Annotated in this window: 109 protein-coding genes (2 of these 109 cut by a window edge); 46 read left to right on the top strand and 63 right to left on the bottom strand. The window is 47.3% G+C overall.

Annotated features, from left to right (window positions below):
• From ACYJZR_RS00795 to ACYJZR_RS00735, 13 genes are all read left to right on the top strand, one after another.
• A protein-coding gene (locus ACYJZR_RS00795; protein ID WP_406966254.1) for a TonB-dependent receptor plug domain-containing protein crosses the window boundary here: on the top strand, positions 1-710 show its end. 1,891 nt of this gene lie to the left of the window's left edge; 710 of the gene's 2,601 nt are visible here — the last part of the coding sequence; its start codon lies beyond the left edge, outside the window; its stop codon occupies positions 708-710.
• A gap of 72 nt (positions 711-782) precedes the next feature.
• On the top strand, positions 783-1,547 hold the full coding sequence (locus ACYJZR_RS00790; RefSeq protein ID WP_406966253.1) for a DUF3450 domain-containing protein: 765 nt from the start codon (positions 783-785) through the stop codon (positions 1,545-1,547).
• A gap of 3 nt (positions 1,548-1,550) precedes the next feature.
• Entirely contained in the window at positions 1,551-2,912 is a 1,362-nt protein-coding gene (locus ACYJZR_RS00785; RefSeq protein WP_406966252.1) for a MotA/TolQ/ExbB proton channel family protein, read from the top strand.
• A 9-nt stretch (positions 2,913-2,921) separates the two neighbouring features.
• Complete coding sequence (locus tag ACYJZR_RS00780) at positions 2,922-3,449, top strand: MotA/TolQ/ExbB proton channel family protein (protein ID WP_005458945.1); 528 nt, start codon at positions 2,922-2,924, stop codon at positions 3,447-3,449.
• Between the two features lie 25 nt (positions 3,450-3,474).
• A complete protein-coding gene (locus tag ACYJZR_RS00775) occupies positions 3,475-3,882 on the top strand; it encodes an ExbD/TolR family protein (protein WP_005458951.1) in 408 nt (135 codons plus the stop codon).
• 4 nt (positions 3,883-3,886) lie between these two features.
• A complete protein-coding gene (locus ACYJZR_RS00770; RefSeq protein WP_005458947.1) occupies positions 3,887-4,519 on the top strand; it encodes an energy transducer TonB in 633 nt (210 codons plus the stop codon).
• Between the two features lie 12 nt (positions 4,520-4,531).
• The gene (locus ACYJZR_RS00765; RefSeq protein ID WP_005458989.1) at positions 4,532-5,746 is read left to right on the top strand and encodes a tetratricopeptide repeat protein; all 1,215 of its coding nucleotides are present in this window, start codon (positions 4,532-4,534) and stop codon (positions 5,744-5,746) included.
• Between the two features lie 305 nt (positions 5,747-6,051).
• Positions 6,052-6,675 (top strand): guanylate kinase, encoded by a 624-nt coding sequence (gene gmk / locus ACYJZR_RS00760; protein ID WP_005496750.1) that lies wholly within the window; start codon positions 6,052-6,054, stop codon positions 6,673-6,675.
• Between the two features lie 181 nt (positions 6,676-6,856).
• Positions 6,857-7,129 (top strand): DNA-directed RNA polymerase subunit omega, encoded by a 273-nt coding sequence (gene rpoZ, locus ACYJZR_RS00755; RefSeq protein ID WP_005379346.1) that lies wholly within the window; start codon positions 6,857-6,859, stop codon positions 7,127-7,129.
• Between the two features lie 39 nt (positions 7,130-7,168).
• Positions 7,169-9,289, top strand: coding sequence for a bifunctional GTP diphosphokinase/guanosine-3',5'-bis pyrophosphate 3'-pyrophosphohydrolase (gene spoT / locus ACYJZR_RS00750; protein ID WP_005459012.1), 2,121 nt, complete (start codon positions 7,169-7,171; stop codon positions 9,287-9,289).
• A 57-nt stretch (positions 9,290-9,346) separates the two neighbouring features.
• Positions 9,347-10,030, top strand: a complete 684-nt coding sequence (trmH, locus tag ACYJZR_RS00745; protein WP_005478720.1) for a tRNA (guanosine(18)-2'-O)-methyltransferase TrmH — start codon at positions 9,347-9,349, stop codon at positions 10,028-10,030.
• A 118-nt stretch (positions 10,031-10,148) separates the two neighbouring features.
• Positions 10,149-12,230: an ATP-dependent DNA helicase RecG gene (recG, locus tag ACYJZR_RS00740; protein WP_323212066.1), complete on the top strand. Its 2,082-nt coding sequence runs from the start codon at positions 10,149-10,151 to the stop codon at positions 12,228-12,230.
• 232 nt (positions 12,231-12,462) lie between these two features.
• Positions 12,463-13,854 carry a uracil-xanthine permease family protein gene (locus ACYJZR_RS00735; RefSeq protein ID WP_005459007.1) on the top strand — a complete coding sequence of 464 codons (1,392 nt, stop codon included), beginning with the start codon at positions 12,463-12,465 and terminating at the stop codon, positions 13,852-13,854.
• Positions 13,855-13,918: 64 nt separating this feature from the next.
• Here ACYJZR_RS00735 and envZ read toward each other — a convergent pair whose 3' ends face one another.
• The 5 genes from envZ to ACYJZR_RS00710 form a co-directional block, all read right to left on the bottom strand.
• Complete coding sequence (envZ, locus tag ACYJZR_RS00730) at positions 13,919-15,211, bottom strand: two-component system sensor histidine kinase EnvZ (RefSeq protein ID WP_005459014.1); 1,293 nt, start codon at positions 15,209-15,211, stop codon at positions 13,919-13,921.
• A 105-nt stretch (positions 15,212-15,316) separates the two neighbouring features.
• On the bottom strand, positions 15,317-16,036 hold the full coding sequence (ompR, locus tag ACYJZR_RS00725; RefSeq protein WP_005459027.1) for an osmolarity response regulator transcription factor OmpR: 720 nt from the start codon (positions 16,034-16,036) through the stop codon (positions 15,317-15,319).
• A gap of 218 nt (positions 16,037-16,254) precedes the next feature.
• Positions 16,255-16,647: a DUF1090 domain-containing protein gene (locus ACYJZR_RS00720; RefSeq protein WP_031815830.1), complete on the bottom strand. Its 393-nt coding sequence runs from the start codon at positions 16,645-16,647 to the stop codon at positions 16,255-16,257.
• Positions 16,648-16,761: 114 nt separating this feature from the next.
• On the bottom strand, positions 16,762-17,253 hold the full coding sequence (greB, locus tag ACYJZR_RS00715) for a transcription elongation factor GreB (protein ID WP_005458979.1): 492 nt from the start codon (positions 17,251-17,253) through the stop codon (positions 16,762-16,764).
• 154 nt (positions 17,254-17,407) lie between these two features.
• Entirely contained in the window at positions 17,408-19,288 is a 1,881-nt protein-coding gene (locus ACYJZR_RS00710) for a putative ATP-dependent zinc protease (protein WP_015296086.1), read from the bottom strand.
• Positions 19,289-19,500: 212 nt separating this feature from the next.
• Between ACYJZR_RS00710 and ACYJZR_RS00705 the strand changes: the two genes are divergently transcribed.
• The gene (locus ACYJZR_RS00705; protein WP_025441144.1) at positions 19,501-21,822 is read left to right on the top strand and encodes a Tex family protein; all 2,322 of its coding nucleotides are present in this window, start codon (positions 19,501-19,503) and stop codon (positions 21,820-21,822) included.
• Between the two features lie 135 nt (positions 21,823-21,957).
• Here ACYJZR_RS00705 and ACYJZR_RS00700 read toward each other — a convergent pair whose 3' ends face one another.
• Positions 21,958-22,422 (bottom strand): hypothetical protein, encoded by a 465-nt coding sequence (locus ACYJZR_RS00700; RefSeq protein ID WP_005459035.1) that lies wholly within the window; start codon positions 22,420-22,422, stop codon positions 21,958-21,960.
• A gap of 123 nt (positions 22,423-22,545) precedes the next feature.
• The gene (gene bioH / locus ACYJZR_RS00695) at positions 22,546-23,313 is read right to left on the bottom strand and encodes a pimeloyl-ACP methyl ester esterase BioH (protein WP_353569042.1); all 768 of its coding nucleotides are present in this window, start codon (positions 23,311-23,313) and stop codon (positions 22,546-22,548) included.
• 84 nt (positions 23,314-23,397) lie between these two features.
• On the opposite strand from bioH, the gene ACYJZR_RS00690 reads away from it, so the two are divergent.
• The 4 genes from ACYJZR_RS00690 (at position 23,398) to cysQ (ending at position 26,464) form a co-directional block, all read left to right on the top strand.
• A complete protein-coding gene (locus ACYJZR_RS00690) occupies positions 23,398-24,123 on the top strand; it encodes a ComF family protein (protein WP_406966251.1) in 726 nt (241 codons plus the stop codon).
• Positions 24,124-24,220: 97 nt separating this feature from the next.
• Positions 24,221-24,805, top strand: coding sequence for a Fe-S biogenesis protein NfuA (gene nfuA / locus ACYJZR_RS00685; protein ID WP_005458964.1), 585 nt, complete (start codon positions 24,221-24,223; stop codon positions 24,803-24,805).
• A 220-nt stretch (positions 24,806-25,025) separates the two neighbouring features.
• On the top strand, positions 25,026-25,595 hold the full coding sequence (gene nudE, locus ACYJZR_RS00680) for an ADP compounds hydrolase NudE (protein ID WP_005459019.1): 570 nt from the start codon (positions 25,026-25,028) through the stop codon (positions 25,593-25,595).
• Positions 25,596-25,636: 41 nt separating this feature from the next.
• Positions 25,637-26,464, top strand: a complete 828-nt coding sequence (gene cysQ / locus ACYJZR_RS00675; RefSeq protein WP_005458987.1) for a 3'(2'),5'-bisphosphate nucleotidase CysQ — start codon at positions 25,637-25,639, stop codon at positions 26,462-26,464.
• 285 nt (positions 26,465-26,749) lie between these two features.
• Here the strand turns inward: cysQ and ACYJZR_RS00670 are convergent, their stop codons facing one another.
• From ACYJZR_RS00670 to gspC, 12 genes are all read right to left on the bottom strand, one after another.
• Positions 26,750-27,511, bottom strand: coding sequence for a type II secretion system protein N (locus ACYJZR_RS00670; protein ID WP_025627102.1), 762 nt, complete (start codon positions 27,509-27,511; stop codon positions 26,750-26,752).
• 1 nt (position 27,512) lies between these two features.
• On the bottom strand, positions 27,513-28,004 hold the full coding sequence (locus ACYJZR_RS00665; RefSeq protein WP_005458943.1) for a type II secretion system protein M: 492 nt from the start codon (positions 28,002-28,004) through the stop codon (positions 27,513-27,515).
• A 7-nt stretch (positions 28,005-28,011) separates the two neighbouring features.
• On the bottom strand, positions 28,012-29,214 hold the full coding sequence (gene gspL / locus ACYJZR_RS00660; protein ID WP_025504048.1) for a type II secretion system protein GspL: 1,203 nt from the start codon (positions 29,212-29,214) through the stop codon (positions 28,012-28,014).
• Positions 29,183-30,193 carry a type II secretion system minor pseudopilin GspK gene (gene gspK, locus ACYJZR_RS00655; RefSeq protein WP_005478666.1) on the bottom strand — a complete coding sequence of 337 codons (1,011 nt, stop codon included), beginning with the start codon at positions 30,191-30,193 and terminating at the stop codon, positions 29,183-29,185. The genes gspL and gspK overlap by 32 nt, the downstream gene beginning before the upstream one ends.
• Positions 30,186-30,869, bottom strand: a complete 684-nt coding sequence (gene gspJ / locus ACYJZR_RS00650) for a type II secretion system minor pseudopilin GspJ (RefSeq protein ID WP_406966250.1) — start codon at positions 30,867-30,869, stop codon at positions 30,186-30,188. The genes gspK and gspJ overlap by 8 nt, the downstream gene beginning before the upstream one ends.
• Positions 30,856-31,245, bottom strand: a complete 390-nt coding sequence (gene gspI, locus ACYJZR_RS00645) for a type II secretion system minor pseudopilin GspI (RefSeq protein ID WP_005478722.1) — start codon at positions 31,243-31,245, stop codon at positions 30,856-30,858. Before gspI ends, gspJ begins: the two co-directional genes overlap by 14 nt.
• Complete coding sequence (gene gspH, locus ACYJZR_RS00640; protein WP_023624183.1) at positions 31,232-31,828, bottom strand: type II secretion system minor pseudopilin GspH; 597 nt, start codon at positions 31,826-31,828, stop codon at positions 31,232-31,234. The genes gspI and gspH overlap by 14 nt, the downstream gene beginning before the upstream one ends.
• A gap of 30 nt (positions 31,829-31,858) precedes the next feature.
• Positions 31,859-32,302 (bottom strand): type II secretion system major pseudopilin GspG, encoded by a 444-nt coding sequence (gspG, locus tag ACYJZR_RS00635; protein WP_005465191.1) that lies wholly within the window; start codon positions 32,300-32,302, stop codon positions 31,859-31,861.
• A gap of 61 nt (positions 32,303-32,363) precedes the next feature.
• Positions 32,364-33,581 carry a type II secretion system inner membrane protein GspF gene (gspF, locus tag ACYJZR_RS00630; RefSeq protein ID WP_005465194.1) on the bottom strand — a complete coding sequence of 406 codons (1,218 nt, stop codon included), beginning with the start codon at positions 33,579-33,581 and terminating at the stop codon, positions 32,364-32,366.
• Positions 33,581-35,083, bottom strand: coding sequence for a type II secretion system ATPase GspE (gene gspE, locus ACYJZR_RS00625; RefSeq protein ID WP_005496716.1), 1,503 nt, complete (start codon positions 35,081-35,083; stop codon positions 33,581-33,583). Before gspE ends, gspF begins: the two co-directional genes overlap by 1 nt.
• A complete protein-coding gene (gene gspD, locus ACYJZR_RS00620) occupies positions 35,083-37,107 on the bottom strand; it encodes a type II secretion system secretin GspD (protein ID WP_005496714.1) in 2,025 nt (674 codons plus the stop codon). The genes gspE and gspD overlap by 1 nt, the downstream gene beginning before the upstream one ends.
• A 36-nt stretch (positions 37,108-37,143) precedes the next feature.
• Entirely contained in the window at positions 37,144-38,067 is a 924-nt protein-coding gene (gene gspC / locus ACYJZR_RS00615) for a type II secretion system protein GspC (RefSeq protein ID WP_005465330.1), read from the bottom strand.
• Positions 38,068-38,322: 255 nt separating this feature from the next.
• On the opposite strand from gspC, the gene hslR reads away from it, so the two are divergent.
• The 4 genes from hslR (at position 38,323) to ACYJZR_RS00595 (ending at position 43,831) form a co-directional block, all read left to right on the top strand.
• Complete coding sequence (gene hslR, locus ACYJZR_RS00610; RefSeq protein WP_005465328.1) at positions 38,323-38,709, top strand: ribosome-associated heat shock protein Hsp15; 387 nt, start codon at positions 38,323-38,325, stop codon at positions 38,707-38,709.
• A gap of 31 nt (positions 38,710-38,740) precedes the next feature.
• The gene (gene hslO / locus ACYJZR_RS00605; protein ID WP_005465326.1) at positions 38,741-39,616 is read left to right on the top strand and encodes an Hsp33 family molecular chaperone HslO; all 876 of its coding nucleotides are present in this window, start codon (positions 38,741-38,743) and stop codon (positions 39,614-39,616) included.
• Positions 39,617-39,952: 336 nt separating this feature from the next.
• Positions 39,953-41,581 carry a phosphoenolpyruvate carboxykinase (ATP) gene (gene pckA, locus ACYJZR_RS00600; protein ID WP_005478630.1) on the top strand — a complete coding sequence of 543 codons (1,629 nt, stop codon included), beginning with the start codon at positions 39,953-39,955 and terminating at the stop codon, positions 41,579-41,581.
• Positions 41,582-41,776: 195 nt separating this feature from the next.
• Complete coding sequence (locus tag ACYJZR_RS00595; protein ID WP_461715836.1) at positions 41,777-43,831, top strand: AsmA family protein; 2,055 nt, start codon at positions 41,777-41,779, stop codon at positions 43,829-43,831.
• Here the strand turns inward: ACYJZR_RS00595 and ACYJZR_RS00590 are convergent.
• The 3 genes from ACYJZR_RS00590 to ACYJZR_RS00580 all read right to left on the bottom strand — a co-directional run bounded on the left by ACYJZR_RS00590 (position 43,817) and on the right by ACYJZR_RS00580 (position 46,193).
• On the bottom strand, positions 43,817-44,734 hold the full coding sequence (locus ACYJZR_RS00590; protein ID WP_005456791.1) for a bifunctional GNAT family N-acetyltransferase/hotdog fold thioesterase: 918 nt from the start codon (positions 44,732-44,734) through the stop codon (positions 43,817-43,819). The two genes, ACYJZR_RS00595 and ACYJZR_RS00590, sit on opposite strands and share 15 nt — an antisense overlap.
• A 108-nt stretch (positions 44,735-44,842) precedes the next feature.
• On the bottom strand, positions 44,843-45,277 hold the full coding sequence (dtd, locus tag ACYJZR_RS00585; protein ID WP_005478645.1) for a D-aminoacyl-tRNA deacylase: 435 nt from the start codon (positions 45,275-45,277) through the stop codon (positions 44,843-44,845).
• Positions 45,249-46,193, bottom strand: coding sequence for a virulence factor BrkB family protein (locus tag ACYJZR_RS00580; protein ID WP_005456793.1), 945 nt, complete (start codon positions 46,191-46,193; stop codon positions 45,249-45,251). The genes dtd and ACYJZR_RS00580 overlap by 29 nt, the downstream gene beginning before the upstream one ends.
• 34 nt (positions 46,194-46,227) lie before the next feature.
• On the opposite strand from ACYJZR_RS00580, the gene ACYJZR_RS00575 reads away from it, so the two are divergent.
• Entirely contained in the window at positions 46,228-46,869 is a 642-nt protein-coding gene (locus ACYJZR_RS00575) for a DUF2959 domain-containing protein (protein ID WP_005456820.1), read from the top strand.
• Positions 46,870-46,900: 31 nt separating this feature from the next.
• Here the strand turns inward: ACYJZR_RS00575 and ACYJZR_RS00570 are convergent, their stop codons facing one another.
• Together ACYJZR_RS00570 and typA are read right to left on the bottom strand one after the other, a co-directional pair.
• Positions 46,901-47,443 (bottom strand): AAA family ATPase, encoded by a 543-nt coding sequence (locus tag ACYJZR_RS00570; protein ID WP_023583838.1) that lies wholly within the window; start codon positions 47,441-47,443, stop codon positions 46,901-46,903.
• A gap of 72 nt (positions 47,444-47,515) precedes the next feature.
• A complete protein-coding gene (gene typA / locus ACYJZR_RS00565) occupies positions 47,516-49,345 on the bottom strand; it encodes a translational GTPase TypA (RefSeq protein ID WP_005456840.1) in 1,830 nt (609 codons plus the stop codon).
• Positions 49,346-49,874: 529 nt separating this feature from the next.
• Here typA and glnA point away from each other — a divergent pair.
• The 6 genes from glnA to add all read left to right on the top strand — a co-directional run bounded on the left by glnA (position 49,875) and on the right by add (position 58,504).
• Complete coding sequence (gene glnA, locus ACYJZR_RS00560) at positions 49,875-51,284, top strand: glutamate--ammonia ligase (protein WP_005456818.1); 1,410 nt, start codon at positions 49,875-49,877, stop codon at positions 51,282-51,284.
• A 198-nt stretch (positions 51,285-51,482) separates the two neighbouring features.
• Complete coding sequence (locus ACYJZR_RS00555; RefSeq protein WP_042763498.1) at positions 51,483-52,064, top strand: DUF4124 domain-containing protein; 582 nt, start codon at positions 51,483-51,485, stop codon at positions 52,062-52,064.
• Between the two features lie 167 nt (positions 52,065-52,231).
• Complete coding sequence (glnL, locus tag ACYJZR_RS00550) at positions 52,232-53,242, top strand: nitrogen regulation protein NR(II) (protein WP_202986959.1); 1,011 nt, start codon at positions 52,232-52,234, stop codon at positions 53,240-53,242.
• 58 nt (positions 53,243-53,300) lie between these two features.
• A complete protein-coding gene (glnG, locus tag ACYJZR_RS00545) occupies positions 53,301-54,704 on the top strand; it encodes a nitrogen regulation protein NR(I) (protein ID WP_015296072.1) in 1,404 nt (467 codons plus the stop codon).
• 101 nt (positions 54,705-54,805) lie between these two features.
• On the top strand, positions 54,806-57,352 hold the full coding sequence (gene gepA / locus ACYJZR_RS00540) for a phosphodiesterase GepA (protein WP_020904381.1): 2,547 nt from the start codon (positions 54,806-54,808) through the stop codon (positions 57,350-57,352).
• A gap of 147 nt (positions 57,353-57,499) precedes the next feature.
• Positions 57,500-58,504, top strand: coding sequence for an adenosine deaminase (gene add / locus ACYJZR_RS00535; protein ID WP_015296070.1), 1,005 nt, complete (start codon positions 57,500-57,502; stop codon positions 58,502-58,504).
• A gap of 69 nt (positions 58,505-58,573) precedes the next feature.
• On the opposite strand, the gene hemN is transcribed toward add, so the two are convergent.
• The 5 genes from hemN to ACYJZR_RS00510 all read right to left on the bottom strand — a co-directional run bounded on the left by hemN (position 58,574) and on the right by ACYJZR_RS00510 (position 63,243).
• Positions 58,574-59,965, bottom strand: a complete 1,392-nt coding sequence (gene hemN / locus ACYJZR_RS00530; protein ID WP_005496689.1) for an oxygen-independent coproporphyrinogen III oxidase — start codon at positions 59,963-59,965, stop codon at positions 58,574-58,576.
• A gap of 185 nt (positions 59,966-60,150) precedes the next feature.
• Entirely contained in the window at positions 60,151-60,639 is a 489-nt protein-coding gene (locus tag ACYJZR_RS00525) for a DUF2489 domain-containing protein (protein WP_005456843.1), read from the bottom strand.
• 7 nt (positions 60,640-60,646) lie between these two features.
• Positions 60,647-61,189, bottom strand: coding sequence for a Der GTPase-activating protein YihI (gene yihI / locus ACYJZR_RS00520; RefSeq protein WP_005496687.1), 543 nt, complete (start codon positions 61,187-61,189; stop codon positions 60,647-60,649).
• Positions 61,189-61,827, bottom strand: coding sequence for a class I SAM-dependent methyltransferase (locus ACYJZR_RS00515; protein ID WP_005456816.1), 639 nt, complete (start codon positions 61,825-61,827; stop codon positions 61,189-61,191). Before ACYJZR_RS00515 ends, yihI begins: the two co-directional genes overlap by 1 nt.
• A 798-nt stretch (positions 61,828-62,625) precedes the next feature.
• Positions 62,626-63,243: a c-type cytochrome gene (locus ACYJZR_RS00510; RefSeq protein ID WP_005478649.1), complete on the bottom strand. Its 618-nt coding sequence runs from the start codon at positions 63,241-63,243 to the stop codon at positions 62,626-62,628.
• A 159-nt stretch (positions 63,244-63,402) separates the two neighbouring features.
• On the opposite strand from ACYJZR_RS00510, the gene yihA reads away from it, so the two are divergent.
• A complete protein-coding gene (gene yihA / locus ACYJZR_RS00505; RefSeq protein WP_005456829.1) occupies positions 63,403-64,062 on the top strand; it encodes a ribosome biogenesis GTP-binding protein YihA/YsxC in 660 nt (219 codons plus the stop codon).
• 516 nt (positions 64,063-64,578) lie between these two features.
• On the opposite strand, the gene ACYJZR_RS00500 is transcribed toward yihA, so the two are convergent.
• From ACYJZR_RS00500 to hemB, 4 genes are all read right to left on the bottom strand, one after another.
• The gene (locus tag ACYJZR_RS00500) at positions 64,579-64,626 is read right to left on the bottom strand and encodes a small protein SpfP (protein ID WP_438356636.1); all 48 of its coding nucleotides are present in this window, start codon (positions 64,624-64,626) and stop codon (positions 64,579-64,581) included.
• 193 nt (positions 64,627-64,819) lie between these two features.
• Positions 64,820-67,612, bottom strand: coding sequence for a DNA polymerase I (gene polA / locus ACYJZR_RS00495; protein WP_406966247.1), 2,793 nt, complete (start codon positions 67,610-67,612; stop codon positions 64,820-64,822).
• Positions 67,613-68,228: 616 nt separating this feature from the next.
• Positions 68,229-68,663, bottom strand: coding sequence for a GNAT family N-acetyltransferase (locus tag ACYJZR_RS00490; RefSeq protein ID WP_005459779.1), 435 nt, complete (start codon positions 68,661-68,663; stop codon positions 68,229-68,231).
• 141 nt (positions 68,664-68,804) lie between these two features.
• Positions 68,805-69,866, bottom strand: coding sequence for a porphobilinogen synthase (gene hemB / locus ACYJZR_RS00485; RefSeq protein ID WP_005489689.1), 1,062 nt, complete (start codon positions 69,864-69,866; stop codon positions 68,805-68,807).
• 181 nt (positions 69,867-70,047) lie between these two features.
• Here hemB and ACYJZR_RS00480 point away from each other — a divergent pair, with 181 nt between their 5' ends.
• Both ACYJZR_RS00480 and ACYJZR_RS00475 read left to right on the top strand, forming a co-directional pair.
• Positions 70,048-70,809, top strand: coding sequence for a TatD family hydrolase (locus tag ACYJZR_RS00480; protein ID WP_069501388.1), 762 nt, complete (start codon positions 70,048-70,050; stop codon positions 70,807-70,809).
• 253 nt (positions 70,810-71,062) lie between these two features.
• The gene (locus ACYJZR_RS00475; RefSeq protein ID WP_005478679.1) at positions 71,063-71,197 is read left to right on the top strand and encodes a hypothetical protein; all 135 of its coding nucleotides are present in this window, start codon (positions 71,063-71,065) and stop codon (positions 71,195-71,197) included.
• 78 nt (positions 71,198-71,275) lie between these two features.
• Here ACYJZR_RS00475 and tatC read toward each other — a convergent pair whose 3' ends face one another.
• The 7 genes from tatC to rmuC all read right to left on the bottom strand — a co-directional run bounded on the left by tatC (position 71,276) and on the right by rmuC (position 77,461).
• Positions 71,276-72,016 (bottom strand): twin-arginine translocase subunit TatC, encoded by a 741-nt coding sequence (tatC, locus tag ACYJZR_RS00470; RefSeq protein ID WP_005459771.1) that lies wholly within the window; start codon positions 72,014-72,016, stop codon positions 71,276-71,278.
• Positions 72,017-72,084: 68 nt separating this feature from the next.
• Complete coding sequence (gene tatB, locus ACYJZR_RS00465) at positions 72,085-72,483, bottom strand: Sec-independent protein translocase protein TatB (protein ID WP_017449336.1); 399 nt, start codon at positions 72,481-72,483, stop codon at positions 72,085-72,087.
• Positions 72,484-72,486: 3 nt separating this feature from the next.
• On the bottom strand, positions 72,487-72,732 hold the full coding sequence (tatA, locus tag ACYJZR_RS00460; RefSeq protein WP_005456852.1) for a Sec-independent protein translocase subunit TatA: 246 nt from the start codon (positions 72,730-72,732) through the stop codon (positions 72,487-72,489).
• Positions 72,733-72,780: 48 nt separating this feature from the next.
• Positions 72,781-74,415 carry a ubiquinone biosynthesis regulatory protein kinase UbiB gene (gene ubiB / locus ACYJZR_RS00455; RefSeq protein ID WP_276429146.1) on the bottom strand — a complete coding sequence of 545 codons (1,635 nt, stop codon included), beginning with the start codon at positions 74,413-74,415 and terminating at the stop codon, positions 72,781-72,783.
• Positions 74,412-75,047, bottom strand: coding sequence for a ubiquinone biosynthesis accessory factor UbiJ (locus ACYJZR_RS00450; RefSeq protein WP_005456848.1), 636 nt, complete (start codon positions 75,045-75,047; stop codon positions 74,412-74,414). Before ACYJZR_RS00450 ends, ubiB begins: the two co-directional genes overlap by 4 nt.
• Positions 75,048-75,058: 11 nt before the next feature.
• Complete coding sequence (ubiE, locus tag ACYJZR_RS00445; RefSeq protein ID WP_005456853.1) at positions 75,059-75,838, bottom strand: bifunctional demethylmenaquinone methyltransferase/2-methoxy-6-polyprenyl-1,4-benzoquinol methylase UbiE; 780 nt, start codon at positions 75,836-75,838, stop codon at positions 75,059-75,061.
• A 78-nt stretch (positions 75,839-75,916) separates the two neighbouring features.
• Positions 75,917-77,461: a DNA recombination protein RmuC gene (rmuC, locus tag ACYJZR_RS00440; protein ID WP_005487477.1), complete on the bottom strand. Its 1,545-nt coding sequence runs from the start codon at positions 77,459-77,461 to the stop codon at positions 75,917-75,919.
• Positions 77,462-77,630: 169 nt separating this feature from the next.
• On the opposite strand from rmuC, the gene ACYJZR_RS00435 reads away from it, so the two are divergent.
• Together ACYJZR_RS00435 and ACYJZR_RS00430 are read left to right on the top strand one after the other, a co-directional pair.
• Complete coding sequence (locus tag ACYJZR_RS00435; RefSeq protein ID WP_005465958.1) at positions 77,631-78,539, top strand: DMT family transporter; 909 nt, start codon at positions 77,631-77,633, stop codon at positions 78,537-78,539.
• Positions 78,540-78,752: 213 nt separating this feature from the next.
• Entirely contained in the window at positions 78,753-81,188 is a 2,436-nt protein-coding gene (locus tag ACYJZR_RS00430; protein WP_005496668.1) for a sensor domain-containing protein, read from the top strand.
• Between the two features lie 32 nt (positions 81,189-81,220).
• Here the strand turns inward: ACYJZR_RS00430 and ACYJZR_RS00425 are convergent, their stop codons facing one another.
• From ACYJZR_RS00425 to ACYJZR_RS00410, 4 genes are read right to left on the bottom strand one after another with little or no spacing between them, the layout of a single operon-like run.
• The gene (locus ACYJZR_RS00425; protein ID WP_025622043.1) at positions 81,221-82,249 is read right to left on the bottom strand and encodes an AI-2E family transporter; all 1,029 of its coding nucleotides are present in this window, start codon (positions 82,247-82,249) and stop codon (positions 81,221-81,223) included.
• A 9-nt stretch (positions 82,250-82,258) separates the two neighbouring features.
• The gene (locus ACYJZR_RS00420) at positions 82,259-82,606 is read right to left on the bottom strand and encodes a hypothetical protein (protein WP_080253306.1); all 348 of its coding nucleotides are present in this window, start codon (positions 82,604-82,606) and stop codon (positions 82,259-82,261) included.
• The gene (locus tag ACYJZR_RS00415; protein ID WP_021486857.1) at positions 82,551-83,063 is read right to left on the bottom strand and encodes a phage holin family protein; all 513 of its coding nucleotides are present in this window, start codon (positions 83,061-83,063) and stop codon (positions 82,551-82,553) included. The genes ACYJZR_RS00420 and ACYJZR_RS00415 overlap by 56 nt, the downstream gene beginning before the upstream one ends.
• Before the next feature lie 43 nt (positions 83,064-83,106).
• Positions 83,107-83,355 (bottom strand): hypothetical protein, encoded by a 249-nt coding sequence (locus ACYJZR_RS00410; RefSeq protein WP_005466481.1) that lies wholly within the window; start codon positions 83,353-83,355, stop codon positions 83,107-83,109.
• A gap of 445 nt (positions 83,356-83,800) precedes the next feature.
• Between ACYJZR_RS00410 and ACYJZR_RS00405 the strand changes: the two genes are divergently transcribed.
• Both ACYJZR_RS00405 and ACYJZR_RS00400 read left to right on the top strand, forming a co-directional pair.
• Positions 83,801-84,232, top strand: coding sequence for a ferritin-like domain-containing protein (locus ACYJZR_RS00405; protein WP_005466482.1), 432 nt, complete (start codon positions 83,801-83,803; stop codon positions 84,230-84,232).
• 116 nt (positions 84,233-84,348) lie between these two features.
• Complete coding sequence (locus ACYJZR_RS00400) at positions 84,349-84,747, top strand: hypothetical protein (protein ID WP_140290144.1); 399 nt, start codon at positions 84,349-84,351, stop codon at positions 84,745-84,747.
• Between the two features lie 177 nt (positions 84,748-84,924).
• Here the strand turns inward: ACYJZR_RS00400 and ACYJZR_RS00395 are convergent, their stop codons facing one another.
• From ACYJZR_RS00395 to ACYJZR_RS00375, 5 genes are all read right to left on the bottom strand, one after another.
• Positions 84,925-86,562, bottom strand: coding sequence for a diacylglycerol kinase family protein (locus tag ACYJZR_RS00395; RefSeq protein WP_406966246.1), 1,638 nt, complete (start codon positions 86,560-86,562; stop codon positions 84,925-84,927).
• Positions 86,563-86,596: 34 nt separating this feature from the next.
• The gene (locus ACYJZR_RS00390; protein ID WP_005466989.1) at positions 86,597-87,028 is read right to left on the bottom strand and encodes a hemerythrin domain-containing protein; all 432 of its coding nucleotides are present in this window, start codon (positions 87,026-87,028) and stop codon (positions 86,597-86,599) included.
• Positions 87,029-87,119: 91 nt separating this feature from the next.
• A complete protein-coding gene (locus tag ACYJZR_RS00385; RefSeq protein WP_005466987.1) occupies positions 87,120-87,317 on the bottom strand; it encodes a hypothetical protein in 198 nt (65 codons plus the stop codon).
• A gap of 8 nt (positions 87,318-87,325) precedes the next feature.
• A complete protein-coding gene (locus ACYJZR_RS00380; RefSeq protein ID WP_005478615.1) occupies positions 87,326-87,502 on the bottom strand; it encodes a DUF1328 family protein in 177 nt (58 codons plus the stop codon).
• Positions 87,503-87,546: 44 nt separating this feature from the next.
• On the bottom strand, positions 87,547-88,098 hold the full coding sequence (locus ACYJZR_RS00375; RefSeq protein WP_140317781.1) for a BON domain-containing protein: 552 nt from the start codon (positions 88,096-88,098) through the stop codon (positions 87,547-87,549).
• Between the two features lie 433 nt (positions 88,099-88,531).
• On the opposite strand from ACYJZR_RS00375, the gene ACYJZR_RS00370 reads away from it, so the two are divergent.
• On the top strand, positions 88,532-89,875 hold the full coding sequence (locus ACYJZR_RS00370) for a sigma-54 interaction domain-containing protein (protein ID WP_005478617.1): 1,344 nt from the start codon (positions 88,532-88,534) through the stop codon (positions 89,873-89,875).
• 85 nt (positions 89,876-89,960) lie between these two features.
• Here the strand turns inward: ACYJZR_RS00370 and ACYJZR_RS00365 are convergent, their stop codons facing one another.
• The 3 genes from ACYJZR_RS00365 to ftnA form a co-directional block, all read right to left on the bottom strand.
• Positions 89,961-91,154 carry a BaiN/RdsA family NAD(P)/FAD-dependent oxidoreductase gene (locus ACYJZR_RS00365; protein ID WP_005478661.1) on the bottom strand — a complete coding sequence of 398 codons (1,194 nt, stop codon included), beginning with the start codon at positions 91,152-91,154 and terminating at the stop codon, positions 89,961-89,963.
• Positions 91,155-91,311: 157 nt separating this feature from the next.
• Positions 91,312-91,635 carry a universal stress protein UspB gene (uspB, locus tag ACYJZR_RS00360; protein WP_005394407.1) on the bottom strand — a complete coding sequence of 108 codons (324 nt, stop codon included), beginning with the start codon at positions 91,633-91,635 and terminating at the stop codon, positions 91,312-91,314.
• A gap of 90 nt (positions 91,636-91,725) precedes the next feature.
• The gene (gene ftnA, locus ACYJZR_RS00355; RefSeq protein ID WP_005467599.1) at positions 91,726-92,253 is read right to left on the bottom strand and encodes a non-heme ferritin; all 528 of its coding nucleotides are present in this window, start codon (positions 92,251-92,253) and stop codon (positions 91,726-91,728) included.
• Between the two features lie 227 nt (positions 92,254-92,480).
• On the opposite strand from ftnA, the gene uspA reads away from it, so the two are divergent.
• The gene (uspA, locus tag ACYJZR_RS00350; protein ID WP_005467601.1) at positions 92,481-92,906 is read left to right on the top strand and encodes a universal stress protein UspA; all 426 of its coding nucleotides are present in this window, start codon (positions 92,481-92,483) and stop codon (positions 92,904-92,906) included.
• Positions 92,907-92,970: 64 nt separating this feature from the next.
• Positions 92,971-93,849, top strand: a complete 879-nt coding sequence (locus ACYJZR_RS00345) for a carboxylate/amino acid/amine transporter (protein WP_005467602.1) — start codon at positions 92,971-92,973, stop codon at positions 93,847-93,849.
• Positions 93,850-93,920: 71 nt separating this feature from the next.
• On the opposite strand, the gene ACYJZR_RS00340 is transcribed toward ACYJZR_RS00345, so the two are convergent.
• The 3 genes from ACYJZR_RS00340 to ACYJZR_RS00330 all read right to left on the bottom strand — a co-directional run bounded on the left by ACYJZR_RS00340 (position 93,921) and on the right by ACYJZR_RS00330 (position 98,689).
• Complete coding sequence (locus tag ACYJZR_RS00340; RefSeq protein WP_461715835.1) at positions 93,921-94,493, bottom strand: hypothetical protein; 573 nt, start codon at positions 94,491-94,493, stop codon at positions 93,921-93,923.
• A 186-nt stretch (positions 94,494-94,679) separates the two neighbouring features.
• A complete protein-coding gene (locus ACYJZR_RS00335; RefSeq protein ID WP_005467606.1) occupies positions 94,680-95,459 on the bottom strand; it encodes a class I SAM-dependent methyltransferase in 780 nt (259 codons plus the stop codon).
• Between the two features lie 89 nt (positions 95,460-95,548).
• Entirely contained in the window at positions 95,549-98,689 is a 3,141-nt protein-coding gene (locus ACYJZR_RS00330) for an EAL domain-containing protein (protein WP_047123656.1), read from the bottom strand.
• A 113-nt stretch (positions 98,690-98,802) separates the two neighbouring features.
• Here ACYJZR_RS00330 and asnC point away from each other — a divergent pair, with 113 nt between their 5' ends.
• Positions 98,803-99,267, top strand: coding sequence for a transcriptional regulator AsnC (gene asnC, locus ACYJZR_RS00325; protein WP_005465258.1), 465 nt, complete (start codon positions 98,803-98,805; stop codon positions 99,265-99,267).
• A 66-nt stretch (positions 99,268-99,333) separates the two neighbouring features.
• Here the strand turns inward: asnC and prlC are convergent, their stop codons facing one another.
• A complete protein-coding gene (prlC, locus tag ACYJZR_RS00320) occupies positions 99,334-101,376 on the bottom strand; it encodes an oligopeptidase A (protein WP_065771161.1) in 2,043 nt (680 codons plus the stop codon).
• 399 nt (positions 101,377-101,775) lie between these two features.
• Between prlC and ACYJZR_RS00315 the strand changes: the two genes are divergently transcribed.
• Positions 101,776-102,615: a 23S rRNA (adenine(2030)-N(6))-methyltransferase RlmJ gene (locus ACYJZR_RS00315; protein WP_193233851.1), complete on the top strand. Its 840-nt coding sequence runs from the start codon at positions 101,776-101,778 to the stop codon at positions 102,613-102,615.
• A gap of 259 nt (positions 102,616-102,874) precedes the next feature.
• Positions 102,875-104,230, top strand: coding sequence for a glutathione-disulfide reductase (gene gorA / locus ACYJZR_RS00310; RefSeq protein WP_005496640.1), 1,356 nt, complete (start codon positions 102,875-102,877; stop codon positions 104,228-104,230).
• Positions 104,231-104,311: 81 nt separating this feature from the next.
• On the opposite strand, the gene ACYJZR_RS00305 is transcribed toward gorA, so the two are convergent.
• Positions 104,312-105,217: a LysR family transcriptional regulator gene (locus ACYJZR_RS00305; RefSeq protein ID WP_406966245.1), complete on the bottom strand. Its 906-nt coding sequence runs from the start codon at positions 105,215-105,217 to the stop codon at positions 104,312-104,314.
• Positions 105,218-105,338: 121 nt separating this feature from the next.
• Here ACYJZR_RS00305 and xapA point away from each other — a divergent pair, with 121 nt between their 5' ends.
• Complete coding sequence (gene xapA / locus ACYJZR_RS00300) at positions 105,339-106,163, top strand: xanthosine phosphorylase (RefSeq protein WP_015296049.1); 825 nt, start codon at positions 105,339-105,341, stop codon at positions 106,161-106,163.
• A gap of 105 nt (positions 106,164-106,268) precedes the next feature.
• Here xapA and ACYJZR_RS00295 read toward each other — a convergent pair whose 3' ends face one another.
• A complete protein-coding gene (locus ACYJZR_RS00295; protein ID WP_005394384.1) occupies positions 106,269-106,880 on the bottom strand; it encodes a bifunctional 4-hydroxy-2-oxoglutarate aldolase/2-dehydro-3-deoxy-phosphogluconate aldolase in 612 nt (203 codons plus the stop codon).
• 9 nt (positions 106,881-106,889) lie between these two features.
• Positions 106,890-108,266, bottom strand: a complete 1,377-nt coding sequence (locus ACYJZR_RS00290; RefSeq protein WP_024700133.1) for a GntP family permease — start codon at positions 108,264-108,266, stop codon at positions 106,890-106,892.
• Positions 108,267-108,419: 153 nt separating this feature from the next.
• Here ACYJZR_RS00290 and ACYJZR_RS00285 point away from each other — a divergent pair, with 153 nt between their 5' ends.
• A complete protein-coding gene (locus ACYJZR_RS00285) occupies positions 108,420-108,944 on the top strand; it encodes a gluconokinase (protein WP_005467756.1) in 525 nt (174 codons plus the stop codon).
• Positions 108,944-110,740, top strand: coding sequence for a phosphogluconate dehydratase (gene edd, locus ACYJZR_RS00280; protein WP_406966244.1), 1,797 nt, complete (start codon positions 108,944-108,946; stop codon positions 110,738-110,740). Before ACYJZR_RS00285 ends, edd begins: the two co-directional genes overlap by 1 nt.
• Positions 110,741-110,814: 74 nt before the next feature.
• Here edd and ACYJZR_RS00275 read toward each other — a convergent pair whose 3' ends face one another.
• From ACYJZR_RS00275 to ACYJZR_RS00260, 4 genes are all read right to left on the bottom strand, one after another.
• Positions 110,815-111,144, bottom strand: a complete 330-nt coding sequence (locus tag ACYJZR_RS00275) for an SMR family transporter (protein WP_406966243.1) — start codon at positions 111,142-111,144, stop codon at positions 110,815-110,817.
• Positions 111,141-111,545, bottom strand: coding sequence for an SMR family transporter (locus ACYJZR_RS00270; RefSeq protein WP_005455212.1), 405 nt, complete (start codon positions 111,543-111,545; stop codon positions 111,141-111,143). Before ACYJZR_RS00270 ends, ACYJZR_RS00275 begins: the two co-directional genes overlap by 4 nt.
• A gap of 269 nt (positions 111,546-111,814) precedes the next feature.
• Complete coding sequence (locus ACYJZR_RS00265) at positions 111,815-112,750, bottom strand: LysR family transcriptional regulator (protein ID WP_005455215.1); 936 nt, start codon at positions 112,748-112,750, stop codon at positions 111,815-111,817.
• Between the two features lie 55 nt (positions 112,751-112,805).
• Positions 112,806-113,813, bottom strand: a complete 1,008-nt coding sequence (locus ACYJZR_RS00260; RefSeq protein ID WP_005496635.1) for a substrate-binding domain-containing protein — start codon at positions 113,811-113,813, stop codon at positions 112,806-112,808.
• A 219-nt stretch (positions 113,814-114,032) separates the two neighbouring features.
• Between ACYJZR_RS00260 and ACYJZR_RS00255 the strand changes: the two genes are divergently transcribed.
• A protein-coding gene (locus ACYJZR_RS00255; protein ID WP_406966242.1) for a serine/threonine-protein kinase crosses the window boundary here: on the top strand, positions 114,033-115,343 show its 5' portion. The gene runs 42 nt beyond the window's last position; the window shows 1,311 of its 1,353 coding nt (coding positions 1-1,311); it begins with the start codon at positions 114,033-114,035; its stop codon lies off the right edge, out of view.

Raw genomic sequence — 115,343 nt, 5'->3', positions numbered from 1 at the left:
ATGAAGATCTGGATGCAGAAAAGTCTGTATCTTTTAACTTCGGGATCAGTTACTCACCAATTGACGACCTAGACCTAACTTTAGACTACTACAACATTAGCATTGATGACGTAATCACTCTGAATACGCTCCAGAGCATGATTGATCAAGAACGTAGTTCTGGTGTGTCGAATCCAAATATCGTTCGAGAAAATGGACGAATAAAAGAAGCTACTGCTGGACTTCAAAACCTAGGAACACTTGATACATCAGGTCTAGACCTTAAAATTGGTTATCGTTATGACTTTAATGTTGCAACAATCCGTTATGACTTTACAGGTAGCTACGTGCTTGATTACAGCTCACCAGAATACGTTGGTGGTCCGGTAAACAACCAAGTGGGTCGAAATGGTCTACCAGAATACCGTTTCAACACAGGTGTTGGCGTAAACTTCTTGGAAGAACATGACATCTACCTATCTGCTGACCACATCGCCGATCAAGCTCAAGATGTTGACGACAACTACAATAAAACTGGCCATATATCATCACAAACAACGTGGAACATCGCGTACAACTACTTAGCGCCATGGGATGCGAAGTTTACTGCTGGTGTTCGTAACTTAACTGATGAAGATCCTGCATTTGAATCTGATGGTGTAACTTACGATAAAGACCTATACAGCATTCAAGGCCGTGTTTACTTCTTGAAATACTCTCAAAACTTTTAATTAAAACCTTTGGCGCAGGAGTATTTCCTGCGCCCTATTCGACTGACTATTTACACTAACAAGGATGCTACTATGACGTTAAAGGAATTTGGCGTAAGTGCAGTTACTGCCGCGATTCTCTCGGTAAGTGGTGCAGCGATTGCTGCAGACTCTGGAACCGTAGTCGCCAATCAAGCACAAACAACGAAGTCTTCTCAAGCTTCTCAGCAAAAAATCGATACTTACGCTGAAAGCACAGAAGGTATGTTGGCAGAATATAAGGGCTTACTTCGTCAAATCGATAGTATGAAAGTCTACAACGAGCAAATTAATCGAATGGTTCAATCGCAACAGGGCGAACTGGACTCATTGAATAACCAAATTGCTCAAATCGATCAAACGGCAACAGAAGTTGTTCCTCTAACACTAAAAATGATCGATGCGCTAGATGAGTTCGTTACTCTCGATTTGCCTTTCCAAAAAGAAGAACGCAACAAACGCGTTCAAGAGTTACGCCGCCTGATGGATCGCGCAGACGTAACGACTTCTGAGAAATTCCGTAAAGTGATGGAAGCGTACCAAATTGAAGAAGGCTTCTCTCGCTCAATTGAGTCTTACAAAGCGAGCTTAGATCGTACCGGCGAAATCGTAACGTACGATTTCTTACGTATTGGTCGTACAGCACTTCTATTCCAATCTCCAGACGGCGGTGAAACAGGTATGTGGAACCAACAAACACGTCAATGGGAGACACTACCTGAAAGCTACCGTATTGCGGTACAGCAAGGCCTTCGTATTGCGAAGAAGCAAGCGCCACCAGCGCTAATCAAATTGCCTGTATTTGCTGGGGAGGAATAAGCGATGAAAGGATTCAAAACTCTAGCCGCTGGTCTACTAGCCAGCTTATTTATGGTTTCTGGCGTTCAAGCTGAAACCCCACAAACACTTTCTGAACTACTAAAAAACGTAAAATCAGAAAGCATTGTTGAATCAAAAGAAAACAAAGAACGCGAAGCTGTGTTCAAGCGCGATCGTGACCAACAAGCCGTATTACTGCAACAAGCGCGCGATGAGCTTGCCGCACAACAAGCACTGGGTGATCAGCTAAAAGCAACGTTCGACGAAAACGACAAACAACTGACTGAACTAACCGAAACACTACGTGTTCGCTCCGGTACCTTGGGTGAAATGTTTGGTGTGGTTCGTCAATACGCAGGCGAATTTAAAGGTCTGTTTGCCGCTTCGCAAAATGCCGTTCAGTTCCCAGAGCGTGATGTACTGCTGACGAAACTGGCAGAAAGTAAAGAACTACCATCAACTCAAGAGCTGGAAGCATTCTGGCACACTATTCTTCAACAAGTTGTCGCATCTGGTGATACATCAACAACACAAGCAACGGTTGTTTACGGTGAAGGTAAAGAAGCCGTTCGCGACGTAACGCTAGTAGGTGAATTTAACGCAATTGCAGATGGCAAATACGTCATTTACGTACCTCAAACTGGCAAGTTCGAAGAACTATCACGTCAGCCAAGCAAGAACATCACAAGCCAAGTGGCTGGTTTTGAATCAGCAAAAGGCACTTATGAGCCGCTATTCCTTGATCCATCTCGTGGCGTAATTCTATCGCTACTAGTACAGAGTCCTACCGTTCAGGAACGTATTGACCAAGGTGGTATCGTTGGTTACGTCATCCTAGCAATGGGCGCTGTTGGTGTCATCATCGCGCTATTGTGCTTCCTACGCCTTCAGATCATCGGTGGCAAAATGCGTAAACAGGCGAAATCAGACACAGTTATCCCTGGCAACCCTCTAGGTGAAGTTATCCAAGCTTACCAAGATCACAAAGGCGACAACCTTGAAGATCTGGAAGCGAAGTTGGACGAAATCATCCTACGCAATGCACCAAGCATTGAACGCTTTATCAGCTCAATCAAACTGTTTGCTTCTGTAGCACCACTACTGGGACTACTAGGTACAGTAATGGGTATGATTGGTACCTTCCAGGCAATCACGCTATTTGGTACCGGCGATCCGAAACTAATGGCTGGCGGTATTTCTGAAGCATTGGTAACCACCATGCTAGGTCTGGTTGTCGCAATTCCTCTACTGTTCCTTTACACCATCGTACACAGTAAAGGTCGTCGTTTGGTTCAAACTCTTGAAGAACAGAGTGCAGGTTTCATCGCTCGCTATCAGGAAAAACTACATAAAGCCGAAAGCTAAGGAGGCGTTATGTGGTGGTTAGTTGGAGAACTTGAATCAATTAGGCGCTTCTTGGGAATGGGTGGCGATGTACTCGTCGCTATCTTCATCCTCAGCTTCATGTTATGGGCAGTGCTGCTAGAACGATGGTTCTACTTTGCCGCCGTCGCTCCAAGAGCCGCTAAAAAAGCCGTGACTCTTTGGAGTGAGCGTTCAGAACATCAAAGCTGGAACGCAAAGATGATCCGACAAGAAATTGTATCTCGTCAGGATATTGAGAATAAAAAGGGGCTACCAATCGTCAAAGTACTGATTGCACTTTGTCCCCTACTTGGCCTGCTCGGCACCGTAGTCGGCATGATCCAAGTATTCGACATCTTAGCGGTAACCGGAACAGGAAGCCCTCGAGCAATGGCCTCGGGGATCTCAAAGGCAACAATCCCAACTTTAGCCGGGATGGTGGCTTCTCTGTCAGGACTGTTCTTTAGTTCACGTCTTGATCATTTAGCCAAAGTCACAACGCAAAAGCTGGAAGATAAGCTAAAGCATATTGCCTGAGTAAATGGAATTAGAGGTATAGGTCATGAAAAGACGCTATAGCAGTGATAGCAGTGACGAAACAGCTATCGATATGACACCGATGCTCGACATCGTATTCATCATGTTGATCTTCTTTATCGTAACAACATCGTTCGTTAAAGAAGCCGGTTTGGAAGTAAACCGCCCAACAGCAAGCTCAGCACAAACCGTGAAGAAAGGGAACATTATGGTTGCCATCGGTGCCGCTGGAGACGTATGGGTTGATAAACGACGCATTGAAGTCGACGCTGTTCGCGCCAACATCGAACGTCTTCGCGCAGAAAGCCCTGATGGCGCTGTTGTTATCCAAGCGGATACCGAGGCCAATGCAGGGGTAGTCGTGAAGGTTATGGACCAGATTAAGATGGCAGGTGTCGAAAGCATCTCCATTGCCGCAACGAATAAGGATTAAGCTTATGCGGTATCTGGCCTCAATTGCACTGGCGCTCATTGTCTCCCTCGGATTGTTCTGGGGGATGGACAAGCTGGTAAACAAAGAGCGCCACGAGCTAGTGTCGAATGATGATCAGCGTATGGTCGATTTCATTCGCATTAAACCGGACGAAAAAGTACAGGAGAAAAAACGCGAACTCCCGAAACCGCCACCACCTAAGCGTCCGCCGCCGCCACCAGAAATGAAGGTGACGTCGACAGTAAAACCGGTGATGGACCAAGTTCCAATGGATATGCCAAAACTCGATCTACCAGTTAACGTCACTGGTGGCTCAGTGCTCGGTCATTACAGCCAAGGTGGCGGAGCGAGACTGGCAGGTAGCGGAGGCCCTGTGCCTTTAGCAACATTCCAACCTCAGATGCCTCGTAAGGCCGCTCGTTCTGGACTTGAGAAAGGTATCGTACTTGTAGAGTTTACTGTTAACGAACGTGGTAGCGTCGAGGACGTCAAAGTTTTAAAAGAGACACCACGCAAGTTGGGCTTGGGACAAGCCGCGAAGAAAACCGTATCTAAATGGACCTTCAAGCCCAAAATGGTTGATGGTAAAGCGGTTAGCTCTCGCCTTTCTCAAGAAATTGAGTTCTCTACAAACTAAGGAGTCATACGTATGAAAGCATATACCAAACTGTTGGCTTCTCTAGTGTTATTGTCAGGCGCGTATGGCGCGCCTGGTTTTGCCAACACTCCGGAGTTGTCAGACAAAACGTTTCGAACGGTAAACAAAGTTCAGGAACTCATTGCTACAGAAAAGTACGCTGATGCCCTTTCTAAATTGAACTCAGCATTAAGTAGTACAAGCAAAAAACAATATGACCGTGCAGTCTTACTGCAACAGATGGGCTTTTTGTACTCTCTGCAAGATGACTACCCGAAAGCAGCAAAGTATTTTGCTGATGCATTAAGTTTAAACGCACTTCCAGTGCCTGTAGCCCAGCAAGTTCGTTATAGCTTGGCGCAGCTTTACTTAGCCGAAGGGCAATTTAAAAAGTCAGTAGCAACCATGAATGAGTGGTTCAAAATTGCAGAAACCACCGAAGAAAAGCCACAAGCGCATGCATACATCACTCTAGCGAGTGCTTATGTTCAGCTAGAAGATTACAAAAACGCGATTCCACCAGCTAAGCAAGCAATCGCTATGAGTAAAGAACCTAGTGAATCTTGGTATCAGCTACTGATGTCTGCGCATTATGAACTTAAGCAGTTCAAGAGCGTTGCGGGTGTATTGAAAATATTAACCACTAAATATCCAAAAAATAAGCGTTACTGGACTCAATTGTCTGGTATTTACATGGAGTTAAATCAAGAGCGCAATGCCCTTTCAACACTAGAAATGGCTCATAAAATGGGCCTATTAGAAGGTGAGAAAGAATACCTGCGTTTAGTAAACTTCCAAGCTTATCAAGGGGTGCCTTTCCGCGCAGCGAAAACACTTCAAGCAGCCTTTGATAATGGTCATGTAGAACGCAACGCAAAAAATTTGGAAACACTTGGTTCGTTTTGGCAGCAAGCACAAGAACTTGAACAGGCTATCGACGTCTATCAGCAAGCTTACAATCTTGCTCCACAAGCAAAAACTCAAATAAAAATTGCTCGTCTAATGATTTTAGACAAGCAATATACGGAGGCGACGAAATTTACGCAAAACGCCGCCCCAGATGCTAAGCACGAACAAAAAGGAGAGCTCTCTTACATTCGTGGCATGGCATATTTTGAGTTAAACCAACCGAGTAATGCTCTAAAAGCAATGAAAAGTGCGGCTCAATCTCCGGATATGAGAGCAATGGCGAGCCCTTGGATTAATTTCCTAGAGTCACAAGGGTAAGTCATGCATTTAGCATGGCGCGAAAATTAAGTGTGAGTCAGTCGCACGCCTGGGGAAGTGAAAGCTTCCCCTTTTTTCGTCGTTTTTCAGTTCTCAATCCGTTGTCATTGAAGGGTACGCAAACCAAAAGATCAACTGGTAACCACATAGAGATCATGATACTCTTCGCCTCCATTTTTCTGGCGGGATTATCACCAATCACCATTTCCATAATGGCTGATTCCTTGCCGCCAGTGCTATCGTTATAAGACTGTCGAGACTTTCCTTCGGCACTCAATCAATCCAATCAAAAGTGGAACAGTACAATGGGCAAAGGTACTCTCTATATCGTATCTGCACCTAGCGGCGCAGGTAAATCTAGCTTGATCTCAGCAATGTTGGAACGTAATCCAACATACGCAATGAAAGTGTCTGTGTCTCACACTACTCGCAACATGCGTCCTGGTGAAGAAGACGGTGTCCACTACCACTTCGTCGCAAAAGAAGAGTTTGAAACTCTGATTGCTAAAGGCGACTTCCTAGAATACGCCGAAGTGTTTGGTAACTATTACGGTACGTCTCGCGTATGGATTGAAGAAACGCTAGAGAAAGGCATCGATGTATTCCTAGATATCGACTGGCAAGGTGCTCGCCAAATTCGTGAGCAAATGCCAGAAGCAAAAAGCATCTTCATTCTGCCACCTTCAAACGGTGAGCTTGAACGTCGTTTAAATACTCGTGGTCAAGACAGCGCAGAAGTCATCGCCAAGCGCATGGCTGAAGCAAAATCGGAAATATCACATTACAGCGAATATGACTACGTCATCGTGAATGATGATTTCGACACAGCATTAATGGACTTTAAAGCTATCCTTCGTGCAGAAAGATTGAAGGAAGAAAAACAAGCTGCTAAATATAAAGGTATGCTTGACGCGTTATTAGCAGAATAGCTCTCACCAAAGAGTCAGTCTGTTTAACCAGAATTTCCGCTACTTTGTATTGTGCAAAGTGGCCATAATAAACAAGAGAGAAAGCCCACACATTGTGGCTTGTCTAATTGCTAGTAAATAAAGTAGTTAGGTTGTATACTTTCTCGTCATTCTAAAATTTAGTTAACTATTTGGAGTCCTCATGGCACGCGTAACTGTTCAAGACGCTGTTGAAAAAGTTGGCAACCGTTTCGACCTAGTACTGATTGCGGCTCGCCGCGCTCGTCAAATGCAAACTGGCGGTAAAGATGCACTAGTGCCAGAAGAGAACGATAAGCCAACGGTTATCGCTCTACGCGAAATCGAAGAAGGTTTAATTACTAAAGAAGTTCTAGACGCTCGTGAACGTCAAGAACAGCAAGAGCAAGAAGCGGCAGAGCTAGCGGCAGTAAGCAGCATCGCTCACAACCGTTAATTCTGTCTTTAGAATTCAACAACCTCCCGGGCCTATAATTTGTATCTATTCGATAGCCTCAAAGACGTTGCCCAAGAATACCTAACAGAGCCTCAAATTGAGGCTCTGCGTCAATCTTATGTGGTAGCGAGAGATGCCCATGAAGGGCAAACCCGCTCTAGCGGTGAACCATACATCATCCACCCTGTCGCTGTGGCTCGTATCTTGGCCGAAATGCGCCTCGATATTGAAACCCTCCAAGCTGCTTTGCTGCATGACGTCATTGAAGACTGTGACGTTACAAAAGAAGATCTCGAAGAGAAATTCGGCAACACCGTCGCTGAGTTGGTTGATGGTGTATCTAAACTGGACAAACTCAAATTCCGTGACAGGAAAGAGGCTCAAGCTGAGAACTTTCGCAAGATGGTTCTGGCGATGGTGCAAGATATCCGCGTTATCCTGATCAAACTGGCTGACCGTACGCACAACATGCGCACGTTAGGTGCACTTCGACCAGACAAAAAACGTCGCATCGCTCGTGAAACACTAGAAATCTATGCCCCATTAGCTCATCGTCTTGGTATTCACAATATCAAAACTGAGTTGGAAGAGCTGGGTTTCGAAGCGCTGTACCCAAACCGTTATCGCGTACTCAAAGAAGTCGTGAGAGCGGCTCGCGGTAATCGCAAAGAGATGATTCAGCGTATTCACAGTGAAATCGAAGGCCGACTGCAAGATGTTGGTTTGAATGCACGCGTCGTAGGTCGTGAAAAGAACCTGTTCTCCATCTACAACAAGATGAAAACCAAAGAACAGCGTTTTCACACCATCATGGATATCTACGCTTTCCGAGTGGTTGTTGATACTGCCGATACTTGTTATCGCGTTCTAGGCCAAGTGCACAGCTTGTATAAGCCGCGCCCAGGTCGCATGAAAGACTACATCGCGGTACCAAAAGCAAACGGCTACCAATCGCTTCACACTTCCATGGTTGGCCCACACGGTGTGCCTGTTGAAGTGCAGATCCGTACTGAAGATATGGATCAAATGGCGGACAAAGGTGTCGCAGCGCACTGGTCTTATAAAGACAAGGGCGATAAGTCGGGCACGACCGCACAAGTGAAAGCGCAGCGTTGGATGCAAAGCTTGCTTGAGCTACAACAAAGTGCCGGTAACTCATTCGAATTCATTGAAAACGTAAAATCGGATCTATTCCCAGATGAGATTTACGTCTTCACACCAAAAGGTCGTATTGTTGAACTGCCACTTGGCGCGACAGCTGTAGATTTTGCTTACGCGGTACATACCGATGTAGGTAATTCCTGTGTTGGTGCTCGTGTTGACCGTAACCCTTACCCACTAAGTAAGGCGCTGAAGAACGGCCAGACAGTAGAAATCATCAGTGCGCCAGGTGCGCGTCCAAATGCCGCTTGGTTGAACTATGTCGTGACTTCTCGCGCTCGCACTAAGATTCGTCAAGTACTGAAAACCATGCGCCGTGAAGAATCCATCACGCTCGGCCGCCGCCTATTGAATCACGCTTTGGGTCGTCACTCGATTGACTCCATCTACCCAGAGAACATTCAAGAAGTACTGACCGATCTGCGCTTAGAAAGCACAGACGATTTACTCGCAGCAATTGGCTTAGGCGAACTCATGAGTATTGTGATTGCTCGTCGTTTGCTGGGCGATACTGAAGAACTAACGACAACTAGTTCCATTCCAACCGACTCGAAGAAGAAACTTCCAATTCGTGGCGCGGAAGGTTTGCTGCTGACGTTTGCTAACTGCTGTCACCCAATTCCAGATGACCACATCATTGCGCATGTGTCTCCTGGCCGTGGCTTGGTTGTTCACCGTGAAACGTGTCCAAATGTGCGCGGTTACCAAAAAGAGCCGGACAAGTACATGGCCGTTGCATGGTCTGACGATTACGACAAAGAGTTTATCGCAGAACTGAAAGTCGACATGCTCAACCACCAAGGTGCTCTGGCAGAATTGACCAACGTGATTTCGAAAACAGGCTCCAATATCCATGGCCTGTCGACCGAAGAACGTGATGGCCGACTGTATACTGTCACCGTTCTGCTGACCACCAAAGATCGTGTCCACCTTGCAGGTATCATGCGAAAAATCAAAGCGATGCCGCAGGCGACCCGAGTCAGACGAAGAAAGAACTAAACTCATCGCCACCCACTCACACTGGGTGGCGATTTTTTTATACCCTATTTATTTACTATGAATTTAGAACGTTACCACCGTATCCATCAGGTGCTTAAAGCACGCCAAACCGACCTTACTTTGTGCCTAGAAGAGGTTCACAAACCTAACAACGTCTCTGCCGTTATTCGTACGGCTGACGCCACGGGCTTACACAAAGTTCATGCTATCTGGCCTGATAAAATGCGCACTTTAACCCACACTTCTGCAGGTGCTCGTAACTGGGTTGAAGTAGAAACTCACAACTCGATTGAAACCGCCATTACCGAGCTCAAAGCCCAAGGCATGCAAGTATTGGTGACCAACTTATCGGACACCGCGGTCGATTTTCGTGAAATCGACTACACCAAACCGACTGCAATCATCCTGGGTAGTGAAAAAATTGGCGCGTCTGAACAAGCGAAAAAACTCGCCGATCAAGACATCATTATTCCGATGATTGGAATGGTGCAGTCTTTGAATGTTTCGGTCGCCAGCGCGGTCATTCTGTATGAAGCGCAACGCCAACGTGAAGCGGCAGGCATGTATGATCGAGAAGAAAGCGCACTACCAAAAGAAACCATTCATCGCATCTTATTTGAACGTGGTCACCCAGTGCTTGCCAAAGTAGCGAAACGCAAGAAACTGGAATACCCGCCACTCGACGATGAAGGTCAAATCATCGCAGATGAGGCGTGGTGGCAAGAGATGCAAAAAGCTTAAGCTGAAACATAACGTCGAAAGCCCTCGCTTTCTACGCCACTTCTTATAGTTTTTCCTGTACAAAAACACAGCTCAATGGTTAACATACTGCTATGTTAACCATTTTCTTGAGCTTTCTATGTCTGCCCAAATGCTATCTGCTGTTCCTTTAACTTCTCTATCAGGAGTTGGCGCCAAAGTCGCAGAAAAACTCGCTAAAGTCGGCTTGCATAGCGTTCAAGATTTGTTGTTCCACCTGCCTCTACGCTACGAAGATCGCACCCGCATTTATCCTATTGCCAAACTGCACGCAGGCCTTTGGGCCGCGGTACAAGGTAAAGTCATGACCGTCGATACCATTTTTGGTAAACGCAAAATGCTGACAGTCAAAATCAGTGACGGCAATGGCACCATCATGCTGCGTTTTTTCAACTTTACTGCAGCGATGAAGAACAATTTTTCACAGGGTAAGTTAGTACACGCTTACGGAGAAATTAAGCGTGGTGGTATGGGGCTGGAAATTGTGCACCCTGACTACAAATTTTACGCCAGTGAACACAAGCCAGATGTGGAACAAAGCTTAACCCCGGTTTATCCAACCACAGATGGCCTGCGTCAAATCACTTTACGTAACCTTACTGAGCAAGCATTGGTGCTACTCGATAAAGCGGCAGTGCAAGAATTGCTACCTTCGGGCTTGTATAACCATCAGATTACTATGTCGCAGGCGTTGCACACCATTCATCGCCCGCCGCCAACCATTAATTTAGATGAATTTGATGAAGGTAAGCACCCCGCTCAAATCCGTTTGATCATGGAAGAGTTGCTCGCTCAGAACTTATCGATGTTGGCGGTTCGCAGCAAAGGCCAGCAAGATATCGCCTTACCGCTCGCACCATGTGACAAACTGAAAAAACAGCTGTTGGCGCAACTGCCGTTTTCTCCGACCAATGCTCAAGCACGCGTGGTGAAAGAGATTGAATCCGACCTCGAAAAGCCGCACCCAATGATGCGTCTTGTCCAAGGTGACGTAGGCTCAGGAAAAACCCTCGTCGCGGCACTGGCTGCGGTTCGAGCTATCGAGCACGGTTATCAGGTCGCACTAATGGCACCAACTGAGCTGCTCGCTGAACAACACGCCATCAATTTCGCCAACTGGTTTGAAGCCATGGGCATTCAAGTGGGCTGGCTTGCTGGTAAGCTCAAGGGCAAAGCCAAAGAGACGGAACTGGCTCGCATTGCCAGCGGTGAAGCGCAAATGATAGTGGGTACTCACGCCCTCTTCCAAGAACATGTGGAATTTCATCACCTAGCTTTAGTCATCATTGATGAGCAGCACCGTTTTGGCGTCCATCAGCGATTAGAGTTACGTGAGAAAGGGGCAAAACAAGGCGCGTATCCGCATCAGCTCATCATGACGGCGACTCCGATTCCTCGCACGCTAGCAATGACAGCGTATGCTGATTTGGAAACGTCGGTGATAGACGAATTACCACCAGGCCGAACACCGATTCAAACCGTCGCCATTCCAGATACCAAACGTGACGACATTGTCGAGCGGGTACGAAACGCTTGTCTTAACGAAGGCAAGCAAGCGTATTGGGTGTGTACGCTGATCGATGAATCAGAAGTGTTAGAAGCGCAAGCCGCAGCAGACACCGCCGAAGAGTTGCAGCGCAAACTGCCAGATGTAAAAATTGGCCTAGTTCATGGCCGTATGAAACCCGCCGAAAAGCAAGCTGTCATGCAAGAGTTTAAAGACAACAAGCTCCACCTGCTCGTAGCCACGACGGTGATAGAAGTTGGCGTAGACGTGCCAAACTCTAGCTTGATGATCATCGAAAACCCTGAACGCCTTGGTTTGGCGCAGTTACACCAGTTAAGAGGCCGCGTCGGTCGAGGCTCGGTTGCCAGTCACTGTGTCCTGCTGTACCACTCCCCTCTGTCGAAAACCGCGCAAAAACGCCTCGGTGTTCTGCGTGAAAGTAACGATGGCTTTGTTATTGCGCAGAAAGACCTCGAGATCCGCGGGCCCGGCGAATTATTGGGCACCAAACAAACAGGCTTGGCTGATTTCAAAATTGCCGATTTAGTTCGAGATCAACGCTTAATTCCCGAAGTTCAACGTATTGCACGTCATATTCACGACAATTACCCAACCAATGCAGCCGCCATCATCGAACGCTGGCTAGGCGAGCGTGATATCTACTCCAAAGCGTAAATCTTAAAGCGAGCCAAATGGCTCGTTTTTTAGTGCCGCCACCAATAGCAAACGATTGCTTTTTAGGTAAATCTCTCTATAATCGCGCTCAAAATTTCTAGAGTGTGCCTCATCACACTTCACCAACCTGAGTTGACACTGATTAACAGCAATCACAGGTAACGACGTCAACTCCACCCAGCCCTCCCATTCAGCGAGATCTGGGAACACATTGCGACTAGCGAGACAAATCATGACAACTTCAAACCGATCTTCGGAACTGGTCTATCAATTAAATGATCGTCCACCACTGCCACAAACGATTTTTGCTGCACTTCAGCATTTATTGGCGATGTTCGTTGCGGTGATTACACCTTCCTTAATCATTTGCCAATCTTTGGGCGTTCCGGCCGATCAAACCAACACCATTATCAGCATGTCGCTGTTTGCATCTGGTGTTTCTTCCTTTATCCAAATCCGTACCTTTGGCCCTGTCGGCTCCGGCTTGCTATCGGTGCAAGGCACCAGCTTTAACTTTTTGGGTCCAATCATCGGTGCGGGTTTATCACTCAAAGCAGGTGGCGCGGACATCAGCACCATGATGGCGGCGATTTTCGGTACGATTTTAGTCGCCTCTTTTGCCGAGATTTTACTGTCTCGTGTGCTTGAGCATGCACGTCGCATCATCACACCTCTCGTCTCTGGCATTGTCGTAACTCTGATTGGCCTGACGCTGATCCAAGTCGGCTTGGTTTCTATGGGTGGTGGCTATGCTGCAATGGGCGACGGTACTTTTGGTAGCTTAGACAAACTGGCGCTCGCTGGTACCGTACTTGGTTTAATTGTGATTTTGAATCGTTCTAAAAACCCATACATTCGCGTGGCTTCGATCGTGATTGCCATGCTAGTTGGCTATGTAATGGCATACTTCATGGGTATGGTCGACACCTCAAAATTGGGGGAAACCAACCTCGTTGCGCTACCGATTCCGATGCAGTACGGCTTGTCATTTGACTGGTCACTATTTATCCCTCTCGTGCTGATTTTCTTTATCACGGCGTTGGAAGCGATCGGCGACATTACCGCAACGTCTGAAGTATCTGGCGAGCCAGTTAAAGGCCCTATTTACATGAAGCGTATCAAAGGTGGGGTATTAGCGGATGGTCTGAACTCGGCTATCGCTGCGGTATTCAACAGCTTTCCAAACTCTACCTTCAGTCAAAACAACGGCATTATCATGCTAACGGGCGTCGCAAGCCGTTACGTGGGTTACTTTATCTCGGGCATGTTAGTGATTCTTGGTCTATTCCCGGGCGTGGCTAGTTTTGTTCAGCTGATCCCAGAACCTGTACTTGGTGGCGCTACCATCGTGATGTTCGGCACCATTGCCGCTGCAGGCGTGCGCATTATCTCGCGTGTTGACCTCGACCGCCGCGCGATTCTGATTATGGCGTTGTCATTCTCGATGGGGTTAGGTATTGCTCAGAAACCTGAGATTCTGCAGTTTATGCCTGAGTTTATTAAAAGCATCTTCTCAACCGGTGTGGCTGCTGGCGGTATCACCGCGATACTGCTGAACTTGCTGCTTCCAGAAAAACTGACAGAAGAAGATGAACTTGTCGCTCAAGAAGTGAAAGAGTCTTAATACCTGTACTTAGAAACTAAAAAGCCCAACCACATTTTGGGTTGGGCTTTTTGGTTTTAGAGGGTTATTTGGTCGGGAAACTGATTTGGGCGATCAAGCCGCCTTCACTGCGATTACGCATCACCACCGAACCTGAATGTTGGATAACAATACGTTTTACAATCGCTAACCCCAGACCAGTACCTTCGCTGCCACGCGCCGTATCACCACGGGTAAACGGTTCGAACAACTTCGCGATTTGCGACTGCTCAATCCCCGGCCCGTTGTCTTCTACACATATCCAAACCAACTGTTTGTCTGCCGTCACGCCTGTGCTGATTTTCACCCAACCGTTGCCATAACGCAGTGCGTTGACAACTAAGTTACTCACCGCTCGCTTAATAGCAATCGGGCTGCCTTTCGCAGGAGGAAGGTGCATGTTCAAGTCCGTTTCAATCTCGACTTCATATCCCCCTTCAGAGCTCGCCACGTCACTAGCGATGGTACTGACATCAACCGACTCAAACGATTCTTTGTTTACAGGCTTTAGATAATCCATAAATTGGCTGATGATCTCATTGCACTCTTCCGTGTCACTGATGATCCCTTCCGCCAAATAGCTGTCTTCTGGCGACATCATTTCAGTAGCGAGACGAATTCGCGTCAGCGGCGTACGTAAATCATGACTGATGCCTGCCATTAACAGAGCGCGGTCTTCTTCGAGCTCTTGAATCCCTTTCGACATCTGGTTAAACGCACGAGTTACCGAACGAATTTCCGATGCGCCTTTTTCTGGTAGCGGTGGGGGAATTTCCCCTCTCCCAACGCCTTCTGCCGCTCGTTGCAACGCCAATAATGGCCGGTTTTGCAAGCGAATAAACAACCAACCACCTGCGATAATTAATAGCGCCATGATCAGGCTGTTACGAAATAGCGGCGCAAAGTCCTCTTCTTGCAGCTCAGACAGCGGGATGCGAATAATGGAATTGGGCAGCTTCTCGATGTGCATCCACAAAATGTAGCTTTCACTACCCAGCAGCAGGCGAACTTCGGTTGGTGAGCCTAGCTCTTGAGTCATTTCCTCCGACATCAAATCAATCGACATCGCATGGTTAAACTCAACCGCCTTCTCGCTGTTGATGCTGTGAACTGTCACGCCCAACCTTTCTAATAACTGGCGACGCAATGGTGCATCCGATTTTAGCGGGCCATCTTCATCGAGAACCAGATTCAACTCATGAGCAAGAATTTTGTTGAACTGTTGCAGGCTTGGCATCAACGCGTAGTTAAAAACGGCGTAATAAGAAAAGACTTGGCTAGCGAGAAGCAAGGAGATGAACAGTAGAATAGATTGTGTCAGTGAACTTCGGATTCGCATGGAAATTTCCTGATGACCCTAATTGCGAAAACCTCGGCCACCCAATAAGAAGGAAATTTGATGGCCGAAGTTTTAAAAACCGATTGCCGGTTAAGTGAGTAAGAATTACGACTCTTTGCCGTCTGGGACAAATACGTAACCTAACCCCCATACGGTCTGGATGTAGCGAGGTTTACTCGGATCGTCTTCCAACATGCGGCGTAGACGAGAAATTTGTACGTCGATAGAACGCTCCATCGCCGAGTATTCACGACCACGCGCCATGTTCATCAGCTTATCACGCGACATTGGCTCACGCGCGTTGGTTACCAGTGATTTCAACACCGCAAATTCACCCGATGTTAATGGCATCGCCTCATCACCACGGAACATTTCACGCGTGCCGAGATTCAAACGAAACTCGCCAAACTCGACCACTTTTTCTTCCGTACTTGGCGCGCCCGGTAGCTCAACCGTTTGGCGACGTAAAACCGCTTTAATACGAGCGAGTAGTTCACGCGGGTTGAACGGTTTAGGTAGGTAATCGTCCGCACCAACTTCCAAACCAACAATACGGTCAACCTCGTCACCTTTTGCTGTCAGCATCAGAATTGGCAACATGTTATTGGCGTGGCGTAAACGGCGACAAATCGACAAGCCATCTTCGCCTGGCAACATCAAATCCAATACCATTAGGTGAAAGTTTTCGCGTGTTAGTAAGCGATCCATTTGTTCGCCGTTTGCTACACTACGGACTTGAAAACCTTGCTCAGAAAGGTAACGCTCCAACAGAGCACGCAAACGAGCATCGTCATCAACCACTAAAATTTTATGATTTTCCTGCATTGAAACATCCTTTCAGAAGCATCTATTGACGAAAATGTATCACTGTTTTTTCAAACGTGCTTGTGCAAATTGTTACTCTTTTTATCTTAGACGCGGTTTTGGGAAATTATTTGCGCGCCGCCCTAAGTATTTAGCGATATTGACTTTGTTTCGAGATGTGAACAACGCCACAAAACTGCGGTGAGAGATGGCTTTAACCGCCGCAAAGGTCGGTGTGCCTACTGGCCGTAATTCCATTCCAACTCACGTTTAGCGTCTAACCATTCTTTTTGCGCTTCATCTAACTTTCGACGCTTTTTCTCGATTTTGTCGCTCGAACCCGACGTTTGTGCCTCTGCCAATTCTAGCTCGCGAGCTTTTACTTTTTGCGCTTTTTGTTCGACTTCTGCTTGCAGTTTTTCGCGTAAATCTTCTTCCGAGCATTCATCCTCAATCGCAGCAAGGGCTCGTTTTAATCCATCAATGCGCTTTTGATTACCTTGTACTGTGGCGTATTCAATTTGCTGCTCAAGTGCAAACGCTTTGGCATCACACCCTTTTAGCTCTTCTTGAGCGACAGTAGGAAGCGAAATAGCCATCGTTAACACAGCACCACAAATCACGGCTTTCATTTTAAACCTCTCCAGTAAATACAGCTCGCGCCCACAAATGAGGGCGCATAAAAAAATAGGTCAACATCATTGGCAAACGCACTTCGCTCGCCGTATGTTTCAAGGTCGAGGAAGTTAAGATTCTGCGCTTTGCTTGTTGTATTCAATCGAATTGATGAACCACTCTTTGTCACCTTCCGGCGTTCGAACGGTAAATTCTTCATCCACTTGCTTTTTCAACATGGCTCTGGCCATAGGGGAATCAATGGAGATGTAATCTTTGGCATCGCCATATATTTCTTCTGGCCCCACAATGCGGAACTTCTTCACATCACCGGCTTCGTTTTCAATCTCGACCCAAGCACCAAAAAAAACTTTGCCTTCTTGTTGAGGTGAGTAATCTACGATGGTGACTTCAGGTAAAAACTTTCTGAGAAAACGAACACGTCGATCGATTTGACGCAGCAGTCGTTTATTGAAGGTGTAGTCAGCATTTTCCGAACGATCGCCAAGGCTGGCCGCCCACGTCACGATCTTGGTGATTTCTGGACGCTTTTCATTCCAGAGGTAATCGTGCTCTTGCTTGAGTTTGTTATAACCTTCACGGGTAATCAGCTTAGTTTTCAATTTGGCTCCTATTCATTTCGGCATAAAAAATGCCGCACATTCAGCAGCATCGACGCTTACGCGATCTTCATCCTAAACCTAGAATTATACCCAAAGCCACAAGATTCTCAGAGCGGACTTTGGGTATTGGCAATTAGGTTAGGCGACGGTTCGACTATTTTTCGTAATCTGGTTTTTTCGTCACGATGTAATTGGTTTCACTCGCCACTAACGCACCGTGCTTTAAGAAGTTTTTACCCAAAATCATGCTGTAATGAAAGCGTCCGCGATCTTGCAAATTCACGCGAATTTTCTTCTCTAAGTCACCCAGTTTGACGTGCATTTCCACCACCGGACGGACGTTTGCTTTCTCGCCTTTTTTCGCAGTAATTTTCATTACGTCTACCACTTCGCGAGTAAAGGCTTTTTGCATACCGAGGTCATTTTCGTAGGTAAAGCTCACCATGTCTTTGCCATCTTTTTGGAACAGTTTGATGTCCTTAGCATTGATAGAACTGACATCCGCACCGGTGTCCAGTTTGACCGGGAAAGACATGCCTTCCACTTCGGCCACTTCGATGTGGCCAGCTCGGAACAAAGGTTTAGCATCGAGCAAGTGGTCTGCGCGCGTATTCAGTAGCACGCCACCTTTAGCCATGTTGTGGCCGAAAACGAAAAACGGCTGCTCTTCATCTTTATCTAGCACGTCGATAGCAAACTCCATCGACTTTTCTTTGTTCCCGAACAAGAAGTCACCTTCCACCACAGGACGCACCATATCGCCGACTTTGAGTTTCTTCAGCACGGGTTTGGTGATTTTTTCTTCTTTGCCTTTTTCATTGCTCAAATAGAACGTCGCGACTTCGTCTTTGCCCTTTTCACTCAGTTCAAATCCATTCACGCGTAATAATGGCGTTTTCACGGTAAAGGTTGGATAAGCGGGAACCACGTAGCCATCAATGTTCACTTCCTCTTCCGGTGAAATCACCAATGGTTTGGACTTCAGTGCACTCTTAAAGGTTTTTTCCACGCCGCCGAGCAAATTCTCTTTGTCGGTATCTATCACGAAATGTTGGCTCACTACGTCTCGGCCCAGGCGGATTTGCGAACTGAACTTGCTGCGATCTCGTAAGTACACCAACCATTGCTGAGTTTCGTTTTCGTCAATCTTGACAGGCAGATACACCAAAGGTCGCTCGCTCTTGGTGGTTTTCAACATCCGCACCAATGGCAGTGTCATAGGATGGCGCTTGCCGTTCTCACCCTCTAAAGTAAACGACACTTGCTTGGCTTTTTTATCCACTTTGATATCGAGAGCGTGAACGTTGGTGTAACGGCTGCTTGTCGAAACGCTGGTTTTGTAGGGAATGCCTTCGATTTCTACCGTCTCTTTCTTACCAATCATTTTCGCGTTGGGTTGTTCTTGCAGGTAGTCATACCCAGCAAACACCCACGCGTTATCATCTAGGTAAGTTTTGCCAATCAGGATTGGCGCAGAGAACTGTTTGCGCGAGGTAAGGTTCACCACGGTATCTACCGTATGCCCAGCAATCGTCATCGGCATTTTTACGGTTGGACGCAAAATCGGTTTTTTGCTGGTGCGACTGCGGATAGCACTGATGCGCTCAAGATCGTCGGTTACCGTGATCTCTTTGCCAGTATAAGGATGCTGAATCGTGAAACTGACGGTGACTTGATAAGGTTCAAAACTGTTGGCTTCCCATTTGGCTTGCGTGCCACCTAAATCATCGACAATTGCCCACAGCAGTTTGTCATCTTTAAGATTTTTGTATTTGGGATTGCTGCTGCTTACGTGAATATTTTCTGCATGCATGGAGGTGGTGTCAGCGCCGGTATCAATTTTACCGATGAAAGGGACGTCACTTAGCTCAGGAATTTCGCTGTAATACACACTTTCGACCCGCCCTAAAACTAACTTATCATCAAGTTGATAGATGGGATCTTGCGTGGTTGCAGAGATGGATTGCGCCCAACCAAACGGGGCTATCAGGAGAGCACTAGAGAGTGCCAGAGCCAAAGACATTTTTTTCATCATGATTATCCGTGTGAGCCAAGGTATATAAAATTAGTCGCCAACAGAACTTATAAGTTCTCAATTTAATTACAGTTTTGACATAAATCTGACCGATGTCCACCAGCGCCCGGTAAATTTTTGCGAAGCTAATTTAAAACATTGCAAATTCTATGAATGACCCCAATGTTCTATACACAACCAATATCCAAACCGAATTAAAAGAGAATACACGGATGAGCCAAGCTATCTGTCGCATGATTGCTCAAGAACTGAATGTTCGCCCAGAGCAAGTCAACGCTGCTGTCACCCTGATTGATGATGGTAACACGGTCCCATTTATTGCACGTTACCGTAAAGAGGTGACAGGTGGCCTTGATGATACCCAACTGCGTACTCTGGACAGCCGTCTGTCATACCTTCGCGAGCTCGACGATCGCCGTCAAACCATTCTGAAGTCGATCCAAGAACAAGGCAAACTGACGCCAGAACTAGAACGAGAGATCACGCAAGCCGACAGCAAGACTCGCCTGGAAGACCTTTACCTGCCATACAAACCAAAGCGCCGCACCAAAGGCCAAATCGCGATTGAGGCTGGCTTAGAACCTCTCGCTGATACACTTTGGAACCAGCCACAAACAGAACCAGAAAGCGAAGCGACGAAATATCTTGATGCGGACAAAGGCATCGCGGATACCAAAGCAGCACTGGATGGCGCTCGCGCAATCATCATGGAGCGCATTGCTGAGGATGCGAACCTGCTTGAAAAAATTCGAGCCCATCTAAACCGCAACGCGGAACTGGTTTCTCGTGTCGTTGAGGGTAAAGAGCAAGAAGGCGAGAAGTTTAAAGATTACTTCAACCATAACGAGCCACTGAGCAAAGTGCCATCACACCGTGCACTGGCGATGTTACGAGGCCGTAATGAAGGCTTTTTGACGTTGGCGATGAACGCCGACCCTGAACAAGAAGAAGGTGCACGCCAATCGTACTGCGAAACCATCATTGCCGACCATTATGGCGTGACGCTAAGCAGTGCACCGGCGGACGCATGGCGTAAACAAGTGATCAGTTGGGCATGGCGCATCAAAGTATCGATGCACATGGAAACCGAGCTGATGGGCGCAATGAAAGAACGCGCTGAAATCGAAGCGATTGAAGTGTTTGCCACCAACCTAAAAGATTTGTTGATGGCAGCACCGGCAGGCCCTCGTGCGACGCTGGGTCTCGATCCGGGTCTGCGTACAGGCTCTAAAATCGCTATTGTCGACCCTACTGGTAAAGTGCTTGCAACAGAAACTATCTACCCTCACCCACCACAAAAGCAATACGACAAATCAGCGCAAATCGTTGATCAGTTGGTGCGCAAATACAACGTGGATTTGATTGCAATAGGTAACGGCACGGCTTCGCGTGAAACCGACAGCTTTGTCGCTGACGTGATCAAACGCGGCAACCTGAAAGTTCAGAAGATCATCGTAAGTGAAGCGGGGGCATCGGTTTACTCAGCATCTGAGCTTGCAGCGAAAGAGTTCCCAAATATGGACGTATCTCTGCGTGGTGCGGTGTCGATTGCTCGTCGTCTGCAAGACCCGCTAGCGGAGCTCGTTAAAATCGATCCTAAATCGATCGGTGTGGGCCAATATCAGCACGATGTTAGCCAATCTATGCTGGCAAAACGTCTTGATGCGATTGTCGAAGACTGTGTAAACGCGGTGGGTGTTGATGTGAACACTGCCTCTGCAGCGCTACTGACGCGCGTTGCAGGCTTGTCGAGCACCATCGCACAGAACATTGTCGACTTCCGTGATGAAAATGGTCGTTTCGAAGCACGTACAACTTTGAAGAAAGTGCCTCGTTTAGGTCCTAAGGCGTTCGAGCAGTGTGCGGGTTTCCTTCGTATTATGGATGGTAAAAACCCACTGGATGCCTCTGCAGTGCACCCAGAAGCCTACCCAGTAGTCAAAGCGATTGCCGAGAAGAACAGTAAAGACATCAAAGCACTGATTGGCGATTCAACGTTCCTTAAAGGTCTGCACGCGGTGGATTACACCGATGAGCACTTCGGTGTCCCAACGGTAACCGATATCATCAAAGAGCTGGACAAACCAGGCCGAGACCCTCGTCCGGAGTTCAAAACCGCAACCTTCGCTGAAGGCGTTAACTCGGTTGCAGATCTAGAACCGGGCATGATTCTCGAAGGCGTCGTATCGAACGTGGCCAACTTTGGTGCTTTCGTCGATATTGGTGTTCACCAAGATGGTTTAGTGCACATCTCAGCCCTGACGGATCGTTTCGTTTCTGATCCGCGTGAAGTGGTGAAAGCAGGTGACATCGTTAAAGTGAAAGTGATGGAAGTGGATGTACAGCGCAAGCGTATCGGTCTATCGATGCGTTTAAACGACGAGCCGGGTCAAGACAACCGCAGCCAACGCTCATCAGCAGCGCCGCGTCGTAATGACCAATCACAACGTCGTCAACCTCGCCGTGATGATTCCTCATCGAACAATGCGATGGGTGGCGCATTTGCGGCGGCTTTCGCCAAAGCAAAGAAGTAGTCTAGGTTTTAACGGCTGCACTTGAGATATTAAGGTTGCAGCTGGGCGACGGCTTCAAGCATCCAGAAGAAAAAAGAAAACGCTCCAGTCAGTCATGCTGATTGGAGCGTTTTTATTGGATAGGATATTGATTCGTCATAATACTGCTATCACTTCTGACGGGGTATGGGGCACGACCGAATGACCATAATGAAATTTGATCACCTTCCTGCGCTTTTCCATCAATCCTTGGTTGATCGCAGCATCCAAAATGCGCTTCGGTAAACGAAAGCGTATCGCATAGCCCTTTCCCTGATCTTCACTGTACGATTTCAGTGCCAGTAAATCGAAAAGCCTTTCAAGCGTGTCTTCCGGCTCCTCGTGATAACGCGCATCAACTTCATGGTCCACTTCGTAATCGGGATGCTCAGAGGGATCCCAAGAGGACTGACGTCGTCGCTTCTCATCACTTTTTACTTTGCGCTCAGCATTGGTTTTCGCCAATGCGACCGTCGGCGTCACAGGTTCTCGGACTCTGTTGTCACGAGCAGCTTGTTCCGTCTGCACATTAACGGATGGGGCGATCAGTGGCACACTTACGTTGGTCGGTGACACAATCATTGCGAACCCTCCTCAGAGTCGCCCAACTCGTCAATATGGCTTGGCCTTATTTACGAATAAAACCTTACCGACAATTATATCGGCCAAATTTTAATCAACTTTAGCCTTTTTCACTGCGCGATTTTAATCCCGAGCGAAATCTCGAACTTTCGCACAAAATTCATCATGTTCAGTCATGAACGGTGCATGAGAAGATTGAGAAAAGACAAACTGTTGCGTGTGAGGCAGTTGCTGGCTGAGATCGGTCGCCACTTTAATCGGCACCAAACCATCCAAACGACCGTAAAGGCGTAGCATCGGCATAGTCAAGGAAATCAAAGCATCACGCAGGTCAACATCCGCCAAAATATTTAAACCAACCAATAATGACTCTGGGTTCGGCTGAGGACGCGATAGCACCGCTTGTTTGAGTTGTTTAACATCTTTACGTGCAGATGGACTTCCCATGGCTTGCAGCGCCATAAAGCGCTCAATGGTCAGTGAAAAGTCTTCTAGTAACTGAGAGGTGAACGCGCTCAGTACATTCGGTTGAATGCCGCGCCACGGTTTTTCTGCGGCAAATTTTGGTGAGCTGGCGACGGTGATCAGCTTACTCACTCGCTGAGGAGCATTGAGCGCAATGTGCGTGGCCACCAAACCACCCAACGACCAACCTAGCCACACTGCTTTCTCTGGCGCGTCTTTTAGTACCATGGCAGCGATTTGTGTGAGGTCTTCACCATGATGCTCAGCGCTAAAGCCGTATCCAGGAAGATCGACGACATGGACACAAAAATCGGCCTGCAGAGATTCGACCGTTTGCTGCCAAACTGCGCCATTCATCCCCCAGCCATGCAGCAACACCAAATCCGGTCCCTGACCGAACGACTGCCAGTGTAAATTCGTGCTCATGATCTCAATCTCTCCCACTTATTTTATTCCTTATCGCTTCACTCAAGCGTTAGGCTGTGCAAAATCTAACCTTGAATAAGCGGTATGTTATCTCATCACTGGCAAAACATCATGCATCGTGTGCTCAGCAGTCAATGCGGTTTATGTCGCTTCCCGATTCTGGCTGCCGCTCAACCCAATGCGCTGCGTTGGTGTGATCACTGTTATCAATATCTTACGCCAGTAAAACGCTGCCAACGTTGTGGATTGAGCTTAAAAGCAGAGGAAGCGAATATAGAGAGCATTTGCGGCGAGTGCCTCTCCGAGCCTCCCCCTTGGCAACGGCTATTTACCTTGGGAGACTACGATTTTCCGCTGTCTCGAGAAGTACAACGCTTCAAAGATCACGGACAAATATGGCATGTTCGCGCTTTAACGCAATTGCTTGCCCAGCGCATTTCAACTCCCGCTCCGCTTATCACCACAGTGCCATTGCACTGGCAACGCTACTTGTATCGAGGCTTTAATCAGAGCGACATACTGGCGCGACATTTGGCTGGCCACCTTAATGTGAGGTTTGATAATCACGTGTTTCGCCGCGTAAAACACGCCCAGTCGCAGCGCGGGAACAAGAAATCCAGCCGAGAACAGAATTTAAAAGGCGCTTTCACCTTAAATCAGCCACCAAAGTATAACCACGTCGCAATCGTAGATGATGTGGTCACGACGGGAAGCACGGCTCGACAATTATGTCATTTACTACTTGAAGTTGGCGTAGAAACCGTCGATATTTACTGCATCTGCAGAACCCCTGCTCCTGGTGCTGTCTAGATCGCTTCACCATGCCTTAGCATCAAAAAGACTAGACCCATACGTCAACAGGAGTAGAATAGCAGCAGTAACCTACAAAATTACTCAGGTATTCGTCGTGTCAAATATTACTATTACAGAAACTGCGCAAACGCATTTCGCTAACCTTCTAGGCCAACAGCCAGAAGGCACCAACATTCGTATTTTCGTTGTGAACCCAGGTACACAAAACGCTGAGTGTGGCGTATCTTACTGCCCACCAGAAGCGGTTGAAGCGACCGACACTGAGATCCCTTACGCAGGTTTTTCAGCTTACGTGGATGAGCTAAGCCTACCTTTCCTTGAAGACGCTGAAATCGACTTCGTTACCGACAAAATGGGTTCTCAACTGACATTGAAAGCACCAAACGCAAAAATGCGTAAAGTGTCGGACGATGCGCCACTTGTAGAGCGTGTAGAGTACGTTATCCAAACTCAAGTTAACCCACAGCTTGCTGGCCACGGCGGTCATGTGAACTTGGTTGAGATTACTGAAGCAGGCGTAGCTATCGTTGCATTCGGTGGCGGCTGTAACGGTTGTTCAATGGTTGACGTAACACTAAAAGAAGGCATCGAGAAAGAGCTACTAAACCAGTTCGTTGGTGAGCTAACAGCAGTTCGAGATGCAACAGAACACGACCGTGGTGACCACTCTTACTACTAAGAGCTTATCGTCGGTGAAAATGGGAGGCTTTGGTCTCCCATTTTTGTATCTGAACAATCCATTAAACACGTGAGATTCTTCGTCACACACGACCTCTTTCAAGGTTATCGAGCGAACACTGCCGAAGCGATGAAATCAAACTAGCAACTCTTGCAGAGTTCTCATATATTAAGAATCTTACGCACCTTACAAAAGCCAACGACACCAAGGAGTCAGCGCCATGTCGAAAAGGACCCCACCAGAGATTCTCTCTTGTCAGACGGTCGCTCGATCAAAACTGTTTGCTGTGGAAGCCCTCGACCTTCGCTTCTCCAATGGCGAGCATCGCACTTATGAGCGCATGAAGCCAAGTGGTCGCGATGCCGTAATGGTTGTACCGGTAACCGAGCAGGGTGATTTACTGTTGGTACGTGAATACGCTGCTGGTACAGAGCGTTACGAACTGGGTTTTCCTAAAGGTCTTATCGATCCCGGTGAAACGCCACATCAGGCCGCTGACCGCGAACTAAAAGAAGAAATTGGTTTTGGTTGTAAGGAACTCACCCCGTTAAAACAAGTGATCCTTGCTCCTTCTTATTTTTCGAGCAAGATGACGCTGTTTCTAGGTCAATCGCTGTACCCTGAAAAGCAAGAAGGTGACGAACCAGAGCCGTTAGAAATTGTGCGCTGGCCACTCGCACAAGCCGAAGAGCTATTAACGCATTTGGACTTCTGTGAAGCACGAAGCATCACGGCGTTAATGTTGGCACTGAAACACTTACCAAACACCACTCACAACAACAATCAATAACGGTGTAAACCGACAAATGTTGTGAGTAAGGACTATCACCTATGCCAATGACAAAAGATCTATCTCACCTGCTTCCTCAAGTTATCGAAATTGCCCGCAGTGCGGGACAAATGATTCTCGATATCTACGAGAAAAAGCAATATGAAGCGTACACCAAAAGTGATGAAACACCGGTCACAAGCGCCGATATTGCCGCGCACAAACTCATCACTGAACGTTTAAGTGAACTGACGCCAGACATCCCCGTGTTGTCTGAAGAAGCCGCCGACATCAGCTTAGAGCAGCGCGCACAATGGCAGCGTTATTGGTTGGTCGATCCACTAGATGGCACACAAGAATTCATCGCACGCAGTGGCGACTTTGCGACCATCATTGCATTAATTGACAACAACAAGCCAGCGATGGGCGTGGTGTATGGGCCTGTTTCTGGCGTCACGTATTACGCATACAGCGGCAAAGGTGCGTGGAAAATCCCAGACATGTCTGAAAGCGTGAAAATCCACACGCACAAACATGAACAAGCAGGACAAAACATTGCCATTGCTATCAGCCGTCGCCAAGACATTAATCGCATCACCAGCCGCATGAGTAGCGCTTGGAATTACGACTTAATTCCTCTCGGTTCTGCAGCGTTAAAAGCGTGTTTGGTGGCGGAAGGAGCGGTCGATTGCTATTTACGTTTGGGCCCTACTGGCGAATGGGATACAGCAGCAACGCAATGCATCGTGGAAGAAGCGGGCGGACGCATTCTCAGCACTCACCTCGAACCTTTGTCTTACAACGAACGGGAAACGCTAGAGAACCCGAACTTTATCGTGCTGGGCGATACGAATTTGCCTTGGGATGACATCCTGCAACGCAAAGATTAAGTACTTATACTTGCGTAACTCAACTTGTATCATTAGGCCGTGAATTCCGTTCACGGCCTTTTCTTTTTCCGCATGAGTAGCTTTAACAGTATTTGACCTGCCATATACCTAAAGCTAATCAAACTGCACAAAACCACACAATCCAATTAAAATACAACCACTTAAACAACCAACTTTGTCCCTCGTTTATTTACGTACAGCGAATAGAGGGTTTGGCCTACTATGATCCAAAAGTAAAAAGAGCTGCACATTGGCAGCTCTTTTCTGTATTACGTTGGCTCGAGATTAGAATCGGCCTTTGTAGTCAAACTCGTATTGGCCTTGTGCGTTTGGCTGTCCAAGCCATTTCAACTGCTCCCCCATGCTTGATGGGAAATCTGCGCCAGGTTTAAACCACGCTTTCGTTGAATAGCGTTGATTCGGCATCAGTTCCGCTGAAAACGCCGAGGAAACTTGCGTACTGGTTTGCTCACCTGATGCAGTTAGCACGCTATCTTGGCATTTCAAATCAGCAATAACAGGGCCGAGCTCTAAGCTTCCCACTGGACTTTGGATGCCACTGGCACTCCAAACCAATGTGCCTTCACCAGTTTTACACCACGGAGCTGCGTAAGTCGCATGACGAATGTTCAACTCCAGCTGGCCATCAACACTAACAGGCACCGGCAGGCGCGCTTGTTCGACGGCTTTCGATGCCGGGATCGACGCCACCAAATTTTCCGCGTAAGGGCCATCGCTGAGACTGTATCCAACTAAACCTCGACCGCGAATGTTCATATCGCTGCCGCGCCCAAAACGTACCGAAAATTCGGCTTTGCCGATAAACAAGCTAGACCATTGGAAATCCCAATTCACTTGCCCTAGGTTTTGACGCTGCCAACGCACGCTAGAAGCCTGACCTTGCCAAACGGAACCGTGAGCACCTTGTATGTCGAGCCCTTTCACAGTAGGGGCTTGCTGGAGAACCCAAGAAACAGGTAACCCCATGATCAAGCTAACAGAAAAACAAACGATAAAGATTACAACGTAAAGTACTGCTCGCTTCACCTTAACCTCGCTTAAATTGCAGACGGTTCACATCAATCATGCCCGCTTGGTCTGTACGATCGATGTCTAAAAATTCAACTTCAATGCCTTGCTGCTCTTTCAAGTAGCGTAGCCAATCCACCAACTGGTTGAATGCGAGCGGTTTAATCCACACTTGCACACTGTCGTTGCGTGGTTGCACACGAATCAGTTCCACCTTAAAACGGCGCGCTGATGAAGAGACAAGTTGGTTAAGTGGCTGATTGGAAAAACTGACACCCCCGCTTTTTCTCAATGCGGTAATGTCATCAGCTTTGTCTTGTACCCATGTAAGCAATTGCTTTTCACTTTGGATACGAGATTGCGCCAACTCTGCACGTTGGCTCATCGGCTGCAGCAGCCCCCAGTAAAGAATGCCAAGGATGGCGAATGCACCACAGCCCAGCACAAGTCGTTGTTCACGCTGAGAGATGCCACTCCACCAAGCTTGCGCTTGAGAAATTAAATTCTTCATCATCACCTCACTGACGCTTCAACACAAAGCTACCCATCACAACGTTATCGCTGCGATTAAGCTGACCTTGCTCAACATTAAACTTCTCAGCCAACTTCACACGTGCCTGCTCAAAAGGCTGGAAGTCTGAGCTACGTGCGTGAATGCGCACTTCACCACGTTGGCCGTCATACTTAAAGCTGGTGATTTCTAGATCTTTCACCTGACCAAGCGTTGCTGGCAAGGCAGCAAGCCAAGACAACATCGCAACATCTGTTGAGCCACCAGATAAACGGCGCTCTTCATCTGTCATTTGACGCTTTAAATAACTTACGGTCGGAATTCGATTCTTGTTTGGGAAAACCTGACGGAAAATACGTTCGCTTTCTTCACGATAGGCTTGTGCTTGCGCCTCGTACTTGTGGACGACGAGAAGTTGCTGAGCCACGACCACCACTAACAAAACGCCCGCAGCGATAGCCGCCTTTTGCCAAACTTTCCAGTACTTACCCCAAGAAGACTTCGGCTTAAACTCGCCAGTTAACAGGTTCGTTTTACTACTCGCGACGCCTTTTGCGAGCAACGCCATCGTCATCTCTTCTGGCTTAGGAACCCATACACTCTCAACAGTCGATTCTGGCACGGAACTGTAGCAATCGAGTTGCCAACCTTCATGGTTTTGCAGGTAAGAAGAGAGGTAAAGATCCAGCCACGCCGAATCCACCACCGCGCCTTCTGTCTCTGAGTGACGAATTAGCCATTGCTCACCAATCAGTGCCGCACTGCTGTTGTCATCACTGACAGGCAATGCCAATACATCTGGCAAGATGCGTTTGATGGTCAACCCTTGGCTAGCAAAACGCTGTAGCACGGTTTGTACCCATGCGCGCTCGACCGCACACACTTGTGCTTTATCCGCTTGCTTACCCAATACAGTAAAGTGCAAGCTATCCACATCTTGCGCGACTTCATCTTCAATCAAATAAGGCAACATGTTGTCGAACTGACGTGTTGCACCAGGCGGAATGTCCACCTGAGTTAACACCACATCATTACTCGCTAGTAAAGCGATGACTTGGCGCTGGCCGGCATACGATACCAACTCATCCAAGTGTTCCCATCCGGCAAGTTCACCGCTGGCAATCACTTCCTGTTGTTCTGTCGACCACACCACCCAAGGAATGGTACTTTGTTGTTCGCTACTCAGCCGAACGGTCAGAAACTCGCTCACTGATCCCTCCAAAACGACGGCGAACGACCGTCACCGTTTCTCTATTTGTACTTTGCAAAAGGCTTCGGATACGTACTCGTGAATCATCCACCAACACTTGTGCATCCAATTCGAAGAAGGAGCTATCCACTCCTAAATAGCCTTTGGCGTTTTTCTTTACATCATCGCTCAAGCCAGTTAATTCTGACTCCGCTAGAAATTCATCTACGCTGTCCCAACCATCGAAGGGACGCTTTTCTATCAGTTGAACCGCATCGCTGCTGCTCAAGTTCGGTGAAAACATAGCGACTAAAATCGGCGCTTGTTCCACCTCTATCGTGTTGACGTTTAAACGCCAATCATCACTTGGGATCGCACATACCAAGGGCTCAATCTTTTGATAAATTTCACCACTCACTTGATATACCGCGCGCAGTTCAGTTTTGTCTGCCATCCAACCATTAGCCGCTAAATACGAAGGTTTCATCGATTCGTAGGTGCTGTCTTCCACGCCGGTGGTTGAACGTACTGTGCTGTCTGAATCAATGTATTCCCAAGTGGAATCGGCAATCACTTCCGCTTGATACGGCTCTACATCCGATTCTTCCAACAAACGCTGCAGCACTTGAACCAAATATGGTCGAGTGGTTTGTTGTCCGGTCGGCTGCACTCGACTTAACACATTGAGGTTAAAACACGCTTGCTTATCCCAAATACGTCCTGCAGCTTGACCATAGTCCAATGGGTACACTTGTTCTTTAATCGCCCAAGGTTGGCTGAGGTTGATGGTATCGCTGTCTTTGTAGCTCTGCTCGATACCCACTTCAGCCAAGGCTTCAACACCAACACTGTACCAATATGCTTGCTGGTAATGGATTTGGTTTGAACCGCGCTGAAACTGCAAAAACAAACGTTCAGACATGGTGGCAGCAATGGTCGCCATAATCGCCAACAACATCAGTACAATAATCAAAGCAACACCACGCTGACGATTAGCCATTGTTGTTGCCCTCCGATGCTTTGTTTCTTTCACTTTCTGCAAGCTTGCCATCTGGCGTTAGATACGTGCGCGCAATTTCACCGTAATCCTTCAACTTCAAGACAACTGAGACAGCTTTCGGCAACTCTTTATTGTTGTCCCACTCTTTCTTCCACTGTTTACCGTCATAAAAACGCATGTCGAAAGATTCCACCTGCTTCAGCAACTGAGTGACAATGCCTTCCTGCCCAACTGGGGTATCTGGATAACGCCACCAAACACGCTGCAGGGTGTCTTCTTTAACGCGATAACCCACTTTAGTCACTTCACCACGCGGGAACTGTTGCTGCGGGTTATGCCAACCCACACGAGCAAACATCAGGCCTTTCGCGTCGGAATCGAGTAAATAATCCGACCAAAAGATCAGTTGCCCGGCAGGGTCTTCGCCGTTGGTACGCGTTTGACGCAATGCCATTTGGCGGAAGTCGTTATCCATCATCACCATGGCGCGTTGCAGTTCATTCAAACGTTGAGTTCGCTCTTGCGACAACTCGTTACTGCGCTGAACTTGCGACACCACTTGGTATGCCGCCACACTCAAGCTGGCAAAGATCGCTATCGACACCAGCACTTCAATGAGTGTAAAACCTTTTGCTGCGCGGCGCTTATTTGCGCGATTGGGTTTACTGCGCCACATAGCTTCTTACCGTAACAACTGGACTCGCGTTTTTCGCGGTCGCGACACTTACATCAAATGCTTTCAGCAATGGCTGCGTGGTGGCTACAGGCGTGACTTTCCAATACCATGTACGCCCTGCTAGTTCTTCGGTACCATTCTTGGCTTTCAGCGCGCCAGTATCTAGCATCACATTCGCCATTTGGTTATCCACAACCATTGCTGCAAACATCTTTTCTTCTAAGTAGCTGACTGTGTTGATGTGTTGACTCACTGAGCGAATCACACTGATCGCCGCAGTGGCAAAAATAGCCAGTGCAACCAATACTTCAAGCAACGTCATCCCTCGCACTCGGCGACGGTTTAAGTTTGGTTGAGTTTGCTTAAAATTGCGCATTCGCATCCTCTTCCACTTCTTCACCTGGCGCTACCAACAGAATTTGCCCACTCTCTTTTCCGATCACTCGCCAACCATCGTTAAACGCATCGCCTTTTTGTGGGAAAAAAGACAAGGTAAACGGCGTGACTTCTGCGCTCGAGAAAATGAAGACTTGCGGTGGTTTCACTTTCTTTTCTTCAGTTTCGTCGGCAAACATGTCTTCAAACAGTGAACCCGGCTCGAACAAACGATCGTCTTTATCCCAAGCACCGCCACCTAAATCCAATTGCAATGCAATGTCATCTTCTAATTTGGTTTTGCTTGGAATTTGCTTCATTTCCAGCGGCTTCCAGCCTTCAGCGGTCAAGCTAAGCAGGGTATAGGTCTTTTTGGTATCGTCGACACGCACACCAAAATCTTTACCGCTGAGTACGGCTTCTTCGTTAAGCAACTGCAAACGCTGAAAGAAACTTTGCGCGTATTGTTTAGAGAGGTCTTTTTGACTGGTAGGCAACGTAGTGATCACCGCCACCGCGGTAAGAGATAGCAAAACCAGCACCAATAGGATTTCTATTAATGTAAAACCGTTATGTTTTCGCATTTGTTTCATTAGTGCTGGCTTGCGCTCATTTTATTGGAAGTCTTGCATGTTCCAGTTGCCAATATCCGCTGCTGGACCTTCACCGCCCTCTTGACCATCCGCACCTAGAGTGAAGATATCAATCGTGCCGTTGTCACCAGGGCTTAGGTATTGGTATGCATTACCCCAAGGGTCATTTGGAAGACGCTTGATGTAACCACCATCACGGTAGTTGCGCGGTTCTGGGTTAGAAGGCTTAGTAACCAATGCGTCTAGACCTTGGTCTGTCGTTGGGTACACGCTGTTGTCTAGCTTGTACATATCCAACGCGTTCTCTAACGCCACAATGTCAGTGATCGCTTTTTGTTGGTCTGCCTTTTCTTTGTTGCCTAGCAAGTTTGGAACAACAAAACTTGCCAAAATACCCAAGATAACAACAACTACCATCACTTCTAACAGTGTGAAACCGTGTTGCTTACTACGCTTAAATTTCATTTTTTTCTCCGAAAGTTAGATTCAAGCCACGTCTTAATTTAGACACGCCTTAATTCGAATATTATCCGCTCATCAAGTTATTCATTTCTAGCATCGGCATCAAGGTCGCCATGACAATGAATAACACCAATCCAGCCATTAATGCGATCAAGGCAGGAGTGAACACTCCCAACGCAATATTGACCGTAGATTCAAAGTTTTGGTCTTGGTTGTCTGCCGCACGCGTCAGCATGCTTTCTAACTCACCACTCTGCTCACCACTAGCGATCATATGCAGCATCATCGGTGGGAATAGACGGGTTTGATCCAGAGCTTTACGCAAGCTTGCCCCTTCACGGACGTTGTCTGCAGCAATCAACACTTGCTGCTTTACGTAACGGTTCGACATCACATCAACCGCCACTCGCATCCCTTCAAGAATTGGGATCGCACTTGAAGTACAAATCGACAAGGTACGAGCAAAACGAGCGGTATTGAGACCTTTAGAAATCTTACCGACGAGCGGCAAGCTGATGATTTTTCTGTCCCAAGACAAGCGAAAATCTGGTTTTTGCAACGCCAGTTTTAAGCCATAAAAACAAACTACTAGCACAGCAAAGATAATCAGCCCCCACTCTTGGACGAACTCACTAGCCGCCAGCAAAAATTGCGTCGACTGTGGCAGCTCTTGCCCCATTTGAATGATCGGTTCGATGATTTTGGGTACCACGGTCGCCAACAAGAACGAGACAATCGCCACCGCAAACACCACTAACACGACAGGGTAGATCATCGCTTGCAACAGCTTAGAACGCATTTTCTGACGGTTTTCGACGTACTCCGCCAAGCGCTCTAAAACCGTATCAAGGTGTCCAGATTTTTCACCTGCGGCGACCATAGAGCGAAACAGTTCGTCAAATACGTGTGGATAATCACCTAGGCTATCTGCCAATGGGTAACCTTCGGTGACTTTGGAGCGAACTGCAGCGATCATGGTGCGAATTCGTGGCTTTTCTGCTTGTTCAGAAACTGCTCGAAGACACTCTTCAAGAGGCATACCTGATTGAACAAGTGTGGATAGTTGACGCGTGATCAGAGCCAGTTCAGCCGTTTTGATACCACGTTTGAAACCCACAGAGCCTGAAGACTTAGCCGCCTTTGCTTTGGCTTCCACGACCTCAACAGGGATCATCCCTTGTTCTTTCAGTCGTTGGCGCACTTGACGAGCATTATCCCCTTCAATCGTGCCTTTTTTTTGTTTGCCTTTTGCATCCAGCGCTTTGTATTCAAATGCTGCCATTACGCTTCCTTCGTCACTCGCATCACTTCTTCAAGTGACGTAATACCACGACGTACTTTGCTTAGACCATCACTACGAATACTTGGCGTATGATTACGAACGGCTTTTTCCACTTCTTGCTCACCCGCTTCGCGGTGAATCAGCTCTTGAACCGTTTCATCGACAAGCACTAATTCATGAATGCCGGTACGTCCGCGATAACCTTTTTGGTTACACGCTTCACAGCCTTTCGCGCGATGTAGAATGAGCGATTCACTTTCTGCCATGCCAAACAATTTTTTCTGTTCGCTGTCCGCTTCGTAAGGTTCTTTACAGTCAGAACAGAGCGTACGAACCAGACGCTGCGCTAGCACACCAAGCAGTGAAGAGGAGATCAAAAATGGTTCAATACCCATATCACGCAGACGCGTGATCGCACCAACAGCAGTGTTGGTATGCAGCGTCGACATTACCAAGTGACCAGTCAAAGACGCTTGCACCGCAATTTGCGCGGTTTCTAAGTCACGGATCTCACCCACCATCACCACATCCGGGTCCTGACGTAAGATCGCACGTAGACCACGCGCAAATGTCATGTCGACTTTCGGGTTAACTTGGGTCTGGCCAATGCCATCGATATCGAATTCGATTGGGTCTTCCACCGTCAGAATGTTGCGCTCGTTGCTGTTGATTTCTTGCAAGCCGGCGTACAAAGTGGTCGATTTACCAGAGCCCGTAGGGCCTGTCACCAAAATGATACCGTGTGGGCGACCAATGAGGTGACGGAAGTTGTCGTGTACCGAAGGAGTCATGCCCAAACTATGCAGGTCAAGGCGCGTTGCGTTTTTATCTAACAGACGCATTACCACTCGTTCACCGTGAGAGGATGGCATGGTAGAAACACGCACGTCGACCGCTCGGCCACCAATACGTAGCGAGATACGACCATCTTGAGGCACACGCTTTTCAGCAATATCGAGCTTCGCCATAACCTTCACACGCGACACCAACAACGGTGCAAGCTTACGACTTGGCGTCAAGACTTCACGCAGAACGCCGTCGACACGGAAGCGGATAGAAAGCGTCTTTTCAAACGTTTCGATATGGATATCGGACGCACCTTCTTTGATCGCTTCACCCAACATGGCATTGATCAATTTGATGATTGGCGCATCGTCTTCCGACTCTAACAAGTCCTCATCATGCGGTAGCTCTTCTGCCAACGAGAAGAAGTCGTCACTGTCGGCACCGATATCTTCCATCAATTGACGAGCTTCTGATGAATCACGTTGATACGCTTCAGTCAGCTTTTTATCGAAGGATTCTTTGTCGATAGCTTGAGGCACGAAGCTGCGCTTAAGCACACGACGTACTTCGACCAGAGCCGCAGGATTTAGCGGCTCCACGTAGTAAAGAATTGGAGGACGCTCTGGATGCTCAGTCTCCAAAACCAGTTTAAAGCGATTGGCAAAACTGAATGGCAGACGACGCATACTTGGCGCAGTGTCTAACATATCTACCATTAGTTCTTTTCCATTTGATCGATAAACGCTTGAATTTCAGCAGGATGCTTACGATCTTGGCCAAATGCTGGGATCACAGGGATCTTCTCATCTGGCATCAATTTCAAGCCTTGGTCAGCTTTGTAAAGCTGCTCTGCACGAATAAAGTTGTATTTGCGCTGAGTGATACCATCTGCGGTCATACCATCACGGATGATGGTCGGCTTAATGAAGACCATCAAGTTACGTTTTTCGGTTTGCGTGCTGGTTGATTTGAACAAGTGACCCAATACTGGAATATCACCAAGCAGTGGCACTTTCGACTCACTTTCTAGTGCACGTTCATCAACCAAACCACCTAACACCAGCATCTGACCATCTTGGATCATCACGGAAGTGTTAAGTTGGCGCTTCGCGAAACGAACGTCAACGGCACCATTGGCACCCAATACGTTAGAGACTTCTTGTTCGATATTTAGCTGAACAGAATCACCTTCGTTGATCTGTGGTACAACTTTGAGCTTGATACCAACTTCTTTACGATCAACGGTTTGGAATGGGTTGTCGTTGTTTGAACCAGCAGTCGAGCCAGTAATAACAGGCACTTCTTCACCCACGATGAATGAGGCTTCGCCGTTATCCATCACAGTGATACTTGGAGAAGACAGGATGTTTGAGTTGGAATCCGAAGCAACCGCACTAATTAGCGCCGTCCAGTCACCCATCACGATGCTCATTGCGGCACCATTTACGCCGCCAAGAGCAGATGCAAGTGTTGAGTAGTCACCTTCTTCAGTGTACTGACGGTTTTCCCACTTGTTCGTGTCACTATTCCAGTAGCTTTCCGTTTTGGTAACGTCTTTCGCTTCTTCCAAACCAACCATGACTTGGCCGATTGGCGCACCTGTGTTGCCGTACTGGATCACAGCACCCGTTTCTAGTGACCCCCACTGAACGCCTAGGTTAATACCATCACCTTCGGCCATTTCAACAATCAAGGCTTCAATCAGAACCTGAGCACGGCGAATATCTAATTGAGAAATTACGTCTTGCAAAGCCATCATGATATCTGGCGGCGCAGTCAGAACAAGTGAGTTGGTTGCTTCATGAGCCGCAATCACGACTTCACCGCGTTGTGCACTGGATGCACCTTTTTGACCCGCTTGTTTTTCGGCTTGCAGGTTGTCAGAGACACCTTTCAGTACATCAACTAGGTCTTCTGCTTTTGCATACTTAAGGTAAACCACTCGGTTGTTACCTTTCGTTGCCATTTCTACGTCAAGTTGACGAATCAAACGTTTCAGGCGAGCACGTACTTTCGGATCGCCAGAAATCAGGATCGAGTTCGTACGCTCATCCGCGACGATTTTTGGCTCAAGAAACTCAGGCGTACTCTTTTGGTTGGTCGTTTTGTTCAGGGCTTCTACGATACGAACCATTTCAGCAGCCGAGGCATTGCGAAGCTCTACTAGCTCGATCTCTTTGTCACCAGCTTGGTCAACGCGTTTGATGATTTCTGCTAGACGGTTTACTACCGCTGCACGACCGGTGATCAGGATGATGTTAGCTGGATCGTAATGAACCACATTACCCGCACCGGCATTATCAATCAGCTGGCGCAATAGCGGTGACAATTCACGAACAGAGACATTTCGCACAGCAACCACGCGAGTGATGACGCTATCGCCTTTTGCGCTACCATCACCCATAACAGGGATTGCAGAGGTCTTAGAGTCTTTTGCTTTGATGACTTTGAGTACGCCGTTGTCCATTTCTACGACTGCATAGCCGTACACTTCCAACACGTTAAGGAAGAAGCTGTAATATTGCTCTTCGTTTAACACGTCGTAGCTGCGAACGTCGATTTTACCGCGCACCGAAGGGTCAACGATGATGGTCTTTTCTAAGTTACGACCAACAATGTTGATGAATTCTTGAATGTCAGTGCCTTTGAAACTCGCACTAAATTCATTTGCCATAGCACCTGGAACGCAGAGTAGACTCCCTGCCAGTAACCAAGCACTTTTGCTAAACCAATGTTTCACGTATGTCTCCCTGAACTTACGCTGGTTGCCTAAGTATTACAATTGGATATAGATGTCGTACTGCTGACCATCTCGCTCAACAGTCAAATTCAGTTCTTGCGGATCGCTCATCACTTGCATCAGTTGTACTGAAGAAGATGGATCACTTAAATCGATCCCATTAAGTTGCACCGCAATATCACCAGGTTCTAGACCCACATCATTAAATAACGCCGCATCACGACCCGGAGAAACTCGGTAGCCAATAATGGCGTCGTCTTTTTTCACTGGAGAAATGGTGATGTATTTAAAGACACTCTGTGGATCTTTCGCAATCTCCTCTCGGATTTGCTCTAGTTTGTCACTCACGTCTGACGCAGGTTCTTTCTGTGCAGCTTGCACTCGAGTAGCCTGCGGCGATTCTGACAATTTTTTATACTCAACGCCTTCCAGCATTAGTGTTTCATCTCGGCCTTCGTTATCGATGATCACGCGATCGACCAACACCGCTTTTAGTGTGGCACGCGTACCTTCAATTTCTTCGCTAATTCCGTAGGTCGCTTGCTTACCACGGTTAGCGATCACCGCTAAGCTGGTTTGAGGATTGCTGCTAGCAACGGCGCCAACAAGGGTAAGATTCAGGCGTGTTTTTGGGGCGTCTTTCACAACAGGTTGCTCAACGACCACAGGCTTTTGTTCGGTGTATTTGCCAAATAAGTTGGCGCTTTGAAGGGCATTGAAATCAATCGTATTCGATTTATTGCTGGCAATAACATTACCCGCCGACGGCCTCCATTTTGGCACATCAGACGTTTGAGGGATTGCTAACCACACCACTTTACCGAGTATCCACCCAGTTATCGCAATAAATAGGCAAGTAAGTAGCAAACTGAGCTTCGCTTGAATTGCGTGGTGGTTGGACTTGATCTGAGCCAGTAGCGGTCTGCTTGATAATCCTGCACTTAGCTCTAAACGCTTCACTGAATTGATTCCTTTATTCTAACGTTAGTCAATTGGGCTATAAAAATATAACTATCGACTCTAAATTGCTAAATTTGCAATAAAATTATTACTCAACAAAGAGCAGTGAACTATATCACAACTTCCTTTTCATACCTTTTTCTTATGCAGTTTTTGCCAACTCCCTTGAAAAAAATACGCCTTGACTCCATCTGTAGGTGAATAATCCAGCACTCATTGCCACATTCGGGCAGTGATTAGATAGCGTAGTGTTCTATGAGTTCCCTAAATGAAGCCGTTAGGCTAGATAAATGGCTATGGGCCGCAAGATTTTATAAAACCCGCTCTATCGCTCGTAATATGGTCGATGGTGGTAAAGTCCACTATAATGGCCAACGAAGCAAGCCGAGTAAAATCGTTGAATTGGGCGCTGAGATCAGACTTCGTCAAGGCAACGAAGAAAAAACCGTGATTATCGAAAAGATTTCTGATCAACGACGAGGCGCCCCTGTCGCACAGACCCTGTATCGCGAAACTAATGAAAGTATAGCGAAACGTGAGGAACACGCGACACAACGCAAACTTAACGCCCACAACCCTAGTCCGGAACGCCGCCCAGATAAAAAGCAGCGCCGAGACATCATTAAGTTCAAACACCAATAAAAGCCGGAATTACCGACGAGGAAAGCACTCCATGGCAAATAATGTTTTAAACCGCTACCTATTCGAAGATCTTTCAGTGCGTGGCGAGTTGGTACAATTGGATGAAGCGTACCAACGTATTATCTCCAGCAAGGAATATCCGGCAGCAGTACAAAAACTGTTGGGTGAGCTACTCGTTTCAACGACTCTTTTGACTGCAACTCTTAAATTCGAAGGCTCAATCACAATCCAACTTCAAGGTGACGGCCCTGTTTCTCTTGCAGTAATCAATGGCGACCACAACCAACAAGTTCGTGGTGTAGCGCGCTGGGAAGGTGACATCGCTGATGACGCTAGCCTGCACGAAATGATGGGTAAAGGTTACCTAGTTATCACTATCGAGCCGAAAAAAGGCGAGCGCTACCAAGGTGTGGTTGGTCTAGAAGGTGAAAACCTGACGGAAGTGCTAGAAGGTTACTTCGCTAACTCTGAGCAGCTAAAAACGCGTCTTTGGATCCGTACTGGCGAATTCGAAGGTAAACCGCACGCGGCGGGTATGCTTATTCAGGTTATTCCTGATGGCACTGGTTCTCCAGATGACTTCGAGCACCTAGAGCAACTGACTAACACCGTAAAAGACGAAGAACTGTTTGGCCTAGAAGCAAACGATCTACTATACCGTCTATACAACCAAGACAAAGTACGCGTGTACGAACCTCAACCAGTAGCGTTCCACTGTGGCTGTTCACGTGAGCGCAGCGGCGCGGCAATCATTACCGTTGAGAAAGCTGAAATTTACGACATTTTGGCTGAAGTAGGATCGGTTTCTTTACACTGTGATTACTGTGGCACAACATATACATTCGATGAAACTGAAGTTACCGAACTGTATACGCAAGCTTCAGGCGGCAATAAAACGCTGCATTAATTTTTATAGCTTATCAAGCACGTAATTTACCCACAAAAGGCCAGCACTATGCTGGCCTTTTTGTGATCTACCCCCCGTAACACCTAGCTTCCCACGTAATAAAACAACTGCTTAATTTTAAGTAATTAATAATCGTTTTGCCCTAGCGCAAAGGATTGCGCGCACGATAAACTATTCGCACCAATATGTGACGGGTTACCTAAAACCTTAATGAAATCATGGGCAATTTTTGAACTATCTCCCTGTTTTCTCCCCGCCCCGTTGCTAGCATGGTGAGCAGATAAAAATTAAAACATTCTTACAAAATCCCTACAAAAATCCTTATAAGGAGCACCTATGACCGTTATGGAACATACAAAGGCTGCAACACTTGATCTAACCAAACACGGACTGCATAACGTTAAAGAGGTTGTTCGCAACCCAAGCTACGAATTGCTGTTTGAGGAAGAAACGCGCGCTGACCTAACTGGTTACGAACGCGGTGTGGTTACTGAATTAGGTGCGGTTGCTGTTGATACAGGCATCTTTACTGGTCGCTCACCAAAAGATAAATACATCGTTAAAGATGCGACGACAGAAGAACACATGTGGTGGACTTCTGACACCGTAAAAAATGACAACAAACCAATCACTCAGGAAGTGTGGAACGACCTAAAAGAGTTGGTGACTAACCAGTTGTCTGGCAAACGCCTATTTGTCGTTGACGGTTACTGTGGTGCTAACCCAGATACTCGCTTGAGCATTCGTGTGATAACAGAAGTAGCATGGCAAGCACACTTCGTAAAAAACATGTTCATTCGTCCTACCGAAGAAGAACTTGCAACGTTTGAACCTGACTTCGTAGTAATGAACGGCGCGAAATGCACCAACCCGAAATGGGAAGAGCAAGGTCTGAACTCTGAAAACTTCACGGTCTTCAACCTTACTGAGCGTACACAACTGATCGGTGGTACGTGGTACGGCGGCGAGATGAAGAAAGGTATGTTCGCGATGATGAACTACTTCCTTCCTCTGAAAGACATCGCATCGATGCACTGTAGTGCCAACATGGGCAAAGACGGCGACGTAGCAGTATTCTTCGGCCTATCTGGTACAGGTAAAACAACACTCTCTACCGACCCTAAACGCGCTCTAATTGGTGATGATGAGCACGGCTGGGATGACGATGGTGTCTTCAACTTCGAAGGCGGTTGTTACGCGAAAACCATCAAGCTATCGAAAGAAGCGGAGCCAGACATCTACAACGCGATCCGCCGCGATGCGCTGCTAGAAAACGTAACGGTTCGTAGCGACGGCTCTATCGATTTTGATGACGGTTCTAAGACAGAAAACACACGTGTTTCTTACCCTATCTACCACATCGAAAACATCGTTAAGCCAGTATCAAAAGGCGGTCACGCAAACAAAGTGATCTTCCTATCGGCAGACGCATTTGGCGTGCTACCGCCAGTGTCTAAGTTGACTCCAGAGCAAACCAAATACCACTTCCTATCTGGCTTTACTGCAAAATTGGCTGGCACAGAGCGAGGCATTACTGAGCCAACACCAACATTCTCTGCATGTTTTGGCGCAGCGTTCCTAACGCTTCACCCAACTAAATACGCGGAAGTACTGGTAAAACGTATGGAAGCCGCAGGTGCAGAAGCATACCTAGTGAACACCGGCTGGAACGGCACAGGTAAACGTATCTCTATCCAAGATACACGCGGCATCATTGATGCGATCCTAGATGGCTCGATTGAAGATGCGCCAACTAAGCACATTCCAATCTTCAACCTTGAAGTACCTACTTCACTACCAGGTGTGGATCCAAGCATCCTTGACCCTCGTGACACGTACGTTGACCCACTACAATGGGAAAGCAAAGCGAAAGACTTGGCTGAGCGCTTTATCAATAACTTTGATAAGTACACAGACAACGCGGAAGGTAAAGCATTGGTTGCGGCTGGTCCTCAACTGGACTAATACCGAAGCAAAACTGAGTGACCTGTGATTTGATGACAACAGTGACTTAGTTACAAAAATACTCTTCAAGCCCCTCTTTTGAGGGGCTTTTTATTGAATCCCACACCAGATTGATACAAGCTAAAGCCTAACTGGGTTATTTGTATAACTGACCTCATCAGTTTTCCGACACTTCACTTACAGGTTCTGGCAGGGATGAAAACAGCGCGTCGAATTCTAATTCTCTTACTGGTGGTATTGATTGTCCTTCCGGCGACCATTATTGCGCTGTTAACCACCTCATACGCCAATTCTACATGGCAATGGGTTTCACCCTACCTTGGCTTACCGATCCAAGCGGAGCGCGTTCATTACGATTTCCCTTACCACCTTTCGCTGCAAAACGTTCGCTCCCAAGATGCTCAACTGCCTTATATTGAACAAGTCGACGTGTGGCTGAACCCTGACATACGACGAGATGGAAAATGGATTATCGATAGCTTGCTGATCGATGGGGTGAGTCTAAAAAAAGGCATACCGACACGACCAAACTTAGAGTCGATCCAGTTCCACCAGATTGCGCTGAAAAATATTGATTACGCGGGTCCGCGCTTTTCCGTAACTGGATTGAGTATCCAAATCCAAGATCCTACTTGGAGCAACGCTCAACAATTATGGCCTTACGGCGCTATTCAGGCCTCTGCAGAGCAGATGTATTGGCACGATGAGGCGATACAAAAAATACTGGTTGATGTGGATTATCAAGCCCAAAACAGCACCCTCTATGGTACGTCTTTTAAATGGCGCAATAGCCAAATCTCAGGGCAAGGTGAGCAATATCCGCAAGGCTGGTCTTTGGTCAATGTCACGATTGATAAGTTGGCAATCACCAATACACAGCGACAATCTTTACTCTCTAAACCGTGGCAAGAATTGCCGTTCACCATTAACCACATCAATAGCCTCGATTTGCTTAACGCCGATATTGAATGGGGGGAATGGCACTGGCAAAACCTTGAACTGTCCATTGAAGATGCCTCACTGCCTGCGTCTCTATGGAATGCCACTGCCAAAGTGTCTTTACAAGCTGACAGTGTTCGTTTCCAAGAGCAAACCGCAATAGAGCCACGCTTGAACGCCATTTTCACGCCCGAGAATATCCAGCTCCAAGAACTGAGCCTAGATTGGCAGCAAGGCCGCGTACAGGTTTCTGGTCAATTCAAACCGACGCACTGGCAACTCGACACGGCTTCTGTTCAAGGATTGAAATGGGTTATCCAGTCTGATGACAACAAGGATTGGTGGAAGGCCGCCACCAGCGCGTTACAAGAAGTGGATATCCAAGAACTTGATATTGAACGCAGTCAGATAATCCAATTAGCGCACGAACCATTCTGGCAACTCTCTGGCTTAAACGTCGAAGGAAAAGCGCTAAAGTTAAAGCGCCAACACCGTTTTTGGGGCGTATGGCATGGCAGTCTCGACGCGAGTGTCGTAAATGCGAGCTACGACCAAGTTCTGTCTTCTCATGCTGCGATTTCGACACAAAGTGAGCAAGGGTTGTGGCAACTCTCTCGTCTGTTTGCCCCGCTAGAACAAGGCTACATTGAAGGCTTTGGTCAACTTGATCTAAGTACGTCAAGCCAACCTTGGGCGCTTAATCTGAGTGCGGATGGCATTCCACTCAAACTGCTCCACCCATACCTGCCAGATGCATTCGCGGTAGATGGATTTTCTGACCTCAACCTCGACCTGCAAGGTCTATCTGGTGACAACAATATGTTGGCGTACAGCTTAACGGGGCAAGTGGAAGCAAACCTACGAGAAACGACACTACGTTCACAAGCCGATAAGTCGCTTAAGAGCATCACGTTTTCCCCTATTCGAGTGCACGCGCAGCGGGGCGCTGTATCACTCAAGCCTGTAACCATCTCCGGCAATGTCATATCCGGTCAGATTGGCGGCGAGTTTGACATGGCCAACAACCCACTCAGCGGTTTGACATTCCAGCTCAAGGATCACTGCGGCATGGTCATAGGCGATCTGCTCGATGGTGAAATATCACGTAATGACTGCGACTCACCACAACAGCCAGACCACTTAACGCCGAACGTACCAACGAACGATGCTCAGCCGGAGGAATCGAGCTTTCATGGCATTGCAGAGGCGAATCTAGAGCAACCGGAAGAAGAGCTGGTTGAGGAGATAACAGAAGAGTTAGAGCCGGCTACGAACGAGGTCGTAGCCGAAGAAGAACTAGCAACTGAGTAGCTGCGAATAGTTGGGCAATAGCATGTACGTGCCAACGAAATCAACCGCAGGCGTATCGCCGCTGTAAATCACCACATGGATGACAATGCGCGCCTTGCGCCCTGACGCCAAGCGATCCAAATCACCACTGATACCATCAAGCGAGGTACTCGCCACCGGATTTTGCTCCACCGGATGACGATAACGAATCGAGCTGTCTGCCAAAACAATATCGCCATGCAAACCGCGCTCTTTGAGCAGTAACCACGTCATTCCCCATCCAGTCAGCGTTGCCAACGTAAATGCCGAACCAGCAAACATGGTATTGTGCGGGTTCAAATTCGGATTGAGCTGGGCACTGCATTCGAACTGATAACCGGTGTATTGGTTGATTTTGATGCCCATTTTGTCCGCAATTGGGATCTGCGCTTCCCAGCGCTGCTGCAATTCCGTGCACCATTCTGGGCGACGTAACACATTCGCCATCGGATCAAGCGGCTTCACCATTTGTTGGTGACGGACCGGACCGCGTTCATCGGTCAACTCACCACGACGTTCAAAACCGTTTTTTTCATAAAACGCAATCGCGTCTTCACGAGCATTACATACCAAACGTTTCGCACCTTCTTGGCGCGCAAGCGATTCCAACGCGACCAACACCAGTGAGCCCATGCCTTTGCTGCGACGATTGCCTTTCACCGCCATATAGCGGATTTGGCCATCGTTATCCGGAGTAATGTACAAACGTCCGATCGCCATTGGACGACCACGGCTATCCACAATCATGCGGTGGTGGCTCACCACGTCATATTCATCACGTTCAGAGCCTACTGGCATGCGCCATGGCTCTCGAAGCATTTGCCAACGAAATTGATAGTACTTGTTAAGCTGATTTTCGGTTGTTGGAGTTATGAGTTTGAACATATCAATCCTTTGAAAGTGCAAATCAGTAAGAATCTTGGGGAGAAAATACCCAAGTAAAATCAAATCACTTGGGTATATAGCTTAGACCATGGGTGTATCCACGCCAGATTAGACCTGTAGCCAAAAAGTCACTGGGCCGTCATTAATTAATGACACTTTCATATCGGCCGCAAAGCGACCACGCTCGGTTGGCAATTCCTGCTCACACAAGTCAGAAAAGTAATCATACAGACGTTCAGCGTCGGCTGGATGCGCACCACGAGAAAAGCCTGCACGTGTGCCTTTCTTGGTATCTGCCGGTAATGTAAATTGAGACACCACCAAAACCTTACCGTTCACTTGTTTGACGTTGAGGTTCATTTTTCCTTCGTCGTCTTCAAAGACTCGGTAGGTGGTCACACGTTCCATCAAACGTTTTGCTTTGGCTTCATCGTCGTCCTTCTCAACACCAAGTAGGACAAGAAGACCTGTATCGATTTCCCCAACCACTTCACCGTCTACACGAACGGCCGCTTCACTGACTCGTTGAATTAGCGCTATCACTACTCTCGCTTCCTTCATTTGCTAACTGAGATTCAGCCGACGAGTGTATCATGTCTAGATCTTCACTCCAGTGCTCTTGCTCACCCAATGCTGCGGTGACTTCTGCCCCCAGCAAGACGATCATCCAGCACAAGTAAACCCAGACAAACAAGATAGGAATTGCGGCTAAAGCGCCGTAAATCAGCTGGTAAGACGGGAACTGAGTGATATAGAGGGCAAAGCCTTTCTTACTTAATTCAAACAGTATCGCCGCAACGGCGGCGCCTACAGCACCATGCGCTAAATGCACTTTTTTGTTTGGCACCAGAATGTACAAACCTAAAAATGCAAAAAATGACAGCAAGAGCGGCAACCAGCGTAAGAACAAATTGAAGGCGCCAGACAGCGTTTCATTTTCTAAGATTTGTAACGACGTGACATAAGACGTTGCTGCAATACTCGCGCCGACTAAAATCGGCCCCAGCGTTAATACCATCCAATACATCGAAAATGAGAACACCAAACGGCGCTTGTCTTTGACTCGCCAGATGTAGTTTAGATTTTTATCGATGTTGGAGATCAGCATCAGCGCAGCAATAAACAAGAAACCACCACCGACGGCACTCATTTTGCCAGTGTTCGCCACAAACTCTTGCAGTGCAGTGTGCACCGCCTCACCAGATGCCGGTACAAAGTTTTCGATGATGTAGCCTTGCAACACTTCGCCAACGTTCGCGAAAACAGGGAACTTCGACAATATTGATAACAGTACCGTTAACATTGGCACGATGGATAGCAAGGTAATATAGGCAAGGTAGCCAGCATTTACATTAACGCGATCATGCGTCAAACGCTTAAGAAGATACTTAAAAAACGCGACGCAACTTGGCAGTAGATTGCTCAATCTCGCCTTGTAACTCTCTGATAACTGGTTCATAGTTCATCCCATAATTAGCGTCGAGGACATAAGAATGCCTTATTTATTAGCAATTGTACTATCAATTTTCACTTTAACAGGGTGTCAATCTGCGTATTACTCTGCGATGGAGCAAGTGGGCTACCATAAACGAGATATTATGGTTGACCGAGTGGAAGATGCCAAAGAATCACAACAAGAAGCACAAGAAGAATTCACTAGCGCACTTGAAGCCTTATCAGCACTAACCAATTTTGACGGTGGTGAATTAGAAAGCGTTTACAACAACATCAATGACAAATACGAAGACAGCGAAAAAGCCGCTCAAGATGTGCGTGACCGTATTGCTGCAATCGAAGATGTCTCTGATGCCCTGTTTGAAGAATGGCAAGGCGAACTAGACTTGTACACCAGCGCGAAACTGCGCCGCTCAAGCGAACAAAAACTGCGTGAAACCAAAGCCTCTTATAAAACCATGCTCAGCGCAATGAAGCGCGCAGAGAAAAAGATGACGCCAGTGCTGAACACACTGCGTGATAACACGCTGTATCTAAAACACAACCTCAACGCGAGTGCGATTGGTTCTTTGCAAGGCGAGTTCTCTAGCTTAGAGAAAGACATTCAATTTGCCATCAAACAAATGAACGAAGCGATCGCTGAATCGGATAAGTTCCTGCAAAAGCTTAATCAAAAGTAAATCATTCAGGCCTCCTCCTCGCGAGGAGGTTTTAGTCTGCTACCTCGCCGACTAAGCCTATTACTCTTCGAACAAAGCCCACGCGATCTTCGACACTGCCCCATGGCACTTCCACCACTTGATATCCGAGCTCAACATAAGTATTGATTAGGGTTTGATGGATTTTCAGCGCTTCTTCAAAGCTGTGCGGACGCACTTCATCTTGTACGTAAATGGACGCTTCAGGTCGACAAGTAAGCACCTGACTATGGTACCCAGCACTTTCAGTTAAGAAAGCTTGGTCAACGTGACAACCACCGACTTGCAGATAAGCAACAATATCTGGAATCGCGCGATCTACAAAAGCCACGTTAGTATTCAACGCTTCACGCTTTTGCTCACTCATTAGGTTCAGACACAATTTGGCAAACTCAGGCAGATTGGTCCACGGCAAAATGCCATTGTCCAACGCACTTTGCTGCTCTATCAACGAGCGTGAGCCTTCAGCAAACGTGGCGTAGCCTTGTTTGCCTAACGCGTTGAGTAACGTTGTTTTGCCCGCTCCTGGACCACCGGTAATCACAATCGGCTTCATGTTATCTCCCTAAAAACAACAAGCCCCGAGCTTAACTCGGGGCTTGTATTTAAGCTAATCCGCTACAGCAAATTATTTTGCTGAACGTGAAGCACGCTTACGGTCGCTTTCCGTTAGGAATTTCTTACGGATACGGATGCTTTCAGGTGTTACTTCTACTAGTTCGTCGTCATCGATGAATTCTAGAGCTTGTTCTAGAGTCATAACGATTGGCGGAGTAAGAACCTGTGCGTCATCTGTACCAGATGCACGAACGTTGGTTAGCTGCTTACCTTTCAGTGCGTTTACTGTTAGGTCATTGTCGCGGCTGTGAATACCGATAACCATGCCTTCGTAAACTTCTACACCGTGACCGATGAATAGACGACCACGCTCTTGAAGGTTGAACAATGCGTTCGTTAGTGCTTTACCAGCTGCGTTCGCGATAAGTACACCGTTAACACGTTGACCGATGTTACCGCCTTTGTGAGGGCCGTAATGATCGAACGTATGGTAAAGAAGACCAGAACCAGAAGTTAGTGTCATGAATTCCGTTTGGAAACCGATCAGACCACGAGATGGCATGATGAAGTCCATACGTACACGGCCTTTGCCGTCTGGAGCCATATCTTTTAGCTCACCTTTACGTAGGCCGATGTTCTCCATGATACCGCCTTGGTGCTCTTCCATAACGTCGATAGTTACGGTTTCGAACGGTTCCATTAGCTGACCATCTTCTTCTTTGATGATTACTTCTGGACGAGATACTGCAAGCTCGAAGCCTTCACGACGCATGTTTTCGATCAGGATAGATAGGTGAAGTTCACCACGGCCTGAAACGCGGAATTTGTCTGGATCGTCTGTTTGCTCAACGCGTAGTGCAACGTTGTGTACCAATTCTTTCTCTAGACGCTCAAGGATGTTACGTGAAGTTACGAACTTACCTTCTTTACCAGCGAATGGAGACGTGTTTACTTGGAACGTCATCGTTACTGTCGGTTCATCAACAGACAGTGCAGGTAGTGCTTCTACTGCGTTTTGTGCACAGATAGTGTCAGAGATTTTTAGCTCGCCAAGACCAGTGATCGCAATGATATCACCTGCGTTAGCTTGCTCAACTTCGTGACGCTCTAGGCCTAGGTAGCCCATTACTGTGCCAACTTTACCGTTACGAGTTTTACCGTCAGCACCAATGATAGTTACTTGTTGGTTTGCTTTAACGCTACCACGAGTTACACGAGCAACACCGATAACACCAACATAAGAGCTGTAGTCTAGCTGAGAAACTTGCATCTGTAGTGGACCATCAAGGTCAACATTTGGTGCGTCAACAACATCAACGATAGTTTGGAATAGTGGTTCCATGTTCTCGCCAGTTTCGCCTTCTTCTAGAGAAGCCCAACCGTTAAGTGCTGATGCGTAAACCACTTTAAAGTCTAGCTGGTCATCAGTTGCACCTAGGTTGTCGAATAGGTCGAACACTTGGTCCATAACCCAATCAGGACGAGCGCCTGGGCGGTCAATCTTGTTGATTACAACGATTGGCTTAAGACCGTGCGCAAATGCTTTTTGCGTTACGAAGCGCGTTTGTGGCATTGGGCCGTCAACCGCGTCAACGATAAGTAGTACAGAGTCTACCATCGACATGATACGTTCTACTTCACCACCGAAGTCCGCGTGTCCCGGAGTATCTACGATGTTGATACGGTAATCGTTCCAGTTAATTGCTGTGTTTTTAGCAAGGATTGTAATACCGCGCTCTTTCTCGATGTCGTTCGAGTCCATGACTCGCTCTTCAGCTTCACCGCGAGACTCTAGCGTGCCTGATTGTTGTAGCAGCTTGTCAACCAACGTTGTTTTACCGTGGTCAACGTGCGCGATAATCGCGATATTTCTTAATTTATCAATCTGTGGAGTAGCCATGGATATTGATTCACTTAGATAGATGAAATGCCCCCACGCTGAGAACGGGTGCTCTCTGGTGACATTTGCTGATTAAAAAAACGGCCATAATGTACCAGATTTTAGCAAAAAGCCTAGAAATATGTGATCTACTCCCGAGCATTTCTGTGAATTTTACGCTTAATGCCCACTTTCTTCCGCTGAACGAATTGATAAAACACAACTTTATTCTAATCGTTGCACAATACAAATTGACTCTTGCTCAAAAACTGGGCTGAATAAGCAATGCTGCTGTCACATTGTGGTGCAACAATCTTAATTCGCACCACTTTAGTGCAGACGTAGATCATTTTGGTGCAATCATTTGCACCAAACTAGCATCTAAAAACACAATTCATTGAAATTAATGGAATATTTTTTTTGGCACGGTTTTGGCTTTAGTAAACACAGCATCGATTAATGAAAAGTCAAAAAGATTAATCTATGCCGGGTTCATGAATATTTCATAAGTCGAGCTTTTACCGCTTATTAACACTGGAGGTTATCCAAGATGTCAGTAGAAAACGTTCTATCGCTGATCCAAGAAAACGAAGTAAAGTTTGTTGACCTACGCTTCACTGATACAAAAGGTAAAGAGCAGCACATTTCGATTCCTGCTCACCAAATCGATGCAGACTTCTTCGAAGAAGGTAAAATGTTCGATGGTTCATCAGTTGCTGGCTGGAAAGGCATCAACGAGTCAGACATGGTAATGATGCCCGACGCATCTTCAGCTGTGCTTGACCCATTCACGGAAGATGCAACGCTAAACATCCGTTGTGACATCCTAGAACCTGCAACAATGCAAGGTTACGACCGTGACCCACGCTCTATCGCAAAACGCGCTGAAGACTACATGCGCTCAACAGGTATCGCAGATACAGTGCTTGTTGGTCCTGAGCCAGAATTCTTCCTATTCGATGACGTGAAGTTCTCTAACGACATGTCAGGTTCTTTCTTCAAGATTGACGACATCGAAGCAGCATGGAACACAGGCAGCGACATCGAAGGCGGTAACAAAGGCCACCGTCCAGGCGTTAAAGGCGGTTACTTCCCAGTAGCTCCGGTTGACTCTTCTCAAGACATCCGCTCTGCAATGTGTCTAATCATGGAAGAAATGGGCCTAGTTGTTGAAGCGCACCACCACGAAGTGGCGACTGCGGGTCAAAACGAAATCGCAACTCGTTTTAATACGCTAACAACGAAAGCTGACGAAATCCAAATTTACAAATACGTAGTACATAACGTTGCTCACGCATTTGGTAAAACAGCGACATTCATGCCTAAACCACTCGTTGGCGACAACGGCTCTGGCATGCACGTTCACCAATCTCTAGCAAAAGACGGCGTTAACCTGTTTGCTGGCGACAAGTACGGCGGTCTATCTGAAACAGCGCTTTACTACATCGGCGGTATCATCAAACACGCTCGTGCAATCAACGCGTTTGCTAACCCATCAACAAACTCGTACAAGCGTCTTGTACCTGGATTTGAAGCACCAGTTATGCTTGCTTACTCTGCACGTAACCGTTCAGCTTCTATCCGTATCCCAGTGGTACCAAGCCCGAAAGCACGTCGTATCGAAGCTCGCTTCCCAGATCCAGCAGCAAACCCATACCTAGCGTTTGCTTGTCTACTGATGGCTGGTCTTGACGGTATCAAGAACAAGATCCACCCAGGCGAAGCGATGGACAAAGACCTTTACGATCTACCAGCAGAAGAAGCAGCTGAGATTCCTAAAGTGGCTGAGTCTCTAGAAGTGGCTCTAAATGCACTAAACGAAGACCGTGAGTTCTTAACAGCGGGCGGCGTATTCTCTGACGACTTTATCGATTCTTACATCGCACTTAAGTCAAAAGACGTTGAGCGCATCAACATGGCAACTCACCCACTTGAGTTCGAACTTTACTACTCTGTATAAGGTTCAAACTGTGTAAAATGTAAACACAGTAACAAAATATTAGGCTCGCCTCGCAGGCGGGCCTTTTTTGTATTCGTCAGTCAAGATTCGCCGTTTAACATGAGGGGATAATAAAAATACGCTTGGGCTATTTTTACCTTGTAGGTCAAAGGCCTAAGCCATTGAAACGTGAAATCATCGATCAAAAGAAGGTGAGCCATGAAAGTTCAGCTTATTCCATCGCTATGTATACTCAGCGGCACGCTACTGGCCTCTGTAGCCTCGGCTCAGGTCGCTTATACTTGGGTAGACGAAAACGGCGTAGTGCACTTCAGTGACACCCCAAACCAAGGCGCGAAGACCATCGCATTGCCCAATCTTGAAGCCAGTGCACCAGCACCAGAAGTCGAGAGCACAGAATCACTTGCGCCACAAGCCAAAGCAGCCCCCGAGCCAGAAGAAGAGCCAGAAAAGAAATCGGATAAGCCTCAACCTTTGCAGCTGGCGATGCTCACACCTCAACACAATGAAACCATTCGTAGTAATCGTGGCTTGATCAATATCCAGCTGGAAGCCAATCGTAAGCTGGGCATTGGTGAACAACTGCAACTGTTCTTCGATGGGAAACCTTATGGCGCACCTCAAACGCAGCTCACTTGGCAATTAAACAACATCGATCGCGGCACACATACTATCGCGGTTCATGCTAAACGAAGCGGCAAGCTTATTGCATCTACTAGCCCTATAACGGTGCATTTACATAGAGCAAGCGTTAAGCCGACCGTAAAAGGGGCAAAATAGAAAATCGGAGTAAAAAAGTCGCATCACAATGAGGCTTTTTACTTTTTCTTCTGAGCTTTCTTCGCCATACTTAACGTTCTATTGCACCATTATTGTGCATTGCACAATCTCAACGCAAACAAGGACGTAATGTGGATACCAGTCTCCCTAGTGCCATACTCAACAACATGGTCACAGCAACGCTGATTCTTGATGATGGATTGGCCATCCGCTATGCCAATCCAGCCGCTGAGCTGTTGTTTTCGCAAAGCGCCAAACGCATTGTCGAACAATCGCTTTCTCAATTGATTCAGCATGCATCGTTGGACTTGGCCTTACTGACTCAGCCATTGCAAAGTGGCCAAAGCATTACCGACAGTGACGTGACGTTTGTCGTCGATGGGCGTCCGCTAATGCTGGAAGTCACAGTAAGTCCAATCACTTGGCAACGACAGCTCATGCTATTGGTTGAAATGCGCAAAATAGATCAACAACGACGCCTCACTCAAGAGCTCAACCAACACGCACAGCAACAAGCCGCCAAACTGCTCGTGCGCGGTTTAGCTCATGAGATCAAAAATCCACTTGGCGGATTACGCGGTGCGGCGCAGCTGCTGGAAAAAATGTTGCCCGATCCATCGTTAACCGAATACACCCACATCATTATCGAACAAGCCGATCGACTAAGAGCGTTAGTCGACCGCCTACTTGGCCCACAGAAACCGGGCAAAAAGACACAAGAAAATCTGCACCAAATTCTGGAGAAAGTACGCCAATTGGTCGAGTTAGAATCTCAAAACTCGATCATCATCGAACGCGACTACGACCCGAGCTTGCCTGAGATTTTGATGGATGCGGATCAAATAGAACAAGCGATGCTGAACATCGTCAGCAACGCGGCACAAATTCTTGCTCATCAAGAGCACGGCAACATCACCATTCGCACCAGAACGGTGCATCAAGCCAACATTCATGGCAAACGCTGCAAATTAGCGGCGCGCGTCGAGATCACCGATAACGGGCCGGGCATTCCACCTGAATTACAGGACACCTTGTTTTATCCCATGGTCAGCGGGCGCGAAGGCGGCACCGGACTTGGGTTGTCCATCTCACAAAATTTGATCGACCAGCACAACGGAAAAATCGACGTTGAAAGCTGGCCTGGCCACACCACTTTTACAATATATTTGCCGATTTGACCTCACGAATGGATTTCGTTGAGCGCCTATTTACGGTTTTTGCTGCAAGGATTAGTACATGAGTAAAGGATATGTTTGGGTCGTCGATGACGACAGTTCAATTCGCTGGGTGATGGAGAAAACGCTCTCCTCAGCCAACATAAAATGCGAAACCTATGCCGATGGGGAAAGCGTTTTGATGGCGCTTGAGCGCGAAGTGCCAGACGTACTGGTGTCTGATATTCGCATGCCCGGTATCGACGGATTAGAACTGCTCAAGCAAGTGCAACGTGATTACCCTGATTTGCCCGTGATCATCATGACCGCGCATTCCGACTTAGATGCCGCCGTTAACGCCTATCAAAAAGGCGCGTTCGAGTACCTGCCAAAACCGTTTGATATCGATGAAACCTTAACGCTGGTCGAACGTGCGATTGCCCACAGCCATGAAAACAAACGCGAGCAATTGTCTTCAGAAGATGCCCCGGCCGACACGCCAGAGATCATCGGTGAAGCGCCAGCAATGCAGGAAGTGTTCCGCGCTATTGGCCGCCTTTCTCGCTCGTCGATTTCCGTTCTGATCAACGGTGAGTCCGGTACGGGTAAAGAGCTGGTTGCTCATGCCCTTCACCGCCATAGCCCTCGCGCCAACAAACCTTTTATCGCTCTCAATATGGCCGCGATTCCAAAAGACTTGATTGAGTCTGAGTTGTTCGGTCACGAAAAAGGCGCATTTACGGGCGCGAACAGTGTTCGTCAAGGCCGCTTCGAGCAAGCCAACGGAGGCACGCTCTTTTTGGACGAAATCGGTGACATGCCACTGGATATCCAGACACGTTTGCTGCGCGTGTTGGCGGATGGTCAGTTCTACCGTGTTGGTGGTCACTCTCCGATTCGTGTCGATGTACGTATTGTCGCCGCCACGCACCAAAACCTCGAAAAGCTGGTACACCAAGGCGATTTTCGTGAAGACTTGTTCCACCGCTTGAACGTCATTCGCGTACAAATTCCTGCGCTTCGTGAACGCAAACAAGATATTGAAAAGCTCACACAACACTTTCTGGTACGCGCCGCAGATGAGCTTGGAGTGGAAACCAAAACCTTGCACCCGTCGACAGTCGAAATTCTCAATCGACTCAATTGGCCGGGCAACGTACGTCAGCTAGAAAACATTTGTCGCTGGTTAACCGTGATGGCGAGTGGCAGTGAAGTATTACCGAACGATTTGCCTTCAGAGCTTTTGGAAGAGAAGAAGACCATTTCGGATTCAACCAAAGGCAGCTGGCAAGAACAATTGGCGGACTGGGCACGTCAATCGCTCGCTGCGGGGGATAAAGAACTACTTTCTTTCGCATTACCAGAATTTGAGCGCATTTTATTAGAAGCTGCATTGGAGCACACTAAAGGTCACAAGCAAGATGCCGCTAAAGTATTAGGCTGGGGACGCAATACGCTAACCAGAAAGTTAAAAGAGTTGTACTGACCGTCACTTAAGCAGTGAGTTAACAATGAGAGTGCTTAGCGCTCGATATTAACAGAAATGTCAGTACAATTAAGGTGAACCATCCCTAATGTGACTAGGCAATGTCTACTGCAAAGACTCAAATTACACTACGTACTGCTGTACTCATCCCTTTTGTGATGATTTTCTTACTGGCTATCGGTGTGATTGTCTACGTCCAAAAACAAAGCTATGAAGAGGTGGTGACCGACATCAGCGATAAACAGCTGTCGGTGTTGACCGAAAGTGTCTACGACCACCTCAATAGTTATCTGCGAAAACCGTTTACGGCGGTGATGACGCTTGCTCATAACGTGAGTTATCACAACCTGTACCATCCCCATGATACGCGAGATGTCCAAGCCTACTTATTGAGCGCGTTTCAGAACCTATACCGTTCTATTCCGCAGCTGGACGTGATTGCTTTTGGTTCAGAAACTGGCGATTTCGCGGGTTTTCGTCGCGAGATCTCCGACGATTACACCTTGATGGTTCAAGATAAATACACCGATGGTAAGTTAATCATCTACGGCACAGATCATGTCAGTAACGATATTCGTACTGTCATCACGCCTTACGACCCAAGAACTCGTCCTTGGTATCAACCGGTCGCCAAAGACGAAAAACCGATGTGGTCAAAAATCTACACCAATGCGGATGAGCGCCAAGACATCACCTTATCTGCTATGACACCGGTGTACGAACACCAAGAATTTGCGGGCGTATTGGTGACGGATATTCGTATCAATACCTTCAACGAGTTTCTACGCGTCATCAAGAAGAACACCAAAGCATCGGTCTTTATCATGGACCAGGAACACCGATTAGTGGCACATTCTGGCCCTGGCAGCGTGGTGTCTTGGGGCACAAAGTTTTCGGATAAAGGTCAACGCTTGTTCGCCTCTGAAAGCGCAGACCCGATCATCAAAATCAGCGCCTCCCGCGTGCGTGGTTTTGACTTGTACCATACAGACCAACCGTACACGTTTGAGTTTGACCACAGCGGCCAACGTATTTTTAGCCGTATCACGCCCTACTACGATCCAAACGGTTTAACTTGGTTCATCGGCACTTCTATCTCGGAATCTGATTTGCTTGGCCTCTTACCGAAAAGCCAAGAGAAAAGCTGGATTGTTGGTATCGTCGTCAGCTTGTTTGGCATCGGCTTTAGTTGGGTCATATTCGAACGCGTGACTCGACCAATCAACGCCACTGCCGATGCAGCTCAACACCTAGCAAATGGCGATTGGGATAGCTCAATGCCCCAACCTGGCCGTGTGTACGAAACGACCGTGCTCGCAAAAGCCTTTAATGAAATGGCCAGCAACCTCAAAGCCTCATTTAAGGCGCTGCGCGATCAGCTGGTGTATGACTCATTAACTCGACTCTACAGCCGCCAAGGATTAATCGAAATCTGCGAAAACAAACCCAATTTGTGTCACGGTAGTTTGTTCTTATTGGGGATCAACAAATTTAGAGATATCAACGACAGCGTGGGACACCACAATGGTGATCAGCTGTTGGTTAGCATCGCAGAAAGGCTGAAGCAGCAATTCCCAGACAACACCATGCTGGCCCGAATTGGTGGTGATGAGTTCGCTCTGTTTATGCCAGATATGGATAAAGACGAAGACATCCGTTTAACAGAACGTCGCCTACAACAACTGTTCGCAGCACCATTTATGGTTGAAGGTGAAAGCGTGGTGATGAAGATCTCACTAGGGATTGTGCAAACCAAGCATGGTGAGAACATGCCGCTTTGGCTACGCAATGCCAGCATTGCTCTGAGCTACGCGAAGCAAGATCCACTGACGGGCATTTGTTACTACAGCCCAGAACTCGCGAGCGCATCGAAGTTTCGTACTCAGCTGCTCACGAAGATGCAAACGGGCATCGACAAGCGCGAATTTGTGCCTCATTATCAGCCGATCATCGATCTCGCGAGTGGTAACGTATGTGGCGCCGAAGCCCTAGCTCGCTGGAATAGCGAAAGCGGTATGATTTCACCATTAGATTTCATCCCAATCGCGGAAGAAAGCGGCATGATCAAAGCCATTGGCCAACAAATCTTGCTGCAAGCGTGCCGAGACACATACAAAGCCATCGAGAACAAACAGTGGCCGTCAGACTTCCAATTGCACGTGAACATCTCGGTCAATCAGCTCTCCTGTCCGGCGTTTGTCGACACCGTGACACGAGTGCTGGATGTCACCAAGCTGCCCGCCAAAAACCTCACGTTAGAGATCACCGAGTCGCGCATTATTGATAGCGCACCAACGACTCTGGAAAACATGACGAAGTTGCGTGATATGGGCATTGGCATCGCCATTGATGATTTTGGTACGGGTTACTCTTCCCTTGGTTATCTGCATTCACTGCCGTTCACTTGCTTGAAGATCGATCGCACGTTCATCAATCAGCTCACCAAAGAGAACCTCGACAGCTCAGTAGTAGCCGCAGTGATCAATATCACCGCAGGATTAAAAACCAATGTCGTGGCAGAAGGTGTAGAAGACAGCACGCAAGCGCAACTGTTGCGTTCTCTGGGCTGCCATCAAGTCCAAGGTTTCTATTACAGTCGCCCAATTCCTCTGGATGAATGGCCAACACATTTGGTTAACATGAAGTAGAAAAGAGCGAGAATCGTTGAATTCCTAGTCATCCTCTACTGACAATCTACCTAACTGTTATTTATACTTAACTGCAAATCTTACCCATGTATTGTCACAGATAATGTTTGGGCCCTGTTCCAGTTCATAACTATCCGGATCGACATAATGATAACTAAGAATCTTCCTCTAACTGATTTGCACCGCCACCTTGACGGTAACATTCGTACTAAGACTATCCTTGAGCTTGGCCAAAAATTTGGCATTGCTCTGCCAGCGTACGATATTGAGTCTCTCACTCCACACGTTCAAATTGTCGAAGCGGAACCATCTCTTGTTGCTTTCCTTTCCAAGCTTGACTGGGGCGTAGCAGTACTGGGCGATCTTGACGCTTGTCGTCGCGTTGCTTATGAAAACGTTGAAGATGCGCTAAACGCACAAATTGATTACGCCGAACTGCGTTTCTCACCATACTACATGGCGATGAAACACAAATTGCCAGTCGCTGGCGTGGTTGAAGCGGTTGTCGATGGCGTACAAGCAGGCATGCGAGACTTTGGCATCAAAGCGAACCTTATCGGTATCATGAGCCGCACATTTGGCACAGATGCATGTCAGCAAGAACTGGATGCCATTCTAAGCCAGAAAGACCACATCGTAGCAGTAGACCTTGCAGGTGATGAGCTTGGTCAACCGGGCGATCGCTTTGTCTCTCACTTCAAACAAGTACGTGATGCAGGCCTAAACGTGACAGTTCACGCTGGTGAAGCGGCGGGCGCTGAAAGCATGTGGCAAGCCATTCAAGAGCTTGGTGCAACGCGTATCGGCCACGGTGTGAAAGCGATTCACGATCCAAAACTGATGGATTACCTAGCGGAAAACCGTATCGGTATCGAATCGTGCCTGACGTCGAACTTCCAAACCAGTACGGTCGATTCTCTAGCAAATCACCCACTGAAACAGTTCCTAGACCACGGCGTTCTAGCGTGTCTAAATACGGATGATCCTGCGGTAGAAGGTATTGAGCTACCTTACGAATACGAAGTGGCGGCACCAGCAGCCGGCCTGAGCCAAGAGCAGATTCGCCAAGCGCAAATCAATGGCCTTGAGCTTGCTTTCATTTCTGATGCAGAAAAAGCAGAACTGAAAGAAAAAGTTAAAGATCGCGTTTAATCAGCGCAAAATTATAAAAAATGCCAGCATTTGCTGGCATTTTTTGCATTTGGAATCGGCAAGTGATGATCAAATCACGCGAGAGAATTGCTGCTGACGCGCTTTTGCTCGCAGATATTTATCGAAGCTCATACAGATGTTACGGATAAGCAGGCGACCACGCAGTGTCACTCGAATTTCATTGTCATCCACTTCCACCAACTCATCATTGATGAACGTTTGTAGCAATTGCAGGTCTTCTTTGAAGTACTGATCAAATTTCACTCTGAATTCAGATTCGATCGCTTTTTTATCAAGCTTAAAGTTACAAATCAGCTGCTTAATGACTTCACGACGGAGCAAGTCATCCGAATCGAGTGAGACACCTTTCCACAATGCGTGGCGAAGGTCATTTACTTGAGCGTAGTACTTCTTGAGCTCTTTTTGGTTTTGTGCGTACGCATCACCAATCATTGAAATCGCAGAAACACCAAAGCCCACCAAGTCACACTCACCTTGCGTGGTGTAGCCTTGGAAGTTGCGATGCAACACACCTTCGCGCTGCGCAACGGCAAGTTCGTCGTCAGGCATCGCAAAATGGTCCATGCCGATGAACTGGTAGCCAGCCCCCGTCAAGGTTGCGATCGTATCTTGCAGGATCGCCATTTTCTCTTCTGCTTTTGGCAAATCTTCGTCTTTAATTTTACGCTGCGCAGCAAACAATTGCGGCATGTGTGCGTAGTTAAAGACCGACAGACGACCCGGCTGCATTTCCAGCACTTGTTCTAACGTCTTCGCAAAAGAGGCTTTGGTCTGCTTCGGCAAACCGTAGATCAAATCGAGGTTGGTCGAACGGAAACCCAACTCTTTCGCACGTGCCACCATCGCAAAGATGAATTCTTCATCTTGTTCACGGTTCACCAGTTTTTGCACTTCTTTGTTGAAGTCCTGAACGCCGATGCTCAGGCGGTTGAAGCCTTCACTACGAAGGTGATCCAACATGGTGATCTGAATTTCACGCGGGTCTACTTCAATGCTGATTTCTGCATCATCACTGAATGTAAATTCTTGGCGTAGCAAGTTCATCACGCGAGTGATTTGCTTTTCAGATAGAAACGTCGGTGTACCACCACCAAAGTGCAATTGCGTCACGGTGCGACCAACGAGCAATGCAGCACGTTGACGAATTTCGTGTTCAAGCACGTCGAGGTATTCATCCGCTTTGTGCGAGTGGCGTGTAATGACTTTATTACAACCACAGTAGTAGCAAAGCTTATGGCAAAACGGAATGTGTACGTACAGCGATAACGGACGCTCTGGGTACTGAGTGCATGCCATATCATAGTCTGAGATGGTAAACGCTTCATGAAACTCCAGCGCCGTTGGGTACGACGTGTAGCGAGGACCGGAATAGTTGTACTTATCCAATACCGCTTGATCCCAGACGATTTGCTGTTTCGATTCAGTGTGTTGATTCGACATGGTGGTACTTTCCGTTAAATGCTAGGGCAACGAAAGCCGTCACCCGATATTCAGAATCGCTATTTTGCCATACGACGATGGCAACCGTGGCAACACCTGATGGCTTTTTAATTATAAATCCAAAGAAGTGCTAGCGTGATCACGATAGCCCCAATGGTCATAAAACAAACCAATGGGGATTATCGTTAAAGCATCTGAATATTGATTTGATTATTCAGTGGCTGGACGTTTTTCTGCAACACTTTGAGTTCCTCGATGATCGCATCTGTTAAGCGGCTTTCTGCTTTCTGACGCGTCAGGTTCTGTTGCATACGTTCTTTCTTGGCAAGTTGCTGACGGTCTTCACCGCGCGCCATATCTTTTACGATATGGTAAAGCTCGGAAATTGCAGGGTACACTTCGTCGAAGTTCACACGATTCTCACCTTGAACATAATCCATGATGCAGTACACGCGAATACTGATTTCCGACAAATCGCACTGGCCTTGAATGCCTGCCTGACACAAGGTATGCACATTCTCAAAAATGTTGGCATTACGTTTATCGATCGCCAACTTTTGATGCTTCAGCTGCAATTCCTTTTGCTTTTTCAATTGAAGCAGAAGGTAACCTGCATAAGAAGCCAGCGCGATAATGATCACTGCACCCGCAATAGCTAATAAGGTTACATTCATGGCTTAATTATCCTTTGTAGTCTTCGAAGTTAATATCGTCGAAATCCGCTAATAAATCATCGTCATTACGAGAACCTTTCGCAGAAGAAACGGTAAAATCTTCCTCTTCTTCAGGTTCTAGCAGACCAAGTTGGTCCATTAGCTTTTCAATACGATCAAGCTTCTCATCCACGTATTTTTGTAGGCCTGTACCTAGGTTTTCACCCGCTTCAATGCGATCCAACAACACGTTCAATTGCGCGTCATTTTCTAGCATTTCTAGCTCTTGTTCCGCAGATAGACGACGCTCTTGCTTCGTCATCTTCTTCACTGGTTCAACAATCAGAGGGATCTTCTTCTTGCTGCCTAAACGTGGGTCACGATTTTGCGCAGAAGATTGCTTTTTCTGTTCGTTAACTTCTGAGTTGCGGCTACCTGTCTTCAAGCCTTTACGCTTTTTCGCGCGCTTGCGTAGACGGCCTTCAACGTCAGATTCGGTACGGTTACGAGTTACAACAAACTCAGGTGCGCCAGCGGCACCCGGCTTTCTAGATTTCTTTTTACGGCTCATTACTGGGTCTTCCTCAGTAAAATTACATCATTACCAATAAATTCGAGTTCGAGCTTATCCCGCTCAGCAAGGAACTGGAAGGTATCACGGCTAAAGAACACCACATGAGTTGGGTCATTCTTATAGTGCCATGATTTAAAAGCCTCCACGTCGATGACCATTTTCGTCATCAGGCCAATCCAGCCCCCTGGCTTAACTAAATTCAACCATTGCTTCCACACCACATCGGGGTGGTAGAGGTGCTCTATCACCTCTGTCGCTGTCATGAAGTCATACTGCTTTTCTAGCACCGCAGTATCTGGGTGATAGTAAATATCGTACAACGCCATGTTGTGCCCTGCTTCTTCTAGCATTAAGGAAAGCGTCGGGCCCGGACCACAACCAAAGTCGATTCCGTTCGATTGTGGTGAAATTCGCTCTGTGATTGGGTCAGCAATACGCGACAAAAAACGTCGATAGCCCATATCTTCTGGGTTGTTCTCATGCAAATCATAGTGAGCTTTTTCAGTTTCCGCATCCAAACGTTGGTCTGGATTAACGAATACCAAGTAGCACTGCTCACATTGAAGATATTCGCGATGCTTATCTTCAAAATAGTGACGAGTATGCTGATTGTGGCATAAAGGACAGGTATGCATGCTGACTTCCTCAAACAGGGATGCGAAACATACCAGAAAGTGGACTCAGATTGGAGAGGCACTGAATACTTTTTCAGCAGTTTTTGTTAAAAAACTTTGTTTAAGAACCCATCGAAAGGCATCAGTGTAGTAATCCCTCTTCAGATTGGTGGTTGCCGAGAAAAAACGGCATAAAAAAAGCGACAGTCAAACTGTCGCTTTCTAAGTGCCATCAAGTGGCGAAACTGTGTTGCACGCATTTAGTGCACCAAGAATCCTTTTGTTTTTCGTGCTTTCCTTGCCAAAAAGTGTTGTTTTTCATCTTCCTGATGAGTTTTGGCTATCCCTTTACTTCCTGTCTTCTGAGCAACTTCCTGTGCCTGATCCTTTCCACTGTCTTAACCATAAGACGAGATGACCATCCGTATCGAGCAGGCTCCTTGCCTACCTAATTCCGTTTTCCGATCACCAAGCTATCCTAGCTTGCGTCCATGAAGACCTTGAATCCGTGGTCTGAAATCCTGCAATTCACCCCCTGTGAACGCTTTCTACTTTACGTAATCCCGACGCACTCACAAGTTAGCAGCAGGAAATATTAGCGATGATTTTTTCGCAAAAATTAAAAACATCAATTAATCAAAAGGTTAAAAATAAGAAGAAGACATTCGCAATCGAAGGTATGGCAAATGTCTTACAAGCTTTCGAGCAGATATCGATGACACCCTCAAAAATCACGTGTGAGCCACATCACCAACAAAAATGCCCCAGCGAAATCGCTGGGGCATTTTTGTACAACTTTGCTCGAACTATGTAGGGGTATCAGTGCAGACCGCCAACGTATTTCGACAGAACTTCGATATCTTCATCTGTCATTTTCTTCGCGATGTCACGCATCATGGCATTCATATCGTTGCCACGGTTACCATCACGGAATTTTTCTAACTGAGCTTTGATGTAGTCAGCGTGCTGACCCGAAATTTTAGGGAAACCTGAAAGCTCAGTACCGTTACCACGCGGACCGTGACATGCCATACATGCCGTTAGACCACGCTCTGCATCACCCGCGGTGTAAAGCACTTTACCTTTTGCTACCACATCTTCAGGTGTCGAGCTTTCTGAAGTTGGTAGAGAAGAGTAGTATGCTGCAAGATCTGCGATGTCTTCATCGCTTAGCGGCATTGCCATGCCACTCATTACAGGATCGTAACGACCTTGTTTACCACCACTTGTCATACCTAGCTTAAGATCTTTTAACTGCTTCTCAAGATACTTAGCGTGTTGGCCTGCTAGTTTAGGGTACATTGCGATTGCACTGTTGCCATCTGCTCCGTGACAGGCGACACAGGTTTGTGATTTTGCTTTACCAGCCTCAATATTACCTTGGGCCCATACTGAGCAACTGGCTAAAAGACTCAAAATTAGCGCTAATTTCTTCATGACATTCCATTATAATTATCAAGCTTCCAGTACCACGGAATGTGAACATACCGCGTACACTCATGGTACAATAGGCGACCTTATGCCGAGCACGGTTATTTTACACAATTTCACAAAAAAGTAATCAATCGACTACACAAAGTCGAGATGGAGTTAACAGTGAGCGTAAAAATTCATTACCAAAATACGCATTTCATCACCAGCGCGCCCGATATTCGCCACTTACCGGAGGACGAAGGTGTCGAAATTGCGTTTGCAGGACGCTCAAACGCTGGTAAATCGAGTGCACTTAACCGTCTAACTAATCAAAAAAGCTTAGCCAAGACATCAAAAACACCTGGTCGTACCCAATTGATCAACCTATTCAAAGTAGAAGAAGGTTGTCACATTGTCGATCTACCGGGATATGGTTTTGCTCAAGTACCGGTAGAGATGAAAAACAAATGGCAGAAATCTTTAGGTGAATACCTACAGAAACGCGAGTGCCTAAAAGGCCTAGTGGTTCTGATGGACATTCGTCACCCAATGAAAGATCTCGACCAGCAAATGATTTTCTGGGCTATCGATAGCCGTATTCCAGTACAAGTGTTGCTAACTAAAGCTGACAAGCTAAAAAGTGGCGCACGTAAACAGACACTTCTGAAAATTCGCAAACAAGTAGAAACTTTCGGTGGTGACGTTTCGGTTGATGTTTTCTCTTCTCTAAAAGGATTAGGGGTCGATCAGCTGCGCGCGAAACTGGATACCTGGTTTGCACCAGCACTGGCTCACCTGATTGAAGAAGACGATCTAGAGATGCCAGAGAGCAACGAAGAATAATTAACAATATTTGTTAAATTTTTTCGACACAGCCCTGCCATTTGGTGGGGCTTTTGTTTATCTAGACAAAGCAAAAACCGGAATTTCAGGCAATAAAAATCCCCACCTTCCTGGCAGGGATAACGGGAGAGAAAAATTGGTAATTATTGTTATGTTGCAAAGCATTACTGAACTATCGAATGATTTCAATAGTTCAAAAAGTCATCTGCTTTTCTAATCTTGAGTCTTTTCGTTTACCAAACATTAATAAAGAAAATTAAATTCAATAAGTTAGATAAGTTTCACCCCTCAGAAAGGCCGACTTACTTTCTTTCGAGAAAAAATAATAGTGTGAATGGCGTAAATTTACAGGATGAATGAGTCGAAGAAATAACGACAAAAAATCAGTGGAAGCAAGTAGTTAGCGAGAGAGAATTGCGAGGACAGCGCCAAAATGGATAAGAAACTGAGTTAAAAGGAATTTTTCTTTCGCCCAATAAAAAACGCCCCAGTCAAAAACTGACTGGGGCGGCTGAATCAGCCTAATCCAATAACGTGAAACAAAAGGTCTGAAAGATAGAACATCTTACCTCTGTACCCTACGCGATCTAATGTACAACAATTGGTCAGAATTGCAAAGATTTTTTGTAGTTTTTTTTCATGAAAGTTTTATTAAGCAACATTAATTTTCAAATCCAAGTTGCTTTTTTAATGACACAAAAAAGCCAGCGTTTGTGCGCTGGCTCATACTAAATCGACCAAATTGATTTAAAAATGATTAGTGCGCTTGATCCCAGTTGTCACCGTGACCAGCTTCTGCCACCAAAGGCACTTTCAACCCTGCTGCAGATTCCATCAATTTTTGTACTTTACTTTCAATTTCGGACAAAGACGACTCTTCGACTTCAAATACCAGTTCATCGTGTACTTGCATCAAAAGTTTTACGCGACCATTGCCTTCTTCTTGAATCCATTGATCCACTAGCAGCATCGCTTTCTTAATAATGTCCGCTGCAGTGCCTTGCATTGGCGCATTGATCGCCGCTCGTTCTGCTGCTTTACGACGCATACCATTACGCGATTTGATTTCTGGCAGATGCAAACGTCGACCAAAAATGGTTTCTACATAACCTTTATCAGCTGCTGCGCTGCGCGTGTCTTCCATGTACTGCATTACACCTGGGTAACGCTCGAAGTACTTGTCCATATATGCTTGCGCTTCACCACGAGGAATGCCCAGCTGTTTTGCCAAGCCGAATGCGCTCATGCCGTAAATCAGACCAAAGTTCACCGCTTTTGCACGGCGACGCTGCTCACTTGATACCTGATCAATAGACACTCCCATGATTTCTGCTGCGGTTGCTGCGTGAATGTCTTTACCGTCGCGGAAGGCATCAAGCAGCGCTTGGTCGCCAGAAAGGTGCGCCATAATACGCAGCTCGATTTGCGAGTAGTCGACAGCCAGAACCTTGTAACCAGCAGGAGCTACAAACGCCTGACGAATACGACGACCTTCTTCGTTACGGATTGGAATGTTCTGCAAGTTTGGATCGGTAGACGACAAACGACCTGTCGCAGTCACCGCTTGATGGTAAGAGGTGTGTACACGACCAGTTGAAGGGTTGATCATCTTCGGCAGCTTGTCTGTGTATGTCGACTTCAGCTTCGCTAAGCCACGGTATTCTAGGATCAGTTTTGGCAGTGGGTAATCCAACGCAAGCTCTTGCAACACCTCTTCATTGGTTGAAGGTGTGCCAGATGGTGTCTTCTTCACAACAGGTAGGCCCATTTTTTCAAATAGGATAGCTTGCAGCTGCTTCGGCGAGTTCATGTTGAACTCTTGTTCTGCGATTTCGTAAGCTTTTTGTTCAAGCTCTTCTAAACGGGCTGCGATTTCTACCGATTGAGCGCTCAGCTTCATGTCATCAATCAGAACACCTGTGCGCTCAATGCGAGACAAAACAGGGACTAGCGGCATTTCGATTTCTTCGTAAACCGATTTTAGCTTTTCATCTTGTTCGATGTTAGCAAACAGACGATTGTGCAGACGAAGCGTGACGTCTGCATCTTCTGCTGCGTATGGCGATGCTTGCTCAAGCTCAATTTGGTTGAAGGTCAGTTGGTTTTTACCTTTACCCGCGATTTGTTCGAATGAAATGCAGCTGTGTTGTAGGAAACGAAGTGCCAAGCTGTCCATGTCGTGTTTGCCGCCTACGCTGTTGTAAACGTAAGACGCCAACATGGTGTCGTATTTGATGCCTTTCATCTCGATGCCGTAACGTGCCAGCACAGACGCGTCGTATTTTAGGTTCTGACCGACTTTCGCTTGAGCGTCGTCTTCAAGAATCGGTTTCAGCTGCTCGAGAACCCAATCGCGATCCAGTTGCTCTGGCGCATCCAAATAATCGTGTGCGACAGGGACATAAGCCGCAATACCTTCATCGATAGCAAATGACAAACCAACAAGGTTCGCCACCATGTAATCAAGGCTGTCCGTTTCGGTATCAAAAGCAAACAGCTCTGCCGCTTTGAGTTTTTCTAGCCACGCATTGAAAGAAGCTTCGTCCAAAATGGTTTCGTACTGACTGCGATCAATCGTTACCGCTGAGGTTTCCATTTCAGCATGCGAAGAAGAAGATGATGCTTGCGCAGAGCCTGCAAGTTCAACTGCTTCGACAGTGCCTGAGCCGCCTTCAAGCAATTCGTTCAGCCAAGACTTAAACGTCAACTGACCATACAGTTTGATCAATTCGTCTTTGTTTGGCTCTGCTTTCAGTAGCGACTCTGGTGTTTCTTCCAGTTCCACATCCAGCTTGATGGTAGCCAGCTCATAAGACAGCATAGCATTGTCTTTGTTGTCGACCAGCTTCTTCGCCATGGTTTTCGAACCGCGGAAACCAAGTGCCGCGATATCATCCAGATTTTCGTACAACTTAGTAAGGCCACCAATGCCTTGCAGCAAAGCGGTCGCCGTTTTGTCGCCCACGCCCGGTACACCAGGGATGTTATCGACTTTATCGCCCATCAACGCTAGATAGTCGATGATCAACTCTGGCGGAATACCAAATTTTTCCACCACCCCTTCACGATCCATCACGACGTTCGTCATGGTGTTGATCAAGGTAATGTTGTCATCCACCAGCTGAGCCATATCTTTATCGCCAGTACTGATTAAAACAGGCATGCCTTGTTGCGAGGCTTGGTAAGCCAACGTACCGATGACGTCATCTGCTTCCACGCCAGGAACGCAGATCAACGGCAACCCCATCGCACGAATAACGTTGTGCAAAGGTTCAATTTGGCAACGCAGATCGTCCGGCATTGGTGGACGATTCGCTTTGTATTCTGAATACATCTCATCACGGAAGGTTTTACCCTTCGCATCAAACACCACCGCAATACGCTCAGACGCAAATTGACGCATCATACTGCGTAGCATGTTCACCACACCGTAAACTGCGTTGGTTGGGATTTCACCATTACTCATCGTGCCCGGGTAAGCGTGAAAAGCGCGATATAGGTAAGAAGAACCGTCGATAAGAATCAGCGGATTTTCAGGAATACTTGCCATAATTGTCTGTATCCAAATCAGTACTTAATAGATCTGCCTAGGATGCCATGACTGCTGATCCGAATCTATCTTGTTCGTTCGATCCAGATCGCGGAAATTTTCCGATTTATTCAAGAAAACCACCATCACCTGTGGATAACTCTGTTTATATAAATTATCCACAGATTGTGCAATGATAGAAAAGACAAAAAAATACAAATCTATATTGTTGTTTTTGAAGGATTATTTTTAAACAAGGCGAGAAGATCAACGATCTTAAAATGATCATGTCATGTGGAAAAGTTACGGATAGTGACGTCAAATGGAAATCGTAGAAAAGAAAAAAGCGACCCAATTGGGTCGCCTAGCAGAAGTGGTAAAGCCAGTTCCATATCATGGCAGCTTAACCAAGAAGCTATAAATTACACTGGAAGCAATGTGAGCAATGTCGTGTCAAAAAGAATTCGTGCAAGTTCTTGGATAAATGTTTCATCACCTTCTCAACACCAGTTAATCAACTTCTGTTAATCAGTAATTCAACGTCCTTGTGAACTTTCCTCATTCCCTAAGACAGTATTAATAATAATGATTCTCATTTAACAGTCAACAGTTAAATGAGAAAAAATCTCATTTATTTTCACATTGCTTTAATGAAATGCACTCTCGATTCACGAAGATTAATTTTTTCTTCAAATTTTTCAATAAGATACCCATTTCTCAACAACAATCTGAGCATGGCAGGAAATTGGTTTCGAGATTTCACTTTTAGTGTTTTATAGCCTTGTTCTGCGACCCATTCTTCTTGAGCCTCTAACAACATCTGCGCGACTCCCTCATTTCGAGCTTGCGGCGCAACACCACCAAACCAACTATAGAAGGTGTCTTCATCCAGTTCGTAGCCGATTTTAAAACCGACAATAGCACCGTTTTTCTCAGCCACTAGGATTAGGCTGTTTTTGTCTCCAAGACGCTGTGACATCGAATCTAAGGTTTCTCCGTTGGCAAACTCTTTCACTCGAGTGACCACTTGAAGTGCCTCTTCCAACGTGCCTTCACGAATCAGCATTGTCATTGTTCTCTTCTCCAGAAATAAATATACCCAAGCACCTTGGATTTTTTGGGATATACAAGCCTTTTGTAATCCGCCTGAGGTTACTTGGGTATATGCAGACGAACAACTATTGTCGGTCTGGTTTTTCTCACTGAGCGATAATTACTCTTCTGTCGCTTCTCGAGCCATCTTTAGGTGCTGAGCGGCTTGTGCATTCTCTTCCGCTAACCACTCTGCAACGTCTTTTGCAAAGTAAGTCAGGATGCCATCGGCGCCCGCACGCTTAAAGCACAGTAGTGATTCCATTACTGTCTCGCGCTCTTTTAACCAGCCATTAAGAATCGCCGCTTTGTGCATCGCGTACTCGCCCGATACTTGGTAAGCAAATGTCGGAACTTGCAGCTCGGTTTTCACTCGGCGAACTACATCTAAGTATGGCATACCTGGCTTAACCATCACCATGTCTGCCCCTTCATTGATGTCCATTGCGACTTCATGCATTGCTTCATCAATGTTTGCTGGGTCCATTTGGTAGTTTTTCTTGTTACCACCTTTTAGATTAGACGAAGAACCGACGGCATCTCGGAATGGGCCGTAGTAGTTTGATGCGTATTTAGCCGAGTAAGCCATGATTTGAGTATGAATGTAGCCCGCTTCTTCTAGCGCAACTCGGATTGCTCCGATACGACCATCCATCATGTCTGATGGCGCAACCACATCTGCGCCCGCTTCGGCATGAGACAATGCCTGCTTAACTAACACTTCGGTGGTTTCATCGTTCATCACATAGCCATCTTCATCAATGATGCCGTCTTGGCCATGTGTGGTGAACGGGTCTAGTGCGACGTCTGTAATCACACCAATTTGTGGCACGTGCTCTTTTAGTGCACGTACTGCGCGCTGAACCAAACCTTCTGGATTGTAAGCTTCGGTAGCGCATAAGCTTTTAGCGTCTTGGTTTACGACAGGGAAAAGCGCGATGGCAGGAACGCCTAGATTTGCGAGGTATTGTGCTTCTTCTAGCATTAAATCAATCGACAAACGCTCTACACCCGGCATGGATTCCACGCTCTCACGACGATCTTTACCCATAAGGATGAACATTGGGTAAATCAGATCATTCACGGAAAGTTGGTTCTCAGCCATCAAACGACGACTAAAATCGTGTTTACGTAAACGACGCATACGGCGTGCAGGGAATGGACCTTGAATTGATACAGACACCATTTTCTCCTTGTCTGGACGGTTATGATGATCAAATCATCTGGTGAACAAAATCATATCACTCTTGATGCACCTTGCGAGTGACAATCTGGAAAAAGGCGATGAAAAAAACTGAAAATGACCCAGCACTCACACTCAAGTATACTTCTCGTACCAAACGGACAAAGTACAGAGAAATACCATGATCGATACCCACGCGCACATATACGCGAGCGAATTTGATAACGACCGCGATGAAGTGGTTGAGCGCGCCTTAACTCAAGGCATCACTAAAATTTTGCTGCCGAATATCGATCTGGACTCGATTGAACCGATGCTGCAGACCGAAGCAGCGTATCCGGAAGTGTGCCACTCAATGATGGGTTTGCACCCATGTTACGTTGATAGCAACGTTGATCAAACGCTAGAAATCATCCGAGGCTGGTTCGAAAAACACAACTTTATCGCCGTGGGCGAAATCGGCATCGACCTGTATTGGGATAAAACCTACCGAGCAGAGCAAGAGATGGCTTTCGTAACCCAACTCAATTGGGCAAAAGAGATGGATTTGCCTGTGGTGATCCACACCCGCGATTCCATCGAAGAAACGCTGACTCTGCTTCGTCAAGAGCAAGACGGTCGCCTGCGTGGCGTGTTCCATTGTTTTGGTGGCAGCTTAGAAGAGGCACGAGCAATTAACGAGTTGGGCTTCCACCTTGGTTTAGGCGGTGTATCGACGTTTAAAAACGGCGGCATGGACCAAGTCATTCCACACTTAGACATGCAATGGGTCATCTTAGAAACAGACTGCCCATATTTGGCGCCAGTGCCGCATCGCGGTAAACGCAATGAGCCAGCTTACACATCGCTCGTCGCGCAGCGAGTGGCGGTCTTACGTGGTGAAGAGGTCACAACCATAGATGCTATCACCACGGAAAATGCAAAAAACTTATTCAAGATTTAAGCAAGACAACAAACGCAACAAGCGGCCACACTAGGTCGCTTTTTATTGCCTAAACGGTTGGGTGAACAGGCCAAACCTGAAACGACTCAACCAGCAATACTGTAGTGTTGATAGACATAACTATTAACTTGTAACCCTACCCACTTCGCATCATGCGTATTCCATCAGTACGCTTCTTGTGACTGTCCACAACTCGAAACATTCTTTTCTTATACTGCTATTTGCCTACGTCTTAGCACAGGTGTAAAACAACATGAATACGGATATTGAAATGTGTACACATGGTGCTTACTTGCAACGCGTACCACGCAACTTTTTTCAAAAGCTGCTAGGCATCAAAGAAGTTTATGTCTGTACTAAATGTGGTTACGTATTGAAAGTTAAGTAGTTAGCCCAAAATAACAAACCAACTGCAACAAAAAAGCGGCTCATTTGAGCCGCTTTTTACTGTCTAAAAACTGAAGGATTACTCCTCTTCTTCCTCATCTTTACGAGTGTAAAAACGAGCAAAGAACAGACCAACCTCAAACAGTAAACACATTGGGATCGCAAGTAACGTCTGCGAAATCATGTCTGGCGGCGTCAGCAGCATGCCGACAACGAACGCTGCCACAATAATGTATGGACGCTTCTCTTTTAGGTCTTGCGGCGTGGTCGCCCCAGTCCAACAAAGTAGGATGATCGCCACTGGCACTTCGAACGCAATACCAAACGCCATAAACAGCGCCAGCACAAAATCTAGGTAGCTCGAAATATCGGTCGCAAACTCAACCCCACCGAGAGAAATCGCAGTAAAGAAGCCAAATACCAGTGGAAATACCACGTAATAAGCAAAGGCCACGCCACAGTAAAACAGCAACGAGCTAGAAAACAGCAATGGCATGATCAAACGACGTTCGTGCTTGTACAGACCTGGCGCAACAAAGGCCCAAACCTGATATAAAATAAACGGCACCGCAACAAATACTGAAGCGATAAGCGTCAGTTTTAGAGGGGTGAAAAATGGTGATGCCACATCGGTTGCGATCATCGTCGCGCCTTCTGGTAAACGTTCAACCAAAGGTGCGGAGATAAACTCATAAATGTGGTTAGAGAAATAAATTAGCCCGACAAACACCACCAACACTGCCAAAATTGAACGCAGTAGTCGGTTGCGAAGCTCCAACAAATGACTAATTAAAGGCTGTGTCTGCTCGACGGTAGACATGGCAAACCTCTTATTAAAAATCAGATCAAAAAGGAGCTACCAGTCACTAGTAGCTCCTCCTAATGAGACTATTCGGCTTTCTTATCTGCCGCTGAAACCTTAATCTCTTCCACTTTTTCTGCACTTTCAGCCACTGGTTCTGCTTTTGCAGGTTCCGTTTCTGATTGCGTCTTATCAGCGTAAGGGCGGTTTACAGATTGCGCGGCTTTCTTCAGTTCTTCGACCGAAGATTTGAGCTCAGGAGATAAATCTTCCATCCCCATTTGCTCAGCTTTGCGCAAGTTTTCTTGCAGCTCTTGGACTTTTAGCTCGTGCGACAATTCGTCTTTAACGCTATTTGCCATATTCTTAGCAGCACCGATAAAGCGAGACACGCTTCGAATAGCATGAGGCAAACGCTCCGGTCCAAGAACGACCAGACCAACAACAGATATTAATACCAGTTCCCAAAAACCGATATCAAACACGTTTTATGCCTGCTCTTTGTCTTTTTTAGTTTCAGGTGCAGCTTCTTTTTGCTGCTGTTTTTCTAAACTTTTTGGCTCGAAGTCTGCGTCTTTTTCATTTTTCGCAGAATCTTCATCGCTCATTGCTTTTTTGAAGCCCTTAACGGCACTACCTAGATCGCCACCGATGCCACGTAGTTTCTTAGTTCCGAATAGCAATACAACAATTACAGCAATGATTAGAAGTTGCCAAACACTGATACCACCCATTCTTTTTACCTCGGGTCTTTAAACAAAATTATTTCAAGAGTTTAACGTCTATTGACGATAAGCTCGCCAACTAAGCAGCCAAAATGTGACACCTGCGATACCGCTGGCCATCGAAAGCTGCTCATAAGCGTTATCCACCAATATTGCCGAGCATACGACTAAAGTGGCGCCAACGCCAAATAAAAACTTTCCTGTCGCCTGCTGGCGCTTACTTTGGCGATAACCTTGATAAAGCTGATCCATACGCTGGTTCATCGCTTTACCCTGTTTGAGGCTATCGTAAAGTAGCTCCGGCAGTTCCGGCAATTTCTCCGCCCAAAATGGTGCGCGATCTTTGATTGAGTTGACCAAAGCTTGCGGGCCCACTTGATTCATCATCCATTCTTCAAGGAATGGCTTTGCGGTCTCCCACAAATCGAGCTGCGGATATAATTGTCTACCAAGCCCCTCAACGTACAGCAGTGTTTTTTGCAGCAGCACTAATTGAGGTTGCACTTCCATATTAAAGCGACGTGCGGTGTTGAACAGGTTCAACAGCACATGGCCAAAGGAGATTTCACACAGTGGCTTAGCAAAAATTGGCTCACACACAATGCGAATCGCGAACTCAAATTCATCAACATTGGTATCTGCCGGAACCCAGCCTGAATCAACGTGCAACTCCGCCACTCGGCGATAGTCACGATTGAAAAACGCGAGGAAGTTTTCCGCCAGATAACGCTTGTCTTCACTATTAAGTGTACCAACGATCCCGCAATCTAGCCCGATCCACATTGGGTTCTCTGGGTGTTCAGGTTTAACGAACACATTCCCGGGATGCATATCGGCATGAAAGAAACTATCTCGGAACACCTGAGTGAAGAACACACTCACACCACGTTCCGCCAGCAACTTCATATTGGTGCCATTTGCTTCCAAGCCTTCAATATCAGAGACTTGGATGCCATATATTCGCTCAGAAACCATGACAGTTTCATTACTGAAGTCAGGAAAAACTTCAGGAACATACAATTCTTCACTGCCTTCGAAGTTACGACGCAGTTGAATGGCATTCGCCGCTTCACGACGTAAATCGAGCTCGTCGAGCAAGGTTTTTTCGTACTCGCGTACGACTTCAACGGGTTTTAAACGACGTGCTTCAGGCATCGCTCCGGCGACTATACGCGCCATTCGGTGCATCAGTTTTAGATCTGAATCAATGACCGGGCGAATATCTGGACGGATAACCTTTAATACCACTTCTTGGTTAGTGTCTTTTAATCGCGCAGTATGCACCTGTGCGATGGACGCTGACGCCAGCGGTTTGATGTCAAACTCGGTAAACCAGTTATCTAACGGCCCGCCTAACGCTTTTTCCATCTGCTGCTTGGCCAGCTCGCCGTCAAACGGCGCAACTTGGTCTTGCAACAGCGCCAGGGGATCGGCGATATGCGGAGGAAATAAGTCGCGGCGCGTTGACATCATCTGACCGAACTTAATCCACACTGGGCCAAGCTCTTGCAGCGCAAGACGTAAGCGCTCACCAAGCTGTTTTTCTGGGTGTTGGTTCTTAATCCAGAATAGGCTCTTGCGCATCAATAATGGCGCTTTGGTCAGTTGATGGTCGGGCAACAACTCATCCAAGCCGTATTCCAGCTGTACTTTGATGATGTGGTATAAGCGCTTTAATTCTGCTGGCGTCATGGTTTCTCCAGCGCTGGCTTATCCGAACCAACTTTGCTCAATAGAGCATTGAGACGCGCTTCAACGCGAGAAGCTTGGCTGCGTACCTCATCCACTTGATCGCAAAAATACGCGACTTCCAATGGTGCGGGTGCCAATTTCCACTCTTCTGTAACCACTTGAGCAAGGTGACGCTGATGTTTTTCCGCTTGAGAAACGAAGAAACCACCCACGTTTTTGGTGCCTTGTACCAAAGTGTGTGCAACCACATCGCCTGTTACGCGAGATAACCACTCTTCAATGTCCGGTTTGCAATCGGTCATCAACTGAGAAAATTTCTGCGCCAGTTGAATATCACCTTCAAGTTCAAGCTTGTCTTGCTTAATCAAGCGAGTGATGTTGGCTTGGTCACGCAGCTCAGGCAGCACGCTCAAGTTCAACGAGAGATAGCAGTCAGGCTGACCTTCGTAGTTACCCAGCACATCAATCTGCTGACTGAAAACAAACGTCAGCGTCTTGTCGATTTCTTTGAGGTGAACTTGGATAACTTGGCCCTTGAGACGCGCTAAACGACGACCCAATGCAGGATCGTCTTTAATCAGTGTGTTCAGTGAAGTTTCAATGACAGCGGTGATAAGAGGTTCAAATGGCATGCCGTTAACCCTTAGAATTTGTAACCGCGGTGCAACGCCACAATACCACCCGTTAGGTTGTAGTATTTGGTGTTTTCGAAGCCAGCGTCTTGCATCATGCCTTCCAGTGTTTCTTGGTCTGGGTGCATGCGAATAGATTCAGCAAGGTAGCGGTAGCTTTCTGCGTCATTCGCGACCAATTCGCCCATTTTTGGCAATAGGTGGAATGAGTACGCGTCGTACACTTTTGATAGTGGTTCGAGAACTGGTTTAGAGAATTCCAAAACCAATAGACGACCACCAGGCTTGAGGACGCGAAACATTGAACGCAGTGCTTTGTCTTTGTCGGTTACGTTACGAAGACAGAAGCTGATGGTGATCACATCGAAGTAATCATCTGGGAAAGGCAGTTCTTCTGCGTTAGCTTGTACGTAGTGTACGTTACCCACAATGCCGTTATCGCGCAGTTTGTCGCGGCCAACATTCAGCATTGAGTTGTTAATATCTGCCAGAACAACGTGGCCTTGGTCACCCACAATACGCGAGAATTTCGCGGTTAGGTCACCCGTACCACCACCTAGATCCAGAATGCGCTGACCAGGACGAGCGCCACTGCAATCGATCGTAAAACGCTTCCAAAGGCGGTGAATACCACCTGACATCAGGTCGTTCATGATGTCGTATTTCGCTGCCACTGAGTGGAAAACTTCGGCAACTTTGGTCACTTTTTCTTCTTTCGCCACTGTGGTGAAACCAAAGTGGGTCGTTTCGTTCTCTAACGCTGTATTGGATTGCAAGCTTGTGTCCGTCATTCTAATTCCTCTTGGGCAGCACTTGTTCACTACAGGGCGTTTGCTGACAATGAAAGTCGCCCTCTGTACTGCGGGCGATTAGTTTACTTTATCCTCAGCCGGATGTCTTTCTACTAACGATTCATTTGGTGATTCATTTTCTGAAAATGCATCACTTTGCGCCAACTGCGCAAGGTCAGAAGAAATCGGTCGTTTGATTTCAACCCCCAACTGTCTAAAGCTTTCTGCTTGACGAATCACGTTGCCACGGCCTGTTGCCAGCTTGTTCATAGCGCCTTGATAGGTTTGGTTCGCTCGATCTAATGCGCCGCCCAACCCTTCCATGTCATCGATGAATAAACGCAGCTTGTCGTACAGTTTGGTGGCGCGCTGGGCGATCAGTTTGGCGTTTTCATTCTGACGTTCGTTGCGCCATAAATTGTCGATGGTGCGCAGTGCCACCAGCAACGTGGTTGGGCTAACCAAGATGATGTTTTGCTCCATCGCGTCTTTGATCAAGCTTGGGTCGGCTTGAATCGCCACTTGGAACGCCGGCTCTACCGGTATAAACATCAGCACATAATCGAGGCTTTGGATGCCTTTGAGCTTGTGGTAATCCTTCATGCTCAAACCTTTGATGTGCGCACGCAGTGCGGTGAGGTGAGCACTTAACGCGCGGTCGCGTTCAGCATCCGTTTCGGCATTGAAGTAGCGCTCGTACGCCACCAATGCCATTTTCGAATCGACCACCACTTGCTTGTTTTGTGGCAAATGCACAATCACATCCGGTTGGTAACGCTTGCCTGCTTCGCTCTGTAGGTTCACTTGCGTTTCGTACTCGTGCCCTTCGCGCAGTCCCGATTCGGCTAAAACACGCGCCAACACCACTTCACCCCAGTTACCTTGCTGTTTGTTATCACCTTTGAGCGCTTGGGTCAGGTTCACGGCTTCTCGAGTCATTTGTTCATTGAGGCGTTGCAGATTTTTCAGCTCATGCACCAGCGTATGACGCTCTTTAGCTTCTTGGCTAAAGCTGTCGTTGACTTGCTTTTTGAAACCTTCTAACTGCTCTTTTAACGGTGACAACAACCCTTCTAAACTTTGACGGTTTTGCAAATCGACTTTCGCGGTTTTCTCTTCAAACAGTTGATTGGCAAGGTGCTCAAACTGTTGTTTCAGACGCACTTCGGCCTGCTCTAAAATTTGCAGTTTTTCCGCATTAGCCTGATTCATTTGCTCGTGGCGCGCCTGCTGCTCACGAAGCTGCGTTTCCAAACGGGATTTTTGTTCACGCATTTGGCCCAGCTCATCAAAATACTGCTGACGTTCTTGTTTGACGGCTTCGAAGTAACGCAATTTCTCCATGGCCGCCATCAACTTGCCGTGCGATTGGCGCACTTCAAAGGCCGCTTTATCGCGCTCGTTGTCGAGTTCATCCAACTCTTGCTGCGCATCGGCAAGGCTTTGCTTTACTTGTTCAAGCTGTTGTTGGTGAAGCTGTTTTTCTGACACCAACTGCTGTTCGAGTAGTTGAGTCTGGGTAATAAAGCGCTGCTTTACCCACCAACCCACGGCGACACCGCTCGCTGTCGCGGCAAAAAGAGAAGAAAGAATGAGAGATTGATGCTCAAGAATCCATTGCATAATAGCGAGTTAGCCTATGTTTTATATCTTTATCAATGGTATTTAGACACTGGATAAATGTCCAGTTTGTTGGATGAAAAATCCTCGCATACACTAGGCACTCCGTACAACATACTCACTCCCGCTCACTCTTTCAGCAAAGAGCGGCACATCATCACACAGAGGCATCATGAACGAGCGTCGTGCCCTAGGATTTGGGCTCTCAGCAGTATTACTTTGGTCAACGGTTGCAACCGCATTTAAACTGACATTAGCGGAATTTACGCCGATCCAAATGCTGTGTATCGCCAGTATGGTTTCTGCCATCGCGCTTACGATTGTGTGCGGTGTGCAAGGTAAATTAAACCAGCTAAGTGCTACGTTTCTCTCTAATCCTTGGTACTACTTGCTGCTTGGTTTGATCAACCCGTTGGCGTATTACTTGATCCTATTTAAAGCGTACGATTTGCTGCCCGCTTCTCAAGCGCAGGCCATCAACTACAGCTGGGCCATTACGCTCACCCTGATGGCAGCGGTGTTTTTGGGGCAAAAGATTCGTGGCAAAGATTGGATAGCGTGTGGATTCAGTTACCTCGGCGTGATCGTGATTGCAACGCAAGGCAATGTGCTTGGCATGCAGTTTGAGAGTCCGCTTGGCGTTGGCTTGGCACTTCTGTCGACGTTACTTTGGGCGGGTTACTGGATTCTCAACACCAAAAACAAAGCCGATCCGGTGATTGGTGTTTTGCTGGGCTTTTTGGTTGCCATCCCATTCACTATCGCGTTGAGTTGGTACGAAGGCGCAAGCTGGCAATCTATTTCCATCAAAGGCTGGGCGGCGGTGACATACGTCGGCTTGTTTGAGATGGGAGTGACGTTTGTGCTGTGGTTGAGCGCCTTAAAGTTAACCCAAAACACGGCGCGCATCAGCAACCTGATATTTGCTTCGCCATTTATCTCGTTGATGTTACTGGCCACCATTATTGGTGAAAAAATTCATCCATCGACGTTGATTGGACTTGTCTTAATCATCAGTGGTTTGGTCATCCAACAGGTGACTTGGGGTAAAAAAGCCAAGGCGGCGAACGCATCGCAATAGTTGGTCATGCCCGAACAACCTAGGACAATATGAAAACGGAGAAATGAAACGAGTTGGATAAAAAAGAGAGCTCGCTAACATTTTATTGATCGAAAGTGCCTTCAGTCGCTTGGAATTGTTCAAGCGTTGGATACGATATAACCAAAGCCCAGCCGCCTAACACGGCGACATTCCTATAAATATTTGTGGGCACTTCAGGATACTTTACTAATTATGTTTCGCTTCGCTATTCCTTCACCGTTGATGACTGACTGGCAACACGCTCTGCAGCAATGCTGTGATGCCACTCAAGCTCAGGGACAACTTTATACCCTGAGCTACACCAAACAATGGCTATCCAGTGAGGTATCCACCTCGCCACAAAATCACCGCGCCATCGTGGCGATGATTGAGCAAAACTGCGCGCAATTTTCCGCGCCGCACTTTGACGTAGTTTGCTCACAATTTGATGATGAAAACCTGAGCCTGTGCCCAGTATGGCTACCGAATGAGGAGCTGTTTGCCGTTGTGACGTTGACGCACTCAACGCAGCAAAAGCAAACCGTTTCTGCGTGGCTGAGCGCACTGGCAGGCCGCATCAGTTTTGATGTTAGCCAGCATTATCATCAAGAGCTCAAACGTCATCACTCACACGCCAACAAGCCACTACCAACGCTGCAAGAATTCATCGATTGTCTGGATGACCACATCTGGATCAAAACCACCGATGGTCTGTACGCCATGACCAACCGCAGCGTAGAACAGGCGTGGAAAAAGTCTAACGATGACATTGTCGGGAAGAATGACTTTGACCTTTTCAGCGCCGAGCGCGCGGAAAAATTCATTGATGCCGACCGATTAGTGGTCGCTACTGGCACACAGAACATCGTTGAAGAGTGTCGCCAAATTGATGAAAACAACAACCCAACTTGGCTGGAAACCATCAAATCACCGGTACGAAATCAGGCCGGTGACCTGATCGGCATTTTGGGCATGACGCGCAACATCACCCGTCGCAAGATGGTGGAAACGCAATTGTCGTTGGCGTCGAAAATCTTCAACAACTCGCAAGAAGGTATGGTCATTACCGACAGCAATGCCAACATCATTGATGTCAACAACGCGTTCTCGCAGATCACCGGATTCAGCGCCGAAGAAGTGATTGGGAAGAACCCCAACATTCTCCGTTCTGGGCACCATGATGATGCTTTTTACCAACAACTTTGGCAGCAACTTGAAACCAAAGGTCAATGGAAAGGCGAGTTTATCAACCGCAAACGTGATGGCAGCATTTACCCGCAATTAGCCACTATTAGCGCGGTAATGGATGACAAAAACCACCTAATTAACTACATCTGTGTGTTTGAGGACATCTCAGTGCGCAAAGCGCACGAAGAGAAGCTGCAACGCATGGCGTTTTATGATCCGCTGACCAACTTGCCCAACCGAACCCATTTGATCAGCTTGCTGGAACAGCACATCGAGATGGAACAACCTTTTGCTACGTTGTTTCTTGATATCGACCACTTTAAGCACATTAACGACAGCATGGGCCATTTCTGTGGTGATCAACTGTTGTCGAAACTGGCGGTTCGCCTGCAAGACATTTTGCACCTGAACGCGCATGTGGCTCGCATCGGTGGCGATGAATTTGTCATCGTACTGCCAGACATTGACGGCGATTCTCCGTTACTCGAAACGTTAAGCTCGATTTTGGGTGTGTTCCGCCGCCCGTTCGATCTGGCAAATCACGATTCGCTGCGGATCTCCACCAGCATCGGTATCGCACTCTACCCGAACGACGGTCAAGACAGTGAAACGCTGCTAAAAAACGCCGACACCGCAATGTATCTGGCGAAGAAAAATGGCCGTAACGGCTACGCGTTCTACTCTCCGGATTTAACTGACAAATCGGTATCGCACGTCCGTATTCAATCTGCGCTGCATGAAGCGATAGAAAAAGAACAGCTGCATTTGGTGTATCAGCCACAATACAACCTCGCGCAAAACGCAATTATTGGTGTGGAAGCCTTAGTGCGTTGGGAACACCCAGAATTTGGCTTAGTGCCACCTGCGGATTTTATTCCTATCGCAGAGAAGACGGGCTTGATTCAAAGCATCGGCGAATGGGTCCTCAAAGACGCCTGTTTACAAGGGACAGACTGGCTGGCGAGAGGCGTTCAATTTGGCAAAATTGCAGTCAACGTATCAGCACTTCAACTGCAACAGTCGCGCTTCATCAACAAGCTCAAAACCATCCTTCGTGAAACGGGATTCCCGGCGCATCGCTTGGAGCTGGAAATTACCGAAAGCTTTTTGCTTATCGATCCAAAACTGGCCATCGCATCGCTAAATCAGCTGTGTGAACTCGGAATCGAGATTTCGTTGGATGACTTCGGCACAGGCTATTCTTCACTGTCTTACCTCAAAGGTTTGCCAATCAACAAACTGAAAATCGACCGCTCGTTTGTCAGTGATGTGCCTAACGACAACGACAGCAACGCCATTGTTAACGCCATCATTGCGATGGGCACGACGCTTTCACTCAAAGTCGTAGCGGAAGGCATCGAAACGCCAGAACAAGTGGCTTACTTGGTCGACAAAGGTTGTATCTACGGTCAGGGATATTTATTCAGCCCACCCGTTGCGGCGGAAAAGTTATTTAACTAAGCACAACGTTCAATACACTGGCAACTTTGCGGTTAGATGTTCGTCGAACCGCAAAGCGCCAAACGATCCGCTAAAATGTTGATGCACACCAACAGCGGCACGCCAATCAACAGCCCCATTCCGCCCCACAACCAACCCCAAAAGACCAGCCACATAAAGATGACTAACGGGTTGAGGTTAAACCGCCTCCCTAGCAAAGTTGGGGTGACAAACTGACTCTCGATTAAATTCAGCAACAGATATATCGACACCACTGTCAGCATAAAACTGACCGAATCTAACTGCAGATACGCGACAAAACCAAAGCTCACCATCGAAATCACTGGCCCCAAATACGGCGCGAAATTCATTACCCCCGCAAACGCACCCCATAGAAATGGGTCTTCAAGGCCGAGGACAAAAAACACCAATCCAACACACAAGCCTAAACCCGCATTGACCAAAGTAATGGTGCCGATGTAGCGCGATAAATCTTTCTGCAGAGCCTGCACCAACTCCACCGCCTGACGTTGTTTCGAAAAACCACGCAAACGCGATACCGATTTACGAAACAGACTTCGACCATGATTAAGCATGAAATACACCATAAACAGCACAATCATCGCCTGAGTTAACAGCGTTGGTGTGGTGGTCGCGAGCGCTTTCAGCAGAGAAAACACCGTGTTGTTGCCCATCTCGTCAATGTTCATGTCACTGGCAAGCTCAAGCGGCGCGTTCATGTGCTCTGACGACGCTTTGGTCACTTCATTCACTTCCTGCGAAACGTTTTGGACGATGCTTGGCAACTCAGCCCACCATTGTTTCGCGGGTTCTGATATCGCCGCTAAACCGAGTATTGAAACACTCACCAATAACGTCAACGTCACCACCACGGTTATCGTGCGTGGCAGACCTTTATCTTCAAAATAATTGACCAACGGGCTAAACAGCAGTGCCACGAAAGTACTTATCACCATAGGTAACAGCACCGGTTTGGCGAAGTAGAGTGCAGGAACAAGCAATAACACCAGCAGAGACACACCAATCACGGTATTGATAGGAAGGTTTAATTTTCCATTCATGTGCGTCCTCTACTGATGAGGTGGTAAATCGGATGGTTGAGCCGCTTCTTCACCTGCTTCTTTTGAGGATGCAGCAGACGACGAAGATTTGGCTAGCTGACCACTGAAATCCATCACGCCATTGAGCAGCAAACTGATGGAGGAGAGAGATGACGTGACGCGAGACAGTCGCCCAGCTTTCGCAACAGCAATCGCGGCAAAAGCGCTCAACCCAAGCGCAGTCCACGGATTTTCTTGCACGAATCGGTTCGAGGTAAATTTGAGGGTTTGCTTATTCAGCAAGCATTGCTCCAAAGCCGCTTTACCCTCGATGCGTTTTATCTGCATGGCTCGGTCGAGTTTGGTTAGAGAACGCATGCCAGCCCTCCTGCAATTGGTCGGTTGTATTTTTGAAACCAAGGAAGTGCGTCAGCCGCTTCTGCCACCACGCTAACCCAACTAACGCTAGACCTAACGACACAATAAACACGCCAACACTTAGCAGTAGTTGAGCGGTAAAGTGGTACGTCACTACACCCGCAACCAAACACACACTGAAGATAAACAGCACCGACAGCAGTGTAAAAATGATGCTGAACATCACGATTTGGCGCGCAGCCGCCACGTTGACTTTCATCTCTAGCAAAAACAAATCCAACGTCGAGCCCGACCACGTTCGCAGTGACGTCGAAAGATCGTCAATCTGTGACAAAATGGCTCGTAGCCCATTAATGGCTTGTTCAACTTCCTGATTTTTAGCCCCATTTAGGGCTCGGCTACTGTCTGCAGTAGCCGAGCCTTGGCGCTCATTGATGGTATGCTCGGAGTCATTCATAAAACTCTTCCTTCATGATTAGAGCGAAATGTAAGGAACAGGCTTATTTGATGAGCTTAGAGACCGCCCAACCTGCCAGGAATGCACAACCGATACTCAACAGCGGGCGCTCTTTAATGACGTTTTCTGCGGATTTGGTCGCTTGCTGAATGTTCTCTGCGCCGACTTCCAGCTTCTCTTTGGCATGTTCTTTCATGGCGCCAACCGCTTCTGAAGTGGCTTGCTCTGCAAGGTGGTACGCCTCTTCAAATTGCTCTTGAGGTTTAACTGCGCTTTCTTTTGTATTAGCCATAACTAGCCTCCGTTGATTGAGATTACCTTGGATTAAACGGTTGTGATTCCGCTGAGAAGTAATCTGATAAAAGTGAATTCTTTTCGTTTCCTCGTGAGTGGTATTGCGATTACTGTGCCAAGTTAATAAGTCATTGTTTTTATTGAAATAGAATTTAAATAGCTCCAATCGTTGCAAAATGACCTGTAATTATTTCCTTTGAATGGATTCTTATTTGTAATTTTTTCTTATTCCCCACAAGCAATCACGCGCAATTAATAACCACCACCATGCTTACTCCTTATATTATCTGGCATCTCTCACACTCAATATTCATGGCATACAAAATGCTAGATATAAAATGCCACATGAAAAATATTGTTCATATTTAATGGCTAAGGCATCGCAATATAAGTTGCGCTTAAGCACTGCAATAAAGTAACCGCAGTAAAATAAAGGAGAAGATATGAGAAATGAAAACATCGCCTCAATCATTGAGCTTATTCACAGCGGTAATGATATTTACAAGAAAGCGATTGATAACATCGACAACACATCGCTAAACCATGTATTGCAGGATCTGGTTCATGTACGAGAACACGCCGCATTAGAGTTGAAACCTTATGCGATTGCGAATCCTCAAACTGCCGACGACACGCCCGTGTCTTACACCATCAAGGCACGCGAAGTGTACAGTGATGTCATGAAAGAAGTGTCGTCAGACAAAGAATCGATGTACTTGGAACAGCTCGAAGGCGTGGAAAGTAAGGTATTGAAAGAGATCGAAAACGTCATCACCGCGCAGCCAGAGCAAGCAGATAACGCCGTGCTACTCAAAGTGCGCAGTGACATCAAAAGCTGTAAAGAAAAACTCAGCAATATTAGCCTGATCAGCTAATCGATAAATAAACCTAAAAAGAATGGTCAACATTATTGGCCATTCTTATTCAGAACCATTGATGAATATTCACACATACCAAAGCATAATGCTGAAATACTGAAAAAGAGGTCAGTATGACATTGAATAATACGCGAGTAAGGGAATTACTCATTAAAATGGCGCACCATCGCCAAACGTGTTTACCGCTTGTCGATCCTCATTCACATATGAATATTTCTCGATCAGCCTATCGGTTCGTTAAAATAGAAAAAGTGATGATCAAAAAAATGGTCGATCTATTTTTTGATCAAAATGGCGACGACTTTATCGCGGAACACGCCAACAAAACGGGAATTGCTACTCTCGGTAATTATAAAGAGATGCATTTTATGAATGCGCAATTACTGAGTGAGTTAAAACAGCTCCTCCGAGAGTTGGATGATGCCAACTTAACAGCGCTGATCTCGTACTGGGTGGCGGCGTTACAAGTCGAAAACGACGAGCTGGAAAAACATTTACCCCAAGGTGAGTAGCTCTGCTCACCTTTTTCCTTCATTTACCTTCTCTATTTTTGCCCTTCTATCTGTTGCTTTGTCTATTCTACGCATCCACCATTAGTCGACGTTCGACATAAAAAAACGCATCACAAGTGATACGTTTTTTGCGTCGTTGTTTGTATTCGACTCTATTCGTAGTCGTCTTCATCGGCGTTAACTAGGAACAAACACATTAAGCGACTGAGGACAAATCTTGATCTCTAAACGACGGTCAGAATAGAGCTCACCGTCGATGACGTAGTCAATCGGCTGATCTGCAGTAATCGTTATCCCTGTCGCGCTCGCGTACTGAAACAGATTCGACTCATCCTGCGCACCGACGCTGGTTAATGTTAGATCCGACAACGCCACTAGGCGTCCACCCAGCGACTGAGTATTATCAAGGTAGGTAATGTGCAATTTCCCATCATCTGGCTGCGGCGCGCCGCCACCTTGCGCTAACACAGTACTGAATGGCGCGATGTTGGCAACGACGAAGCTGTGCACGTCCATCTCCTGACTCTCCCATCCTTGTTCACTCGCCGCCTGCCCTCCGAGGGTTACTTGCAGAGTTTGCACCTCTTCGGAAATAACAGCGTTAAAAAAGCCCGTTAAATACGCCAGTTGCCCAAACGCATTTTTCTCTTCACGATGCGCGTGTTCAATCATCTTCTGTTCCAAGCCAATACCCAGCACCAACAGAATCAAACGCTGATTACATTCTGCGGTGTCTATGCGTTGGCAATGACCTTCGAGAATGGCTTCACACGCTTTTTCCACCGGTGATAACTTCACGCCGATACCATACAGCACATGGCAAAGCGCATTCGCCGTGCCCAACGGTATGATGCCGAGCTGGATGTCCGTGCCGACCAATTGGCTCGCCACTTCGGTCACCGTGCCATCGCCACCAGAGACAATCACCTGATTCACACCACTTTGTTTAGCTTGCAGTGCGAGGCTTTCTGCACTGGTGGTTTCGTCTGTTTGGCGAATGCTGAGACGATATTTTTTGGTCAACTCACGAATCACATGTTGTTCGTATTGCAGCCATTTCCCACCGCCCGCTACAGGGTTCACCACCATCCAGGTCGGCTCATCGAGTGTTAGCACGCCTTTCTCACTGATCGCGCGCAGAGTTTTGATCTGCAAATTATTGAGCCTTGCAGTACTGCGCACGCGGTTGATTTTCTGCATCACCGATTCCACCGAGAGCGATGGGTCTTTACTCAGTAAATAAGCCGCCACCACAAACACCGAACGGCCACGCCCAAGTGCGCAATGCACAACCACAGAGCGCCCGCAGGCGATTTGGGTATCAATCCAATTAATCGCATGACGTAAACGCTCCAAGGTCGGCGCTTTATGATCCAGAACGGGAATAGAAAGGTAGTTGAATTGCTTGTCAGTCATGGCGCTTTCTAAACCTGCGAACTCCGCCGTAACATCAACAATGCAGGAAATGTCGTGAGAGTCGAGAAACGCCAAATCGCTCGGGAATAAGCGCCGGGAAAGGTAAAGATTTTCGCTGACTTGTTGAATGGGAGGGACAGTATCGCGCCGTCTCTCCCAGGCGTTGTAGGCTTTCGCCCCGAGTAAGAAAGGAATGAATGCCCATCGAATCCACCAGACAATTTTTCCGTCTTGGCTTTTTCTAAAGATGGATGGGAAATCAAATAAATAAGCCGCACTGACTAACGCTAAGGAAAGCGAAACCCAAAGCAGCAGTAAACTCACTACGATTTGAGGTATGTAGATAGCAGCGAGCAACGCAACCAGCGCGCCAAGTAGATAATATTTGACGATGAACATTCGACCTCCTTAATCCTTAGCGATGGGATAACGCTTAGCTGGCCATCTCTTCGATATAGTCATTGGCCAACTGCTGTTTTTGTTTATCGGACATCACCTTGCCTGCCATTTGGAAAAAGCGTTGCTCTTCCTCTTCCAGATGGTGCAGTACCTTGTGGCGCAGTGTTTTCATGTGCGTAAGCCAAGCGGGCGAGCTCCACGCGGTGTCATCCAACTGAGCGATTACTTTGTCGATGGCGTGGTGCTCGGCAATACCGTGACGTGTCATATCGATCGTCTTATCGCTCTCAATCAGCGGTGCGTAAAAGTAACGCTCTTCAGCGGCGGCATGTTGCTCAAGCTCGTGCTTTAGGTCGCGATAAAACTCTCGACGAGTTGGGGAATCTCCGGATGTTTCCATCAGTGCATCCAGCAAAAGGCGCTGTTTTTCATGACTTTCTTTTAGCACATCGAATATGTTCTTCATCTCTGACTCCTTATCGGATTAAGAATAGTTGGTAAAACAAAGGGCGGTTATCACGCCGCCCTTTTTTGCTGTTGGTGGATGAGGTGAACGCTTAACAATCTTTGTCTTCCGCGTTCAGATTCTCTTTAAGGTTTTCACAACCATCTTCAATGGCGTTTTGCGCTTCTTCCGCAGTCTCATCCAATTTTTTGCCCGCTTTTTCCATTGGCCCTTCATCACTACACGCCGCTAAAGCAAATACCAAACCAAATACTGCGGCGATACGATAAATAAATGACGTAACTCGCATGCTAACTCCTATCTATTTACGTTTTTCTTTCCAAGTATCACAAATACTATTGATACAATTAATGACAACAGGAACAGATAAAATATCACTTGCGCGACAGCTGCGGCGGCACCGGCAATACCACTAAATCCGAGCACCGCTGAAACGAGAGCCAAAGCAAGGAAAATAAACATCCAACGAACCATGGTGTTGTCTCCTTATTTTTAAAGTGAAAGCTCAACATTAGTTATTACTGAACAACTTCAAGCTTATCGACAACCTTATTTACATCGTTGGTATTATTTGCAATCGATAATGCCAGATCATGCTCGGCATCTGAGCTCACTTTACCGGTTAAGGTTACGGTTTTATTTTCTGTGGTGACATCAATGTCTGTACCACTAACGCTGGTATCCATCAGTAAACGAGTTTTCACAATAGTAGTAATTTTTGAATCCGTTAATGCAGAAAATGTATCAGAATCGGCATCTTGTTTATTTTCACTCACTACCGTTAGCTCGTTATTTACTTTTTTCACACCATCAAGGCCTGAAACCAACTCTTCTGCCAGCGACTTTTCCAAATCGTTATTGACCGAACCTGTCAGCGTAACCACCTGATTTTCAACATCAGTGTTGATATCAAAAGAGTTCAGGTTGCTATTAAGCAGTAAGGTGGTTTCTGCTTTACCATCTAGCCAAGCGTCCATGGATTCTTTTTCCCATTTATCACTGGCTAATACTGCGGTAGATGACGTTGCAAGAACTGAAGTAAGTACAATTTTAGCTGCGATGTTATTCATGGTAATTCTCCTATATTGACGTTGCAGTTCTAATAGAGCAAAGCATGTGCCAACTTTATAAGCCGCTATTTTTAAAGCGTTTATTTAGAAACAGCCGTTATATTTAAGATGAGAGAGAAACCATTCGTGAATAATTTACACAGAAGAAATGTAATTTTTAATCATTGAAGAAGAAAAGATAAATAGAGAAGAAATAACATCTCATCCTTTCGTTTATTTTTGTACGCAAAAACCATCAAGAGAGATTAATTTCTAAGGATTACAATTCCACACAACAAATAAGGAAAGAAAAACGATGTAGATATATAGTTTGCTGTTGATCTCACTATATTAATAACCAACCAGATTCTAAACAGACTTTGACAATATTTTGTCTTGTACAGCTTAAATAATACACGTACATTGTTTCTGTTATAGTGAAGAGGACATTTCTATGTCACTGCCAAGCCTGTTTCTAAGAATACAAGACCCCGCCCTCAAAGAGGCTATCGCTTCTTGTCAGGAATTACATAAGTTCCGTTTGTATGACACAGAAACGGACGATGATTGGATTGATCACTTCGTCGACGTTCAACCGGATGTCGCGATTGTCGAAGTGGCGCATTTCACTCACGCTGATTACCAGCGACTTTCCGATATCGAAGCCATTTACGACATGGACTTAATCATCATCAGTTCAGGCGCGCCTAACGAGAACCTCGATAAACTGATGAACCTAGGTGCCATTTTTCACTACAGAAAACCCGTCGATCTCACTATCCTGTCTGATACACTGACCGAAGTGAGCCAGTATTATCAGCACAAGCAGGAGCAAGGACGTAAAGTCGCCACCAGCGATTTGGATCAGTTTGGTCTGCTAGTTGGCTCATCTTCTCCGATGCACCAGCTGTACCGCATGATCCGCCGTGTCGCAAAAACCGAAGCCAACGTATTGATTGTTGGTGAAAGTGGCTCAGGCAAAGAGCTTGTGGCGCAAACCATCCACCTCGCCAGCGAGCGTAAGCAGCAACCTTTTATTGCCATCAACTGTGGTGCCATTAGCCCAGAACTGGTCGATAGCGAACTGTTTGGCCACGAAAAAGGCGCATTCACTGGCGCGAACAAAACTCACCAAGGGGTATTTAAGCAAGCGGAAGGCGGCACGCTGTTTTTGGATGAAATTACGGAGATGCCGATCGAGCATCAAGTGAAACTGCTGCGTGTGCTAGAAACTGGCGAATACCGCCCAGTGGGCAGTAATACCGTCCACATCGCCAATACCCGCATCGTCGCGGCGACCAACCGCGATCCTAAAGTCGCGATCGAAGAACAATTTCTACGTGAAGACCTATTTTTCAGGCTATCGCACTTTCCGCTAACCGTTCCACCATTGCGCGAACGCGGCGGAGACATCGTCGGGTTAGCCAAACACTTTATTGCGCACCGCAACGCTAACGAATCCAAAACCAAGACGATTCTCGACTCGGCAATCCAAAAAATCGCCATGCACGATTGGCCTGGCAACGTTCGAGAACTCAAGCACACCATCGAGCGAGCGTTCATTCTCGCCGACGATACCATTAAAGATGAACATCTGATTTTCGATACGCCGCCACTAGAAACTGGCACCCGATTAGAAGATATGGTGCCTGCTGGCGTATCGTTAGAAGAGCTGGAAAAAGCCGCTATTCTCAATACGCTTGAAGAGAATCAAGGCAACAAAACGGAATCGGCTCAGGAGCTGGGTATCAGCGTTAAAACGCTGTACAACAAGCTCGAAAAGTATCAAGACGAGTAAACACACCGTAAATAGCAAAAGAGCACTGAATTGAATTCAGTGCTCTTTTTCATCGTCTCTTTCTATCTTTGCATGCAGCGCTGGATTACACCCACTGACCTGCCACAAAACCACTCGACCAGCACCATTGGAAGTTATAGCCACCTAACCAACCGGTAACGTCCATCACTTCTCCGATGAAGTACAAGCCTTTGATGTTTTTACATTCCATGGTTTTAGAAGACAGGTGATCGGTATCTACACCACCCAAAGTCACTTCCGCCGTGCGGTAGCCTTCGGTGCCATTAGGTGCGATTGACCAGTTTTCTAAACGCTCCACCACGCTAGCAAGCTCTTTCGGGTTGAACTGCTTGAGAGGTTTATCCATCAGCTCTTTACGCTCAATCAGCACTTCCACTAAACGCTTTGGCAGCACTTTTGCTAGGGTGTTCTTTAGCGATTGATTTGGATGTTTCTCAAGGCTGCGCTCGAGCAGCAGAGCGATGTCTTCGTTAGGAACTAAGTTGATAGAAACTTTCTGACCCGCTTTCCAGAAAGAGGAAATTTGCAAAACCGAAGGGCCCGATAAGCCGCGGTGAGTAAACAACAGCGCTTCTTTGAACATGGTGCCGTCTTCGGCGGTAATTTCCGCAGGCACAGCAATGCCAGACAGTTCAGCAAAATCTTCTTTGTCTTCTTTGTGCAGCGTAAATGGCACAAGTCCCGCCGTGGTTGGGATTACCGGCAGACCAAACTGCTCAGCCACTTTGTAACCAAACGGCGTCGCGCCCAGTTTTGGCATGGAAAGGCCACCGGTCGCAACCACCAAAGATTCGCACTCAACGGGCTCAGTACCCGCGTGCAGACGAAAGCCTTCTTCGGTTTTCTCAATGGTGTGCACATCGCATTGGTAACGCTGTTGAATGTTTGGCATGTCACACTCGGCCAGCAGCATCTTCACGATGTCTTTGGCGGTAAAGGCATCGACACAAAACAATTGGCCGTGGTCGCGCTCTTCAAACTCGATGCCGTGTTTGCTGACCATGGAGATGAAATCCCAGTTGGTGTATTGCGACAGCGCCGATTTCACGAAGTGTGGGTTTTGGCATAGGTAGTTGCTGGCTGATACGTCGTAGTTAGTGAAGTTGCAGCGGCCACCACCAGAGATAAGGATTTTACGTCCTGGCTTTTTGGCATGATCCAGCACAAGCACACTGCGTCCGCGCTTGCCTGCTTCTGCAGCACACATCAAACCCGCGGCTCCCGCGCCAATTACAACAACATCAAATTTCTTACTCATCGGTCGCTCTTAGGCTCTATCCAAAATCCAAAACAATAAAAAAGGATGTGCTTATTGCACATCCTTGCTTTCTAAGAGCGCCATTCTACCGACAAATGTCGAAAGGGAAAAGCGCTTAAATTCCAAGCATCGTCTAGTACGGCTTAGCCGGAAAGACCTACAAGATGAAGGCCGCCAGTAGGGTAACACCAAGCAACGCGGTTGATAGCACAAACAACTCACGCACCCGTTCACACTTACCTGTGAATATCTCATCATGGTGATGGTGATACTCTTTGCTTTTAATGTAGTGGAACAAACGCACCTGTTTGGTGACGTTACCGTGAGTGGTGAAGAAACCATTGCCATCCACTTGTTGATACAACAATGGGTGCGCTTCACGCATGATGTAAATAAGAGAACGAAGAGCGGTGAGATAACGGATCATATTGACCCCCGTTACTACCATTAGCGCAAATAAGATTGTGTCTCCACTGATCATCTTTTCCTCCCTACATCTTCAACAATGCTCAAGAGAAAAAGACGATCAATGCTTCGTCTTTTAACCGCTACTTATCGCGTTGAGAACGCTTTACGCAGCTGGAGCACCCATGATTGAAGATGAACCTTCTTTCGCCATTTGAGCTAGATCTTTGTCGATGAAGAACAATGCTTTGCCGTCCTCACCAACTAATTCGATCTTATCTAAAATCCCTTTAAACAACTTCTCTTCTTCGTGCTGTTCTGACACGTACCACTGTAGGAAGTTAAACGTTGAGTAGTCTTGGCTTGTAAATGCAACATGCGCCAATTTATTGATTTTTTCCGTGATCATTTGCTCATGTTCGTAGGTTTCACGGAAAACATCACCTAGGCTTGCGAAATCATGTTTTGGTGCTTCAATCGCGCCTAGGATAGGCATTGAGCCAGTTTCACTCACATACGTGAACAGGCGTTGCATGTGCTCCATCTCTTCTACGGCGTGTGCACGTAAAAATTCAGCCGCACCTTCAAAACCTTTGTCTTCACACCAAGCACTCATTTGTAAGTATAGATTGGATGAGAAAAATTCTAGGTTAATTTGCTCATTCAATTGTTCGACCATAGTTTGAGACAGCATGTTAACTCCTATTTATGTGCATGCGTTTTACACCACTATAACATGATTACTGAGACAAGACTTTGTACCTACAATAATGATATGAGATCACTTCGGCAAAATTTCTCAAGGGTTAGTGCTAATCTGAAACTATACCCAAGTGACTTCATAAATGTCGAAGTCAGGGCCTTGGCACTGAGGTCAGTTCGAGGTTGCTTAGGTATACGACCTTACAAGGAGATAGCAATATGAGTTACAAACACATACTTGTGGCAGTCGACCTTTCAGACGACAGTAAAGTGTTGATTAAGAAAGCCGTATCACTGGCTAAACCTCTGGATGCGAAAGTCTCTTTTATTCACATCGACGTGAATTACGCAGAGCTCTACACCGGGCTTATCGATATCAACATGGCAGAAGCGCAGCATCAAGCGATGGAAGCGTCTCGTACCCAATTGGCAAACTTTGCGGAGTACGCTCAATACCCAATCACTCATACTTTAGTCGGCAGTGGTGATTTAAGTAACGAGTTGTGCGACACCATCAAAGATTACAGTATCGATTTAGTGGTTTGTGGTCATCACCAAGATTTCTGGAGCAAGATTCTCTCTTCAACTCGTCAACTGATTAACTGTTCACCCGTCGATATGCTGGTCGTACCGCTAAAAGACTGATTGGCGCGACGTTAAAACTTGGTTAGACTGCGGGCACATTTGTTGTTGATAAAGATTCTCATCTATGGCTTATCTATCCGCAGTTACCCTGCTTTGGGCATTTTCATTCAGCCTGATCGGCGTTTACCTTGCTGGTCAGGTTGATTCTTGGTTCTCCGTGTTCATGCGTGTGGCACTGGCCAGCGTTGTATTCATTCCTTTCCTTAAATTCCGCGGCGTAAGCAAATCTCTGATCGCGAAACTGATGATCGTCGGCGGCTTTCAGCTCGGTTTGATGTACTGCTTCTACTACCAGTCTTTCTTACTCCTTTCTGTTCCAGAAGTATTGCTGTTCACTGTATTCACACCGATTTATGTGACGCTGATTTATGACTTCCTGAAAGGTCGTTTTTCGCCTTGGTATTTAGTCACTGCGCTGATCGCAGTCGCGGGTGCGGCATGGATCAAATTCGCTGGCATTAATGAAAACTTCCTAATGGGCTTTTTGGTCGTGCAAGGAGCAAACCTCTGTTTTGCCATCGGTCAGGTGGGTTACAAATACATCATGGAAAGTGAGCCCGTCGATTTACCACAGCACACCGTGTTTGGTTACTTCTACTTGGGTGCGCTTTGTGTAGCAACCGTGGCTTTCGCGCTCATGGGCAACCTCGACAAACTGCCAACCACCGCAACCCAATGGGGCATTTTGACCTACCTTGGTTTGATTGCATCAGGCTTTGGTTACTTTGCGTGGAACAAAGGGGCAACCTTAGTGAATGCTGGCGCGTTAGCGGTAATGAACAACGCGTTAGTGCCAGCAGGCCTGATTGTGAACATCGTAATTTGGAACCGAGACGTCGACATCGTGCGCCTCGCGATTGGCGGCGCGATCATCATGCTATCGCTGTGGATTAACGAAACGTGGGTGAAAAAACGCGTTGAAATGAGCTACGCCAATAAGTAGCGCGCCTTTCTCAACACATATTCCATCAATAAAAAACGCTCTCCAACTGGAGAGCGTTTTTTTTAATTCAATTAATGCACTTTGGCTTGCGAGCTTGCGCCCATCAACGCATTCGGTGGCGTTAGTAACAACACTTCCAACTTCGCATTGCGGGCTTCCAGTTTGCGTTGACGCTTGAGCAACTTCTGCTGCTTTTTTGCCACTTTTAGCAGCTTTTTCTGCTGTTTGTAGTGTTTTTTCAGTGCCTTTTTCGCTTTCTTAAGCGCTTTTTTATCGGCCAAATCAAACAGTGCAGGAGCCGCCATCGACACTGGTGTCACCACTTTCGCAGCTTGTTTCTTCTCTTTCACTCGCTCGACCACACGTTTCACGATCGCCGCCTTTTCTGCGCTGTGTTTTGGCGTGACGGAGATGGATTGTGCAGGCAGCGCTTCAGCTAACAGACCGCATGCTTGTTGCTCGTTTAACAACTTGTCTTGGCATTTTTGTGGAGGAATTGCGGCAGGCTTACACAATGAGTCTTTAGAAGCGGAAGAGCGTGCACAAGAGCGACAAACGAACTTAGGTGCGACGACCAAACGGTGAATGTCACCCAAGTTGGCCGCAATTTGCTTGCGGTTCATCTTACATAAGCGTTTAGACATTCGACTACTCCAGCTTCCCAATTATCGACAGCATCACAACAAGTGAAATAATAATAATTCTTAGTTAGATATACAGTCAGAGTGTCGAATTAGCAAGTGAAAACTATCAATAGTGTTCAGGAAAGAATGGCAGCGTCACAGCACTTGGTTCAATGCTGTGACGAGAAGTTTTTGCGAGTCAGGAGGTTATGCCATCGAGGCTTTGACGTAGACGTCGAAACGGTTCTTTTTGGTTTCAATCGCCATACTTGGCTTTTGCTCGTTCAGCCAATTCGCGTAGTCCGGGCGCTTAACCACCACGCGTTTCGTTGCCAAGGCCAGAGCAGGTTCGAGCAATCCATCGGCATCCAAATCCGCTCCCACCAAAGATTGGAAGACGCGCATCTCTTTTTTCACCAACGCGGATTTCTTTTTGTTTTCTGGGTGCGGGTACATCGGGTCGAGATACACCACATCCGGTTTCACAAACTCGCTGTCTTGCGCCAGTTGATCCAGCGCGTCATGGCTGGAGGCATGGATCAGCGACATACGCTCAGATACCCACGTGCCGATTTCTGGGTCTTGTTTCGCGCGAGCCAAGCCGTCATCCAACAAGGCCGCCACGACTGGGTGACGCTCGACCATCTGCACTTTACAACCTAGCGATGCGAGCACGAACGCATCACGACCAAGGCCTGCCGTGCCGTCTAACACGGTTGGGGTCGCACCTTTGTTCAAGCCTGCGGCTTTTGCGATCGCTTGCCCTTTGCCGCCACCGAATTTACGGCGATGACCCACCGCGCCACCAATCAAATCGACAAAAATCGCACCGAGCTTAGGCTCATCGACTTTACGCAGCTCTAAACGCTCCGCAGTCAGCACCAAAGCAAAGTCGCTCTCGTCAGTGTGAGAAAGCTGCCAACGCGCAGCCAGTTCGTCGAGATGAGATTGTTGAGACGGGTCTTCACAGATCAATTGCAGTTGCAAAAGGAGGCTCCAATAAAAATCGAGGTAACTGGCGCTGAGTGTATACCCAAGTTACCTCTAAAAGCTAGATTGGCGGCGAGATGCCAAGGTTAAAGCGAAGAGAGATTCTCGACCAATTCTGCCAACGGTTTCGGGTGACCAATGCCATAACCTTGACCGTAATCCACACCAAGGTCGATCAAGTGCTGCATGACTTGTTCGTTTTCGACAAATTCCGCCACCGTAACTTTGCCAAGCTGCTTCGCCAAATCGTTAATGGAGCGAACCATCACTCGGTCCATTTCATTCACGTCGATATCTCGCACGAAAAGGCCATCAATTTTCACGATATCTACAGGAAGTTTCTTCAAGTAACCAAAAGAAGACAAGCCCGAACCAAAATCGTCCAGCGCAATCATACAGCCGAGCGATTTGGCTCTGGTGAAAAAGTCGATGGCTTGATCTAAATTGCCCATGGCCGCCGTCTCTGTGATTTCTAAACAGATTTTTTCGCACGGCATGGTCGAGTTTTTCAATCGTTCGAAGAGAAAATCGATAAATTCCTGATTCCCCATGGATTGACCAGAAAGGTTAATCGAGCAACGCCCCAACTTTTCCACTACGTCTGGTCTCTGTTCAAACCATTCAAGCGCTTGGTTGATCACCTGCTTATCAATCCAATGCGCAATGTTATAACGCTCGGAAGCGGGAATGAAAATAGCCGGAGAGACGTAGTTACCCTGCGCGTCACGAATACGCACCAAAATCTCAAAATACATCAGCGACTCTGGCGACTGCAAATTCATCACTCGCTGAGCAAACAGCTCCAAGCGCTGATTGGATAACGCCTCGTGCACCAAATTGACGCTCTGCATTTCCATCTGACGACGCTGCAGCTCTTCATTGTCTAAGCTGAACAGATTGTAACGGTTACGCCCCTGCTCTTTCGCCGCATGGCACGCCGAATCCGCTTGCGCGTGCACCATTTGCGGCGTTTCTGCCGTGTGGTCGATGATACGAATGCCGACCGAGCAACTGATGAATAAGCGTGTATCTTCCCAGATAAACAGGTGCTCGCCCAATGTCGAGATAATCACCTTCGCAATATTGATTGCGCCATACTCATCGCAATCTTTCAGTAGCACCGCGAATTCATCGCCGCCCATTCGCGCAAGCACGGAATTGTATGGCAGCACCTCTTCCAACATGCTGGCGCAAAATTGAATCGCGGCATCGCCCGCATCGTGCCCAACGGTGTCATTAAGCACTTTCAACTGGTCGAGATCGAGGTACAACATCGCATGCACTCGGCGGTGGCTATCCACTTCACGCAGCGCAGTTTTCAACTCCAACTCAAAGTGATTGCGGTTGTATGTCCCCGTCAATAAGTCATAACGCGCCTGATACTCTAACTTCTCAGCCAAAAGTTTGGTCTCTGAAATGTCTTCACCCACAATCAGCAACTGATCGGAATCGTTGAGCGGTCGAATGTTTTCGCGTACCCAAACACTGTGCCCGTCAGCATGGCGATACTCGATTTCACGTCGCCACACATCATGAACTTGATGACTCGGTTGCAACAACACCTGGCGTGGGAACAGTGCTTTGTCATCAAGATAGAACTCTCGCAGGCGATGGCCGAGCATCTCAATCGGCTCGTAGCCCAATAACAGTTGCGCGAATCGGTTCACTTCTTGGATGCGGTTGTGACTGTCGAGCGTCACCATCATCACGGGCTGCTGCTCGTAGTAATTACGCAAGCTCGACTCACGCTGATAGAGCTTATCTTCCATCAACTTACGGCTGGTGATATCACGCGCCTCAAACAGATACTGCTTTTGTTTGCCTACCTGCTGGGAGAACGGCTTTAAGGAAATTTCGAGTACCATAGAGCCGTGCTCTTTGCTCCAGATTTCGGCTTCAAATGTCGAAACTTGTTGCTGCGGTGCATCAAAATAATCGGCGATCGCGTGGCGTGCTTGCTCACTCCAGTTTTGATGTAACCAAAGTGGCTTATCTAAGCGTAATTCCTGATGATAGAGCAAAGATTGCAGACGATCGTTGCCAGATTTAAGCAAACCATGTTTATCCAAAATCCCCATGTACTGCATACTTTGGTCAAAAATGGACTCTAGAATCGCCTGGCTTTCACGAGCAGCCGTCTCGCTGCGACGAATGCGTTGCAAGTAGTAGCTCAGTAGCAAAATAGCCACCAGCATCAACACGAACAAACTGCCAAACAAGCGAATTTCTTTGGCGAAACGCTCCGAAAATTCCATCGGCTTATTAAAAAAGACCGCCGAGGATTCTTGCTCTGCGCCCAACCCCCAGCGCACGACCGCTTGGTAATCGAGCTTGATTTCAGAATCGCCATTCACCACCGGAGGTAATGGTTCTTGTGGGTGGTCGAGCACCTGTTCAAGTAATCTAGCCGCTTCAACACCTTGGCGATAACCACTTTGAATCACGCCGCCCACCGCACCATGACCCAAACCTACATCGTGCACCATAAACAATGGCGCGTTGGAGGCCTTGTTGATCTGAATCCAGTCACGCTCGCTGCCGACCACACCATCTTTGTCGCGGTAGTAAGTCCAAAACAGCACCACATTTTCTTTATTGAGTTGAGCGATTTTTTGCTTCAATGCTTCAACATTGTCAGGGACAAGTTGAGTGATCTTGTTGCGATAACGGTCGTGTTTTTGGATAAAATCGTCAATCTCGTCGCGAAGTATCGCACCAGTCACCGAATGATCACTGATGATGTAAATCTGCTTGTTGTCTGGATGCAAACGCTCGATCAGCGCTAAGTTCGCTTCTAAATCGACGTTCTCAATCACGCCGGTTGCGTTAAGTGATTGATGAAAGGAAGGACGGTAATTGTTGATGCCACAGAAAATCACTGGCGTGTCTTTGATCAACGGCGCCAAGTGTTGCATCAATTCCAATGCATTGTTGTCCGTCACCAAAATGGCATCAAAACGCTCATCGCTCAACTTGGTGCGATAGAGTGATTCGAGCTGGGTAAAAAACTGCTCGCTCTGGTTACGCTTGGAATCCAAGTATAAAACTCGCATGTCCATCTCGCGGTCATCGAGTTGTTGATCGATCCCGCGCTGAATGGAGTCCGTCCAAAAGAATCCTTGGTGATAAGAATGGACGACAAGCACCTTCGGCTCTTGAGCAAGTGTCAGTTCACTCCAGGCACATGCACTCCAGAATAAGGCGACCAAAATCAGAAAACGCTGCACATTCTCTCCATAGCATCGGAGTTAACCCGCAGTTACCCCTGCCAAACCTTGTGAATCGTGTCCGCTGTGAGTATAAAAGAGACGTAACTCTCATACCCAACGGAAATAATAGTATGAATGCGAGCCTGCCGAAACTCGACGACCTTGACCGCGCAATCTTAAAAACACTTATGGCAGACGCCAGAACGCCTTACGCCGAAATGGCTAAGCAGTTCGATGTCAGCCCTGCCACCATTCATGTGCGTATCGAGAAAATGAAATCGGCTGACATAATCGAGGGTACGGAGGTGATCGTAAATACCAAGAAGCTCGGCTACGATGTGTGTTGCTTTATTGGTATTAACCTTAACGCGGCGCGTGACTACCACTCCGCGTTAGAAAAACTCAATGCTCTCGATGAGGTAGTGGAAGCTTACTACACCACAGGCGCGTATAACATATTCGTCAAATTGATGTGCAAATCGATTGAAGAACTGCAATTTGTGCTGATTGATAAGCTGCAAGCCATTGATGAGGTTCAGTCCACGGAGACATTGATATCGTTGCAAAACCCGATCAACCGCAACGTGAATCCGTAAATTTTTTTATAAAAAATGTACAAAAAAGGCCAACCGAACGGTTGGCCTTGGTGTTTTTTGCTCAATTTACGCCGCAATACCCGAATGGCGCAGCAGTGCATCGATTTGTGGTTCACGACCACGGAAGCGCTTAAACAGCTCCATTGGCTCTTCACTGCCACCCATTTCTAGAATGTTGTTCAGGAAGCTTTGACCCGTCTCTTTGTTGAAGATACCTTCTTCTTCAAAACGAGAGAATGCGTCTGACGACAACACTTCTGCCCATAGGTAGCTGTAGTAACCCGCGCTGTAACCACCAGCGAAGATGTGACCGAAGCTGTGTGAGAAACGCGCCCACTCAACCGCTGGAACAACCGCCACTTTCTCTTTCACTTCAGCCAAGGTTTCCAGCACACGTGCACCCACTTCTGGGTCATATTCGGTGTGAAGCGTGAAGTCGAACAAACCGAATTCTAGCTGACGCAAAATACCCATCGCAGATTGGAAGTTTTTCGCCGCGAGCATTTTGTCTAGCATCACTTTTGGTAGCGGCTCGCCCGTTTCGTAGTGACCAGAAATGAACGCCAGCGCGTCTTCTTCCCAACACCAGTTTTCTAGGAACTGACTTGGCAATTCAACCGCATCCCAAGGTACGCCATTAATGCCTGATACCGCGCCAGTTTCTACCTGCGTCAGCATGTGGTGGATGCCGTGACCAAATTCATGGAAAAGTGTCACAACTTCATCGTGCGTAAACAGTGCTGGCTTGTCGCCTACTGGACGGTTGAAGTTACAGGTTAGGTACGCAACCGGCGTTTGCAGTTCACCAGATAACGTAATACGACGACCACGACAGTCATCCATCCACGCGCCGCCACGTTTGTGTTCACGAGCGTAGAGATCTAGGTAGAAGCTGCCACGTAGTGTGCCTTCAGCGTCAAAGATGTCGAAGAAACGCACAGATTCGTGCCAAGTGTCTACGCCTTCTCGCTCAGTAACGGTCATGCCAAACACGCGGTTTAACACTTCAAACAGACCGTTCACGACTTTTGACTCTGGGAAGTATGGGCGCAGCTCTTCGTCCGAGATTTGGAACAAGTGCTGTTTTTGCTTCTCGCTGTAGTAAGCGATATCCCACACGTTCAGCTCTTCAACGCCAAATTCGCCCTTAGTAAACTGACGCAACTCTTCAATTTCGCGCTCACCCTGCGGTTTCGCACGTGTCGCTAAGTCATTTAGGAAGCCAAGCACTTGAGCCGGAGTTTCTGCCATTTTCGTCGCCAACGACTTCTCACTGAAGGTGTTGAAGCCCAGCATACGTGCGATTTCATGACGCAGTTTTAGCTGCTCAGTAATGATTTCTGAGTTGTCCCATTTGCCTGCGTTTGGACCACGATCAGAAGCGCGCGTCACGTACGCTTCGTACACTTCTTTACGCAACTCTTGGTTGTCGCAGTACGTCATGACAGGTAGGTAAGATGGGATATCCAGCGTGATCAGGTAGCCATCGAGCTCTTTTGCTTCTGCAGCGGCTTTTGCTGCTGCCAACGCCGATTCTGGCATACCCGCGAGGTCTTTCTCATCCGTGATGTGCTTGGTCCAACCCATGGTGGCATCCAGCACATTGTTGGAGAATTTAGAGCTCAGCTCAGACATGCGTTTGCTGATCTCGCCGTAACGGTGCTGCTCGTCTGATGGCAAGCCGATGCCCGACAATTCGAAGTCACGTAGCGCATCGGTGATGGTTTTCTGCTGGGCACGCGTTAACGTTGCAAATTCTTCGCTCGCTTTGATGGTTTTGTACGCTTCGTACAGGCCTTTGTGCTGACCAACCCAAGTGCCGTATTCCGACAAAATTGGTAAGCAGCTTTCGTACGCTTCACGCAGAGCTTCGCTGTTCACCACAGAGTTCATGTGACCAACTGGCGACCAAATGCGGCTCAGACGGTCATCAATTTCTTCTAGAGGAGCAATCACATTTTCCCAAGTTGGGTTGGTGTTGTCTTTTAGCACCTCTTCAACTTTGGCGCGACAATCTGCAATCGCCTGCTCGACAGCAGGTTTAATGTGTTCTGGTTTGATTTGCGAAAACGGAGGTAGGTCCGTAAACGTTAGAAGTGGATTAGACATGAATAATTCCTTTTGTGTTTTGGCTCTATGACTGCCCATAAAATAGGCGGACCCAATGCACAAGTAAGCCGACAACATGGATTGGGGGAGCTCCGTTCCCTTTCTCTATGCTGCGATGACCGGATGATCAACGAGAGCTTGCTCTGTCCTTGAGTCTTATTCTGCCTAAGTGGCAGAGCACTCTATTGGAGCACTGCGATCCCACTTAGGTTCAATATGTTTAGTAAGTATGGGTGACTTAAAGAGATTTCAATAGTGAGTGCATTTTAAGTCGCGCAAAATCAAACGGAGATTCTGCATCTGCAAGGATGTTGGGTATAATGCTCTCAACACACCGAAAATTTATTGTATCTGAAATCACAGACCACACTCAGCCAAAGAGTGTTTCGAGAGTTTAATTTGTTAAGTTACCGCCACAGCTTCCACGCTGGCAACCATGCCGACGTGGTCAAACACATCGTTCAAAGCCTCATTCTTGATGCGCTGAAACAAAAAGATAAGCCATTCGTTTATCACGATACCCACTCGGGTGTGGGCCGTTACGATCTGACTCACGAATGGTCTGAGAAAACGGGCGAATACAAACAAGGCATCGCACGTATTTGGGATTACCCAAATATTCCTGAAGACATCAAAAGCTACATCGATGCCATCAAAGCACTCAACAACGGCGATAAGCTGCGCTACTACCCAGGCTCACCGCGTGTGGCACGTGCGCAAATCCGCCCACAAGACCGCATGGTACTGACAGAGCTGCACCCAGCCGATCACCCATTGCTGGAGCAAGAATTCCATCGCGACCGCCAAGTCAGCATCTACAAAGAAGATGGCTTTAAACGTCTAAAAGGCAGCCTACCACCGCAAGAACGTCGTGGCTTGGTACTGATTGACCCGCCATACGAGCTAGCTAAAGAGTACCGCGATGTGGTGCAAGCGATTTACCAAAGCCACAAACGTTGGGCAACGGGCATCTACGCGATTTGGTACCCAGTGGTAAACCGTCACGACATCGAAGACATGATTGAAGGTCTAGAGAGCCTCGGCATTCGTAAGATTCTGCAAATCGAATTGGGTGTCGCACCCGATACCAACGAGCGCGGCATGACGGCATCCGGCATGATTGTGATTAACCCACCGTGGAAACTGGAAAGCCAGATGAAAGAAATTCTGCCATTCCTGCAAGACGCGATCGCACCAGCTACCGGCCACTGGAAAGTGGACTGGATTGTGCCAGAGTAAACACTTCTGCACCGAAACCTCTCAGCGCAACGACATTTTCGTTGCGCTTTTTTATGCTCTCAACTCCGCCGTCTGATCGCGCTTATTCTTCTTTTTGTACCTCTCATCGCTATTTGTCATAAGCAATGTCACTTTTTCCCATTTAGGAATTCGTTACATTCGATTTATGATAGTGGGATAACGGTGGCATTGAGTTCAGGCAAGGTCATCCCAATCTATCTATGTACCAGATAAAATTTATAAGCTCTTGGAGAAAGTAATGGCGACTCATTTTGACTATATCTGTATCGGTGGCGGCAGTGGCGGCATCGCATCTGCAAACCGTGCGGCGATGTACGGCGCGAAAGTTGCGCTAATCGAAGCTCAAGATCTCGGTGGTACCTGTGTAAACGTAGGTTGTGTACCGAAGAAAGTGATGTGGCACGGCGCACAAATAGCAGAAGCAATGAACCTGTACGCAGAAGATTACGGTTTTGATGTCGACGTGAAAGGTTTCGACTGGAGCAAACTGGTTGAGAGCCGTCAGGCGTACATTGGTCGTATTCACCAATCTTACGATCGCGTTCTTGGCAACAACAAAGTAAACGTAATTAAAGGCTTTGCTAAGTTTGTTGACGAGAAAACCGTAGAAGTAAACGGTGAACATTATACTGCGGATCACATCCTAATCGCGGTTGGTGGTCGTCCTACTATTCCAAACATTCCAGGCGCTGAATACGGCATCGATTCAAACGGCTTCTTCGACCTAGCAGAGCAACCAAAACGCGTTGCGGTTGTCGGCGCTGGCTACATCGCAGTTGAAATTGCTGGCGTGCTGCACGCACTAGGTACAGAAACGCACCTGTTCGTACGTAAAGAATCACCACTGCGTAGCTTCGATCCAATGATCATCGATACGTTGGTTGAAGTAATGGAAGCAGAAGGCCCAACACTGCATACCCATTCTGTACCAAAAGAAGTGGTAAAAGAAGCCGATGGCAGCCTAACTCTGCACCTAGAAAACGGTGAGAGCCAAAACGTTGACCAACTGATTTGGGCAATCGGTCGTCACCCAGCAACAGACGCAATCAACCTAGCGTCAACCGGCGTTGCAACGAACGAAAAAGGCTACATTAAGGTAGACGAATACCAAGAAACCAACGTGAAAGGCATCTACTGTGTGGGTGACATCATGGAAGGCGGTATCGAGCTAACACCAGTAGCAGTGAAAGCGGGTCGTCAACTTTCTGAGCGTTTGTTCAACAACAAACCAAACGCGAAGATGGACTACGATTTGGTTCCAACTGTGGTATTTAGCCACCCACCAATCGGCACTATCGGTCTTACAACGCAAGAAGCGGAAGATAAGTACGGCAAAGACAACATCAAAGTCTACACATCTGGCTTTACAGCGATGTACACCGCCGTTACTAAGCACCGTCAACCATGTAAGATGAAGCTTGTATGTGCGGGCGAAGAAGAAACGGTTGTTGGCCTACACGGCATCGGTTTCACGGTAGATGAAATGATCCAAGGCTTCGGCGTAGCAATGAAGATGGGCGCAACCAAAGCAGACTTCGACTCGGTTGTGGCTATCCACCCAACGGGCTCTGAAGAGTTCGTAACGATGCGTTAATTACGCGCTAATCGCATTGCTGATTTCAGCGAATCATTTGAAAAGGTCACCTTAGGGTGACCTTTTTTTGTTAGCCCATGCTTAACTCGCATTCTCCAATAACGTGCGAATAAACTCGGCTTTGATAGTACTCTCCTGCTTACCGTCATGAATCAGACACAAGTCTGCACGCAGTGACTCTTTCAGCTTGATAAAACGAATCCCATGCCAATGATGCTGAGAAAACGTCGACGGCACCAACGTCACGGTATTGCTGTTTGCTACATACGCCATCAAGGTGCTTGGCTCCACCACTTGTTTGCCAATATGGGGTGAAAAGCCTTCTTGCAGACAGGCATTGATGATGAAGTTTGCCGAGGCAGAATTCGCCAAGCTCATAAACGCAAACTCACACGTCTTTAAATCTTGGAGCCGCAGCAAAGATTTGCTGGCTAACTCATGTTGCTCCGACACCGCCACCACAAACACATCTTTGCCCAAAGACACCGACTGATACGGATAAATGTTGAGTGCATCGGCAAAACGTACAATGCCCACGTCGATTTTCTTCTCACTCAGATGCTTCTTTTGCGTCTCTGGGTTGAGGTCAAAAATGTCGGCGTGATAAGTGTCATGCTCAGCATGGAAGCGCTGTAACAGACGATCAAATCCGCCCCAAAATGCGCTACTTACCACACCAACTCGCAGGATATTTCTCTGGTTCAAACCCACTTGCTGCACTTGATTGAGCGAGACATTTAAGGTCTGAAAAATCAGTTGGCATTTGGACTCCAACAATCGCCCGGCCTCCGTCAGCATGACGTTTCTTGAATCACGCTCAAACAGTTTGACGTTAAGCACCTCTTCCAACTCTTTGATGCGATTGCTCAACGGCGAATTGGTGATATTGAGATTCTCGGCGGCCTTAGTGAAATGCTTGGTTTGTGCGACCTCGTAAAAGTAACGCAGCATCTTCAGCGTCACGCGCTCAAATGGTTCTGACTTCATGCATTGAGTCCTAGCGAATTTCATCATCCTCTTTTTAAGGATGATAGTAGCGAATAAAGCAAAGATAACCAGCGCAGAAAGTCACACAATGGAATCAACACACAACCAGAAGGTGACTAACATGAATCAGGATCCAGTAATCGGCGCGCTACAAACCATTCGCGAACGCAAACCAAACTTCCAACCTAAAGCGGCGTTTATTTTAGGCTCTGGCTTAGGCGTATTGGCAGACGAACTACAAGACAAAGTGGTCATTCCATACGAAGAGCTCGAAGGCTTTCCGGTTAGCACCGTGCAAGGCCACTCTGGTGAGTTGGTGCTTGGTACCATGGGCGGCGTAGACGTAGTGTGCATGAAAGGTCGCGGTCACTACTACGAACACGGCTCAATGAAGGTCATGACCACGCCCGTGCGCACCTTTAAAAAGCTGGGCTGTGAGTTTCTGCTCGTCACCAACGCGGCAGGCTCACTTCGCCCTGAACGCATCGACGTCGGTTCTCTGGTGGTATTTCATGACCACATCAATACCATGCCTGAATCGCCAATGATCGGTCCGAATGATGAAGAGTACGGCCCGAGGTTCTTCAGCCTCGCCAATGCGTACGACAAAGACCTGCGCGCAGAAGCGTTTGAAGTCGGCAAAGCCAATGGCATTCACCTGAATGAAGGTGTGTTTGTCTCTTACACAGGCCCCAACTTTGAGACCGCAGCCGAAATCCGCATGATGCAAATCATCGGTGGTGATGTGGTAGGCATGTCGGTCGTGCCAGAAGTGATTTCTGCGGCGCATTGCGGCTTACCCGTATTGGCAGTGTGTGCGATCACCAACATGGCAGAAGGTTTGGGAGATGTAGAACTGTCTCACGCCCAAACATTGAAGTGCGCGAAGCTAGCCGAAGCAGATTTCATTCGCTTTATTAAGCGCTTTATGAAGCATCACTTCTAAAGCCGTTTCATTCCAAAAAGCAAAATGGTCATCAAGTAACTTGATGGCCATTTTTCGTATCACGTTTCCCAACGTTCGGGGGTATTTCGGAGCCGTTTGCGCGTTTTACTTAACTGCGCGAACCAATTCAGCAATGCCTTCCCAATCGCCGTTGTCCATCATTGCAGTTGGCACCATCCACGTACCGCCACAAGCTACAACCGATTTCAGCGCTAGGTAATCTTCCACGTTGGATGGGCTTACGCCACCTGTTGGCATGAATTCCACTGGGTAAACCGCCGTGAGTGCTTTCAGCATGTTTACGCCGCCTGATGGCTCAGCAGGGAAGAACTTCAACGTACGCAGACCCATTTCCATCGCTTGCTCAACCAAGCTTGGGTTGTTTACACCCGGTACGATAGTCACGCCACGTTGCTGACAGTATTTCACTGTGGTTGGGTTGAAGCCTGGGCTAACGATAAAGTCCACGCCCGCTTCGATTGCGATATCCACTTGTTCTGTGGTCAGAACGGTGCCCGCGCCAATCAACAGTTCTGGGTACGCTTCACGCATGATGCGAATCGACTCCGCCGCCGCTTCGGTGCGGAATGTCACTTCCGCACATGGTAAACCGTTTTCTACCAACACTTTTGCCAGTGGCAGAGCGTGTGCTACGTCGTTGATTGCGATAACTGGGACGATTTTGATTTCTCTTAATCGTTGTTCAAGTGTTGTCATGGGGAACCTCTAAAGAATAAAGCTTAATGTTGCGACGATAATAAACGCGATACCGCCAAGTAACGTTTCCATTACCGTCCAAGTTTTTAATGTGGTTTTCTCATCCATCTCAAGCAGACGAGAGACCAACCAGAAACCAGAGTCATTGAAGTGAGACAGTACCGTTGCACCACCCGCAATCGCGATTACGATAAAGCAAAGGTCTAGTTCACTCAAACCTGTTGATGCAGCCACAACTGGCGCGATAAGAGCCGCCGTAGTGGTTAGCGCTACGGTTGCCGAGCCTTGAGCAACACGCAGACAGGTAGAGATAACAAATGCTGCTACGATCACTGGCATACCTGTATCTGTAAGAACGTCAGCCAGTGCATCACCGATGCCGCTTGAGCGCAGTACGCCGCCAAACATGCCACCAGCACCCGTTACTAGGATAACGCCACAGATTGGAGCCAATGACTCACCACACAATTTTTCTAGTTTTGCCATGCCGTAGTCTTTGGCAAACACAGTCAGACAGACAATCAAAGTAATCAGCAACGCGACTGGGGTTTTACCTAGCATACGTAGGAACTCAACCAGTGCCGTTTTGCCATCAATCAAACCTGCAACCGCCAGTGTGTTCAATACCGTATCCAAACAGATTAGCAGGACTGGCAGCACAAGGATGGTCATAACCGTGCCAAATTTTGGTGCGTTGCGCTCATCCACCATCGCTTCACCATTAAAGAAGGCTTTAGATAGTGGGATATCGAATTTTTTGCCCGCGTACAAACCAAATAGGTAAGCGCCAAGGTACCAAGTTGGAATAGCAACCAGAATACCCACCACCAATAGCAGACCGATGTTTGCGCCAAGGAATTCTGCCGCTGCAACCGGACCTGGATGTGGTGGAACAAACGCGTGCATAACCGCAAAAGCACCGGCTGCAGGCAACGCGTATTTAATTGGCGAGCCACCAAAACGAGCCGCCACACTTAGGATGATTGGCATCATCACTACAAGGCCTGCATCGAAGAAGATTGGGAAGCCAAACAGTAATGAAGCGACGCCCAAAGCAAATGGTGCGCGCTCTTTACCAAAGCGACCAATCAAAGTGTCTGCCAGCACTTTCGCACCGCCAGTCACTTCAAGAATTTTACCGATCATCGCACCAAGACCAACCAGCAATGCCACGGAAGCCAGTGTGCCGCCGAAGCCGCCCATCATGGTCGATACGACTTTCTCAGAAGGAACGCCAGTGGCGATTGCTGTGCCTAAACTCACCATAGTAAGGGAAGCAAAAGCATGGACTTTCAGTTTAATGATCAGAACGAGTAACGCTGCAATGGCAAGGCCTGCAATCGTCAGTAGGAACGTAGGATCTGGGGCTTGGGTTAATTGCTCCATTGGTTCACCTTTAAGAATTATTGTTTGTGTTATGGTTCACATTTATTTCAGTTACCGGTAACATGTTACCGATAACATGAATAAGATAAACCCATATTTTAAAGTGAATTCAAAAATTGAGATCACGCGCAAATTTGGTTATGAGGATAAGTTATGGCTGGTAGTAGTGTCATCGTTATGGGCGTTTGTGCTAGTGGTAAAAGCACAATTGGTGAGCATCTAGCGAAAAAGCTAGGGCGTAAATTCATTGATGGTGATGATCTTCATCCACGAGCGAACATTCAGAAAATGGCATCGGGCCAGCCTCTGAACGATGATGATCGCAAGCCATGGCTAGAACGCATTCGTGATGCGGCGTACAGCCTAGAAAGCAAAAACGAACACGGCATTATTGTCTGTTCAGCACTGAAAAAGATTTACCGCGATCAGATCCGCGAAGGCAACGACAACGTGACCTTCCTGTTCCTTGATGGCGATATGGAGTTGATCCTTAATCGCATGCGTATGCGCAAAGGCCACTTCATGAAAGAAAACATGGTGAAGAGCCAATTCGAGACGCTAGAGCGCCCAGACAACGAGCCTCAAACTCTGATCGTCAGTATCGACGGAGACATCAGCGACGTGGTGGAACGCTCTGCCGCTGAGCTAATCAAAATGCAAGCGATCGAGGTGGCGTAATGACTCACTCTGTTGTTCTTGAGGTCACACAACGTTTGACCGAGCGCAGCCGTGAAGCGCGCGCTGCGTTTCTTGCTCGCACCGAAGTGCAAGCCGAAGCTGGCAAAGGCCGTGTTGGTTTATCTTGTGGTAACTTAGCCCATGCAGTCGCCGCTTCTTGCTCTTCTGAAAAGAAAAATATTCTCGATTTTACTCATGCCAATGTCGCGCTGATCAGCGCCTACAACGACATGTTGAGCGCCCACCAGCCGTACCAAGACTACCCAGCGCAAATCAAACAAGTGCTGGCGGACTACGGACATACAGCGCAAGTCGCAGGTTGTGTGCCAGCGATGTGCGATGGGGTGACTCAAGGTCAAGCCGGCATGGATATGTCGCTGTTTTCGCGTGACTTAATTGCGCAATCAACGGCGTTGTCTTTGAGCCACAATGTCTTTGATGCCACATTACTGCTTGGCATCTGTGACAAAATCGCCCCGGGGCAACTGATGGGCGCGTTGTCTTACGCGCACCTACCGACTGCGTTTGTACCAGCGGGTCTGATGGCAACAGGCATCAGCAACGAAGAGAAAGTCGACGTGCGCCAAAAATACGCAGCGGGAGAAGTCGGCAAAGACGCTCTGCTGGATATGGAGTGTCGCGCTTACCACTCTGCGGGTACATGCACGTTTTACGGCACCGCCAACACCAACCAGTTGGTGTTCGAAGCCATGGGCTTGATGCTGCCAGGTTCGGCATTCATTCATCCCCATACCCAACTGCGTAAAGCGTTAACCGATCACGCGGCTCTGAAAATCGCCTCAATGACGGCGGGTTCTGCACACTTCCGTCCGCTGGCCGAGGTGGTCACAGAAAAGAGCTTGGTCAACGGCATCATCTCTCTACTTGCATCTGGCGGCAGCACCAATCACACCATTCATATGATCGCCGTGGCGCGTGCTGCTGGCATCTTGCTCACATGGCAAGACATCAGCGATCTGTCGGATGTGGTTCCTTTGTTAGCTCGCGTTTACCCGAACGGCCCAGCCGATATGAACGCGTTCCAAGACGCGGGTGGCGTGCCAGCGTTATTGCACCGCTTGAACGAATCCGAACTTTTGCATCGCGATGTGAAACCCGTGTTTGGTGAATTTGAAGACCAAATGACGCTGCCGAGCCTTGTCGATGGCCAACTGACTTGGACACCGTGCCAAGGCAGCCAAGACGGTGACGTGATCGCCAAACCGGACGCCACTTTCCAAAATACTGGCGGCACTCGCGTATTGACTGGCAACTTGGGCAAAGCCGTGGTGAAAGTGTCTGCGGTGAAAGAAGAGCAACGCGTGATTGTTGCACCTGCGATCGTATTCCAATGCCAACACGAAGTGGAAGCCGCGTACAAACGTGGTGAGCTGAACAAAAATTGCATCGTTGTAGTCACACACAACGGCCCAGCGGCAAACGGCATGCCTGAACTGCACAAGCTGATGCCAATTTTAGGTAACGTGCAAAAAGCAGGCTTTAAAGTGGCGCTGGTTACTGACGGTCGTTTATCTGGCGCGTCAGGTAAAATTCCGTCTGCGATTCATGTTTCTCCAGAAGCCATTCGTGGCGGCGCGATTGGTTTGGTGCGCAACGGCGATTTGATTCGTCTGGATTGCCAAACGGGTGAACTGAACAACTTAAGCGATACCACTGGTCGCGAGTTGATTCATTTCGACACCGAATCTACCCAACAAACCTGGGGACGAGGCTTGTTTAGCGTGATCCGCCAAAACGTCTCTAGTGCAGAAGAAGGCGCAAGCTTCATTGTTTAAGCCAGAAAAACAAAAAGAGCGGAGTTTGATACTCCGCTCTTTGTATTTGTCTTCGTTGTTTTTGTTTGGCTTGATTAAGCGGTTTTCATCACCACGACCGCAGAAATCACCACAAAGATACCAAACCAGCCGATTGGCTTAAGTTTCTGCTTAAACAGCAAGGCTCCACCCACTGCGGTACCCAAGATACCGATCGCGCCCCAAGAAGCATAAGCAATGGCTAAGTCGATCTCTTTAACCGCTTGTGCCAACAGCGTGAATGCTGTTAGTACCAACACAATCGCCGCAATGCCCCAGCCTTTGTATTTAAAGCCTTTTGAGCGTGTCAGCGCCATATTGGCCATGATATCGACCAAGGCAGCCATCACGACAAATCCAAATGACATCGTAAAAAATTGACTCATGATTCGCACCTTGTACTAGCAGAAAATGAACGTTCTTTTGCCGGTTTATCGGCGTTTTTCTCGGCGTTAGGTTGATCGTGTGATTCCCCTAAAGTCACACACACAATGCCGACAACGGCTAACATCAAACCAAACAGCTCTTGATGGTTTAAGTTGGCATCAAAGGCGATGATCGACACCACGGTGATCAACGAGATACCCAACCCTTCCCAGACAGCGTATGCCACACCGATCGATATTTTCTTCGCGGCAAACGCGAGAAAGTAGTAAGAGATTGCGATCAGCACATACATTACGATGTAGCCCCACCACCCGTGCCCTTGTCCGATAAGAGACATTGTGCTGGTGCCAGCCACTTCGGCAACGATGGCGAGCAATAAAAATAGACGTGCAACTAGCATGATTAATCCTCCATCAGAAATTAAAAAAATGCATAACGGAGAATGGTGAATGTCGCGTGCCTGTATCAACATTCAAAAAGTTAAAAAGATAAAAATGAGCCACTTCTCCTGACTATTTGAGATAAGGTTAGCGCTGGGTAGGAAAAAGAGACAGGTAATTGAGATATTCATTTTTGAATATCTTAAGAAGTAAGTTGTCTATGTAATCACACAATATTGATAAGGTTAAAGCATCTGCTCTCTCATTCAGCCGATGCCATAAAGTGACGTCATTGCGTAAAAATCAGCGGCGTATTGAGGGTTTGTCGCACCACTTTATGCAGGTGTCTGTGCAAAGGATGGTTGCGGTTGGTTTGAAGGAAACCGCCAGAGACCACAAACTGACTGAACTCACGGTTGACGAGTGGCATTGCGTAAGACGCGAGTTCCGGCATCAACAATGCCGAGCTTTGACTGGCATACATAATTGCGTCGGTTTCTTGCAGCATTTGGCAAGCCACGCGCAAATTATAGGATTTCAATAACACCACGGGCTCATAGCCCATGCGGCGATACTCGGACTCCACGGTACAAAGCGGTTTATATGACGCGGGCGCAGGTAAAGAAACAAGGGGCAGTTTAGAGACCGTGTCCCAATCATTGCTGACTTTCGACAAGGTCGGATGGTTTTTACGCGCCAAAATCACTCGTTTTTCAACGAATAACGGGCGCATGTAAATGTCTTTCGACAGTTCGGTCTCTTGGTCGAGAATGCAGTAATCGTGCTCACCTTCGAGCATTTCATCGTGCGAATAACTGTTCCAACTGGAAAAGGCAAAGTGCGCTTTAGGGAACGCTCGATGACAGCCAGTTAGCAATCGCTGCCCTTGTTCATCCATCAAATAAGGGTCGGTTACAATCGCGATCTGCCCTTGATATTGCTGAGGGTCGAATACTTCAAACTCTTGCACCACTTTTTCCAGTGGTGCAATCATGTTATCGAATTCGGCGGCAAGGCGAATCGCCATGGGAGATGGCTCTACCCCATGCGCTTTACGCACAAATAGCGGGTCATCAAACACTTGCTTAAGCTTCATTACGCCGCGGCTGGCGCTCGGTTGAGAAATGCCAAGCTGCATTGCGGCCAGCTTGATGCTGCGGTTTTCCACCACGGCTTTTAATAAACGCATTAAGTTGAGATCCAATGCATCCAGCTGATGTGCCATACCCTAACCTGCCAATACCATTGATGAGCGAATACGAAGAGCGGTTAACTGCGAGTTAAACACTCTCTCCTGAAGTGATCTGATAACCCATATCAAACACTTTTTCTTCTTGCGCTTCACCTTTCAGACGCGCAATTAAAAGCTCTGCACTCTTTACACCAATTTGGAAACGCGGCGTATCAACGCTGGTCAGCTTCGGACTGATGGTCTGACCGATATCCAAGGCGTTATAACCCACCACCGCTAATTGCTGCGGGACTTGAATGCCACGCTGCTGCGCACTCAGCATAGTACCAATTGCGATGTCATCGTTGGTACAGAACACCCCGTCGAGCGTTGGGTACGTTTCCAGTGCGCGTTCAAGCAAATCATGCGCAAGGGAGAAACTGGAGTGCACGCCAGTTAACACATGTTTGGGTTCGAGTCCGGCTTCATTCATCGCGCGATCATAACCTTGCATACGCAGTTTGGTACGCGTGTCCAAACGCGCACCGAAATAAACAATGGTGCGCTTACCAGCGTCCAACATACGTTTCACCGCGTTGTACGAAGCGTCTTCATGATCCAAGCCCACAGCCATATCAATCGGTTGTGGCGGCAATTCCATGGTTTCGACCACCGGAACGCCAGCGTTTTTGATCATCTGCAACGTGCGTGGAGTGTGGTGACTTTCAGTCAAAATCAACCCATCCACTTGGTAGGAAAGCAAAGAGGCGATTTTGCGCTCTTCCTCCAACTCATCGTAGCTAAAGTGTGCCAGTAGTGTTTCGTAGCCGTTGGCCTTAGTGACCGTCTCTATGCCCTGAACAAAGGAAGCAAAAATTTGGTTGGACAGAGAAGGAAGTAAGATGCCGATGGCTTTGCTGGAAGACTTAGACAACATCGCGGGGGCGCGATTTTCGATGTACCCCATCTCCTCGATTGCCGCGGCAATTTTCACGCGGGTCTTCTCAGCCACCGATTCTGGATTGCGCATATAGCGCGAAACCGTCATCTTTGTTACGCCAACTTGGTCTGCGACATCCTGCAATGTCGTTCGTGTTTTTTTATTCTGTTGAGCCATAAATATGTGATTTATCAATAATGTTACATGTAACATTATGACGAATACACAGGATGCCGACAAGCCACCAAAAGCCAAACATAATATCCACAATAAAATCATGCACTTATTGTTACAGAGTTGTTTTTAAAGAAACACTCGCAAAACGAATAAATAAATGACATTAATATTGAGTTTCTTATAAAATAGCGCACGTAAAACAATAAGATATCAGGCACTGTGCAGTTAGGCTCCAGCGAAACCCAAGTTTATTATCATCTTCTTGATCTGGACGACTCTCAAAAGCAGCAATACCTCCAAGAATTGCAACAGAGTCAACCTGAGCTATACATTCAACTCGCGCCCCTTTTAGCCCATGAAGCCCCAGAAGAGCGATTAACGCAATTGCTTTACTTTGGCGCTCATCAAGCGACCAACAGCGAGATCGACCTTAGTGGCGAAGTGATCAGTAAGTATCGCCTAACTCATGAGTTGGGGCGTGGTGGTATGGGCGTCGTTTATGCCGCGCAACGTGCAGATGAGACCTTCGAGCAAGATCTTGCGATCAAATTCATCCAAAGCAATTTAAGTAATGTGCTCGGACAACGGGCACTTTTCGATGAAGCGCAGCTACTAGCACGTTTAAATCACCCTTATATTGCGAAAGTCTTTGACGGCGGCCTGCATGACGACTCGGTTTACATCGTCATGGAGCGCGTGTTTGGCCAAACATTGGATGATTATCTTGCCGAAGTCACACTGACAGACCATGAGAAGCTCACGCTGTTTAAGCAGATTTGTCAGGCAATGGAACACGCGCATCACCACCAAGTGTTACACGCCGATCTCAAGCCTGAAAATATCCTGATTGACCCGAATAAACGACCGAAATTGCTCGATTTCAACCTGACGCAGAAAGTGCAAAACAGCGGTGGCGAATCCCCACCCACATTAATTGCGTTTAGCCAAAACTTTGCCAGTCCAGAACAACAGACTGGTCAGTTTCTGACGGCACAAAGCGATGTGTACTCTCTGGGTAAAATTCTCGCGATGATGTTTCCGTCACCGCGCGTTTGGTCTGATGTTTACTGGGTCATTAGACGCGCGACACGCTCTGCCGCAAAACTGCGCTATTCAGACGTTCGAGCACTCAGAATTGATATTGAGCGCATGCTTGAGCGGCGCCCAATCGAACAAAAAAAACATTGGCCGTTGTACAGCGTATTGCGTTTAGTACAGCGCCGTCCGCTGGCTGCAGCATTATCTGCCATTCTGGTTTTATCCGGCGTGCTATTTGGTAATGCATTGATTCAAAAGAATATCCAACTGCAACAAGAGAAGAAGATTGCAGAAGATATGATGTACGAACTGACTCGCCTCATCTTTCATGCGAAGGGGCAGAACGTCGAACATCTTTCGGTGAACTCCATGATGGAGCTAACACGAAGGCGGATACTCTCTAACCCAGATATCCCCAAACATATAAAACAAAAAATGTTGTTGGCGATGATGACACCGGTGCCAGAGAAGCACCTAACTACACCAATGAGT

Source organism: Vibrio sp. RC2502 (assembly GCF_054850435.1).
This window is presented reverse-complemented; position numbering and strand designations above follow the sequence as displayed.

What these genes read in the sequence shown, in the direction of transcription:
- ACYJZR_RS00285 (WP_005467756.1), top strand. Translation starts at nt 108,420, where the DNA reads ATGGCTGGTAGTAGTGTCATCGTTATGGGCGTTTGTGCTAGTGGTAAA.
- ACYJZR_RS00705 (WP_025441144.1), top strand. Translation starts at nt 19,501, where the DNA reads ATGAGCCAAGCTATCTGTCGCATGATTGCTCAAGAACTGAATGTTCGC.
- ACYJZR_RS00390 (WP_005466989.1), bottom strand. Translation starts at nt 87,028, where the DNA reads ATGAAGAACATATTCGATGTGCTAAAAGAAAGTCATGAAAAACAGCGC.
- polA (WP_406966247.1), bottom strand. Translation starts at nt 67,612, where the DNA reads ATGGCAAGTATTCCTGAAAATCCGCTGATTCTTATCGACGGTTCTTCT.
- ACYJZR_RS00435 (WP_005465958.1), top strand. Translation starts at nt 77,631, where the DNA reads ATGAACGAGCGTCGTGCCCTAGGATTTGGGCTCTCAGCAGTATTACTT.
- bioH (WP_353569042.1), bottom strand. Translation starts at nt 23,313, where the DNA reads ATGAGCACGAATTTACACTGGCAGTCGTTCGGTCAGGGACCGGATTTG.
- ACYJZR_RS00490 (WP_005459779.1), bottom strand. Translation starts at nt 68,663, where the DNA reads ATGACAATGCTGATTCGTGAAGGCACGTTGGAAGAGGCACTTCAAGTG.
- prlC (WP_065771161.1), bottom strand. Translation starts at nt 101,376, where the DNA reads ATGTCTAATCCACTTCTAACGTTTACGGACCTACCTCCGTTTTCGCAA.
- ubiE (WP_005456853.1), bottom strand. Translation starts at nt 75,838, where the DNA reads ATGACGGACACAAGCTTGCAATCCAATACAGCGTTAGAGAACGAAACG.
- ACYJZR_RS00375 (WP_140317781.1), bottom strand. Translation starts at nt 88,098, where the DNA reads ATGAATAACATCGCAGCTAAAATTGTACTTACTTCAGTTCTTGCAACG.
- ACYJZR_RS00480 (WP_069501388.1), top strand. Translation starts at nt 70,048, where the DNA reads ATGATCGATACCCACGCGCACATATACGCGAGCGAATTTGATAACGAC.
- ACYJZR_RS00515 (WP_005456816.1), bottom strand. Translation starts at nt 61,827, where the DNA reads ATGCATACCTGTCCTTTATGCCACAATCAGCATACTCGTCACTATTTT.
- gmk (WP_005496750.1), top strand. Translation starts at nt 6,052, where the DNA reads ATGGGCAAAGGTACTCTCTATATCGTATCTGCACCTAGCGGCGCAGGT.
- gspJ (WP_406966250.1), bottom strand. Translation starts at nt 30,869, where the DNA reads ATGTGGCGCAGTAAACCCAATCGCGCAAATAAGCGCCGCGCAGCAAAA.
- ACYJZR_RS00775 (WP_005458951.1), top strand. Translation starts at nt 3,475, where the DNA reads ATGAAAAGACGCTATAGCAGTGATAGCAGTGACGAAACAGCTATCGAT.
- gspH (WP_023624183.1), bottom strand. Translation starts at nt 31,828, where the DNA reads ATGCGAAAACATAACGGTTTTACATTAATAGAAATCCTATTGGTGCTG.
- ACYJZR_RS00590 (WP_005456791.1), bottom strand. Translation starts at nt 44,734, where the DNA reads ATGTTCAAACTCATAACTCCAACAACCGAAAATCAGCTTAACAAGTAC.
- rmuC (WP_005487477.1), bottom strand. Translation starts at nt 77,461, where the DNA reads ATGCAATGGATTCTTGAGCATCAATCTCTCATTCTTTCTTCTCTTTTT.
- gspE (WP_005496716.1), bottom strand. Translation starts at nt 35,083, where the DNA reads ATGGTAGATATGTTAGACACTGCGCCAAGTATGCGTCGTCTGCCATTC.
- uspB (WP_005394407.1), bottom strand. Translation starts at nt 91,635, where the DNA reads ATGATCAGTGGAGACACAATCTTATTTGCGCTAATGGTAGTAACGGGG.
- glnA (WP_005456818.1), top strand. Translation starts at nt 49,875, where the DNA reads ATGTCAGTAGAAAACGTTCTATCGCTGATCCAAGAAAACGAAGTAAAG.
- ACYJZR_RS00595 (WP_461715836.1), top strand. Translation starts at nt 41,777, where the DNA reads ATGAAAACAGCGCGTCGAATTCTAATTCTCTTACTGGTGGTATTGATT.
- ACYJZR_RS00570 (WP_023583838.1), bottom strand. Translation starts at nt 47,443, where the DNA reads ATGAAGCCGATTGTGATTACCGGTGGTCCAGGAGCGGGCAAAACAACG.
- ACYJZR_RS00410 (WP_005466481.1), bottom strand. Translation starts at nt 83,355, where the DNA reads ATGGCTAATACAAAAGAAAGCGCAGTTAAACCTCAAGAGCAATTTGAA.
- ACYJZR_RS00430 (WP_005496668.1), top strand. Translation starts at nt 78,753, where the DNA reads ATGTTTCGCTTCGCTATTCCTTCACCGTTGATGACTGACTGGCAACAC.
- ACYJZR_RS00305 (WP_406966245.1), bottom strand. Translation starts at nt 105,217, where the DNA reads ATGAAGTCAGAACCATTTGAGCGCGTGACGCTGAAGATGCTGCGTTAC.
- ACYJZR_RS00475 (WP_005478679.1), top strand. Translation starts at nt 71,063, where the DNA reads ATGAATACGGATATTGAAATGTGTACACATGGTGCTTACTTGCAACGC.
- xapA (WP_015296049.1), top strand. Translation starts at nt 105,339, where the DNA reads ATGAATCAGGATCCAGTAATCGGCGCGCTACAAACCATTCGCGAACGC.
- ACYJZR_RS00365 (WP_005478661.1), bottom strand. Translation starts at nt 91,154, where the DNA reads ATGAGTAAGAAATTTGATGTTGTTGTAATTGGCGCGGGAGCCGCGGGT.
- gepA (WP_020904381.1), top strand. Translation starts at nt 54,806, where the DNA reads ATGTCTACTGCAAAGACTCAAATTACACTACGTACTGCTGTACTCATC.
- hemN (WP_005496689.1), bottom strand. Translation starts at nt 59,965, where the DNA reads ATGTCGAATCAACACACTGAATCGAAACAGCAAATCGTCTGGGATCAA.
- gorA (WP_005496640.1), top strand. Translation starts at nt 102,875, where the DNA reads ATGGCGACTCATTTTGACTATATCTGTATCGGTGGCGGCAGTGGCGGC.
- ubiB (WP_276429146.1), bottom strand. Translation starts at nt 74,415, where the DNA reads ATGACGCCAGCAGAATTAAAGCGCTTATACCACATCATCAAAGTACAG.
- ACYJZR_RS00555 (WP_042763498.1), top strand. Translation starts at nt 51,483, where the DNA reads ATGAAAGTTCAGCTTATTCCATCGCTATGTATACTCAGCGGCACGCTA.
- ACYJZR_RS00580 (WP_005456793.1), bottom strand. Translation starts at nt 46,193, where the DNA reads ATGAACCAGTTATCAGAGAGTTACAAGGCGAGATTGAGCAATCTACTG.
- ACYJZR_RS00720 (WP_031815830.1), bottom strand. Translation starts at nt 16,647, where the DNA reads ATGAAAGCCGTGATTTGTGGTGCTGTGTTAACGATGGCTATTTCGCTT.
- ACYJZR_RS00420 (WP_080253306.1), bottom strand. Translation starts at nt 82,606, where the DNA reads ATGCGTTCTCTAACCAAACTCGACCGAGCCATGCAGATAAAACGCATC.
- yihI (WP_005496687.1), bottom strand. Translation starts at nt 61,189, where the DNA reads ATGAGCCGTAAAAAGAAATCTAGAAAGCCGGGTGCCGCTGGCGCACCT.
- nudE (WP_005459019.1), top strand. Translation starts at nt 25,026, where the DNA reads ATGTCGAAAAGGACCCCACCAGAGATTCTCTCTTGTCAGACGGTCGCT.
- ACYJZR_RS00260 (WP_005496635.1), bottom strand. Translation starts at nt 113,813, where the DNA reads ATGGCTCAACAGAATAAAAAAACACGAACGACATTGCAGGATGTCGCA.
- ACYJZR_RS00395 (WP_406966246.1), bottom strand. Translation starts at nt 86,562, where the DNA reads ATGTTCATCGTCAAATATTATCTACTTGGCGCGCTGGTTGCGTTGCTC.
- ACYJZR_RS00690 (WP_406966251.1), top strand. Translation starts at nt 23,398, where the DNA reads ATGTTATCTCATCACTGGCAAAACATCATGCATCGTGTGCTCAGCAGT.
- ACYJZR_RS00370 (WP_005478617.1), top strand. Translation starts at nt 88,532, where the DNA reads ATGTCACTGCCAAGCCTGTTTCTAAGAATACAAGACCCCGCCCTCAAA.
- gspK (WP_005478666.1), bottom strand. Translation starts at nt 30,193, where the DNA reads ATGGCTAATCGTCAGCGTGGTGTTGCTTTGATTATTGTACTGATGTTG.
- ACYJZR_RS00425 (WP_025622043.1), bottom strand. Translation starts at nt 82,249, where the DNA reads ATGAATGGAAAATTAAACCTTCCTATCAATACCGTGATTGGTGTGTCT.
- ACYJZR_RS00525 (WP_005456843.1), bottom strand. Translation starts at nt 60,639, where the DNA reads ATGAATGTAACCTTATTAGCTATTGCGGGTGCAGTGATCATTATCGCG.
- ompR (WP_005459027.1), bottom strand. Translation starts at nt 16,036, where the DNA reads ATGCAGGAAAATCATAAAATTTTAGTGGTTGATGACGATGCTCGTTTG.
- ACYJZR_RS00450 (WP_005456848.1), bottom strand. Translation starts at nt 75,047, where the DNA reads ATGCCATTTGAACCTCTTATCACCGCTGTCATTGAAACTTCACTGAAC.
- recG (WP_323212066.1), top strand. Translation starts at nt 10,149, where the DNA reads ATGTCTGCCCAAATGCTATCTGCTGTTCCTTTAACTTCTCTATCAGGA.
- ACYJZR_RS00385 (WP_005466987.1), bottom strand. Translation starts at nt 87,317, where the DNA reads ATGCGAGTTACGTCATTTATTTATCGTATCGCCGCAGTATTTGGTTTG.
- ACYJZR_RS00700 (WP_005459035.1), bottom strand. Translation starts at nt 22,422, where the DNA reads ATGATTGTGTCACCGACCAACGTAAGTGTGCCACTGATCGCCCCATCC.
- trmH (WP_005478720.1), top strand. Translation starts at nt 9,347, where the DNA reads ATGAATTTAGAACGTTACCACCGTATCCATCAGGTGCTTAAAGCACGC.
- edd (WP_406966244.1), top strand. Translation starts at nt 108,944, where the DNA reads ATGACTCACTCTGTTGTTCTTGAGGTCACACAACGTTTGACCGAGCGC.
- typA (WP_005456840.1), bottom strand. Translation starts at nt 49,345, where the DNA reads ATGGCTACTCCACAGATTGATAAATTAAGAAATATCGCGATTATCGCG.
- asnC (WP_005465258.1), top strand. Translation starts at nt 98,803, where the DNA reads ATGAATGCGAGCCTGCCGAAACTCGACGACCTTGACCGCGCAATCTTA.
- gspG (WP_005465191.1), bottom strand. Translation starts at nt 32,302, where the DNA reads ATGAAATTTAAGCGTAGTAAGCAACACGGTTTCACACTGTTAGAAGTG.
- ACYJZR_RS00780 (WP_005458945.1), top strand. Translation starts at nt 2,922, where the DNA reads ATGTGGTGGTTAGTTGGAGAACTTGAATCAATTAGGCGCTTCTTGGGA.
- glnG (WP_015296072.1), top strand. Translation starts at nt 53,301, where the DNA reads ATGAGTAAAGGATATGTTTGGGTCGTCGATGACGACAGTTCAATTCGC.
- ACYJZR_RS00340 (WP_461715835.1), bottom strand. Translation starts at nt 94,493, where the DNA reads ATGTCTAAACGCTTATGTAAGATGAACCGCAAGCAAATTGCGGCCAAC.
- envZ (WP_005459014.1), bottom strand. Translation starts at nt 15,211, where the DNA reads ATGCGAATCCGAAGTTCACTGACACAATCTATTCTACTGTTCATCTCC.
- ACYJZR_RS00785 (WP_406966252.1), top strand. Translation starts at nt 1,551, where the DNA reads ATGAAAGGATTCAAAACTCTAGCCGCTGGTCTACTAGCCAGCTTATTT.
- uspA (WP_005467601.1), top strand. Translation starts at nt 92,481, where the DNA reads ATGAGTTACAAACACATACTTGTGGCAGTCGACCTTTCAGACGACAGT.
- hslR (WP_005465328.1), top strand. Translation starts at nt 38,323, where the DNA reads ATGAGTTCCCTAAATGAAGCCGTTAGGCTAGATAAATGGCTATGGGCC.
- glnL (WP_202986959.1), top strand. Translation starts at nt 52,232, where the DNA reads ATGGTCACAGCAACGCTGATTCTTGATGATGGATTGGCCATCCGCTAT.
- ACYJZR_RS00345 (WP_005467602.1), top strand. Translation starts at nt 92,971, where the DNA reads ATGGCTTATCTATCCGCAGTTACCCTGCTTTGGGCATTTTCATTCAGC.
- ACYJZR_RS00270 (WP_005455212.1), bottom strand. Translation starts at nt 111,545, where the DNA reads ATGCTAGTTGCACGTCTATTTTTATTGCTCGCCATCGTTGCCGAAGTG.
- gspF (WP_005465194.1), bottom strand. Translation starts at nt 33,581, where the DNA reads ATGGCAGCATTTGAATACAAAGCGCTGGATGCAAAAGGCAAACAAAAA.
- ACYJZR_RS00415 (WP_021486857.1), bottom strand. Translation starts at nt 83,063, where the DNA reads ATGAATGACTCCGAGCATACCATCAATGAGCGCCAAGGCTCGGCTACT.
- hslO (WP_005465326.1), top strand. Translation starts at nt 38,741, where the DNA reads ATGGCAAATAATGTTTTAAACCGCTACCTATTCGAAGATCTTTCAGTG.
- ACYJZR_RS00665 (WP_005458943.1), bottom strand. Translation starts at nt 28,004, where the DNA reads ATGAAGAATTTAATTTCTCAAGCGCAAGCTTGGTGGAGTGGCATCTCT.
- ACYJZR_RS00765 (WP_005458989.1), top strand. Translation starts at nt 4,532, where the DNA reads ATGAAAGCATATACCAAACTGTTGGCTTCTCTAGTGTTATTGTCAGGC.
- ACYJZR_RS00790 (WP_406966253.1), top strand. Translation starts at nt 783, where the DNA reads ATGACGTTAAAGGAATTTGGCGTAAGTGCAGTTACTGCCGCGATTCTC.
- ACYJZR_RS00400 (WP_140290144.1), top strand. Translation starts at nt 84,349, where the DNA reads ATGACATTGAATAATACGCGAGTAAGGGAATTACTCATTAAAATGGCG.
- add (WP_015296070.1), top strand. Translation starts at nt 57,500, where the DNA reads ATGATAACTAAGAATCTTCCTCTAACTGATTTGCACCGCCACCTTGAC.
- pckA (WP_005478630.1), top strand. Translation starts at nt 39,953, where the DNA reads ATGACCGTTATGGAACATACAAAGGCTGCAACACTTGATCTAACCAAA.
- ACYJZR_RS00295 (WP_005394384.1), bottom strand. Translation starts at nt 106,880, where the DNA reads ATGACAACACTTGAACAACGATTAAGAGAAATCAAAATCGTCCCAGTT.
- rpoZ (WP_005379346.1), top strand. Translation starts at nt 6,857, where the DNA reads ATGGCACGCGTAACTGTTCAAGACGCTGTTGAAAAAGTTGGCAACCGT.
- ftnA (WP_005467599.1), bottom strand. Translation starts at nt 92,253, where the DNA reads ATGCTGTCTCAAACTATGGTCGAACAATTGAATGAGCAAATTAACCTA.
- tatA (WP_005456852.1), bottom strand. Translation starts at nt 72,732, where the DNA reads ATGGGTGGTATCAGTGTTTGGCAACTTCTAATCATTGCTGTAATTGTT.
- gspI (WP_005478722.1), bottom strand. Translation starts at nt 31,245, where the DNA reads ATGCGCAATTTTAAGCAAACTCAACCAAACTTAAACCGTCGCCGAGTG.
- ACYJZR_RS00575 (WP_005456820.1), top strand. Translation starts at nt 46,228, where the DNA reads ATGCCTTATTTATTAGCAATTGTACTATCAATTTTCACTTTAACAGGG.
- ACYJZR_RS00510 (WP_005478649.1), bottom strand. Translation starts at nt 63,243, where the DNA reads ATGAAGAAATTAGCGCTAATTTTGAGTCTTTTAGCCAGTTGCTCAGTA.
- ACYJZR_RS00770 (WP_005458947.1), top strand. Translation starts at nt 3,887, where the DNA reads ATGCGGTATCTGGCCTCAATTGCACTGGCGCTCATTGTCTCCCTCGGA.
- ACYJZR_RS00380 (WP_005478615.1), bottom strand. Translation starts at nt 87,502, where the DNA reads ATGGTTCGTTGGATGTTTATTTTCCTTGCTTTGGCTCTCGTTTCAGCG.
- ACYJZR_RS00405 (WP_005466482.1), top strand. Translation starts at nt 83,801, where the DNA reads ATGAGAAATGAAAACATCGCCTCAATCATTGAGCTTATTCACAGCGGT.
- tatC (WP_005459771.1), bottom strand. Translation starts at nt 72,016, where the DNA reads ATGTCTACCGTCGAGCAGACACAGCCTTTAATTAGTCATTTGTTGGAG.
- ACYJZR_RS00275 (WP_406966243.1), bottom strand. Translation starts at nt 111,144, where the DNA reads ATGAGTCAATTTTTTACGATGTCATTTGGATTTGTCGTGATGGCTGCC.
- cysQ (WP_005458987.1), top strand. Translation starts at nt 25,637, where the DNA reads ATGCCAATGACAAAAGATCTATCTCACCTGCTTCCTCAAGTTATCGAA.
- ACYJZR_RS00710 (WP_015296086.1), bottom strand. Translation starts at nt 19,288, where the DNA reads ATGATGAAAAAAATGTCTTTGGCTCTGGCACTCTCTAGTGCTCTCCTG.
- ACYJZR_RS00735 (WP_005459007.1), top strand. Translation starts at nt 12,463, where the DNA reads ATGACAACTTCAAACCGATCTTCGGAACTGGTCTATCAATTAAATGAT.
- ACYJZR_RS00290 (WP_024700133.1), bottom strand. Translation starts at nt 108,266, where the DNA reads ATGGAGCAATTAACCCAAGCCCCAGATCCTACGTTCCTACTGACGATT.
- ACYJZR_RS00265 (WP_005455215.1), bottom strand. Translation starts at nt 112,750, where the DNA reads ATGGCACATCAGCTGGATGCATTGGATCTCAACTTAATGCGTTTATTA.